This window comes from Mediterraneibacter sp. NSJ-151, assembly GCF_022487435.1.
Classification (GTDB): Bacteria; Bacillota; Clostridia; order Lachnospirales; family Lachnospiraceae; genus Schaedlerella; species Schaedlerella hominis.
Map to the genome: position 1 here is coordinate 173015 of NZ_JAKVPP010000001.1, position 115343 is coordinate 288357.

The 115343-nt window shown below is 37.4% G+C and carries 102 protein-coding genes (2 of these 102 running past the window's edge); 90 read left to right on the forward strand and 12 right to left on the reverse strand.

The features are described from left to right. From LQE94_RS00885 to LQE94_RS00915, 7 genes are all read left to right on the forward strand, one after another. Positions 1–422, forward strand: the 3' end of a protein-coding gene (locus LQE94_RS00885) for a DUF5702 domain-containing protein (protein ID WP_240576778.1). Its footprint begins 937 nt before the window's first position; the window shows 422 of its 1359 coding nt (coding positions 938–1359); its start codon lies beyond the left edge, outside the window; the stop codon is at positions 420–422. Between the two features lie 132 nt (positions 423–554). Beyond that, positions 555–1412 (forward strand): TadE/TadG family type IV pilus assembly protein, encoded by an 858-nt coding sequence (locus LQE94_RS00890; protein WP_240576779.1) that lies wholly within the window; start codon positions 555–557, stop codon positions 1410–1412. Next, a complete protein-coding gene (locus tag LQE94_RS00895) occupies positions 1391–1837 on the forward strand; it encodes a prepilin peptidase (protein WP_118738197.1) in 447 nt (148 codons plus the stop codon). Before LQE94_RS00890 ends, LQE94_RS00895 begins: the two co-directional genes overlap by 22 nt. A gap of 7 nt (positions 1838–1844) precedes the next feature. Further along, the gene (locus LQE94_RS00900; protein WP_240576780.1) at positions 1845–2273 is read left to right on the forward strand and encodes a TadE family protein; all 429 of its coding nucleotides are present in this window, start codon (positions 1845–1847) and stop codon (positions 2271–2273) included. Positions 2274–2281: 8 nt separating this feature from the next. Beyond that, positions 2282–3145 carry a DUF6382 domain-containing protein gene (locus LQE94_RS00905; RefSeq protein ID WP_240576781.1) on the forward strand — a complete coding sequence of 288 codons (864 nt, stop codon included), beginning with the start codon at positions 2282–2284 and terminating at the stop codon, positions 3143–3145. A 124-nt stretch (positions 3146–3269) separates the two neighbouring features. Continuing rightward, positions 3270–3677, forward strand: a complete 408-nt coding sequence (locus tag LQE94_RS00910) for an HIT family protein (RefSeq protein WP_240576782.1) — start codon at positions 3270–3272, stop codon at positions 3675–3677. Positions 3678–3692: 15 nt separating this feature from the next. Beyond that, positions 3693–4262: an RNA polymerase sigma factor gene (locus LQE94_RS00915; RefSeq protein WP_118724022.1), complete on the forward strand. Its 570-nt coding sequence runs from the start codon at positions 3693–3695 to the stop codon at positions 4260–4262. A gap of 72 nt (positions 4263–4334) precedes the next feature. Here LQE94_RS00915 and LQE94_RS00920 read toward each other — a convergent pair whose 3' ends face one another. After that, a complete protein-coding gene (locus LQE94_RS00920; protein WP_240576783.1) occupies positions 4335–5405 on the reverse strand; it encodes an undecaprenyldiphospho-muramoylpentapeptide beta-N-acetylglucosaminyltransferase in 1071 nt (356 codons plus the stop codon). A gap of 209 nt (positions 5406–5614) precedes the next feature. On the opposite strand from LQE94_RS00920, the gene LQE94_RS00925 reads away from it, so the two are divergent. Beyond that, positions 5615–6403 carry a DUF4367 domain-containing protein gene (locus LQE94_RS00925; RefSeq protein ID WP_240576784.1) on the forward strand — a complete coding sequence of 263 codons (789 nt, stop codon included), beginning with the start codon at positions 5615–5617 and terminating at the stop codon, positions 6401–6403. A 77-nt stretch (positions 6404–6480) separates the two neighbouring features. Next, positions 6481–6966 carry a DUF6147 family protein gene (locus LQE94_RS00930; protein ID WP_240576785.1) on the forward strand — a complete coding sequence of 162 codons (486 nt, stop codon included), beginning with the start codon at positions 6481–6483 and terminating at the stop codon, positions 6964–6966. A 255-nt stretch (positions 6967–7221) separates the two neighbouring features. Here the strand turns inward: LQE94_RS00930 and LQE94_RS00935 are convergent, their stop codons facing one another. Continuing rightward, positions 7222–7464 (reverse strand): TIGR03905 family TSCPD domain-containing protein, encoded by a 243-nt coding sequence (locus tag LQE94_RS00935; RefSeq protein ID WP_022075482.1) that lies wholly within the window; start codon positions 7462–7464, stop codon positions 7222–7224. A gap of 501 nt (positions 7465–7965) precedes the next feature. Between LQE94_RS00935 and LQE94_RS00940 the strand changes: the two genes are divergently transcribed. From LQE94_RS00940 to LQE94_RS00960, 5 genes are all read left to right on the forward strand, one after another. Then, a complete protein-coding gene (locus LQE94_RS00940; RefSeq protein WP_118738190.1) occupies positions 7966–8790 on the forward strand; it encodes a hypothetical protein in 825 nt (274 codons plus the stop codon). Between the two features lie 418 nt (positions 8791–9208). Next, positions 9209–9598, forward strand: coding sequence for a hypothetical protein (locus LQE94_RS00945; RefSeq protein ID WP_240576786.1), 390 nt, complete (start codon positions 9209–9211; stop codon positions 9596–9598). A 123-nt stretch (positions 9599–9721) separates the two neighbouring features. Continuing rightward, the gene (locus LQE94_RS00950) at positions 9722–10192 is read left to right on the forward strand and encodes a hypothetical protein (protein WP_240576787.1); all 471 of its coding nucleotides are present in this window, start codon (positions 9722–9724) and stop codon (positions 10190–10192) included. A 199-nt stretch (positions 10193–10391) separates the two neighbouring features. Then, positions 10392–10967, forward strand: a complete 576-nt coding sequence (locus LQE94_RS00955) for an FHA domain-containing protein (protein ID WP_240576788.1) — start codon at positions 10392–10394, stop codon at positions 10965–10967. A 139-nt stretch (positions 10968–11106) separates the two neighbouring features. After that, positions 11107–13377, forward strand: coding sequence for a hydratase (locus LQE94_RS00960; protein WP_186865494.1), 2271 nt, complete (start codon positions 11107–11109; stop codon positions 13375–13377). A gap of 45 nt (positions 13378–13422) precedes the next feature. On the opposite strand, the gene LQE94_RS00965 is transcribed toward LQE94_RS00960, so the two are convergent. Together LQE94_RS00965 and LQE94_RS00970 are read right to left on the reverse strand one after the other, a co-directional pair. After that, positions 13423–13869, reverse strand: coding sequence for a hypothetical protein (locus LQE94_RS00965; RefSeq protein WP_240576789.1), 447 nt, complete (start codon positions 13867–13869; stop codon positions 13423–13425). A gap of 107 nt (positions 13870–13976) precedes the next feature. Continuing rightward, entirely contained in the window at positions 13977–14381 is a 405-nt protein-coding gene (locus LQE94_RS00970; protein WP_240576790.1) for a hypothetical protein, read from the reverse strand. 289 nt (positions 14382–14670) lie between these two features. Between LQE94_RS00970 and LQE94_RS00975 the strand changes: the two genes are divergently transcribed. The 9 genes from LQE94_RS00975 to LQE94_RS01015 all read left to right on the forward strand — a co-directional run bounded on the left by LQE94_RS00975 (position 14671) and on the right by LQE94_RS01015 (position 23571). Continuing rightward, positions 14671–15183: an RNA polymerase sigma factor gene (locus LQE94_RS00975; protein WP_022075477.1), complete on the forward strand. Its 513-nt coding sequence runs from the start codon at positions 14671–14673 to the stop codon at positions 15181–15183. A 15-nt stretch (positions 15184–15198) separates the two neighbouring features. Further along, the gene (locus LQE94_RS00980) at positions 15199–17241 is read left to right on the forward strand and encodes a beta-propeller domain-containing protein (protein WP_240576791.1); all 2043 of its coding nucleotides are present in this window, start codon (positions 15199–15201) and stop codon (positions 17239–17241) included. 88 nt (positions 17242–17329) lie between these two features. Continuing rightward, positions 17330–18088: a hypothetical protein gene (locus LQE94_RS00985; protein WP_118737682.1), complete on the forward strand. Its 759-nt coding sequence runs from the start codon at positions 17330–17332 to the stop codon at positions 18086–18088. Between the two features lies 1 nt (position 18089). Continuing rightward, a complete protein-coding gene (locus tag LQE94_RS00990) occupies positions 18090–18857 on the forward strand; it encodes a TatD family hydrolase (protein ID WP_118737681.1) in 768 nt (255 codons plus the stop codon). Between the two features lie 60 nt (positions 18858–18917). Next, complete coding sequence (rsmA, locus tag LQE94_RS00995; RefSeq protein ID WP_118724033.1) at positions 18918–19793, forward strand: 16S rRNA (adenine(1518)-N(6)/adenine(1519)-N(6))-dimethyltransferase RsmA; 876 nt, start codon at positions 18918–18920, stop codon at positions 19791–19793. 108 nt (positions 19794–19901) lie between these two features. Then, positions 19902–21269 carry a citrate/2-methylcitrate synthase gene (locus LQE94_RS01000; protein WP_118737680.1) on the forward strand — a complete coding sequence of 456 codons (1368 nt, stop codon included), beginning with the start codon at positions 19902–19904 and terminating at the stop codon, positions 21267–21269. Positions 21270–21277: 8 nt separating this feature from the next. After that, the gene (locus tag LQE94_RS01005; protein ID WP_022075471.1) at positions 21278–22204 is read left to right on the forward strand and encodes an alpha/beta fold hydrolase; all 927 of its coding nucleotides are present in this window, start codon (positions 21278–21280) and stop codon (positions 22202–22204) included. Positions 22205–22613: 409 nt separating this feature from the next. Next, positions 22614–23210: a hypothetical protein gene (locus LQE94_RS01010; RefSeq protein ID WP_240576792.1), complete on the forward strand. Its 597-nt coding sequence runs from the start codon at positions 22614–22616 to the stop codon at positions 23208–23210. Then, positions 23203–23571, forward strand: coding sequence for a hypothetical protein (locus tag LQE94_RS01015; protein ID WP_004844112.1), 369 nt, complete (start codon positions 23203–23205; stop codon positions 23569–23571). The genes LQE94_RS01010 and LQE94_RS01015 overlap by 8 nt, the downstream gene beginning before the upstream one ends. Positions 23572–23741: 170 nt before the next feature. On the opposite strand, the gene LQE94_RS01020 is transcribed toward LQE94_RS01015, so the two are convergent. Further along, positions 23742–24581: a helix-turn-helix domain-containing protein gene (locus tag LQE94_RS01020; RefSeq protein ID WP_117537929.1), complete on the reverse strand. Its 840-nt coding sequence runs from the start codon at positions 24579–24581 to the stop codon at positions 23742–23744. Positions 24582–24864: 283 nt separating this feature from the next. Between LQE94_RS01020 and LQE94_RS01025 the strand changes: the two genes are divergently transcribed. The 30 genes from LQE94_RS01025 to LQE94_RS01170 all read left to right on the forward strand — a co-directional run bounded on the left by LQE94_RS01025 (position 24865) and on the right by LQE94_RS01170 (position 61448). Beyond that, the gene (locus tag LQE94_RS01025) at positions 24865–25197 is read left to right on the forward strand and encodes a hypothetical protein (protein WP_009244196.1); all 333 of its coding nucleotides are present in this window, start codon (positions 24865–24867) and stop codon (positions 25195–25197) included. A gap of 114 nt (positions 25198–25311) precedes the next feature. Further along, a complete protein-coding gene (locus tag LQE94_RS01030; protein WP_005333721.1) occupies positions 25312–26448 on the forward strand; it encodes a replication initiation factor domain-containing protein in 1137 nt (378 codons plus the stop codon). Further along, complete coding sequence (locus LQE94_RS01035; protein WP_021865324.1) at positions 26393–26626, forward strand: helix-turn-helix domain-containing protein; 234 nt, start codon at positions 26393–26395, stop codon at positions 26624–26626. The genes LQE94_RS01030 and LQE94_RS01035 overlap by 56 nt, the downstream gene beginning before the upstream one ends. A 67-nt stretch (positions 26627–26693) precedes the next feature. Continuing rightward, positions 26694–27899: a tyrosine-type recombinase/integrase gene (locus LQE94_RS01040; RefSeq protein WP_009244191.1), complete on the forward strand. Its 1206-nt coding sequence runs from the start codon at positions 26694–26696 to the stop codon at positions 27897–27899. Between the two features lie 835 nt (positions 27900–28734). Further along, complete coding sequence (locus LQE94_RS01045; protein ID WP_118737678.1) at positions 28735–29430, forward strand: response regulator transcription factor; 696 nt, start codon at positions 28735–28737, stop codon at positions 29428–29430. A gap of 45 nt (positions 29431–29475) precedes the next feature. Then, complete coding sequence (locus tag LQE94_RS01050) at positions 29476–32133, forward strand: sensor histidine kinase (RefSeq protein ID WP_240576793.1); 2658 nt, start codon at positions 29476–29478, stop codon at positions 32131–32133. 200 nt (positions 32134–32333) lie between these two features. Next, on the forward strand, positions 32334–33485 hold the full coding sequence (locus LQE94_RS01055) for a class I SAM-dependent methyltransferase (RefSeq protein ID WP_240576794.1): 1152 nt from the start codon (positions 32334–32336) through the stop codon (positions 33483–33485). Between the two features lie 64 nt (positions 33486–33549). Continuing rightward, positions 33550–36018: a C39 family peptidase gene (locus LQE94_RS01060; protein WP_240576795.1), complete on the forward strand. Its 2469-nt coding sequence runs from the start codon at positions 33550–33552 to the stop codon at positions 36016–36018. A gap of 118 nt (positions 36019–36136) precedes the next feature. Beyond that, positions 36137–37528, forward strand: a complete 1392-nt coding sequence (gene asnS / locus LQE94_RS01065; RefSeq protein ID WP_118724038.1) for an asparagine--tRNA ligase — start codon at positions 36137–36139, stop codon at positions 37526–37528. A 24-nt stretch (positions 37529–37552) separates the two neighbouring features. Further along, positions 37553–38887: a CCA tRNA nucleotidyltransferase gene (locus LQE94_RS01070; protein WP_240576796.1), complete on the forward strand. Its 1335-nt coding sequence runs from the start codon at positions 37553–37555 to the stop codon at positions 38885–38887. A gap of 66 nt (positions 38888–38953) precedes the next feature. Beyond that, a complete protein-coding gene (locus LQE94_RS01075) occupies positions 38954–39961 on the forward strand; it encodes a CotS family spore coat protein (protein WP_240576797.1) in 1008 nt (335 codons plus the stop codon). Positions 39962–40140: 179 nt separating this feature from the next. Continuing rightward, positions 40141–40413, forward strand: a complete 273-nt coding sequence (locus LQE94_RS01080) for an HU family DNA-binding protein (protein ID WP_022075463.1) — start codon at positions 40141–40143, stop codon at positions 40411–40413. Between the two features lie 120 nt (positions 40414–40533). After that, positions 40534–40773 carry an RNA-binding S4 domain-containing protein gene (locus LQE94_RS01085; protein WP_022075462.1) on the forward strand — a complete coding sequence of 80 codons (240 nt, stop codon included), beginning with the start codon at positions 40534–40536 and terminating at the stop codon, positions 40771–40773. Positions 40774–40913: 140 nt separating this feature from the next. Beyond that, complete coding sequence (gene yabP, locus LQE94_RS01090; RefSeq protein WP_022075461.1) at positions 40914–41198, forward strand: sporulation protein YabP; 285 nt, start codon at positions 40914–40916, stop codon at positions 41196–41198. A gap of 9 nt (positions 41199–41207) precedes the next feature. Continuing rightward, the gene (gene yabQ / locus LQE94_RS01095; protein ID WP_240576798.1) at positions 41208–41489 is read left to right on the forward strand and encodes a spore cortex biosynthesis protein YabQ; all 282 of its coding nucleotides are present in this window, start codon (positions 41208–41210) and stop codon (positions 41487–41489) included. Between the two features lie 195 nt (positions 41490–41684). Beyond that, a complete protein-coding gene (locus tag LQE94_RS01100) occupies positions 41685–42011 on the forward strand; it encodes an FtsB family cell division protein (protein WP_117989955.1) in 327 nt (108 codons plus the stop codon). A gap of 215 nt (positions 42012–42226) precedes the next feature. After that, complete coding sequence (locus tag LQE94_RS01105; protein WP_022075458.1) at positions 42227–43624, forward strand: SpoIIE family protein phosphatase; 1398 nt, start codon at positions 42227–42229, stop codon at positions 43622–43624. A gap of 42 nt (positions 43625–43666) precedes the next feature. Further along, positions 43667–45127, forward strand: a complete 1461-nt coding sequence (gene tilS, locus LQE94_RS01110; protein ID WP_240576799.1) for a tRNA lysidine(34) synthetase TilS — start codon at positions 43667–43669, stop codon at positions 45125–45127. After that, positions 45108–45635, forward strand: a complete 528-nt coding sequence (gene hpt / locus LQE94_RS01115; protein WP_240576800.1) for a hypoxanthine phosphoribosyltransferase — start codon at positions 45108–45110, stop codon at positions 45633–45635. The genes tilS and hpt overlap by 20 nt, the downstream gene beginning before the upstream one ends. Before the next feature lie 16 nt (positions 45636–45651). Beyond that, positions 45652–47481 carry an ATP-dependent zinc metalloprotease FtsH gene (gene ftsH, locus LQE94_RS01120; RefSeq protein WP_240576801.1) on the forward strand — a complete coding sequence of 610 codons (1830 nt, stop codon included), beginning with the start codon at positions 45652–45654 and terminating at the stop codon, positions 47479–47481. Positions 47482–47511: 30 nt separating this feature from the next. Continuing rightward, positions 47512–49566, forward strand: coding sequence for a glycoside hydrolase family 13 protein (locus tag LQE94_RS01125; RefSeq protein WP_240576802.1), 2055 nt, complete (start codon positions 47512–47514; stop codon positions 49564–49566). A gap of 13 nt (positions 49567–49579) precedes the next feature. Continuing rightward, positions 49580–51481 (forward strand): methionine--tRNA ligase, encoded by a 1902-nt coding sequence (gene metG, locus LQE94_RS01130; RefSeq protein WP_240576803.1) that lies wholly within the window; start codon positions 49580–49582, stop codon positions 51479–51481. 28 nt (positions 51482–51509) lie between these two features. Beyond that, positions 51510–52736, forward strand: coding sequence for a HipA domain-containing protein (locus tag LQE94_RS01135; protein ID WP_240576804.1), 1227 nt, complete (start codon positions 51510–51512; stop codon positions 52734–52736). Between the two features lie 9 nt (positions 52737–52745). Further along, complete coding sequence (locus tag LQE94_RS01140) at positions 52746–53036, forward strand: hypothetical protein (RefSeq protein ID WP_118737669.1); 291 nt, start codon at positions 52746–52748, stop codon at positions 53034–53036. 318 nt (positions 53037–53354) lie between these two features. Continuing rightward, positions 53355–54575: an L-aspartate oxidase gene (locus LQE94_RS01145; protein ID WP_240576805.1), complete on the forward strand. Its 1221-nt coding sequence runs from the start codon at positions 53355–53357 to the stop codon at positions 54573–54575. A gap of 62 nt (positions 54576–54637) precedes the next feature. Next, on the forward strand, positions 54638–55495 hold the full coding sequence (gene nadC / locus LQE94_RS01150; RefSeq protein WP_022075451.1) for a carboxylating nicotinate-nucleotide diphosphorylase: 858 nt from the start codon (positions 54638–54640) through the stop codon (positions 55493–55495). Positions 55496–55515: 20 nt separating this feature from the next. Then, a complete protein-coding gene (locus LQE94_RS01155) occupies positions 55516–56028 on the forward strand; it encodes a transcription repressor NadR (RefSeq protein ID WP_240576806.1) in 513 nt (170 codons plus the stop codon). Positions 56029–56184: 156 nt separating this feature from the next. After that, the gene (locus tag LQE94_RS01160; protein ID WP_022075449.1) at positions 56185–56445 is read left to right on the forward strand and encodes a hypothetical protein; all 261 of its coding nucleotides are present in this window, start codon (positions 56185–56187) and stop codon (positions 56443–56445) included. Between the two features lie 30 nt (positions 56446–56475). Continuing rightward, positions 56476–58320, forward strand: a complete 1845-nt coding sequence (locus LQE94_RS01165; protein ID WP_240576807.1) for a GBS Bsp-like repeat-containing protein — start codon at positions 56476–56478, stop codon at positions 58318–58320. 125 nt (positions 58321–58445) lie between these two features. Continuing rightward, the gene (locus LQE94_RS01170; protein WP_240576808.1) at positions 58446–61448 is read left to right on the forward strand and encodes a glucosaminidase domain-containing protein; all 3003 of its coding nucleotides are present in this window, start codon (positions 58446–58448) and stop codon (positions 61446–61448) included. Between the two features lie 44 nt (positions 61449–61492). On the opposite strand, the gene LQE94_RS01175 is transcribed toward LQE94_RS01170, so the two are convergent. Continuing rightward, positions 61493–62734: a lipopolysaccharide biosynthesis protein gene (locus tag LQE94_RS01175; RefSeq protein ID WP_240576809.1), complete on the reverse strand. Its 1242-nt coding sequence runs from the start codon at positions 62732–62734 to the stop codon at positions 61493–61495. A gap of 277 nt (positions 62735–63011) precedes the next feature. On the opposite strand from LQE94_RS01175, the gene LQE94_RS01180 reads away from it, so the two are divergent. The 17 genes from LQE94_RS01180 (at position 63012) to LQE94_RS01260 (ending at position 83934) form a co-directional block, all read left to right on the forward strand. After that, the gene (locus tag LQE94_RS01180) at positions 63012–64547 is read left to right on the forward strand and encodes an amino acid adenylation domain-containing protein (RefSeq protein ID WP_240576810.1); all 1536 of its coding nucleotides are present in this window, start codon (positions 63012–63014) and stop codon (positions 64545–64547) included. A 39-nt stretch (positions 64548–64586) separates the two neighbouring features. After that, positions 64587–67211 (forward strand): transglutaminase domain-containing protein, encoded by a 2625-nt coding sequence (locus LQE94_RS01185; protein WP_240576811.1) that lies wholly within the window; start codon positions 64587–64589, stop codon positions 67209–67211. Positions 67212–67242: 31 nt separating this feature from the next. After that, positions 67243–68049 (forward strand): hypothetical protein, encoded by an 807-nt coding sequence (locus LQE94_RS01190; protein WP_240576812.1) that lies wholly within the window; start codon positions 67243–67245, stop codon positions 68047–68049. Positions 68050–68185: 136 nt separating this feature from the next. Next, positions 68186–69595, forward strand: coding sequence for an MBOAT family O-acyltransferase (locus LQE94_RS01195; protein WP_240576813.1), 1410 nt, complete (start codon positions 68186–68188; stop codon positions 69593–69595). After that, positions 69582–70562, forward strand: a complete 981-nt coding sequence (locus LQE94_RS01200; RefSeq protein ID WP_240576814.1) for a hypothetical protein — start codon at positions 69582–69584, stop codon at positions 70560–70562. The genes LQE94_RS01195 and LQE94_RS01200 overlap by 14 nt, the downstream gene beginning before the upstream one ends. A 51-nt stretch (positions 70563–70613) precedes the next feature. Next, complete coding sequence (locus tag LQE94_RS01205) at positions 70614–70838, forward strand: acyl carrier protein (protein WP_118724059.1); 225 nt, start codon at positions 70614–70616, stop codon at positions 70836–70838. Between the two features lie 169 nt (positions 70839–71007). Beyond that, positions 71008–71799, forward strand: coding sequence for a glycosyltransferase family 2 protein (locus LQE94_RS01210; protein WP_240576867.1), 792 nt, complete (start codon positions 71008–71010; stop codon positions 71797–71799). 9 nt (positions 71800–71808) lie between these two features. After that, positions 71809–72498: a glycosyltransferase family 2 protein gene (locus tag LQE94_RS01215; RefSeq protein WP_117989969.1), complete on the forward strand. Its 690-nt coding sequence runs from the start codon at positions 71809–71811 to the stop codon at positions 72496–72498. A gap of 11 nt (positions 72499–72509) precedes the next feature. Then, a complete protein-coding gene (locus tag LQE94_RS01220; protein ID WP_118724060.1) occupies positions 72510–72860 on the forward strand; it encodes a DUF2304 domain-containing protein in 351 nt (116 codons plus the stop codon). Positions 72861–72982: 122 nt separating this feature from the next. Beyond that, a complete protein-coding gene (locus LQE94_RS01225) occupies positions 72983–73759 on the forward strand; it encodes an ABC transporter permease (protein WP_118724061.1) in 777 nt (258 codons plus the stop codon). A gap of 15 nt (positions 73760–73774) precedes the next feature. Then, positions 73775–74509, forward strand: a complete 735-nt coding sequence (locus LQE94_RS01230; RefSeq protein ID WP_022075131.1) for an ABC transporter ATP-binding protein — start codon at positions 73775–73777, stop codon at positions 74507–74509. A 14-nt stretch (positions 74510–74523) separates the two neighbouring features. Beyond that, complete coding sequence (locus tag LQE94_RS01235; RefSeq protein ID WP_022075130.1) at positions 74524–75126, forward strand: hypothetical protein; 603 nt, start codon at positions 74524–74526, stop codon at positions 75124–75126. Positions 75127–75141: 15 nt separating this feature from the next. Continuing rightward, the gene (locus tag LQE94_RS01240; protein WP_240576815.1) at positions 75142–77319 is read left to right on the forward strand and encodes a glycosyltransferase; all 2178 of its coding nucleotides are present in this window, start codon (positions 75142–75144) and stop codon (positions 77317–77319) included. Between the two features lies 1 nt (position 77320). Next, a complete protein-coding gene (locus LQE94_RS01245; RefSeq protein ID WP_240576816.1) occupies positions 77321–79507 on the forward strand; it encodes a glycosyltransferase in 2187 nt (728 codons plus the stop codon). After that, entirely contained in the window at positions 79497–80915 is a 1419-nt protein-coding gene (locus LQE94_RS01250; RefSeq protein WP_240576817.1) for a DUF2142 domain-containing protein, read from the forward strand. Before LQE94_RS01245 ends, LQE94_RS01250 begins: the two co-directional genes overlap by 11 nt. 18 nt (positions 80916–80933) lie before the next feature. After that, positions 80934–82181 (forward strand): glycosyltransferase domain-containing protein, encoded by a 1248-nt coding sequence (locus LQE94_RS01255; protein WP_240576818.1) that lies wholly within the window; start codon positions 80934–80936, stop codon positions 82179–82181. A gap of 34 nt (positions 82182–82215) precedes the next feature. Then, on the forward strand, positions 82216–83934 hold the full coding sequence (locus tag LQE94_RS01260) for a glycosyltransferase family 2 protein (protein WP_240576819.1): 1719 nt from the start codon (positions 82216–82218) through the stop codon (positions 83932–83934). A 44-nt stretch (positions 83935–83978) separates the two neighbouring features. Here LQE94_RS01260 and LQE94_RS01265 read toward each other — a convergent pair whose 3' ends face one another. The 3 genes from LQE94_RS01265 to LQE94_RS01275 form a co-directional block, all read right to left on the reverse strand. Further along, positions 83979–84998 carry an acyltransferase family protein gene (locus LQE94_RS01265; protein ID WP_118724067.1) on the reverse strand — a complete coding sequence of 340 codons (1020 nt, stop codon included), beginning with the start codon at positions 84996–84998 and terminating at the stop codon, positions 83979–83981. Between the two features lie 14 nt (positions 84999–85012). Continuing rightward, entirely contained in the window at positions 85013–86053 is a 1041-nt protein-coding gene (locus LQE94_RS01270; protein ID WP_117989977.1) for an acyltransferase family protein, read from the reverse strand. A gap of 581 nt (positions 86054–86634) precedes the next feature. Further along, positions 86635–87498 (reverse strand): methionyl aminopeptidase, encoded by an 864-nt coding sequence (locus LQE94_RS01275; protein ID WP_022075430.1) that lies wholly within the window; start codon positions 87496–87498, stop codon positions 86635–86637. A gap of 236 nt (positions 87499–87734) precedes the next feature. Between LQE94_RS01275 and LQE94_RS01280 the strand changes: the two genes are divergently transcribed. From LQE94_RS01280 to LQE94_RS01340, 13 genes are all read left to right on the forward strand, one after another. Next, positions 87735–89558, forward strand: coding sequence for a GH25 family lysozyme (locus tag LQE94_RS01280; protein WP_240576820.1), 1824 nt, complete (start codon positions 87735–87737; stop codon positions 89556–89558). A 140-nt stretch (positions 89559–89698) separates the two neighbouring features. After that, on the forward strand, positions 89699–92473 hold the full coding sequence (locus LQE94_RS01285; RefSeq protein WP_240576821.1) for a VanW family protein: 2775 nt from the start codon (positions 89699–89701) through the stop codon (positions 92471–92473). 88 nt (positions 92474–92561) lie between these two features. After that, positions 92562–95279, forward strand: a complete 2718-nt coding sequence (locus tag LQE94_RS01290; protein ID WP_240576822.1) for a hypothetical protein — start codon at positions 92562–92564, stop codon at positions 95277–95279. Positions 95280–95652: 373 nt separating this feature from the next. Then, on the forward strand, positions 95653–96003 hold the full coding sequence (locus tag LQE94_RS01295) for a hypothetical protein (RefSeq protein WP_240576823.1): 351 nt from the start codon (positions 95653–95655) through the stop codon (positions 96001–96003). A 187-nt stretch (positions 96004–96190) separates the two neighbouring features. Then, the gene (locus LQE94_RS01300; protein ID WP_240576824.1) at positions 96191–97873 is read left to right on the forward strand and encodes a phospho-sugar mutase; all 1683 of its coding nucleotides are present in this window, start codon (positions 96191–96193) and stop codon (positions 97871–97873) included. 137 nt (positions 97874–98010) lie between these two features. Further along, complete coding sequence (locus LQE94_RS01305) at positions 98011–99087, forward strand: 6-phosphofructokinase (protein WP_186865461.1); 1077 nt, start codon at positions 98011–98013, stop codon at positions 99085–99087. Between the two features lie 60 nt (positions 99088–99147). Then, positions 99148–100752 carry a DNA polymerase III subunit gamma/tau gene (gene dnaX / locus LQE94_RS01310; RefSeq protein WP_118737649.1) on the forward strand — a complete coding sequence of 535 codons (1605 nt, stop codon included), beginning with the start codon at positions 99148–99150 and terminating at the stop codon, positions 100750–100752. 2 nt (positions 100753–100754) lie between these two features. Further along, positions 100755–101108 (forward strand): YbaB/EbfC family nucleoid-associated protein, encoded by a 354-nt coding sequence (locus LQE94_RS01315; protein WP_022075422.1) that lies wholly within the window; start codon positions 100755–100757, stop codon positions 101106–101108. Then, entirely contained in the window at positions 101108–101704 is a 597-nt protein-coding gene (gene recR, locus LQE94_RS01320) for a recombination mediator RecR (RefSeq protein ID WP_117989987.1), read from the forward strand. Before LQE94_RS01315 ends, recR begins: the two co-directional genes overlap by 1 nt. 10 nt (positions 101705–101714) lie before the next feature. After that, a complete protein-coding gene (locus LQE94_RS01325) occupies positions 101715–102842 on the forward strand; it encodes a LacI family DNA-binding transcriptional regulator (RefSeq protein ID WP_240576825.1) in 1128 nt (375 codons plus the stop codon). A 273-nt stretch (positions 102843–103115) separates the two neighbouring features. Continuing rightward, positions 103116–103769: a fructose-6-phosphate aldolase gene (fsa, locus tag LQE94_RS01330; RefSeq protein ID WP_117989988.1), complete on the forward strand. Its 654-nt coding sequence runs from the start codon at positions 103116–103118 to the stop codon at positions 103767–103769. A gap of 91 nt (positions 103770–103860) precedes the next feature. After that, complete coding sequence (locus LQE94_RS01335; RefSeq protein WP_240576826.1) at positions 103861–104697, forward strand: transketolase; 837 nt, start codon at positions 103861–103863, stop codon at positions 104695–104697. Then, positions 104685–105623 (forward strand): transketolase family protein, encoded by a 939-nt coding sequence (locus tag LQE94_RS01340; RefSeq protein WP_240576827.1) that lies wholly within the window; start codon positions 104685–104687, stop codon positions 105621–105623. Before LQE94_RS01335 ends, LQE94_RS01340 begins: the two co-directional genes overlap by 13 nt. A 79-nt stretch (positions 105624–105702) precedes the next feature. On the opposite strand, the gene LQE94_RS01345 is transcribed toward LQE94_RS01340, so the two are convergent. Together LQE94_RS01345 and LQE94_RS01350 are read right to left on the reverse strand one after the other, a co-directional pair. Next, a complete protein-coding gene (locus tag LQE94_RS01345; protein WP_118724075.1) occupies positions 105703–105978 on the reverse strand; it encodes a hypothetical protein in 276 nt (91 codons plus the stop codon). Positions 105979–105993: 15 nt separating this feature from the next. After that, positions 105994–106392: a hypothetical protein gene (locus tag LQE94_RS01350; protein WP_240576828.1), complete on the reverse strand. Its 399-nt coding sequence runs from the start codon at positions 106390–106392 to the stop codon at positions 105994–105996. 297 nt (positions 106393–106689) lie between these two features. On the opposite strand from LQE94_RS01350, the gene hypB reads away from it, so the two are divergent. The 5 genes from hypB to LQE94_RS01375 are packed head-to-tail and all read left to right on the forward strand — an operon-like array spanning position 106690 to position 112264. Next, a complete protein-coding gene (gene hypB / locus LQE94_RS01355; protein WP_118724077.1) occupies positions 106690–107358 on the forward strand; it encodes a hydrogenase nickel incorporation protein HypB in 669 nt (222 codons plus the stop codon). Between the two features lie 29 nt (positions 107359–107387). Beyond that, positions 107388–110093, forward strand: a complete 2706-nt coding sequence (locus LQE94_RS01360; RefSeq protein WP_240576829.1) for an FAD-dependent oxidoreductase — start codon at positions 107388–107390, stop codon at positions 110091–110093. Between the two features lie 4 nt (positions 110094–110097). Then, complete coding sequence (locus LQE94_RS01365; RefSeq protein ID WP_118724079.1) at positions 110098–110442, forward strand: hydrogenase maturation nickel metallochaperone HypA; 345 nt, start codon at positions 110098–110100, stop codon at positions 110440–110442. A 39-nt stretch (positions 110443–110481) separates the two neighbouring features. After that, complete coding sequence (locus LQE94_RS01370) at positions 110482–111519, forward strand: DUF5692 family protein (protein ID WP_240576830.1); 1038 nt, start codon at positions 110482–110484, stop codon at positions 111517–111519. 37 nt (positions 111520–111556) lie between these two features. Then, a complete protein-coding gene (locus LQE94_RS01375) occupies positions 111557–112264 on the forward strand; it encodes a FadR/GntR family transcriptional regulator (RefSeq protein ID WP_118724081.1) in 708 nt (235 codons plus the stop codon). A 47-nt stretch (positions 112265–112311) separates the two neighbouring features. Here LQE94_RS01375 and LQE94_RS01380 read toward each other — a convergent pair whose 3' ends face one another. Next, a complete protein-coding gene (locus LQE94_RS01380) occupies positions 112312–112866 on the reverse strand; it encodes a phosphohydrolase (protein WP_240576831.1) in 555 nt (184 codons plus the stop codon). 203 nt (positions 112867–113069) lie between these two features. On the opposite strand from LQE94_RS01380, the gene LQE94_RS01385 reads away from it, so the two are divergent. Together LQE94_RS01385 and LQE94_RS01390 are read left to right on the forward strand one after the other, a co-directional pair. After that, positions 113070–114239 carry a LysM peptidoglycan-binding domain-containing protein gene (locus tag LQE94_RS01385; RefSeq protein WP_022075372.1) on the forward strand — a complete coding sequence of 390 codons (1170 nt, stop codon included), beginning with the start codon at positions 113070–113072 and terminating at the stop codon, positions 114237–114239. Between the two features lie 60 nt (positions 114240–114299). After that, positions 114300–115343, forward strand: partial view of a DUF5711 family protein gene (locus LQE94_RS01390; RefSeq protein ID WP_240576832.1) — the 5' portion only. 150 nt of this gene lie beyond the right edge of the window; only the first 1044 of its 1194 coding nucleotides appear in the window; the start codon lies at positions 114300–114302; its stop codon lies off the right edge, out of view.

A 115343-nucleotide genomic window follows, 5' to 3' on the forward strand; every position in this document is an offset into this window, starting at 1 on the left:
AGTTGATGGAGACAGCAAAGCAGATAATTTTAATGCTATGGGGTTTCGGAGAAAGTGTGATAGATATACGAGCACTTTTGTCAGGCAATCGTGTAGCAATGATAAAGGATGATTCAAACTGGCAATTGCAGTTGAGTTCGTTATTTCTTCTTGGAACCGCACTGGATACGCAAGAGGGAAGAGATGATGAAAGTGGTATGAAATATACCCAATATTTGCAAATGCTTTTACTTTTGAAACAAAACTCAGAGATTACGATGAGGACGTTAGACCGGGTAGAAGAAAATCTGATATATGAAAATAATCAGGGATATTTTCGTGCAGATTCATGTGTTACAAGGATGAAGCTACAAAACAAGGCAGAAATCTGGAATGGGAAAACATATCAGTTTCCATGTAAATTTGGATATGAATCACAATAAAAGTGATGAATCGTTCTTATAAACAGAGTACAAAAAACAGGCTGGTTTTGGGATTTGATACGGGTGCCTTTTCGGCATTTATAAATCCCTCAAAAAAATAAAATGTGAAAATCTTTAGAAAGGAAAATCCGCATGGTGCAAAATTATAATTACTCATCTAAAAAATTGCAGGAAAAGGTACCTGTATCAGATCCTAAAATCAGTACTGTACAAAAACAGCGGAGGAATAGAAAAAATAAAGGCAAGGATTATACGAATGGCAGTGTGACCGTAGAGGCAGCGATGGCAATACCGATATTTTTATTTGCAATATTGTGTATCGTATATATTTTAGAAATACAAAGTATTCGTTTTAGTGTTTCAGCTGCGACACAGCATGCAGGAAAACTGGCAGCAGAGCAGATTCCGATTGTGTCAGTGTTGAATCCAATCAAATTAAAAGCGGATATTGTCAATATGGTCGGGGCAGAGAGATTGGATAGAAGTATTATTGATGGTGGAAGTGCAGGAATTCATTGCTTTACTTCTTATTACGATACAGGAGATGAAGTGATACATATTTATGTCAACTATCGAGTGAGATTGCCATTTCCACAGCATATGCATGTGGGACAAAAAATCCGACAGGAGATTGAAATTAAGGCGTGGACCGGATATCCGCACAATGGATTGGATGACGAGGATGACAGTATTGTATATATAGCAGATACGGGGAGTGTTTATCATACGAATTATCAGTGTTCAGCATTACATGTACAGATTCAGTTTGTGCCCCAGTCAGCACTGTCAGGATATCGAAATGAGTCAGGAGGACGATATTATGCCTGTGAACATTGTGTACATGGCAGCACAATGTCGGGAGTTTATATTGCTGATTATGGAACAAAATATCATAATTCATTGAATTGCAGCAGTTTAAAGAGATCTATCCGTTCTGTCAAAAAATCACAAGCAGGAGGAAGGAGAGCATGCAGCAAATGTGCGAATTAAATCAGGGCGTATGGATTGTATATTTGACTTGTTTATCGGTGATTGATATTCGAACACGTAAAATTCCAATATGGCTGTTAGGTGCAGGCGGGATAACGGCAATTGTTATGCAGATATGGAAAAGTTTAAAAGGAGCGTCGATTTCTCCAATCCTTATTGTGTCGGGTGCAGCTGTGGGAATTGTATTTCTAGGAATTAGTAAGATTACGAGAGAGGCATTCGGTTATGGAGATGGAATTGTTATCCTAATTCTGGGAATTTGTTTGGGCTTATGGGATTTGCTAATCGTATTGATGATTTCATTTCTTGGTGCATCACTTATAGCAATATTACTATTAGTGTGGAATAAAGGAGCTAAAAAACAAAGCATGCCTTTCATTCCGTTTTTGTGTATAGGTTATGTTGCGGTGATATTGATGGGATAGTGCAAGTATGGGAAGAATAAAAAAATATCAAGAAGTACAGGGTGTTATAACAGTTGAAATGGCATATTTGATGCCAATTATTTTTATGGTGTTTGTGCTCATTGTTTACACCTCATTTTATTATCATGATAAACAAATCTTGATTGGTGCGGCGGCGGAAACAACAGCCGTTGGGGCACAGCAGAAGAGATGGCCGGGAGAGAGTGTGGCTGCAGAACAATTCTGCCGTGAGAGAATCGGTGGAAAGTTAATTTTATTTGCAGAAACTGAGGTTACAACATCAGTGACGAAAGAATGGGTAGACGTAGATATTTATGCAAGAAAGAAGAAAATGAAACTTCATGTCAGGCAAAGAGCACCGGTTGTCAATCCGGAAAAGAAGATTAGAAGAAAAGCAATTCTAGAAAAGGCAATAAAGAATAGCGAAAGCGAGTGAGGAAAAATATGTTTCAGACGCAATTCGAATCAAAATTAAATCAAAGCAATTTACATATTTATTTGGACAAATCATATGAAGAAGATTATCAGATTCCGATGCTTCAAAAAAATCCGATTGTTGGAATCCTGCCGGTAAGAGGTGCGGCATTAGACGGAAGAAGTAAATACACGTATCAAACAAAAGGGTTTCAAACGATGGCTGTTATTTATGAAAAGAAACCAATCCAACAACAAGAAATTCAGTTATTGGTGATGGAACTTCTTCAGATAATAGAAAAGCTGGAAAATTATATGTTAAATCCCAATTGCCTGATATTAGATCCGGAATATATTTTCTTAAATGAAAAACAGTGGTATTTTTGTTATCTTCCAGGATGGGACGGAAAACTCACTCAGTCCTTTCATCAGTTGACAGAATATTTTGTGAGAACGTTGGATTATGGAGATACAAATGGGATTGTTCTGGCATATGAACTGCATAAAGCAACGCTGCAGGAAAACTATAATCTGGGAGAAATTATGAAACAGTACGAAGCTCATGAGGAAGAGAGAAAACGTACAATGGAAGAGTGGAGAGAAGAACAGAGGCAGAATAGAAACCGCCTGATGTTTGGAGAAAAGGCAGAAGGTGTCCAGATGCGAATTGCAGAAGATTATGGAAATGTGTTTCGTCTTACGGAAGAGGAAGAACAGTATGACCCGGAAGATACAAAAGGGTATTATGAAGTAGAGGAAGGGATGCAGGCAATCAGAGAAGAAGGCGGTACTTGGAAGTCATGGAGAAAGGCTGCAAAGAGATTAAAGAGAAACCGCTGGGGAAGCTGGAATGATTTTATACTTGAAGGAGGCGAGGATTCAGATTCTATGTGATACGAAAGTGAACAAAACAGACAAACTGTCGAAAATGCAAAAGAAAAATTATTATTCTTCTATTTTCCGGAAAAATGGGATATACTGGAAACAGTATAAAATTTTTTAGAAAGAAGGAACTGTCATGAGAGATGATAATTGTATTTTTTGCAAAATAGCAGCGGGGGAGGTTCCATCAGCAACACTGTATGAAGATGATGATTTTCGTGTGATTCTGGATTTGAACCCAGCATCAAAAGGACATGCACTGATTTTACCAAAAGAACATTATAGAAATCTGTATGATTTGGATGATGAGCTTGCGGCAAAAGTTTTGGTACTTGCGAAAAAAGAAGTTAACAAATTAAAAGATGTATTGGGATGTGACGGATACAATATAGTACAGAACAATGAAGAAGTGGCCGGTCAGTCAGTTTTCCATTTCCATATGCATATGATTCCAAGATACAAAGATGATAATGTAGGACTTGGATGGAAACTTGGAACATTAACAGATGAAGATAAAGAAGAGATTCTGAATAAATTAAAATAGCACTGGAGAAGAACATTGATTGAAGGTCATGAAATCAAAAAGATTTATGATGAATATAAGCAGGTGGTTTTCAAGGTAGCATATAAATATTCACGGAATTCAGAAGTTGCAAATGATATAGCGCACGATGTTTTTGTATTATTTATGCAGGATGCGAAACAGAGAAAGTCTATTGAGGAGTATACAAACATTAAAGCATGGTTGACAGTAACAACAAGAAATACAGCATATAACTATCTGGTGAAAATGAAGCATGAAATATACATTAGTGAAGAATCTGAAAAAACACTGGAAATGTATATAGATGAAAAAGCACAGGAAGCGAGTGCGGAGAGCCGATGCTTAAATGAGTTGAGACATAAAAAGCATAAGTCAGTGCACGATAATGTACTGGCAGGCGTGCTAAAGAAAAATGAAAGATGGTATCAGGCAATCATGCTTACATATGATACAGAAATAACTCAGATAGAAGCGGCAGAGATCATGGGGATGAGTACTCAGGCATTTTATACGATGTTGCATAGAGCAAAGGTATGGATTCGTAAGAAGTATGGAATAGAATACGAAGAGTTGGATGAAATATAAAAGTTCAAGACTCGTGATTGAGCCTTGAACTTAATTATTACGTTTTTAAATAAGTATAAAAAATAAAATATATTATTTGTTTAAACGAACCTCTTCGATTAATCCGGTGATGGTATTGATTGCATCATGTTGTCCGGAATTACGCATGGCATCCATATAGGTGGCACGATTGTCGTAAAGCTTGTGAACTGCTTCAAGAAGAGTATCTTTTGTTGTTTCCTCTTCTTCCAGAACCATACTGAATCCCTGACGTTCAAATGAGCGGGCGTTTAGAATCTGGTCACCACGACTTGCATTTTTAGAAAGCGGGATAAGCAGATTTGGTTTGCAAAGAGCAAGTAATTCACAGATCGCATTAGCACCGGCACGGGAAATTACGATATCGGCAAGTGCAAATATATCACATAATTCATCTTTGATATATTCAAATTGTACATATCCTTCTGTGCCTACTAAGGATTGATCCAATTTACCTTTCCCGCAAAGGTGGATAACCTGAAATGTTTTAAGTAATTCAGGAAGAGCACCGCGGACAGCGTTGTTGACAGCAACTGAACCCAGGCTTCCTCCGATGACAAGGATAACAGGTTTGCCGGCTGTAAATCCACAGAAGTCAAGAGCTGCGATTTTATTACCGGAAAGAAGCTCCTGACGGATAGGAGAACCGGTTAAAACGGCTTTACCTTCAGGAAGCTGCTTTAAAGTCTCAACGAAGTTACAGCAAACTTTTGTTGCAGAAGGAAAAGCAAGTTTATTCGCAAGCCCCGGAGTCATATCAGATTCATGAATGATAACCGGAACTTTGTTGCGTTTACCAGCCATAACGACAGGAACAGATACAAATCCACCTTTGGAGAAAATGACATCCGGTTTCAACTGGCGAACAAGCTTGTTGGCTTCACTAAGTCCTTTCAATACACGGAATGGATCAGTGAAATTCTGCCAACTGAAATAACGGCGGAGTTTACCGGATGAAATGCCGTAATATGGAATATTGAAAGGTTCGATCAGTTCCTTTTCAATTCCATTATAAGAACCGATGTAGTGAATATCATAGCCAAGGTCCTTTAATTTAGGGAGCAAGGCAATATTTGGAGTAACATGTCCGGCAGTTCCACCGCCGGTAAGGATAATTCGTTTCATAAAAAAGACCTCCATAGAAGTTATAATCAAAAGCTGCTTATCATAGAATATATAATCAGCAATAAAATCATCATAAATTCATAATAAACGTATTTAGAAAAAAGTCAAGATAAACGGAAGTTGATGTTTATCAATATATAATGTCGTTTATAGACAATCTATAAACGAGCAACAGCAACAAACAAAACCTATAAGTAAGAGGCAATAAGATGAAAAAATTGAGAAAACTCTCACTGAAAGAGGAGCTTGAAAAAGAAGCTGCCGAAATAGAAAAAGAACTTGCAGAAGATCCAGAGTTGGATAATCTAGAAGTCAGTAAAGAGCTGGACGATGCAATTTATGCAGAGATTCAGCGGTATGAAAAAGAGCAGGAAGAAGATAAAATCAAAGAATTCCCGCTTCGGACATATAAGAAAAAGAAAAGAGCCAAGCTACTCGTCGCATTGGTAGCGATACTCGTGCTGGTTATGGGGATGAGTGTGTCCAGTGTGGGAAGTAAGTCGTATATGAAGGAGCTGATAGAGAAGTTTACAGGGAAATCACAGGTGGATGTGACGAATGTGAAGGATATGGATAGTAAAGAAATGAAAAATGCATTAGAGAACGATGCTTATAGTGAAGTGGATAGAATGATAAAACAAAGATGTGTTCGTATTTTGGATAGACCAGATGAAATGCATTATGTATCTTGTAATATAAATGAAGATATACAACAAGCAGATTTGTTTTATGAATATAAAGGTGAAACCATACGATATGAAATTTATTTAAATCAGACAGACTCGTCAAGAGGAGTAACGCGGGAAGATTCAGAAGTAAATGTATATGAGATAGAAATTGATGGGAATAAAGTTGAAATAGAGGAACGTAAAATAGAAAAAATAGGAGAAAAGTCATTAATTGCAGAATTTGAATACAAAGGTGTTTATTATCAATTAAAAGGGATAATGAAAAAATCAGATTTTAATAAAATAATAAAAAATTTAAAATTTTATTAAAAAATCGCGTAAGGATTTTAAAACTCATTTGTCTATATATTATAAAGCAAATTATTTAAGATTGTGGAGGGAGACAAATGAAGAAGAAAATCATGTCAACATTAAGCTTGATATTGTCAGTATGCTTTCTGTTTTGTGGGACAATAAATGCAGAAGAAACATCCTTAAAACAGGTAGATGGCTCATATTTGACAAATCAAGATAGTTCAGAGAGCATAACAGAGAATGTAAATACTCGTGGAGAACATTTAATGGATGGCTCTTGCACAATTAGTAAAGCAGGAATCGGAAAAATTTATGTATATGGGCAGACAACAGCTAACCATACAGTCGATAAAGTAGAAGTGATAGTTTATGTTGAAAAATATAATGCAAAAACTGATAAATGGGATATGGTAGATGTGTTTACAAAGGAGAGCAAAGATAGTAATTATGTATCATTTGGAAAAAGAATAAATGTAGAACGAGGTACATATTATCGAGTTCGAAGCGATCATTTTGTGACAAAAGGAAAAGAATTCGAAGAAACTTATTGTTTCACCGATGGTATCATGATCGACTAACTGCCCTACCCTCCTCGAGCAATCACACCGGTCGCTGTCTGCTTGGAATTGAGAAAATAATAACTTAAAAAAATAAAAAATATTAAGGAAAAATCCTCTTGATTCCATCAAACCGCAAACCTAAACCATATAAGCAGACGGCGACTGGTGTGATTGCTCGAGGGTAAAAATTTAATAAAGAAAAAAGAAAGCTATACATGACAGTGAAGTTATGTATAGCTTTTCAATTATAAGAATCTAATATGAAAGCTTTGCTTATTTAGCAATTGCTTCTTTCAATGCGTGAGCAAGCTGATCTGGACAGGAAGTTGATTTGAATCCGCAGCGGATTCCTTCCAGACGGGAGATTGCTTCGTTTACGTCCATTCCTTCAACGAGGTGGGAAATTCCCTGCAAGTTTCCATTGCATCCACCTGTAAATGCAACATTTCTTACTTTATTATCTTCAATGTCAAACTGAATCATCTGAGAACAGACACCTTTTGTTTTATATTCCATGATATATTCCTCCTAAATATGTGAATCAGAGAATTGTAATGTTCATTCTTTTAAAAAGTGTAAGAATATAACAAACTTCTCTAAGCAAGACAGATTATAGCAAAATAGTAAAGAAAAGTAAATGGATAAGCAGCCACATTTCAATATTCAACATTTCATTATACACAAAGAATCGTATGCCAGAACTTGCTTAAATTCATGCAAAATCGACAGGGCACAAGGGGAACAAAATGGAATAGCAAAGTGATCTATAAGAGCTGAAAAACAGCTTTAGTTGAGCGAGTTATCATAAATGTTTATACATTTCCAAAGGAAAAGAGGACTGGACAGGATACGAAAACGACAAGTTGAAATGTAGAATTTTGTAGAACGATTTATGACGCAAATATGCACGACATGGTCTATAATAGCTTCAACACAATCCGGATTATTGTGGGCAAAAATATAAGACGATTCACAAAATATGTGAATAGCGGGCAGTGAAAGCAGGAGGGCTAAGATATGTTCTATGACGTGGTAACAAGTACAGATATCCTTTTTCATTTGATGGTTGCAGTGGGTGTGATTGGAATCATTGCGAAAATGATGAATCTGTTTACAATTCGCCGGATGCTGGGAGCAGCGGCAAATATGTCAAAGAGTACACACAGACTGATAAAATTGGTACGCTCCAAATATGAACAGGCATGCATGCTGCGTGACAGTGTAGAAAATACAGAAGCATTTGTGGAGAAATATATTTATGAATATCGTGGGAATTTTTTGAAAGTACATACCTGGAGACAGTTAGAAAAACAAAGCGTCTGGGCAGCAGGAGTGCTGGCAGTAGTCGGAGCCATTTCCTGGTACCAGACCGCAGGTGTGTGTGAAAAGATGTACCAATACGTTATGCTGGGAGCAGCCGAGATGATTTTACTGTTTGTTGTCGGACAGCTTTCAGACGAGGATTACAAATTAAATGCGGTGAAGAATTACATGATTGAATATCTGGAAAATGTATGTGCGGGCAGATATCGGCGTCAACAAAGTGAACGAGAGCAGACAGAGATGCTTCGTGCACAAAAAGAAAGTGCGGCCGATAGGGCAAAGATGAATGAGGCAATATCGGAGGAAACATATACAGAAAATATAAAGGGCGAACAGGGTGCTAATAGCAGTACCGAGGAAAATTTGTCTATCCATATCGAAGGAAAACCGAGAGTGCCATTAAAAGAAGAGGCAGGACAACTGCTTCGAAAGTCGTCTGAAAAACAAAAAGAAGCGGATGCGGAGGCAAATTTAAAAGAAGAGACAATTCGCCAGATTTTAGAAGAATTTCTGGCATAAACCATTTATTTTCTAAAAATATTCTTAAAGCGGGAAATTTACTTGGTTACTGTTCACAGTACCTGTGACCAGCAACGCATCTCGCCATTTAAAATCGCCTTTGGCGATGGGCGAGATGTCGTTCAAGATAAAACGTGCATCCTCCGTGCCAATCAGCGTAGTGATTGACACGGGAGTGAACAGTAACGATTAAAGAAAGAAAAATCAATGCTGGGAAAATCCATCTTGAAATCCCAGATCTACCTATGTTAAACTGTCTAAAAGCATATTTCTTATGAATTCTAAGGTGCGTCGCACCATCTATATTCTAATGACATTTCAGAAATCTATGCTTTAATACCAAACAATACGTAAAAAAGCAGAAGAGGACTGGAAGAGATTAGAGATAGAGGAGGTTCCTTCTGCGAAAGGAGGAAAAATGAATACTGAGTTGAAAAATGCTGTATTAGCGACCGACCTCAAGGCACAGTATGATGCGTGTGCAAAAAAACTGCTTGGCTACAAAGACATACTGGCACGAATACTGATAGAGGCAGTCGAAGAATTCCGGGGAATGTCGCCGGAAGAAGTGAAGCCATTGATTGAAGACGACATACAGATCGGAAAGGTTCCGGTTGACCCTGGGCTTACCAATGCAGTTGTCGGAGTGGACGAAGCTGGCAAAGAAATCATAGGAATGAATACGGTAAATGAAGAGGTGAATGCCGGATACATTTTATTTGATATTATTTTTTATGTGCGCTTGAAAGAGGGACGTTCTAAAATTATCATAAATGTAGAAGCGCAGAGAAAAGAACCGACAGAATAAGATATTCTTAACCGGACCATATTTTACGTCAGTCGGGAAATCTCATCCCAGAAGAACCGGGAGTTTGTGAATAGCAATTATAACGAAATTAAGAAAGTCTATTCCATTTGGATATGCATGAATATGCCAGAAGACAGTATGAACCATATACATCTGGTAAATGATACGATTATAGGTAATCAAATCTGGAAAGGAAGAGAGGATTTGGTAAATATCGTTATGATAGGACTGGCAAAGGAAATTTCTCCAAAAGAAGAAAAACATGAACTTCACCGGTTGCTAGGAGCGTTATTGTCAGAAACATTAAGAGAAGAGGAAAAATTAGATATACTCAAAAACGAATATCATATACCGATGGAAAAATCAATAGAGGAGGATGTGAAAGTAATGTGCAATTTGAGTGATGGAATAGAAGAGCGTGGAATAATAAAAGGAAGAGCAGAGGGAAAAGCGGAAGGAAGAACAGAACTCCTCAAACAACAAGTGCAAAAGAAGCTCGCCAAAGGACAGAGTGTAGAAGTTATAGCAGAAGATCTGGTAGAAGAGGTTGAGATTATCCGGACAATTGTGGATGAGATTCAAGCAGAAGAATAAGACGGTGAAAAAACCTACAGCAGTTATATTGCACAAAACAGGCATAGATCAACTTGCCTCATAAGAATACCGATTGTGTTACTGGTCAAAGTTACTGTGAACAGTAACTTTACTTGTGAATCATCTGTGAATCATTAATCCAAGACTTGCTAGAAGATGAAATCTATAGTATGATTAAATCTCAAAGGAGTTGAAAATAATGAGTGTAACAACAATACTGATTGCATTGATCGTGGTAGCTGTACTTTTGCTTGGAATTATTATTACGGTTATTGTGAAAAGTCGTAAAGTGAAACCTGCTGATGAATATGATGACGAGTATGATGACGATGATTACAATACCAGGGACGATGAGGAAGAAGATATAAGATCCCGTCGCAGACGTCAGGTAAGACACAGTGATGCAACAATACCGCTTGATGTGCAAGAGCAAACGAAGAAAACAAAGAAACAGTGGAAGATTATTTTGGAGAATCAGGAGACTTGGGAGAAGTATACTTTCATTTTCTACGATAATATTGGAATCGGAAGAGGACAGAAGACTCCGGAATTCGAAAAATACATCACTATCACAGATGATCCGCGAATTTCAAAATTGCATTGTGCAATTATTCACGAAGGAGACAGATTATATCTGAAAGATATGGATTCACGTAATGGTACATACTTGAATGGACAGAGTCTGGACGAGCCTGTTGCAATCCAGAAGGAAGATGTGATCGGTCTTGGAAAGACGAAGATTGAAGTGAAAAAGATTTTGCGTGAACGCGACTAACAGAATAAGGAAAAACAAAAAGCGTTGTTGTAAAATCAAGGAATACACATACAAAGTTATTCCTTTACAACAGCGCTTTACCATGCTAAAATGTAACGCAAAGCAATAAGACAAAAATGATAAAATCAGGAGGTCGTACATGATTAAGTTATATGAAAATGGTGTCTATTTATTAAATGGAACTGAAATTGTAGAAGATAATGGCAACGCACAACTTCCAATCTCAAAGGAAGAGGCAGCGAAGAATACGATGGCTTATGGTATTTTGAATGCACATAACACATCAGGAAATATGGAAAACCTGCAGATTAAGTTTGATAAACTGACATCGCATGATATCACATTTGTAGGAATCATCCAGACAGCACGAGCTTCAGGACTTGAGAAATTTCCGATTCCTTATGTATTGACAAACTGTCACAATTCATTATGTGCAGTCGGCGGAACAATCAATGAAGATGATCATATGTTTGGACTTACATGTGCGAAGAAGTACGGCGGAGTTTATGTTCCACCTCATCAGGCGGTTATCCATCAGTTTGCAAGAGAGATGCTTGCAGGCGGAGGAAAGATGATTTTGGGTTCTGACAGCCATACTCGTTATGGTGCTCTCGGAACGATGGCAATGGGAGAAGGCGGACCTGAGCTTGTAAAACAGTTATTAAATAAAACTTATGATATTAAGATGCCGGGCGTGATTGGAATTTATCTGGACGGAGAGCCGATGAAAGGTGTCGGTCCACAGGATGTGGCATTGGCGATTATCGGTGCAACATTTAAAAATGGATATGTTAATAATAAAGTTATGGAATTCGTCGGACCGGGCGTTGGCAAATTAAGTGCTGATTTCCGTATCGGTATCGATGTTATGACAACAGAGACAACATGCTTGTCTTCAATCTGGAAAACAGATGAGAAGATTAAAGAATTCTATGATATTCATGGAAGAAGCGGTGATTATAAAGAACTGAACCCAGGGGCATGTACTTACTATGATGGCATGGTTTATGTAAACTTAAGCGAGATTAAACCAATGATCGCAATGCCATTCCATCCAAGTAATGTATATACAATTGATGAAGTTAATGCGAACTTAAAAGATATTCTTCATGATGTAGAGCAGAAAGCACTGGTAAGTTTAGACGGAGCAGTAGATTACTCGCTGCAGGATAAGATCAGAGATGGTAAATTCTATGTAGAACAGGGAATTATTGCAGGATGTGCCGGTGGTGGATTTGAAAATATTTGTGCTGCGGCAGATATTATCAAAGGTAAGAATATCGGTGCAGATGCATTTACATTTAGCGTATATCCGGCAAGTACACCAATTTATATGGAACTTGTGAAAAATGGAGCGATAGCAGATCTTATGGAAGCCGGAACAATTGTGAAGACAGCGTTCTGTGGTCCATGTTTTGGTGCCGGAGATACACCTGCTAATAATGCATTCTCTATCCGTCATTCAACAAGAAACTTCCCGAACCGTGAAGGTTCTAAACTGCAGAGCGGACAGATTTCATCAGTTGCATTGATGGATGCACGTTCTATTGCAGCAACAGCAGCGAACAAAGGATTCTTAACACCTGCAACAGCAATGGATGTAGAATATAAGGGACAGAAGTATCATTTCGATTCAAGCATTTATGCAAATCGAGTATTTGACAGCAAGGGAGTAGCAGATCCATCTGTAGAGATTCAGTTTGGACCAAACATCAAAGACTGGCCGGCAATGTCAGCATTACCGGAGAATCTTGTATTGAAGGTTGTTTCTGAGATTCATGATCCGGTTACAACAACAGATGAATTGATTCCTTCAGGAGAGACTTCATCATATCGTTCAAATCCACTTGGACTTGCAGAATTTGCATTATCAAGAAAAGATCCTGCATATGTAGGACGTGCTAAAGAAGTACAGGCAGCACAGAAAGCAATCGAAGCAGGCGAATGCCCATTAGAAGCTTTAGAAGAATTAAAGCCTGTTATGGCAGCTATCCAGAAGGATTACCCAGAAGTTGGCAAAGGCAATGTAGGTGTAGGAAGTACAATTTTCGCAGTGAAACCAGGAGATGGTTCTGCACGTGAGCAGGCAGCATCATGCCAGAAGGTACTTGGCGGATGGGCGAATATTGCAAATGAATATGCAACAAAACGTTATCGCTCGAACTTGATTAACTGGGGTATGCTTCCATTCTTAACAGATGCAGACCACGAAGCACTTCCGTTCAAGAACGGAGATTATATTTTCGTGCCGGATGTAAGAAAAGTGGTAGAAGAGAAGCAATCGGTAGTGAAGGCATATGTAGTTGTAGGAGATGAATTGAAAGAGATTGAATTGAAGCTTGGAGAGATGACAGATGCAGAGCGCGAGATCATCTTGAAGGGATGTTTGATCAATTATTATAGAGGATAAGAAGAGGGGAGCTGTCGCATTGCGATAGCTCCCTTTTTTCGAGATCTATTCCTTTGTTTGGATCTCATCCACAATTGTCTGAATAACCTCAACTTCTTCCACCAGATCCTCTGCTATAACTTCCACGCACTGCCCTTTGGCGAGCTTCTTTCGGACTTGCTGTTTAAGAAGTTCTGTCCGTCCTTTTATTATTCCACGCTCTTCTATTCCTTCACTTAAATTACACATTACTTTCACATCCTCCTTTATTGATTTTTCCATCGGTATATGATATTCATTTTTGAGTATATCTAATTTTTCTTCTTCGTTTAATGTTTCTGACAACAACGCTCCCAGAAGTCGGTGTAGTTCATGTTTTTCTTCTTTAGGTGAGATTTCTTTTGCCAGCCCTATCATAGCGATATTCACCAAATCCTCGTTTCCTTTCCAGACCTGATTTCCTATAATTGTATCATTTGTCAGATGAATATGGTTCATGCTGTTCTCTGACATGTTCATACATATCCAAATTGAATAACTTTTTTAATATCGTTATAATTGCTATTTACAAACTCCCGGTTCTTTTGGGACGAAATTTCTCGACTGGCGTAAAAGACAGCTCAGTTAAGAATATCATATTCTGCCGGTTCTTTTCTCTGAGCTTCTACATTTATAATAATCTTCAAGCGTCCCGCTTTCAAGCGCACATAAAAAATAATATCAAATAAAATGTATCCGGCGTTCACCTCTTCATTTACTGTATTCATTCCTATGATTTCTTTGCCATCTTCGTCCACTCTGACAACTGCATTGGTAAGACCTGGGTCAATAGGGACCTTTCCAATATGTATATCGTCTTCAATCAATGGTTTCACTTCTTCCGGGGACATCCTTTGAAATTCTTCGACCGCCCCTATCAAGATTTGCGCCAGTATGTCTTTATAGCCAAGCAGTTTTTTTGCACAAGCATCATACTGTGCTTTAAGGTCTGTTGCTAATACAGCATTTTTCAACTCAGTATTCATTTTTCCTCCTCTTTGCAGAAGGAACTCTCTTTATCTCTAATTACTTTCAGTCCTCTTCTGTTTTTTATATATTGTTTGGTATTAAAGCATAGATTTCCGAAATGTTATTAGAATATAGATGGTGATTGGTCACCTTAGAATTCATAAGAAATATGCTTTTTTTTTACTTTAGCACAGGATGTGGATAAATTGCAAGATTTGTATGGTAAAATAAAATCAGAAATCATGCAACAAAAGACAGATTTTTTAACTCTAATAGATATACAAGAAAAAGAAAGGGGGCGGATGCATGAGTCGTTATGAGTTTAATTCTGAATTAAAGTTGATTCATAAGGCAAAGCGAGGAGATATAAAAGCATTTTCCGAGTTATATGCACAACTTTATCAGGAACTTTATAAATTTGCGTTATATACAATGAAACATAGCCAGGATGCGGAAGATGTTGTAAGTGAGACTGTTATTGCCGCATATGAGAACATAAAAAAATTGAAAAAAGAAGAGTCTTTCCGCAGCTGGATTTTTACGATATTGATGAATCAGTGTAAAAAGCATTTCAAGCAGAACAGTGAGACGGAAGAATTAAAGGATGAGATTACGGCAGAAGAGGTATCGCAGGAAGAGAATTATGATCTTTTACAAGCATTTCAGATGTTAGATGGTGAAGAGAGGATGATTTTATCTTGTTCTATTTTAGAAGGATATTCCAGCGAAGAGATAGGACATATGTTGGCTATGAATCCGGCTACAGTGCGTTCGAAAAAGTCAAGAGCATTGGAGAAGCTTCGTAAGAATCTTGCATAGAAGGGAGTTGGAATTATGAGCGGAAAAGAGTTGAAAAGTCATGTTACAGAAGAACAGTTTGAAGATGAGAAGGACAGAAAGATAGGGAATGAGCTTCGTGAAGAAGCAGATAAAATAGAAGTTCCGGATAAGTTAAAACCGGAGCGGATCGAATTGATGCTGCGGGAACATACTGAACAAAAGGTAAAGAGATGGAAGCCGATATATACAGCAATCGCAGCAGCATGTTGTGCGGTGATAGTAGGAGGAACTGCTATAGGGGTAGAGTTGGATAAGAAGTCAGATTCCAATTATACGGCATCATCGAAGGAAAAAACAAAATCAAAAAACACGGAGAAGGCAGCAGCGGGGACCCAGATTGCATCGGCTAAAGATTATGATGAAGTTTATGATTATGTTAAAGCGCAGGAAGAGAGCCAGTCAGTGCAAGCAAGAGGTGGTGCTGCAACATATAGTGTTGAAGGTGCATCCATGGACAGTTCATCGGAAAAAGCAGTGGCATCCTCAGACACATCTGTGATGCAAGCGGTAGATAGTGGTGTGACAGCATCAGATTATTCAGATACGAATGTCAGAGAAGATGGAGTCGGAGAGGGCGATATCGTAAAGACAGATGGTAAGAATTTGTATACCATGTACAATAATAGAATAGAGATTGTGAATATCGAGAAGCAGAATATGGAGCAGGCTGCTACGATTCGCCTTGAGAAGAATCAAGATATTAGGGAAATTTATATTAAAGATGATCAACTGGTCGTTGTTTATACAGAGTCTTATTATGGGGACGAAACAGATTCATATAGTTATCGCATTGTAACAACAGCCGAGATTTATGATGTCAGCAATCCGGATAAACCAATGTCTAAAGGAAAAGTAACGCAGAGTGGGAACTATAACACTATGCGTGTAAGTGGAGATTATGTATATTTATTAAGTGATTTTAATGCATCCATTGTAAACGGACGAGATGCGATTGGAGAATATGTTCCGAGTGTACAGGGTAAATTAGTAGAGGACAGTAATATTTGTATGCCACAGTATGTAAGGGGTGATACTTATACAGTGGTAAGTTCTTTCTCGTTGAAGAACCCGGAAGAAAAAGTGGACAGCAAAGCAATCTTTGGATGTTCCGGGCTGGTATATGTCAGCAAGAACAATATTTATGTATGTGAATCGTATTATAATTCCGATGACTCTGATGTAACTCAGACATGTATTAGAAAAATTTCTTATAAGGACGGAATATTGAAAGCTGTCGGACAGACAAGAATTGACGGAACATTGAATGATTCATTTAGTTTAGATGAATACGAGGGGAATCTTCGTCTTGTTACGACTGTGAGTTCAAATGGAGATTCAGAAATCATGCCACTGGTTTTGTTTGGAGATTCAGCAGATTCAGAAATTGCGAAACAAGAAGATACTAATTATCTTTATATCTTGGATGAGAAATTGAATGAATTATCTAAGATTGAGGATATTGCAAAGGATGAACAAGTTTATTCTGCAAGATTTATTGGCAAAACAGGTTATGTTGTAACATATAAACAGACAGATCCATTGTTTTCAATAGATTTGTCAGATCCAAAAAATCCACAGATAATCGGGGAGTTGAAAATCCCTGGATTTTCCGAATATCTGCATCCGTATGGAGATGGGTTGCTGCTGGGGATTGGAATGGATGTTGATGACACAGGTACAACTACGAATGGTGTGAAATTATCCATGTTTGATATTTCGAATCCGGAAGATGTAGCGGAAGTGCAGAAGTATGTAATGGAAGATTGTTATTCGACCAATGTCACATATGAGTATAAGGCAGCAATGATAGATGTCGAAAAAAATATGATTGGTTTTGTAGCTTATGGGGAGAATACAAAATATTATATCTTTTCCTATGATGAATCGGGCTTTAAGTGTTTATTTGAAAGAGAAATGACCGGTTATGGAAATGTAAGAGGTCTGTATGCAGGGGAATATTTTTATCTCGTATCTGGAAATACAGTCGAAAAATATGAATTAAATGGATTTAAGAAAGTAGACGATATCGTTTTATAGAGTAAGATTCTGGAATTGTCAAATGCAAATCTATCCGATATAATAAATACATTATATCGGATAGATTTAAAATTATCGGGAGGAAAATATGATTGAGCAATCACAGTTTCGTAAGAAATTAGAAGAGCTGCTGGAACAGGCAGATGTACAGGATAAACGTTTGACAAATGAACAGATTAAAGAATTTTTTGCAGAGGATGGGCTGACAGAGGAACAGATGCTGTTAGTATATGATTTTTTGATGTCGCAGAAGATTGTTGTGTCAGGATATTATAAACAGCAAACAACAGAACAGATAGATGAGAACAAATTTTCAGATGAAGAAAAGCAGTATTTGGCGGAGTATACAGAAGATTTGAAAGCTATGAAGCAAGAGCAGGAGGGCGAGAGAGCAGAACTTTTAAAGAAGGCAGTTGCACAGGATGCGCTTGCAAAGAGCAGATTGATAGAGCTTTATCTTCCACAGGTAGTAGAGATTGCGAAAGAACTTCATGAGGAAGGAATTTGTCTTGGCGATTGTGTGCAGGAAGGAAATGTCAGTTTGATCTTAGCGTTAGATATGCTTCCGGAAGATGATGCAGATGCATTTATTCAGCAGGAAATCAGACAGGGAATTCTGGCGATGATGGAAGAGCATAAAGAATTAAAACGCCGTGATAAAAAGATGGAAAACCAGGTTAACAATCTGGATGAGACATTGCATAAAATGGCAGATGAAAAAGGCCGTGGAATTACGATGAGTGAGCTTGCAGAACATATGAAGATATCTGAGGATGAAATTTTGGATATCATTAAACTGGCAGGTGAAGAGATGTACGATAAGTTTAAAGAATATAAGGATAACTAACATGATATTTGATACACATGCACATTATGATGATAAACAATTTGATGAGGACAGAGACCAGATATTAAGTTCTATGCAGGAACAAGGCGTTGGAACAATCGTTGATGCAAGTGCTACGGTAGATTCCTGGGAGCGTGTACTCGAATTGACGAGAAGATACTCATTCGTATATGGGATGATTGGGGTACATCCGGATGAAGTGGGTGATTTGAATGAAGAGAATTTTGCACGGATGGAACAATTACTTCATGAAGAGAAAATCGTGGCAGTAGGAGAGATTGGACTGGATTATTATTGGGATAAAGAGCAGCATGAAATTCAGAAAGAATGGTTTATATGTCAACTACAGCTGGCGAGAAAGCTAAATATGCCGGTTAACATTCATAGCAGAGAAGCTGCTCAGGATACAATGGAGATTATGAAAGAACATGCAGCTGATATGAAGGCGATTATTCATTGTTATTCGTATTCAAAAGAGATGGCAGAAGAATACGTCAAAATGGGTTATCTGTTAGGTATTGGCGGCGTTGTGACATTTAAGAACGCAAAAAAGTTAAAGGAAGTTGTAAAAGCAGTACCATTGTCGCATATTGTTTTGGAAACAGATTGTCCATATCTTGCACCGGAACCGAATCGTGGAAAGAGAAATGCATCTTCGAATCTGATTTATGTGGCACAGACAATTGCACAGTTGAAAGGAACTACTACGGAAGAAGTGATTGCTGTGACAGAAGAGAATGCAAGAAAATTTTATGGCTTAGATAGATAAAAGTAAATCCTGTGAGAACTTAGATGTATAGAGCAGGGGATATAAAAGAGGAGAAATTTGATGAAAGAACCTACATTAGGGAATCCGCAAAATACAATTGCTGTATTACAAAAATATAATTTTTCATTTCAGAAAAAATTTGGACAGAATTTTTTGATTGATACACACGTATTAGATAAAATTATTGCTTCGGCAGAAATTACAAAGGATGATATGGTATTAGAGATTGGACCAGGGATTGGGACTATGACACAGTATCTGGCATGTGCAGCGGGGAAAGTAGTTGCAGTAGAGATTGATAAGACATTGATTCCGATTCTGGAAGATACATTGTCAGAATATGACAATGTTCAGATTATAAACCAGGATGTTTTGAAGGTGAATCTTGCAAAATTAGCAGAAGAGGAAAATGGCGGAAAGCCGATCAAAGTGGTAGCGAACCTGCCATATTATATTACAACACCGATTATTATGGGATTATTTGAGAATCATGTTCCCCTGAAGAGCATTACGGTTATGGTACAGAAGGAAGTAGCAGACCGTATGCAGGTCGGACCGGGAACAAAAGATTATGGAGCATTGTCGCTTGCAGTACAGTATTACGCAAAACCATATATAGTGGCAAATGTACCGCCAAACTGTTTTATGCCTCGTCCGAAAGTCGGGTCTGCGGTAATCCGTCTTGAGAGATATGAGGAACCACCGGTACAGGTTGCAGATGAAAAATTGATGTTCCGGATTATTCGTGCCTCATTTAATCAGAGACGAAAAACGCTTGTGAATGGTTTGAAAAACTCACCCGAAATTCAATTTAGCAAAGAAGAAATTGAAGCTGCAATTGAAACTCTTGGCAAGGGAGCAAGTGTGCGAGGTGAAGCTTTGACTCTAGAGGAATTCGCAAGATTGAGTAATATTTTATCGAGTGCAGAGCAATAAATATAAAAACTTTATAACCTGTTAGTGTAAAATTTAATATACAATTCATTGTATAATAGGTAAAGTTTTAGTATAATGAAATGAATACGACGTGAAGGAGGAGCAACAATGAGAGATGTAGACGACATTTTATTTAACAACACTCCTGCAATCCAGCAATTAGCACGTAAGTGTGAGGAGAATAATGCAATCGACAGAGACTTATATGAAAAGTATGAGGTAAAACGTGGATTGCGTGACTTGAATGGTAAAGGTGTATTAGCAGGACTGACAAATATATCAGATGTTTGTGCAAAGAAGATTGTGGACGGAGAAGAAGTGCCGTGTGCAGGTAATCTCTATTATCGCGGATATAACATCAAAGATTTGGTAAAAGGATTTTTGGATGCCAAGCATTCAGGATTTGAAGAGATCGCATATTTGCTCCTTTTTGGTGAATTGCCGAACGTGACAGAATTAAAAGATTTTCAGCAGATGTTAGCACAGCGCAGGATGCTTCCGCCGAACTTTGTTCGAGATGTAATTATGAAAGCACCGAGCAGAGATATGATGAATAATATTTCACGCTGTATTTTACAATTATATTCTTATGATGTGAAGGCAGACGATACAGATATTCCTAATGTTTTACGTCAGTGTCTGAATTTGATCGCACAGTTTCCGATGCTGATGGTATATGGGTATCATGCGTATAACTATCGAAGAGGTCAGGATTTATATATTTATGCACCAGATCCGTCATTATCAACTGCAGAGAATATTTTGATGATGCTTCGTGAAAATCGACAGTATACCGCACTGGAAGCAGAGATTCTGGATATGGCCCTGGTTCTGCATATGGACCATGGCGGTGGTAACAACTCAACGTTTACAACCCATGTGGTTACTTCTTCGGGAACAGATACATATTCTACTATTTCTGCAGCAATGGCTTCTTTAAAAGGACCAAAGCATGGCGGTGCGAATATTAAGGTAACGCAGATGTTTGAAGATATGAAGTTCTGTGTGAAAGATTGGACAGATGATGATGAGGTCAGAGGTTATCTGGAAGCGCTGCTGAATAAAGAAGTATTTGACCGCAAAGGACTGATTTATGGAATGGGACATGCGATTTATTCTGTATCAGACCCACGTGCTGAGATATTTAAGAAGTTTGTAAAAGAGCTTGCAATTGAAAAAGGCTGCGAGAAAGAGTATGCATTATACGAGAAAGTAGAGAAGATGGCACCGGAAGTAATTGCACAAAAACGTAAGATGTATAAGGGTGTTAATGCCAACGTTGATTTTTACAGTGGCCTGGTATATAGCATGTTAGATCTTCCACCAGCATTATATACACCAATTTTTGCAGCTGCACGTATCGTTGGATGGAGTGCACATCGTCTCGAAGAGCTGAAGAATGTAGATAAAATTATTCGACCGGCATACAAACCGCTTGCACCATATCGAGATTATATTAAATTAGATGACAGGTAGAGGTTAACATGAAAGATGAATTTTATTTTCCATCAAAAGATGGTAATACTGAAATCCATACAATTGAATGGAAACCAGAAGGGGAAATAAAAGCAGTACTGCAGATTTGTCATGGAATGATAGAATATGTAGATCGCTATGATGAATTCGCCCAGTTTTTAAGTGAACAAGGTATTTATGTAGTTGGTAACGATCATCTAGGACATGGTAAATCTGTTCAGAGTAAGCTAGAATATGGATATTTTCAAAAAGAATATGGCAATGCGTGTCTGCTTGCAGACATGCATATGCTTCGAACAAAGACTACAAAGAAATATCCGGATGTTCCATACTTTATGTTAGGACATAGTATGGGTTCAATCCTTTTGCGCCAATATATCCAGATGTACGGCAATGGACTTGCAGGTGCAATATTAATTGGAGTTGTTGCGGAACGTCCGATACCGGTATTGAATTTTGGAAAGGTATTGTGTAAAGGTATTGCAGTAGTAAAAGGCGACCATTATAGAAGTAAATTAGTTGAGGACATGGTAATCGGAACGTTTAATAAGAAATTCAAACATCCGAAGACAAGAGCTGACTGGGTTACCAGTGATGATGAGAAGCTCCAGGAATATGTCAATGATCCTCTTTGTTCTTTCCACTTTACAGTTAATGCATACGGCAATATGCTAGAAGGCATGACACGAATGGAAAAGAAAGAGAATGTATTTATGATTCCGAAACATCTTCCAATCCTTATGGCTGCAGGAGTAGAAGATCCGGCCGGAAAGTGCGGAAAGGGTGTCCGTAAGGTTTATGAAAAGTATAAAGAGTCAGGAATCAGGGATGTTACATTACAGTTGTATGCAGGAGACCGGCATGAGTTGTTAAATGAGACAGACCGAGATCAAGTTTATCAGGATATTCTGGCATGGATGGAAAATAGAATATAGGATTTGAGATATATACATAATATATACAACGCAAAACCCGCTAATCACAAGGACTAGCGGGTTTTGGTGTTTTTATAGTTATCTAAAGGAATGAGGGATTATCGAACTGGTTTATATTGTGTTACAAAGTGTTGTAAAGCCCGGAATTACAGGCTTTTTTAAAATTGACTTACATATAAAGTGTTATATTTATTTATCCTGATTTGACCGAAATTTGCCCCGAGATTCTTTGTTTGGATTTGTTTGAAAATAGTTTGATAAAAATAAAATAGAATGAAATATTTGAAATAAACATAAAAAATATAGACAAAATAGGAAATAAGATATATTATTAAAGTAAACATTAGAAAAAACAGTACTGTCATTGAATGAGAGTAGGGGAAAAGACCCAGCTACTTGGGATGAGGTTTTGCTAGATGTTGCTGAAGTTTATGAAAACTACACGCTTGTTTCAACAAATCATCTTCAAGAATTTATTTCCTTTAATGAGCCGTATATAGAAAGTGTAACAGGACATTATGCATGTGCAGTTAGTGCATTATTAGCATGTGGTGCATATTATAATGCTGTTGATTATACAGATATTGCAGGTGATTATATGGATATTTGGGATTCAACAGGAACGACAGTTTCATCGGAGAGTGGAGGAATAACATATGGTTCAACAACTATTGGCAATATTGGACCTGGATTTGTGGACTTTTGTGCTGGAAAGAATGTTTCTGTAACACAAAATACTGACTATAGTCCCAATTATAATTTTTTCACTAATTGCATTGATAGAGGAGATATAGCAGTTGTCCATTGTGGTATAATTAGCAGTGATACTGGAGAACGTGCGGGGCATTCAATGGCAGCAGAGGGATATGCAACTTTGCGAGCATATAATTCTGGAAATACAGTACATACATTGATGGTATTTGATGGATGGGGGGATACAGTACGTTATTTGAATTTTGATTTTGATAGTTGGACAGACATATCGGGGACTACATTTAATGGATAAGAAACGATTGATTTTGTTAATCATACTTTTGCTTGCAATAGTATTAATTGTGCTTGGCGTAAAAGGAAATGTTTTTAAGGAGAATCGTCAAAATATGGAGTTGCGTTCTAGTGGAGATGATAATTCTCATTGGTTTCATTTGAGTGGGGTTGTTGTAGAGAAAACTTTTGATACACTTTTAATAGAACTAAATGAGAAGGAAGAAAGTAGTCTATTTTTTGATACGACAAAAGTTAGTTTAGATTGTACTAAGTGTAAAGGTGATCTAGAACAAGTATCAGAAGGAAATGTTATTAAATTTTATTTTTTTAAGTATAATATTGATGGTGAAACGGTAAAAATTGAAAGAATAGTAAGATAAAAGTATAAGTAAGAGTTCTGCTATCAGAACATTATTATTAGTGAGGTAAAGGAACAAGGCGAAGCCGAGACGCCGTAGGGCAGTCCTTTACGGAACGGACACAGCCAATACCATCATGATACATAAGAGGACTTGAAAGGTCACAAACCTTGCAAGTCCTCTTGTTTATCTTATGGGTTACTTCTGTCGGATTGCATTTTCCGATAGACCGCTTCTTTCGTGGCTTCTCGGAAAAAGCTATCCTGTCTGGTATATGCCAGATGTTCATTCTGGATATAAGCGTCTGATTCGCAATCATATTCGTAAGGGATTACCTGTGCTGTTCCCTGTTTTTCATCAATTCCATAGATAATTACTTTGGAATCTCTCAATGCCAGTCCGAGTGTCAGAAAGCCGGAAGTGAAATAATTGTTGTTGTGTGGAGCGGTTATGCTTTTCAGTGCATGAAAGAAGTCTGCTACTTCCTCAGTCTGTCCATTCTCAAAAGCCGGAATGATATGTAAGGTGTTGTTTGCCTTATCTGCATATGCCCGGCAGACCAGAACGGAAGAATCCGCTTTTTGTATGATACCGTCAAAATAATCGCCGGAGTATGCAGTTGGCTGATAGAAAATGGCGGTTTCTTTTGTTGTAAGGTTATGATAAGTCAGAAAGCCGTTTACAAGCCGGACAATTTCGATATCATCCCCGTAGGTAAATCCGTTCTGCTCTAAAAGAGAATAGAAAGTTCTGGTAAATTCTTCCGGCAGTTCAATCCCCAGTTTTTCTGTGATAAGCATATCTACATATTCTTTAAATGAACCATACAGAAGTTCATTCAGCGTCATATTGCCCAACGTGGCAATCTGCTTCAAGCGTTTCTCATTGGGAAGATTCACACCCTTTTCCCAACTGTTTACAGAGCCTTTCGGGGCATTATCTATGATTTCCCCAAACTTCTGCATACTGTAACCGTATTTCTTGCGTATCTGTAAAATTCGTTTTCCTACTGCTTCTTTATTCACAAACATATGCACACCTCGTTTCTGTTTTCATCATAACACAAGATAAGGATAAATGTAAGGGTAAAATTATAATAAGTTATAAAAAGATATAGTTAAGCGTTTGAAATACAAAAATAAAAAGTAAGGGAAAAAGTAAAATAATTGTTGACAAGAAGAAAAAACAGGTCTATGATGAGGTTAAGAGGTAAGGAGAAAAGTAATGAAATAAATATAGACGTGGATATGAAAAGGACTTGTCACACTTACCAGACACTCATTCACCATGATTTCAAAAAAGGAGAAATGTAGCATGCAGATTACATTGACAAAAGAACAGGTCAGAGAAGCGTTCGGGGAACTCCGTTACATGGGAGCAGACTACTGCTACAAGTATGATAAGGAAACCCGGAAGAAAACCGAGGAAGTGGAAGCATTGAAACTTCACCTCGGAAGCATGAAACTTGGAAACAGCGTAGATATCCGTCTGGAAGCAACAGAACTTCCAAAGGTAGAGCCTTACACAGTGGTAGAACTAGAAGAAGCGGTATATGCCCCTTATGTGCAGAGAGGAAACTTCCCGGTATTGGTGGACAGAATCTCCTGCAAGGGTATCCGTGTTGTTACCGGAAAAGGAAACGTGTAGAGACTGTTCCCGGAAATTCTCTGCGGACTGCTCCGTACAGCGTGAAAGGAGCAAAGGGAGTAGAGGAAGTTCCGGGAACGTGGCGAAAGCCACGGCATACTACGAAAGGCAGGGATGATGATAACAGAGGTAATGAAAATTTCAGAACCCCCCTATACTAACAGGGGGGTAACTCGTCAGAAAGAAGATTTGACAGCACTGATTGACTGGTGTCAGATTACTGTCAAAGGTGTAGACGTGTTCATAATCATAGAAGATATCTTGCGGATTCCACTGAGTTTTATGGAACTGCATGGTAAGGAAAAAGGAATTGCTGGACACGAACTGATAGCAAGATTTGACAATATCAAGATTCTGAAACCGACAGGAAATGCACAGTATGAGGGATTTCAGATTCTTATGAGTGGTTCGGGGTGCAGGAATTATGAAAATTTCCTTATGATGAATAAGGAAACATGGTTTGATTTTCTGGAAAGAGTTTGCAGATACCCGGTGAATTTTCCGAGGATAGACTTGGCAATCGACGATACAAAGCCTTATCTGTCTATCCCGGAATTGATTCGTCTGAAAAACGAGGGGCTGATATCTAGTCAGTTGCGTGATACAGCAGAGAATCGTTCTGATAGACTGAAAGAGGATGAAATAGAAGCGCAGGGAAAAACACTATATCTCGGCAGTAAACACAGTGATTTTCGGATTACATTCTATGAAAAGGGATATGAACAGGCAGAAAAGTTCGGAAAAGAACTCAACCCGGACTGGAACAGATATGAACTTCGATTCCGGCACAAAAAAGCGGTCAGATTAGTAGAAGAACTTCTGAAAGACAGGGATGTGGCACGGATTGCGTTGTCTGTATTAAACGAGAAAGTGCGGTTTTTACAGAAGCCGGAAAACAGCACGGTTACAAGAAAACGGCTTTATCCTACTTATCCCCCGTGGGAAGAACTCATGCAGGATGTAGGGAAGATAAAGTTGACCATGAATCCAGAGAAAAAGACACTGGAACGAACATGGCAGTGGCTGAACGTAGCAGTTTCGCCCTCTTTAAAGCTAATGGATAAAATCGGAAAACTGGATAACAGAGATTATATCCGCCAGCTAATAGAACGGGGGCAGATGAACGAAGAACAACAACGCATATATGAGGACTATAAAAAATCGTTCCTTTTGAGGGAAGAAGAAAGGAGAATCTTTGACAGAACATACACAGAACACGATACAGACAAAGAAAGCCCTTACAGTGAATGAAGCGTCAGAGTATACGGGAATTGGAAGAAATAATCTGCGAAAGCTGATTACATGGCAGAAGATTCCGGTCATAAGGATTGGAAATAAGATTCTTATACGCTCTGAGGTTTTAGACCAGTTTTTGAAGAAAAACGAAGGGCATAATCTGAAAAATAAATATGAAGTAATTGCAGTATAAACACAAATAAGCATATAATACTGTCAGACCAGTTCTGATAGTCCTTGCACGGAAAGGAGCGTGCAGATTGGGCAAGGACTTAAAAGGAAATCCATTACCGCCGGGAATTATGCAGAGAAAAAGCGGAATTTACAGAGGGCGGTTTTATTACAAAGGAGAAACGTATACAAAAGATAATGCGGACTTAAAAAAGTTAGTTCAAGAAATGGAAGATTTACGCTATGAAGTCAAGCATGGGTTGAAAGGAAAGGGCGATAATATCACTCTGGATACATGGTTTGATATCTGGCTGAATACCCATAAGAAGCGGACTATCAAGGAGAGTACACAAGTACGTTATGATGATTTTTACAGACGTTACATAAAGAAGCAGATAGGAAAACAACGTGTGGCAGATTTTAATCCGATTATTTTGGAACGTCTGCTTCAGAATATGGCAGATGATGATTACAGCACAAAGACTATACGGGATGTGTATAATATTCTCAATGCTATGTTCAAATATGCAGTGCATAACAGGATTCTTACATTCAACCCATGTGCAGGAGTGGAAGTTCCCAAAACAAAGACAAAACAGATACGGGTACTGACTGTGAAAGAACAACGGGAAGTATTGGAACACGCAAAGGAGAGAATACACGAGAATCTCATACAGGTAGCACTCGGAACGGGAATGCGTGGCGGAGAACTGCTTGGGCTTACATGGGATGATGTAGATTTTCGGAAACGGGAAATTTCTGTAAATAAAACGTTGGTGTATATCAAAGATAAGGAAACAAAGAAGTATGTATTCAAGTACCAGACACCAAAGACAAAGAACAGTATACGGACGATTCCCATGCAGGACAGTGTGTATAAGGCTTTAAAACGTCAGTGGATTCAGTTGAAAGAAATGCAGTTGTCAGCTAGTGAATGGCAACCATTAGAGGGATTTGAAAATCTTGTGTTTGTTGGAAAGAACGGAAAACCGATTACAGAACACACCTTTCAAGTGACGTTAGACTGGATAGAAAAATCTATCAATAAGGAACGAAAAAAGCAGGCAGAGAAAAACAAGACAGTGTTTATACCGATTCCGCATTTTTATCCACATGCACTTCGTCATACTTTTGCAACGCGTTGTTTTGAAGCCGGGATTGACGCAAAGGTAGTACAAGGATTCCTCGGACATTATTCCATAGCAATCACACTGGATTTGTATACGCACGTCACAGATGATAAAGCAAAATCGGAAATGGATAAATTACAGAATTTGTATAAGGAAATCATATAATCAGAACAAGAATAAGAAAGAGAATAGAAAAGGTGCAACATTTCTTTAGAAAATTATTTGACCGAGATTTGACCGAAGCGGATTTTGCAACAAGTACAGAACAGCGAAAACCCGCTAACCACAAGGGCTAACGGGCTTCGTTGTTTTATAGTTATCTAAAGGAATGAGAGTAAAGTGTACATCGGGAAGTTACGCCCGATGTCTACTTTATGAGGGGGGAGATAGTTGTTTTATCAACTATCTGAGATTATTATATCCAGAAAATGTGTCTAAAATATGTTGAATCTATAAAAGAAATCGAAAAATTATAAACAACTTAGAAACTAAAGTCCGAAAAAGAATAATATGTGGGCAAACAAAAATCCGTTAACCACTATGGCTAACGGATTTCGTGTTTTCTATTTAACTAAAAGGAATGAGAGTAAAGTTTGATATCTTGAAATCTGTCCAAGATATCTTAACTTTATGAGGGGGAGATAGTTGCTGTATCAACTATCTGAGATTATTATATCCAGAAAATATGTCTAAAATATGTTAAAACTATAAAAGAAATCGAAAAAATATTATGAAAATATGAAATTTATCTCAGTCGGAGTCCAATCTCCGACTGAGATAAACGCTCCGCGGGGATGCGCAGTGATTCTGATAGGAATATGTCAGCTCCGCTGACCAGAATCACGCGCCAAGTCTCACAGACGTTCGACTTGAAAGAAAAGCAGCAAAAATAGCATATGAATGGAACAGTGAATGGAACATTAATAAAATCATAAGATTTCCCCCAAACCTTTTTAATTTTTTCATTCTATCATGTATACTGTAAGGGAGGTGATGAAGAATGTACAACATCGTAGTATGTGATGATGATAAAGAAATCGTAGAGGCAATAGATATTTATTTGACTCAGGAAGGCTATCATATCTTGAAAGCATATGATGGCGAACAGGCATTAAAGCTGTTGGAGACAGAGGAAGTGCACTTGTTAATTTTGGATGTGATGATGCCAAAACTGGATGGAATCCGTGCAACATTAAAGATTCGTGAAAAACATAGTATTCCAATCATTATTTTATCGGCAAAATCAGAGGACGTAGATAAGATATTAGGATTAAATGTAGGTGCAGATGATTATGTGACGAAGCCGTTTAATCCGTTGGAATTAGTCGCACGTGTGAAATCACAGATTCGCAGGTATACCCAGTTTGGCGGGAATGCAAAAGAACAGAAGGATACCATTTATGAGACCGGTGGACTGCAGATGAACGATGATTTGAAACAGGTCACAGTAGATGGGGAATCTGTAAAACTGACACCGATTGAATACAATATTTTAAAATTATTAATGAAAAATCAGGGAAGAGTATTTTCAATTAACCAGATTTATGAATCAATATGGAATGAGGAGGCAATCGGAGCTGATAATACAGTGGCGGTACATATTCGTCATATCCGGGAAAAAATTGAGATCAATCCGAGAGAACCACGTTATCTAAAAGTAGTGTGGGGAGTCGGATATAAGATTGAAAAGCTGTAAATATAAAATGCAGCTTCCTAAATCAAGAGGTAAGGGTGTGATTATATGAAGAAATGGTATAAGAAACCGATTACAAAGGCGATATTGGTTTTTGTTGCGATTGTTACAGCAATATTGCTTGGAATCAGTGTTATTTTATTGGCAAGCTTGAATGGTGTAGTATATGATGCAAAGCTACGAGCAGAGAAAAAATATGAGAATGCAAATTCATTTGAGCAAACAATGTATCAGACGGCAATCTACGTGGCGGAGAGGATTCATATACAAGACGAATTCGAGACAGATGGCAAATATAATCCGGATAAGATTGTAGATATTACAGAGTATGCAAAAAGCAGAACGATATCCGGGGAGAATACTTCCGGAGTTGCATACAAGTTAGGTGAGCTGGCAGCATGGGGACAGGCAAAAGAAACGAGCAGTGAGGATGCGGATGATTATCGCATTATTGTCTGTAAGAAAAAAGATGGAAAATACTATTACTATTATTATAATGAATTCCAAAATTTGATCAATGATGCTAAACTCAAGGTTATTTTAAATGGAGCCCAGCTTCGACCGGAGGAAAATGCAGAGGAGAATAGTCAGCTGCAAACATTTTATGATAATTTGTCCTATAATTATGGCGTGGGAATGTCAAATTATTATGATACCATCCGAATTGAAGATGAAAAAGGAAATACTCTCTACACAGATTGTTGGCTATATGACGGTAACTGGGATTCTTCAATAGGAAAAGAAGAGGCTGCACCGATTGGTGCAAAAAATCTGTTAACACTCATTAATGAAAATGAAAAGTTAAATGGAAAGCTGAATAAGATATACAACGATTTGAGCAGTTCATTGGAGAATATTGCTTATGATGCAGAACAGTATGGCGAATATAAAGATTCCACAGATTTTTCGGAAGGAAATACAAATTTCAAGTATCTGCTTGTGGATCAGCAGGCGAAGAAAGTGTACACAAATAATAGTGCATGGACACAATATAGTGATGTAGATAAAAACATAGAAGAATTAAAAAAACAAGAGCATAGCAAGTATGTTGTAGTAAAGCCTAAGTTGGCAGATTTTGAATCGAACTTAAAAGATACAGATGCCAGAAAATGGAAAGAAGTCTTCCATATTTTAGAAGGAGACAATAAAGAATCCGATAATTATATTTTTGTGGCAACGGTCGATACAGATTTTCCAGTTCAGGACGTATTTTACACATATAATCAAAATTACCGGCAATATGCTCCATATATCAATATGGCAAGTGCATTTATTATAGTCGGCACAGCACTGTGTTTAATCATTATAGTCTGGCTGACAGCAGTAGCAGGGCGAAATTCAGAAGATGAAGAACTTCATTTGAATTCATTTGATTATTGGAAGAGCGAATTGGGAGCCGCACTTGTAATCGTGCCATGGATTTTTCTGACGATGTTTGTCGGAGAATGCTGGGAAGGAACCTATTACGATGCTGTGGGTTGGGGAAACACATCTCAACAGTATTATTATACATTTTCTTTGTCAGGAATGAATTATGTGCTCGTAACGATTTATATGGGACTGAGTATGGTATTGTTCCTTGCGGGATATCTTAGTCTGGTAAGAAGGATTAAGGGACGAATCCTCTGGAAAAATAGTATTTTATATTTCATTTTAAAATGGTGTATCAAAGTCTTGCGTGCAATTGTTAGGTTTTTCCGAGATTTTTGGAGAAATCGAAGTATTACCTGGCGGGCAGTTCTGGTATTTATCGGATTTGTATGTATTCACTGGCTCGGTATGAGCTCGGGTGTCGGAATGTTTATTTTCCTTATGTTCGTAGCGGAAATTGTAGGGTTATATTATATTGTGCGAAATGCAATTGCAAAGGATAAGGTACGAAAAGGAATTGAAAGAATTGCATCCGGAGATTTGGAATATCAGATACCGACAGAAAAACTAAAGGGCGAATATAAACATACTGCGGAGATGATAAATGATATAGGAAATGGATTGAATCGTGCCGTAGATGAAAAAATCAAAAGTGAAAGACTGAAGACGGATTTGATTACAAATGTGTCGCACGATATTAAAACACCTCTGACATCGATTATTAATTACGTGGATTTGTTAAAACGGGAAGACATTGATGATCCAAAGATTCAGGGATATTTGAAAGTCTTAGAGGAAAAGTCTCAGAGGTTAAAGACATTGACGGAGGATGTGGTAGAAGCATCAAAGGTGAGCAGTGGCAATATAAATCTGCAGATGATGGATGTCAATTTTGTGGAAATATTGAATCAGACAATCGGCGAAATCGAAGAGAAGATGTCGGCAAATGATTTGGAAGTGATTGCATCTGTTCCGGAATCCCCGGTTATTGTTCATGTAGATGGACGCAGGATGTGGCGCGTTTTGGAAAATATTTTCAATAATGCGGCAAAATATGCAATGTCGGGAACACGTGTATATGCCGATCTGCAAATCAAAGAAGAAGTGGCAGAATTTACATTGAAAAATATTTCTGCTCAGAAGCTGAATATTAAAGCAGAAGAGCTTACAGAACGATTTATCCGTGGAGATATTTCAAGAAGTACAGAAGGAAGCGGTCTCGGGCTTTCTATTGCAAGTACATTGACAGAGATGCAAGGTGGAACATTTGAAGTATATGTGGATGGTGATTTGTTTAAGGTGACGATCACATTACCACTTAAAGAAAGTCGATAAGAAGAAATAACAGGGAGTGGGTTTGTGACTTTTTACATTTTGTAAAAAAGCCATAAACTCACTCTCTTGTCGGTTGCCCCGAAAAAACTTCTGTGATAAAATAAATCCGATAGTAGGAAAAATTATATTCGATAGAGAATTTGATTTTACTGTTTTCAGGTACTGTGAACAGTAACAATTTAAATATAGAAAGAGTAAATATGGAAAATATAAAAAAATTGTTATGTGAAACATTAAATATAGATTTTATACAGGCTATTTTGAGTAATCCACGTACAAAAGAGGGAATTATAAAAGTAAAAGTCAGACCGGTAATGATGAAAGACCGGTTGTTTTTGCAATTAGAATCTTTTTCGAAGACACAAGCATTTCACGAAAATCTGGAGCCGGAGGCAGCAGTTGAGAGAATTGTTGATTATATGAAAGAATTTAAACAAATGCAGATGGCAACCAAAGATACAGATTATACGATACTTGTCAGTAAAAAGGGAAAGGTTACAATACAGAAAAAAGCTGTAAAAACAAGCAGAAATGTCAAAATACAGGCACATAATCGAAGCAAAAAATATATTTTACAGGAAGGTATGAAGGTACCATTTTTACAGGATCTTGGGGTTATGACACAAGATGGCAAGATTGTGAGAACACGGTTTGATAAGTTCCGGCAGATAAATCGCTTTTTGGAATTTATTGAGGATATCCTGCCACAGCTGGATAAGGATAGAGAAATCACAATTCTGGACTTTGGATGTGGGAAATCTTATTTGACATTTGCAATGTATTATTATCTGCATGAATTGAAGCAATACGATATCCGCATCATCGGATTAGACTTGAAATCAGAGGTTATCGCACATTGTAATGCATTGAGCAAGGAATACGGATATGAAAAACTGACATTTTTAGAGGGCGATATTGCAGATTATGAGGGTGTCAATGAAGTTGATATGGTCGTGACACTGCATGCATGTGACACGGCAACAGATTATGCACTGGCAAAGGCTGTTGGCTGGAATGCAAAAGTCATACTTTCAGTTCCTTGTTGTCAGCATGAATTGAACAGCCAGATTGAAAATGAGGTTCTGGCTCCGATTATGAAATACGGATTACTAAAAGAACGATTTGCAGCACTTGTGACAGATGGTCTGAGAGCAGAATATCTGGAAAGTATGGGATATGATACACAGGTTCTGGAATTTATAGATATGGAACATACACCGAAGAATATTTTACTTCGAGCGGTGAAGTCAAAGGAGAAGCATATAAAGAAAGAAAAACAATGTAAAGAACAGATTCAGGCATGCGAAGAATTTTTGCATGCGTCACCGACATTGGGGAGACTGCTTAATTAGGCAGAGATGGACAGGTGAAGCCAAATGAAAACAAAATTTAAAATATAAGGGGTCAAAACTGAATATGAAGAAAAGAAAAAATTCAAGGAAATGGATGAAAATAGGAATTCTCATCCTGATATTTTTAGCAGCAGTACTTGTGAGCAGTCTGGTCATGAATAAGGGAACCGATGACCAGACGATTAGCTTAGGGGAGCCGACATTGCCGATGGTATCGGTCATTGTAGATGACAATGAGGTAAATGCATTGCCAGGGTACACTACGGAGATGAACATAACAGCAATGCGTGATACGATCACTCCGGTGGCAGCAACAAGGACATTACAGTTGAATCTTTATGGTTATGGAGAGCAGATCCGGAAAATTTCTTACGAGGCGTATTCGCTTGACGGAAAGGACTGCTATCTGAAAGAAAATGTTGAAGAATGGAATGGTGGAAATTCGGATACGGAATCATCGCAAGTGACGTTAAACTTAAGTCGTGCAGTGGATGATTCAATTCAGGAGGCAGTTCTAAAAGTAACTTTAACGTTGGAAGATAAGGATGTTTATTATTACACAAGAATCGAGCAGAATTTCAATCGTTCAGCCAGAGAGTGTCTGAATTTTGCTAAAAGCATCCATGAGAAAACATTTGACAAACAATATGCAGAAGAACTGGAAGCTTATCTTGAGCCAAATGAAGAAAGTGATAATACAACATTGCAGACTGTGAATATTCATTCGAATATTTCACATCTACAGTGGGGAGACTTAAATCCGCAAGTGTCAACAGATGTGGACTGGAGCATCAAAGAATGTAATACAGTATATACGTCTTTATTAGCAAGATATCAGGTGACATGTACCGGAGACAGCGGCGAAGTGGAAACTTACAATGTAAAAGAGTTTTTCCGTGTGCGTTGTAATGCAGGGCAGATGTATCTGCTGGATTATTCAAGAACGATGAACCAGATATTCAACGGAAACAAGCAGGTGATAGATAAAGATGGAATTATGCTGGGCGTGACGAATTCAGATGTTGCCTATGCGACAAATAAAAAAGGAACTATTGTAGCATTTGTCCAGGAGAGAGATTTGTGGTTATATAATAAAAATACAGATGAATTATCACAAGTGTTTAGCTTTGCTAATATGGAAGGGCAGGATGAACGTTCCAGAAACGACCAGCACGCAGTACGTATCATTCAAATGGACAATAAGGGAAATATAACATTTGCCGTATATGGATATATGAATCGTGGAGAATATGAAGGACAGGTTGGTGTTGCAGTTTATTACTTTGATGATAATAAAAATGCCGTCCAGGAAAAGGCATTTATTCCGAGTACAAAGTCATTTGCAATTGCGGAAGACGAGCTTGGAAAGATGGTATATTTTAACGAAGGGCAACAGATGCTTTATGTACTCGCAGGCGGTACGCTTTATCAAGTGTCAATGGAAGATTATGAGCAGACCAAACTGGCAGAAGATCTGGACGAAGGACAGTATGTGGTATCCGAGGACGGACATTTGATCGCATATGAGAAAGATGGTTCGGTAAATACAGCTACAGAGGTAGAAGTGTTGAACCTGGCAAATGGAAAATCTTATACAGTGGAAGCAAATGAAGAAGAGGCTGTTCGTCCGCTTGGATTTGTTGCAGGTGACTTTATTGTAGGAAGAATACGTGAGTCGGATAAAGGGACCACGGTTACGGGGCAGGACATTTTGCCGATGTATCAGTTGGAAATCAGGGATTCTTCAAATCAGGTGTTGAAGACATATGCACAGGAAGGTGTATATATTTCCGATGTACTGGTAGATTCTAATATGGTAACGCTAAATCGTCTGACGAGAAATGAGAATACTTATACTACGGCAGTTCAGGATTATATTACGAGTAATGAAGAACGTAAAAAGAATAATATCACACTGGAGGTTACTTCATCGGACGTAAAAGAAAGACAGATGAGATTCACCTTTGCGGATGGAATTGAGGAAATGTCACCGAAGATATTAAGACCAAAGCAGGTTGTATCATCAAAGTCGATCACGATAGCGTTTGATGATGAGATACGTTCGGATAAATATTATGTTTATGGTATGGGCGAGCTGGTAGGAATTTATGATAAAGCCGCTTATGCAATCCAGAAAGCAGAGCAGGTTTCCGGTGTTGTGATTTCTTCGGAACAGGCTTATGTCTGGGAAAAAGGAAACCGAGATCTGGTGTACAGTACAGATGTAGGGGCATTTAAGAAAGCGGATGATCAGACTTCATTGGAGGCATGTACAAATTATATGGAGAAGTATGATGCAAAGCGAATGGATTTGACAGGGTGTTCATTAAACCAGATTCTTTACATTATCAATAAAGGAAGACCGGTTATTGCTATGACAGATGCAAGTCACGCGATTCTGCTGGTTGGATATACGACAGACGATGTCACTTATATTGATCCGGACACAGGCGAAGGCAAGACGGTAGATACTGCGACAATGGAAGCAATGGTGGCAGGAAGCGGAAATACATTTATAGGATATGTAAAATAAGAAATACGAAAGAAGATAGTTGGAGTAAATAATGTGTTGAAAGCATTGCACTTTAGAAACGAGCAGTGCTATAATACTGATATTGTGTAACTGAAGATAGAAAAAGGAGTATTTTGATATGGATTTGATAACAGTAAAAGAGTTATTTAAGAACAGAGAAGAATATCTGGATAAGAAAGTAACAGTTGGTGGATGGATCAGAAGTATCCGTGATTCTAAAACATTTGGGTTTATCGTGGTAAATGATGGTTCATATTTTGAACCACTTCAGGTTGTGTATCATGACAAGATGGAGAATTTCCAGGAAATCTCAAAACAGAATGTCGGAGCTGCAATCGTAGTGACAGGAACATTAGTTGCAACACCACAGGCAAAACAGCCATTTGAGATCCAGGCAGACGAAATCACAGTAGAGGGTGCTTCAGCACCGGATTATCCACTGCAGAAAAAGCGTCACAGCTTTGAGTATCTTAGAACTATTTCGCATCTTCGTCCGAGAACAAATACATTCCAGGCAGTATTTCGTGTACGTTCTCTGGCAGCATATGCAATTCATCAGTTCTTCCAGGAGAGAGGATTTGTATATGTGCACACTCCGTTGATCACAGGAAGTGACTGTGAAGGTGCAGGAGAGATGTTTAGAGTAACAACACTTGATATGGAAAATCTTCCAAAGAACGAAGACGGAACAGTAGATTACAGTCAGGATTTCTTTGGCAAAGAGACAAGCCTTACAGTAAGTGGTCAGCTTAACGGTGAGACTTATGCACAGGCTTTCCGTAACATTTATACATTTGGACCAACATTCAGAGCTGAGAATTCTAATACAACAAGACATGCTGCAGAGTTCTGGATGATCGAGCCAGAGATCGCATTCGCAGATTTGGAAGATGACATGGAGCTGGCAGAGGCTATGTTGAAATATGTTATCAATTATGTGATGGAACAGGCTCCGGAAGAGATGAACTTCTTCAACTCATTTGTAGATAAAGGATTGATCGAGCGTCTGAAGAACGTTGTAGAGTCTGATTTCGCAAGAGTAACATATACAGAAGCGGTAGAGATTCTTGAGAAGAATAACGATAAATTTGATTATAAAGTATCTTGGGGATGTGATCTGCAGACAGAACATGAGCGTTATCTTACAGAAGAGGTTTATAAACGTCCTGTATTTGTTACAGATTATCCAAAGGAAATCAAAGCATTTTATATGAAACTGAATGAAGATGGTAAGACTGTAGCAGCAGTAGACTGTCTTGTACCGGGAATTGGTGAGATTATCGGAGGAAGCCAGAGAGAGGATGACTATGACAAGCTCCTTGGAAGAATGAAAGAGCTTGGGCTGGAAGAAAAGGACTATCAGTTCTATTTGGATCTTAGAAAATATGGTTCTACACGTCATGCAGGATTTGGTCTTGGATTTGAGCGTTGTGTAATGTATCTGACAGGTATGTCAAACATTCGTGACGTGATTCCATTCCCAAGAACAGTAAATAACTGCGAATTATAAGGCTAAGAGGAGAACAGAAATTATATGAAGATTACGTTACCTGGCAAAGTGACAGAGATTATTGAAAATTTACAGATGCATGGATATGAGGCATATGCAGTTGGAGGATGTGTGAGAGATTCAATTCTTGCAAAAGAACCTCAGGACTGGGATATCACTACGTCTGCAAAGCCGGAAGAAATAAAAGCACTTTTTCCGAGAACAGTAGATACTGGAATTGAACATGGAACGGTAACGGTTCTTATGGGGAAAGATATGTATGAAGTGACGACATATCGAATTGACGGAGTTTATGAAGACAGCCGTCATCCAAAGGAAGTGATCTTCACAAATAAGCTGGAAGAAGATTTGCGCCGTCGTGATTTTACAATCAATGCAATGGCATATAATGACAATGTTCGTCTAGTAGATGCATTTGGAGGAATGAAGGATCTGAATTATCATTTGATCCGTTGCGTAGGTGATCCGAAGGAACGTTTTGAAGAAGATGCTCTGCGAATCCTGCGTGCAGTGAGATTTTCCGCACAGCTGGATTTTGCGATTGAAGAGCATACAGCAGATGCAATTCGTTCACAGGTGTTGTCATTGAAAAATATCAGCGCAGAAAGAATACAGGCAGAATTGATAAAGCTGCTTATGTCAGATCATCCGGAGCGTCTCAAGGATGCATATGAGTTGGGAATCACAAGAGTGATTCTTCCGGAATGGGACCGTATGGTCGGGGTGGAGCAGCACACACCGCATCATATGTATGATGTGGCAGAGCATACACTTCATGCAATCATGAATGTAAAGCAGGATAAGATACTGCGTCTGACGATGTTATTCCATGATATGGGAAAACCATTTGCAAAAACGACAGATGAAAACGGACAAGATCATTTTAAAGAGCACTCAATTGGCAGTGAGGAGAAAGCACGTTCCATTATGCAGCGCCTGAAGATGGATAATGATACGATTAAAAAAGTAACAAAACTGGTATGTTATCATGATTATCGCATCGAGGCGACAGGACCGAATGTACGACGTGCCATGAATCGTATAGGAGTAGAATTATTCCCATATTATCTGGCAGTTCGTATGGCTGATGTAAAAGCACAAAGCTCATATCAGCGACGTGCAAAGATTGAAAATATCATTGCAATGCGAGAGATTTATCAAGATACTTTGATTAAGGAGCATTGTGTGACACTCAGAGACCTTGCAGTTACGGGTAAGGATCTTATGGAGATTGGCATGAAGCCGGGAAGAGAACTTGGCAACATGTTGAATGAGCTATTGGAGTGGGTTATTGATGATCCACAATGTAATAAAAAAGAGCTGCTTTGCGAGTATGTAAAAGAAAGGCTTGGACTTTAAGAATACTTTGGCTGCCTCTTACATAGATTAAAAAGAGTTATGAATCGTGTAATGTAGGGGGCAGCAATGAGAGAAAGTGAATTAGAAATCTTAGAACAATATCCAATTGAGGCAGAAAGCACCCGTAAAATCAGGGGTGCGTTTTTTATCAACACGAAAGAGGGAACGATGCTGTTAAAAGAGACAAAAATCTCTGACAGACGTGCCCTCTTATTTTATACGCTATTATGTCAGCTTGAAGAGAGTGGCAAATATGTGGACACACCGATACTGAATTCGGAAAATAAATTGGTCAGTACCGCGAGAGATGGAAGCCGGTATCTGCTGAAAAAATGGTATGACGGGAGAGAGTGTGAGGTGCGGCGTGAAGCAGATGTGCTTATGGCAGCAGAAAATCTGGCACACTTGCACCTTGATATGAAATGGAGAGACATATGCAGTGTAGAGGAAAAACAGGAGATACGGCCGCCGGCGGGAAGACATTTGAAAGAAGAAATGATATGTCATAACCGCGAATTGAAAAAGGTGAGGGCATTTGTGCGGAAACGCGTGAATAAAGAGACATTTGAAGCAATGTATTTAAAATCCTTTGAGCAAATGTATGAGACGGGAAAAGCGGTGGAGGAGCGTCTTGCAAATTCTAAATATGATGAGCTTTATAAATCGAGTGTTGAAGAAGGTTTGTTAATCCATGGAGATTACAATTATCATAATGTGCTCTTGCTTCCTCAAAAGGTTGTGACAACCAATTTTGAACATTTTAGAAGAGACGTGCAGGTGTTGGATTTGTATTATTTTTTGCGGAAAGTTATGGAAAAATATCATTGGAGTGTTGTACTTGGAAATGAAATTTTAAGCCGGTATAACAGTGTGAGGACACTGCAGAAAGAAGAACTAGAATATATCGCGTTGAAAATAGCTTATCCGGAGAAATTTTGGAAAATCGTGAATGCTTATTATCATTCCAATAAGGCGTGGATGCCAGAGAAAAATGTCGAAAAACTTGAGCTTGCAGTAGCTCAAAATCAGGAAAAACTACGATTTTTAGAAGTGATATTTGACTTTCGGTTATAGGAGGTGGAAAAAACGGCAAAAACCACGTGTTTTCGCCGTTTTTTAAGCGTAGAATGCTTGACAAATAGTAGTGGAAATTGTATAACAGTATCTAAGGGCAAAGCCGAGAAACGGCGAAGAAGAGCCTTTACCCGGTTAGAATTAGAATTCTACTATAATAAAGAGGAGGAAATATTCATATGAACAAAACAGAATTAATCGCAGCAATCGCAGAAAGAGCAGAAATTTCTAAGAAAGATTCAGAAAAAGCAGTAAAGGCTTTTATCGATGTTGTTACTGAAGAACTGAAAAAAGAAGAGAAAGTTCAGTTAGTTGGATTTGGAACATTTGAAGTAAGCAAGAGAGCAGCAAGAACAGGTAAGAACCCACAGACAGGTGAGCCTATGACAATCAGCGCTTGCAACGCACCAAAATTCAAAGCTGGAAAAGCTCTGAAAGATGCTGTAAACTAAGACGAATAGATGAAAAGTAGGCATCGCAGGATGCCTTGTGAATAAAGGAGAAAGAGGCAGAGGGTTATATCCTCTGCCTTTCTTCTACTGAAAAAAGGATTAAAGAAAAGGAAAGATAAGATGAGATTAGATAAGTTTTTGAAGGTTTCCCGCTTGATCAAACGAAGAACAGTTGCGAATGAAGCCTGCGACGCGGGACGAGTTCTGGTGAACGGAGTTGTCGCAAAAGCTTCTGTAAAGGTAAAGGTCGGAGATATTATAGAAATCCAGTTTGGAACAAAGACAGTTAAAGTAGAAGTTTTGGATATTCAGGATACAACAAAGAAAGAAGAAGCAAAAGATTTGTTCCGTTATTTGTAAAAAATAAAAAGACATAAAATTTAAAACTCTTTCATATATATTTGAATGGAGATACTTTCAATCTCGAAAGGTTGAGAAACTCCTGACATATCCAGACATGGAAAACATGCTTTGGAGATATTGAGAGAGGGGGAGTTTGTGTGGAAGAAAGGCAGATTGCAAAGGCACACAAGCTGGTCATCAATAATCGAAAGACAAGTATGGTGACTGGTGTGCTTGACGTATTATCCTTTGATTTAAATGAAGTTGTGCTTGAGACCGAACAAGGTATGTTGCTGGTCAAAGGTACGGACCTGCATGTAAATAGGCTTAGCGTGGAAAAGGGAGAGATAGATATTGCCGGCAATATAGACAGTATTATTTATTCCGATACAAATCAAACAGGGCATCCAAATGAAAATTTGTTTACAAAATTATTTAAATAGGAAATGCCTATGATGCTTGGAATTAGAACAGAAGCTGTTATTTTTTTCTATGCGTGGCTGTCTGGCTGCATTTTATTTATTGTTTATCAAGTGTTGATCCAGATGAGAAAATTAATACGGCATTCAATTGTAATGATAAATTTGGAAGATTTTTTGTTCTGGATTGGAACCGGGGGTTATTTGTTTAGGCAGATGTATCGCACAACGCATGGAACGATACGATGGTTTTTCCTTCTGGGAGTGATTTTGGGAAGTGTAAGTGCATGGCTTGTGAAACGAAAAGTTTTCTGATGTGTATCCTCCGTGCAAATCAGCGTAGTGATTGACACGGGAGTGAATAGTAATGTCAATGTAACAATTTATTAAGAAATATGTAAAAATTACTTGAAAATAAACATCAAACCAGATATTATAAAAACACAAGCAGAGGTATAGAAAAGTAGAAGGGACGTAACATGTAGTTCGCAAAGTAAGGTGAGTGCAGTTATGAATAATAAAAAAGCAGGAAAGCAGGGCCATAAGAAAAAAAGAACAGCCCGTCCGCATATGAAAAGTGTACAGATAATCTGCGTAGGATTGGCAGTGTTAACATTAGTATTTGGCATAGGTTCCATCTCTATTTATTCAAAAAATCAAGACTATAAACAGCAGGAAGCTGAATTAGAAGCCCAGATAAAGAAAGAGGAAGAACGGTCAAAAGAGATAAAAGAATATCAGGATTATGTTAAGACTGATGATTACATACGAGAAGTTGCGGAAGATAAACTGGGCTTAGTGGATCCGAATGAGATTCTTTTCAAGCAGACGAATTGAATATAGAAAAATAAAAACACGAACGAAAAACTCCGGAGAAAACTCCGGAGTTTTTTATTACATTAGGGAAATTTATCTCAGTCGGAGTTAAATCTCCGACTGAGATAAACGCTCCGCGAGGATGCGCACTGCGGCGTACAATGCAAATGTCGCAAGCGGCCGCCGCAGGAGCTTGAATGTGCTTTGCACATTCTTTTTGGAGGTGACATAATAAAATGGAAGAAGGACAGATGCTTCATACAAGCCCTTACGTGGCACAGATAGAAAAGTTTGCAGATTCACTTACACAATTGGCGAATACATTTTTGAAAATGGAAAATAAGAAAAAATCTTTTACAAATGATGAGATTGATGCGATGTTTGCTCAAGTGAAAGAGCATGTCTGCACAAAATGTGAAAAAAGAGATTGGTGCTGGGGAGAAAATTATGTGCACACATGTCAGATGGGGTATGAAATATTATCGGCAGTAGATAATTATGGAGATGAAATGAATGTAGAAACGAAGCGCAAGCTGAAACAGTGCTGTATTCGTGCTCCGCGATTTCTAAGAGAAATGTTAGAGGCATTTCAAGCGGCCCGGCAGAATATGATGTGGACAAACAGGATGGCATTAAGCCGAGAGGGATGTGCAATCCAGATGGACACATTTGCCGAAATGATACGTCAGACCGCAAAGGAAATGGAGGATAGTATTTTCCATGATGAATGGTTGGAAAAAAGAATTATTGAGGCACTAAAGAAAAAAGGAGTCCGGGTGTTAAAAACTAATTTTTTTATGAATTCGGAAGGAAAATATGAAATCCATGTAACTGCAAGAGCGATGTATGAGCAATGTTTTACAGTCCGTGAGATTGTAAAAGAAATTTCGATTGCTGCCAGACGAAAACTAACTCCCGCAAAGGAGCAGGCACAAATAATGGGGAGAGAATACATTACGGTAGTATGCATGGAAGGACCGGAGTACTACACGTTGCAGGGAGTTGCAAAAGTCGGAAAAGGAAGCTGTGAAATATCAGGCGATAATTTTATGATGCTGGATCTTCCGGGAGGAAAGCAGGGAGTTGCATTGTCAGACGGAATGGGATCGGGAGAGCGGGCATGCCGCGAGAGTACATTGGTGATTGAGTTATTGGAGGAGTTGCTTGAAGCAGGATTTCCTGAGAAAATGGCAATTCAGATGATTAACACAACACTGGTAATGGGACGGGAAGAGATACATTATTCTACAATAGATATGTGTGTGTTTGATTTGTATAGCGGCATATGTGAGTTTTTAAAAGCCGGCGCATCATCGACATTTATTAAAAAGAAAGATAGCATCGAGCATTTGCGTTCAACTAGTCTGCCGATAGGGGTGGTTCATAAGCTGGACGTAGATCACGCAAAAAGACAATTAGAAGATGGTGATTTTGTGATTATGGTCACCGATGGAATTATGGATGCACTGCCGGTAGGGGAGCAGGATGTGTTATTGGAAACGATTATAAAAGGAACTGCAATCATAAATCCGAAAGAAATGGCACAACACATTTTAAAACAGGTATTGAATTGGACAGGCAAACCGCCGGAGGATGATATGACCGTATTGGTTATCGGAATTTGGAAATATTAAGGGATTGTTGCATTTTTCGGGGAGATTGAGTATAGTTTACTTATGAAACGAATAGAAAAATTTATCCAAAAATATCATATGCTCACCTGTGGCGATAGGGTGATTGCAGGTGTATCGGGAGGTGCAGATTCGGTATGCCTGTTTTTGATGCTCTTAGAATTGAGAGAAAAAATAGGGTTTGATTTAATTGCAGTGCATGTACATCATGGGCTTAGAGGAGAGGCAGCAGACAAAGATCAGCAATTTGTAGAAGCATTATGCGAGCAGCATCGAATCCCATTGGAAATTTTCCGCGTAAATCTGGAATCAATTGCGAAAAAGAGGAAACAATCTTTGGAGGAAGCCGGAAGAATGGTGAGGAGAGAAGCATTTGACAGTGTGTGCAAAAAATACGGAGGAAATAAAATTGCGTTAGCACATCATCAAAATGATAATGCAGAGACATTGCTTTGGAATCTGTCACGAGGAACCGGGTTAGACGGACTGGGAGGAATCCGTCCGGTTAATGGGAAATTTATCCGTCCGCTGTTATGTATGAACAGAAAAGAGATTGAAGAATATCTCGCCAAGAGAAAGCAATCCTATTGTATTGATGAAACGAATGCAGGGACAGATTATACAAGAAATAAATTGCGGCATCTGGTACTTCCGATTTTAGAAGAACAGGTCAATTCGGCTGCAGTACGGCATATGAATGAAACAATGGAGCAGATATGGGAGCTCCAGGAATATATGCAGGAACAAGTGGAGGCTGCATATCAAGAATGTGTACAGGAACATTTTGAAAAAGCATGTTGGATTCAGATTCAGCAAAAATCCTTTGAAACATTTCCGGAATTGATAAAGAAAATGGTAATCCGAAAAGGCATGGAACAAGTGGGGGGCAAAAAAAGAGATTTGAGCCACAAACATGTCGATGTGATGATGGAGTTAATGAATAAGCAAGTAGGACGGACACTGGATCTTCCTTATGAAATGCATGCAAAACGAAATTATGAAGGAATCCGGTTGGAGAAACAAAGAACATATTCGCTCGGGGAAGAAAAGAAAGCAGAAATCATGCAGGAATGTATGGCGGAATTGAACATTCCGGGTGAAACCATACTTGCAGACAGGAATCTTAAACTTCGATGTAAAATACTGGAAAAGCCTAAAAATCTTTCGATAAAGGATATACCACAAAAAATATACACGAAATGGTTTGATTATGGTATAATAAAGAGCAGTCTGTATATTAGAACAAGACAGGCGGGCGATACTATTGTAATTGATGAAAAAGGTCATCAAAAAAAACTAAAGAACTGGTTTGTAGATGAAAAAATCCCGAAAGAGGTAAGAGACAGTCAATTGTTGCTCGCAGAGAACAATGAGATTTTATGGGTTTTGGGACACCGGATGAGCCAGGCTTATCAGGTGAAGCAGTTAACTAAGTGGATTCTGCAAATTGAAGTAGAAACATACAAAAGTGATGGAGGAAAAGAAAATGGCAGAAACAATTCGTGAGTTAGTATCTGAAAAAGCTGTAGATGAGAGAATCGTAGAATTGGGAAAACAGATTAGTAAAGATTATGAAGGAAAGCAGGTACATTTGATCTGCGTACTGAAAGGCGGAGTTTTCTTCATGTGTGAATTAGCAAAGAGAATTTCTGTGCCTGTATCAATGGACTTTATGAGTGTCAGCAGTTATGGTGATGACACAAAATCCAGCGGAGTTGTAAAAATCGTGAAAGATCTGGATGAAGCAATTGAAGGAAAAGATGTGTTGATCGTAGAGGATATCATTGATTCCGGACGTACATTGTACTATCTGATTGATATTTTAAAGAAGAGAAATCCAAAAAGTGTTCGTTTGTGTACATTATTAGACAAACCGGAACGCCGCGTGAAAGACGTGAAAGTAGATTATGTTGGATTTAATATTCCAGATGAGTTCGTAGTAGGATATGGTTTGGACTACGCGCAGAAATATAGAAACCTGCCTTTCATCGGAGTAGTGGAAGGTCTGGAGTAGAGAGGAGCATATTAAATTGAATAATGACAGCAAGAAGTATAAAGGCACTGGCGTAACATTCTTTGTAGTCATCATAGCAGTGCTTTTTGCACTTTGGTTTGCAAGCCGGATCCAGGCCCAGGGGCAGGAAGTGACTTACACAAGATTTGTACAGGAAGTCCAGGATAGCAACATCAGTGACGTAACAATTAACCAGAACCGGACTGTACCAACCGGCTCAGTGTCATTTGTGTTAAAGAATAGTGGCTCAGCAGGGAAAGTGAATGTATCAGATGTGAATAAGGTGCAGGAGCTTCTCAGTAAATATGATATAGATTATAAGATGCCGGATGTAGCGGAATCAGGAATTTTTGAGACAACAGTATTGCCGGTTATGTTGACGGCATTAGTTGTGATGTTCTTGTTTATGTTAATGAACAGACAGGCAGGAGGCGGTTCGAACGCAAAAGCCATGAATTTCGGGAAGAGTCGTGCGAAGATGAGTGCTCCTGGTGAAAAGAAGGTAACATTTGAAGATGTTGCCGGATTAAAAGAGGAAAAAGAAGAACTTGAAGAAATCGTAGATTTTCTGAAAGATCCAAAAAAATATGTTCAAGTCGGAGCAAGAATTCCGAAAGGTGTATTGCTTGAGGGACCTCCGGGAACAGGTAAGACATTGTTGGCAAAAGCTGTTGCGGGAGAAGCAGGAGTACCATTCTTTACAATTTCAGGTTCTGATTTTGTGGAGATGTTTGTCGGTGTCGGTGCATCACGTGTGCGAGATTTGTTTCAGGACGCAAAGAAAAATGCACCATGTATCATTTTCATCGACGAGATAGATGCAGTGGCAAGACGACGTGGAAGTGGTCTCGGTGGCGGTCACGATGAGAGAGAACAGACACTGAACCAGATGCTTGTAGAGATGGATGGTTTCGGAGTTAATGAAGGAATCATCGTAATGGCTGCAACGAACAGAAAAGATATTCTGGATCCTGCAATCCTTCGTCCGGGAAGATTTGACAGAGATGTTATTGTTGGTCGTCCGGATGTTGGGGGACGTGAAGAGATTCTTAAAGTTCATGCAAGAAATAAGCCACTTGGAGATGACGTGGATTTGAAACAGATTGCCCAGACAACAGCCGGATTTACCGGAGCAGACCTGGAAAATCTGTTAAATGAAGCTGCAATTCTCGCAGCAAAGCAAAACCGTATGTATATTCAACAGGCTGATATTCGTCATGCATTTGTAAAAGTCGGTATCGGACCTGAGAAGAAGAGTCGTATTGTATCTGAGAAGGAACGCAGGATTACAGCGTACCATGAAGCAGGTCATGCAATTCTCTTCCATGTGCTGCCGGATGTAGGACCTGTATACAGCGTATCTATCGTACCGACAGGTGGTGCAGGCGGTTACACAATGCCACTTCCGGAAAAAGATGATATGTTCAATACAAAAGGACATATGTTACAGGAAATTATCGTATCACTGGGGGGTCGCGTAGCAGAAGAACAGATATTTGATGATATCACAACGGGGGCATCCCAGGATATTAAACAGGCGACTGCAATTGCAAAATCAATGATCACGAAATTCGGTATGTCAGAAAAGCTTGGTCTGATTAATTATGATAATGACAGTGACGAAGTATTTATCGGAAGAGATTTCGGTCATGCTTCATCAAGAGGATATGGTGAGAAGGTTGCAGCAACAATTGATGAAGAAGTAAAACGCATTATAGATGACTGTTATGAAAAAGCGAAAGCTCTGTTAGACGAATACCATCCGGTATTGGAGTCCTGTGCTCAGTTACTGTTAGAAAAAGAAAAGCTTACAAGAAGTGAGTTTGAAGCACTTTTTGAAAAATAATGTGTACGGTAGTTGAGAGGAGTTAGAGTTATGAAAAGAGACGCTTTGTTCTGTGATGGGACTTCGTCTTATGTGATGCCTGCCGAACCAAAGGCAGGAGAAACTGTTACACTACGGTTTCGAACAGCAGAAAATGATGTTGCAGATGTGATTCTGCTTGTTGGTGAAGAAAAAGCCAGATATACGATGCAGAAGGCAGATAGTATAGAAAATTTTGATTTTTGGGAAATACAGTGGACACTGGATGAGGATCCATTGGTTTACTGTTTTGAAATCCAGCGTGGCGGAGAAATCTGTTATTATAATCGCTGCGGGGTATCAGATCGTATTGTCGATTACTATGATTTCAAGATCGTACCTGGATTTTCCACACCAGATTGGGCAAAAGGTGCAGTAATGTACCAGATTTTTGTGGATCGTTTTTATAATGGTGATCCGCAAAATGATGTGGAAGACAGGGAATATATTTATATCGGAGCGCCATGTGAGCAGGTCAAAGATTGGGGCTCTATGCCGGCAACACCGGATATCCGCCGATTCTACGGCGGAGATCTGCAGGGAGTTATGGATAAATTAGATTATCTTCAGGATTTGGGAATCGAAGTAATCTATTTCAATCCATTGTTTGTATCCCCATCAAACCATAAATATGATATTCAGGATTATGATTACATTGATCCACATTACGGAAAGATTGTTAAAGATGGCGGAGAGGTTCTGGCAGAAGGGGATATGGACAATACCCATGCTACGAAATATCAGATCCGCACAGGCGATAAAGAAAATCTGGAAGCCAGCAATGCATTATTTGCAAAATTGGTAGATGAAATGCATAAGCGAGGCATGCGAGTGATACTGGACGGGGTGTTCAATCATTGTGGTTCTTTCAATAAATGGATGGACCGAGAGAGAATTTATGAGCAGCAGCCGGCTTATCAGGATAAACAGGGTGCTTTTGTAAGTTCTCAGAGTCCGTATCGCAGCTTCTTCCATTTCTTTAAGGAAGAGGAAAGCGCATGGCCATATAATTATAATTATGATGGCTGGTGGGGGCATGACACACTTCCAAAATTAAATTACGAAGATTCACCAAAACTGGTGCAATATATTATGGATATCGGTAAAAAATGGGTATCTCCGCCGTATAATATTGACGGATGGCGTCTGGATGTTGCGGCAGACCTTGGATATTCCAATGAATATAATCACATGTTTTGGAAAGAATTCCGTAAACAGGTGAAGAATGTGAATCCGGATGTATTGATTCTTGCAGAGCATTATGGAGATCCGGGAGAATGGCTTCAGGGGGATCAGTGGGACAGCGTTATGAACTATGATGCATTTATGGAGCCATTAACCTGGTTTTTGACAGGTATGGAGAAGCATAGTAATGAGCGCCGTACTGATCTGTGGGGTAATGCAGAGATATTTGTGAATTCAATGAAGCATTTTATGGCATGCATGCTGACACCATCTTTGCAGGTTGCAATGAACGAATTATCCAACCATGACCATTCCAGATTTCTCACAAGAACAAATCATATTGCCGGTCGAGTAGAACAGCTTGGATATAAGGCCGCAGAAGAAGGAATTAATGAGGCTGTATTCTGTGAGGCAGTCGCAGTACAGATGACCTGGGTTGGAGCACCGACTGTATATTATGGAGATGAGGTTGGAGTTGTCGGATTTACAGATCCGGATAATCGCCGTACATTCCCATGGGGGAATGAAAATCAACGATTATTAAATTTTCATAAAGAGATGATCCGCATTCACAAAGAACAGGAAATCCTTAGAAAAGGTTCGATCAAGATGCTTACCTGGGCAAATAACGTGTTGGCATATGGACGTTTTCAGGATGATGAACAGATTGTTGTAATCTTGAACAACAGCAAAGAACTAAAAGAAATAACAGTCCCGGTGTGGCTTGCAGAAGTACCACAAAATACCCGTATGTATCGTTTGATGTATACATATGAAGAAGGATTTACAACAGAGTATGATGAATATATTGTGCAGGACGGAGAAGTTGTTGTAAACATGGGACGACATTCCGTACTGATTTTAAAAACATTGAAAGAATAAAGGAGAGAGCACGATGGCAGATAAACAGAAATATTATATCACAACAGCGATTGCCTATACATCTGGCAAACCGCATATTGGAAACACATATGAGATCGTACTTGCAGATGCAATTGCAAGATATAAAAGAAGTCAGGGATACGATGTGTTTTTCCAGACAGGAACTGATGAACATGGACAGAAGATTGAACTGAAGGCAGAAGAGGCCGGAATTTCACCAAAGGAATTTGTAGATAACGTATCCGGTGAGATTAAGAGAATCTGGGATCTGATGGATACATCTTATGATAAATTTATCCGTACAACAGATGAAGAACATGAGAAGCAGGTACAGAAAATCTTCAAAAAACTGTATGATCAGGGAGATATCTACAAAGGACATTATGAAGGTATGTACTGTACACCATGTGAGTCATTCTTTACAGAGTCACAGCTTGTAGATGGAAAATGTCCAGATTGCGGACGTCCGGTTCAGCCTGCAAAAGAAGAAGCATATTTCTTTAAAATGAGCAAATATGCAGACAGACTGATCGAGCACATTAATACACACCCAGAATTTATTCAGCCGGTATCTCGTAAAAATGAGATGATGAATAACTTCCTTCTTCCGGGACTTCAAGATTTGTGTGTGTCAAGAACTTCCTTTAAATGGGGAATCCCGGTTGATTTTGATCCAAAACATGTTGTATATGTATGGCTGGATGCTTTGACAAACTATATCACAGGAATCGGATATGACTGTGATGGAGAAAACACAGAACAGTTTAAAAAAGACTGGCCGGCAGACTTACATCTGATCGGTAAAGATATCATCCGTTTCCATACAATTTACTGGCCAATCTTCTTGATGGCACTTGATCTTCCACTTCCAAAACAGGTATTTGGTCATCCATGGCTGCTTCAGGGAGATGGTAAGATGAGTAAATCGAAAGGAAATGTACTTTACGCTGATGAACTGGTAGATTTCTTTGGCGTAGATGCAGTTCGTTACTTTGTACTTCATGAGATGCCATTTGAGAATGACGGAGTTATTTCATGGGAGCTGATGGTAGAGCGTATGAATTCAGATTTGGCAAATACACTTGGAAATTTGGTAAACCGTACAGTATCTATGACAAACAAATACTTCGGCGGCTCTGTAACAGATAAGGGAGTATCTGGCGATGTAGATGCAGATCTGAAAGCAGTTATGGAAGCAACACCTAAAGCCGTAGAAGCAAAAATGAATGAGCTTCGCGTAGCAGATGCAATTACAGAAATCTTCAATCTGTTTAAACGTTGTAATAAATATATTGATGAAACAATGCCTTGGGTACTTGCAAAAGATGAAGCACAGAAAGATCGTCTTGAAACAGTTCTGTGGAATCTGATTCAGGGAATTTCAGCAGGAGCAGAACTTCTGGAGTCTTTCATGCCTTCTACAAGCAAGAAGATTTTAGAGCAGCTTGGAAATGGTAATGTAACAGACAAGCCGGAGATTTTATTCCAGAGACTGGATTTAGAAGAGGTTATGAAGAAAGTTGCAGAACTTCACCCACCGGTTGAAGAAGAAAAAGAAGAAGAGGCAGTTATTGATATCGAAGCAAAACCAGAGATTACATTTGATGATTTCGGAGCAATGCAGTTTCAGGTTGGCGAGATCATCGCGTGTGAAGAGGTGAAAAAATCAAGAAAACTGCTTTGTTCACAGGTTAAGATCGGAAGCGAAGTAAAACAGATCGTTTCAGGAATTAAAGGACATTATTCAGCAGAAGAAATGGTTGGCAAGAAAGTTATGGTTCTTGTAAATCTGAAACCTGCAAAACTGGCAGGAGTACTGTCAGAAGGAATGCTTCTGTGTGCAGAAGACGCAGAAGGCAATCTGGCACTTATGGTACCGGAGAAAGAGATGCCGGCAGGAGCAGAAATCTGCTAGGTAGTTAAAAATGACGGAGGTGGAAATCATGAGTACAATAGAATCCAATGTTCCGAATAATCTCTTTGTGTTAAAACATAAAGACCTGGATGTGGCTATGGTTGCAATTGATTTGACCTCCGGAAAGATAGAACACGTGTTGGCTACGTATTTGCCAAAAGAATTACCAGTTGGCTGTAGTGAAGATAGTCCAAATAGCATATTATCCTGGTGGGAATCAAGAGCAATCCCAGATTCGAGAAGAGGAATACAGCAGGCGTTAAATTTTCTGCATGAGGAGTCCAATCTGTCCTTGATGTTATCGGGGTATGGATTAAGCCTTACAGACCATTATTGGATGCAGCCATTAGGGAAAGAACTATATTGGAAAAATTTGAATTTTTATGAAAATACATTCTCAGACGAATTGGGATTGCTTTTGACTGATTCGGAGAAAATAGATATAAATGCCAACATTTCAAAATTCTCCCCATCCTCTTCGGTTACGGGAGAAATGAAAAAAAAGTGGATTATAAAAAATGATATCCGATACCTGATGAAATTAAGTGCAAATGATTATGCACAACAGGCGGTAAACGAAGTAATTGCGACTACTCTACATAAACAGTCAGGGTGGAAGAATTATGTTACGTATGAAGTTGAGACAACAAAAATAGAAGGTAAAGAAATCCCTTGTTCGTTAAATCCGTTGTTTACTTCAACCAGATATGAGTTTGTATCAGCATATCAATTGATAAAAAACTATAAAATACCGAATGAACTGTCTTCGTATGAGGCGATTATTGAACAGGCAGTAAAATTAGGAATGAACGAAAATGAAGTGCGGAATCAATTGGAATATACAATTATGACAGACTTCATTTTGACAAATGTAGACCGACATTTTAATAATTTTGGATTTTTATATGATTCAGAAGTTGGTAAGCTGGTTGCAATGGCTCCGATTTTTGATACAGGAAATTCATTATTTTATGCTACAGATATCATTCCTCAAAAAGAAAATTTGTTAGATATTCGTGTGAATTCGTTTTGCAAGAGGGAAGCAGATATGCTTCGATATGTGAAAAATAATAAATGCCTGAATTTAGATAAATTAGATGGTTTTCCAGATAAAGTACAGAGTTTGTTACTGACATATACGGATATGCCGGAAAAAAGAGCAGCAGAGATCAAACAAACAGTTGTGCAGAAAATAGAATATCTGAAATTGTTTCAGCAGGGAAAGAAAATCTGGAAAAAGGGAAAATACTGGTAGGGTGATTATATGCAGGAGGCACAGGTTACAAGAGATGGAAATATCCTTACAATAGGAAAAGATATACAGTTAATTGTGAATTTGGATAATCAGCAAAATTATGTGAAGTATGATTCCAGAAAAGTTCCATATCAGCGGGAGATTGTATTTGGGAAAGATCTTCTGGAGGGTAAGCGACAAAATGTATTTCGTACGGCAATTAATTACTATTATGAACAGGCATGCAGATTTGTAGAAGGATTGCAAATAGCTGAAAACTATCGAAAGACAATAAATACGACGGCAAGAGAAATAAAGTAGAATAAAAAAATAAGATATAAAATGAGAATGCAGGAAACTGTATTCTCATTTTTCAATTTATAAGAGTTTGGTATATGTTTCGCAGTTTAAAAAATAGAAAGATTATTTTGTATAAAATGAAATATGAATGTGTAAAATACCTGTAAAGATTTGTACAACATCTGTCTTGTCAGATGTAAAGGTGGATGCTATAATGACAACAATATGCGTGACTGCTTAGCAGAGATAAGGTAAGCAGCAATAAATGTGCAGAGAAATGAATCAAACCAAGATGGAAATTTGTACAATAAATTCAGCATATTAGAAAGAGGTTTCGTGATGAGAATAGATGCAGATGTTGTAATCGTAGGAACAGGAGTTGCAGGATTGTTCAGTGCGTTGAATCTGCCAAGAGATAAAAAAATAGTTATGATCACAAAGGCAGATCTGGAGAGTAGTGATTCTTTTTTAGCACAGGGAGGAATTTGTGTACTCCATGATAAGGATGACTATGACAGTTACTTTGAAGATACAATGAAGGCAGGACATTATGAGAATCGTAAAGAATCTGTTGATATTATGATTCGAAGCTCTCGCCAAATCATTGAAGAACTGGTACAATATGGTGTAGACTTTGAACGTCTGGAAGGTGGAGAGTTTGCATACACAAGAGAAGGAGCACATTCCAAGCCGCGTATTCTGTTTCATGAGGATGTGACAGGAAAAGAGATTACGAGCAAATTACTTGCACAGGTGAAAAAGCTGGATAATGTAACAATATATGAATATACAACGATGACAGACATATTGGTAGAAGATGGTGAGTGCAAAGGAATCATAGCAGAAAAAGCTGGAGATTTAATTGAAATCTATGCACCGGATACAATCTGGGCCAGTGGCGGAATTGGCGGATTATATAAACATTCTACAAATTTCCCACATCTTACAGGAGATGCATTGGAAATATCCAAAAAGCATGGAATCCGTCTGGATCATTTGGATTATGTACAGATTCATCCGACTACATTATATTCCAAAAAGCCAGGAAGAAGATTTTTGATTTCCGAATCTGTACGAGGTGAAGGTGCTGTATTATATAATAAGAATATGGAGCGGTTTGTAAATGAATTGCTTCCTCGAGATGTAGTGACAAAGGCAATTCATGAACAAATGCAGAAAGATGGAACAGATTATGTCTGGTTATCAATGGAGCACATCGATAAAGAGACAATTCTGAATCATTTTCCCAATATTTATCAGCATTGTCTGGAAGAAGGATACGATGTTACAAAAGAATGTATCCCTGTTGTTCCGGCACAGCATTACTTTATGGGCGGTGTATGGGTTAATTCAGACAGCAGAACATCCATGCCACATTTGTATGCAGTTGGAGAGACAAGCTGTAATGGAGTTCATGGGGCGAATCGTCTCGCAAGCAATTCTTTGTTAGAAAGCCTTGTATTTGCGCAGAGAGCAGCAACGAAGATTTGCGGTGGAGAAAATCCATTTACACCATACGTGGAAGCAGAAGAATCCGAGGACGAAAAAATCAGAGCGTAAAAGTTGATGAAGTTTTAGATTGTAAAATCAAAGAAAAATTATGTATAGAATGGAGAAACGACATGAATAAGATTACAACAACATTACAGGTAGATCAGTTAATTCTGGAGGCATTACGTGAGGATATATCAAGCGAGGATGTGACAACAAATGCTGTTATGAGAGAGGCTGTAGACGGAGAAGTGGATTTAATCTGCAAGCAGGACGGCGTGATTGCAGGATTAGATGTTTTTAAACGAGTATTTGAGCTTCTCGATGATAAAGTGAGAGTTGAATTCTATTGCAAAGATGGAGACGAAGTGAAAAACAAACAGCTGATGGGAAAAGTATATGGAGATATTCGTGTGCTTCTGTCAGGTGAACGTGTTGCATTGAATTATCTGCAGAGAATGAGCGGAATTGCAACGTATACCCATTCTGTAGCAGACTTGCTCAAAGGAAGCAAAACAAAATTGCTGGATACAAGAAAAACAACACCGAATATGCGTATTTTTGAAAAATATGCAGTTCGTGTAGGTGGCGGATACAATCACCGTTACAATTTGTCTGACGGCGTACTTTTAAAAGATAATCATATCGGGGCAGCCGGAAGTGTTACAAAAGCAGTAGAGATGGCTAAAGAATACGCACCATTTGTACGTAAGATTGAAATAGAAGTAGAGAATCTTGATATGGTAAAAGAGGCTGTCGAAGCCGGTGCAGATATCATTATGTTAGACAACATGTCAACAGAAGAAATGCAGGAAGCAATCAAGATCATTGACGGAAGAGCGGAGACAGAGTGTTCTGGAAACGTGACAAAAGAAAACATTGGTCGTTTGACAGCACTTGGAGTAGATTATATTTCCAGCGGTGCACTGACACACTCAGCACCAATTATGGATATTTCACTGAAAAATCTCCATGCTGTAAATAAGTAGAAAGTGTCTTGGAGGGTGTTATGAGCGGAACAGAGCGTAGAAATCAAATTGTTGAACGGATCAAGAAGAATGCTGTACCGGTATCGGGAACTATGCTTGCAAAAGAATTTGAAGTAAGCAGACAGGTTATTGTACAGGATATCGCACTTATCCGGGCAGCAGGATATGATATTATATCAACCCATAGAGGATATCTTTTAAATGAGCCGATTAGTGTAAACAGGGTATTTAAGGTGCAGCATACAGATGAACAGACAGAAGAAGAACTGTATTCCATTGTAGATCTTGGTGGGACTGTGGCAAATGTGATAGTGAATCATAAAGTATATGGACAAATGGAAGCTGAACTGAATATTAATTCCAGAAAAAAGGCAAAAGATTTTATTGATGATATAAAAAGCGGTAAGTCAAGTCCATTGAAAAATATTACATCAAATTATCATTATCATAAAGTTGTGGCAGATAGTGAAGAAACATTAGATATGATTGAAGAAACATTACAAGAAAAAGGTTTTTTAGTTACTGTTAATTAAAAAGCAAAAACAGATGTGTGAAAAAGCACATCTGTTTTTTGCTTTTTTTAAGAAAATGTGATATTGTATTTAAGAATATGTAAAATTATTTGGTTGAAGGATAAATTTATATAATACAACCGAGTTTGATGTGAGTACAAGAAAGAGGATGAAATAATGAAGTACGTATCAGGAGATATTTGCTACATATTAGAAGATAATAAATATGCAACAAAAGTTAAAGTGATGGGCCGTCATGGGGATGAATGTATTGTTCAGCGGATTGGTGCCTGTGGGGCGTTAAGATTTAAAGATCACGAGCTGTTCGAAACAGAGGAGGCTGCATTGGAAAGCAGAGAGACTACATTTGCAAAGGTGAGTCCGCAGTTGTCTATGTTTCCGGAGGGGGATAATATACCGAGTATAAAGATTGGGTAAGAAAGGGAAAGATAGGGAAGAATTCAGAAGATGAAAGTGGAGATTCGAGAAAAGGTAAAGAAAATATTATTAATAATCGGAGCTGTTTTAGGAGCATTACTATCGACTATAGGAACATTGTTATATTTTAGTATTAAATGGATGTTTAAAACATGGACAAATCTAACAATGGATGAATTAGTATACCATATGACAGCTCCATTAGAGGGAACAAATGATGGAATGATTCAGGAATATCTGGATGTATGTGCAGTACCGGCTATTTTGATGTTGTTATTAGTCGTAATTTTATTTATTGCATGGAGAACAAAAAAACGTTGGTATGTTGTTATGGGGGCATCTATCATTGTTCCGATAATTGTAAGTGGAGTTTCAGTGCATGGAGCATGGAATGAATTAGATGTTGGAAGTTTTGTGGATGGACAAAGCACATATTCATCGTTTATTGATGATAATTATGTTGACCCGGCCGATGTAGCATTGACATTTCCAGAGCAAAAGAGAAATTTAATTTATATCTTCTTAGAATCAATGGAAATGACATATGCAGACAAAGAAAATGGTGGTGCATTTGATAAGAACGTAATTCCGGAACTTACAGAGTTAGCACAGGAAAACGAAGATTTTTCCGGGGAAGATAAAGAACTGAATGGTGGTTATGCAATGACAGGCGCAACCTGGACAATGGGTGCTATGTTTGCACATACGTCAGGTATACCATTGAGTATTTCCATTGATGGAAATGATATGAATACACAGGAACATTTTTTTGCAGGAGCAGTTACTTTAGGTGATATTCTGGAGAGCGCAGGGTATTGCCAGAATCTTATGATTGGTTCAGATGCAACCTTTGGAGGAAGAAGATTATATTTTACAGAGCATGGAAATTATAATATTTATGATTATAACTATGCAAGTGAAAATGGTCTGATTCCACCGGATTATCGTGTATGGTGGGGATATGAAGATGAGAAGTTATTTAGCTTTGCAAAAGATAAATTAACAGAACTATCACAGCAAAGCACCCCATTTAATTTTACAATGTTGACGGTAGATACACATTTTGAAGATGGATACCCATGTGAATTGTGTACAGATGAATTTGGAGACAATCAGTATGCAAATGTTATGGCATGTTCGAGCAGACAGGTGAAAGAATTGGTTGACTGGATTCAACAACAAGATTTTTATGAAAACACAACGATTGTTATTGCTGGAGATCATCCAACAATGGATAAGGATTTTTGTGAAGATGTAGATGACGATTATACAAGAAAAGTTTATACTACATATATTAATCCGGCAGCGGAACTTGAAACAACAGAGAAGAGAAATTATACAACATTTGATAATTTCCCGACAACGTTGGCTGCATTGGGAGTTAAAATTGATGGAAATCGTCTCGGCCTGGGTACAAATTTATTTTCATCAACTCAGACATTAACAGAACGTTTTGGAATCGATAAGATGGAGTCAGAGTTAAAGAAAAAATCAAAAATGATGGAGAAGCTGGGGGATATACGAGAAGTAGAGACTGATATAGGAACGCAGACAGTACAGGAAGAAAATATTCCGTCAGCAGAGTTGTCGATAGGGGATTATGATTACAATTATAGTAGTTTACCGATATCAGTAACAAATATAAGTAATATACCAGGGAATATTCAGTCTGTTATGGCAGCAGTATGGAAAGAAGCAGATCAGAGTGATTTACAGTGGGTAGAATTATATCAACTAGATGATGGAAGTTATTATACGGATTTGTATGTGGCAGATTATGGAGAAAATCCTGGAGACTATAATATTCATATATATGTAATAGATGAAGCGGGAACTTCAACCATGGTTAATGGACAGATAAAAACTATTAATTAGCATTTAAAAGAACAGTTTCGATGATGAAACTGTTCTTTTGTTGTCTTTATAGATGACGAAAAAGATGAATTATGTTAAGATGGAAATTAGAATAAATACCATAAAAGAGTGGAAGGAGGAAGTTAATGAAACACAAAAGAAGGCTAAGTTGGATGTTGAGTTTATGCATGTTGATGCTAATCATTATGACTAGTGGAATAGATGTCTGCGCGGTTGATTTTGATCAAGAATCAGTCCAGGCAACTGAGGATAGTAGTTTGGAAAAGACGGAAAATGAGGCAACAAAAGAAACAGAAGGTATTGCGGATGAATTTACAAATTCAGAAGAATTCAACGCAGAAGAGCTTGAAGTACGAGAAGACGAAACGATAACAAGTATGGATGAAGAAGGTAATGTTTCGGAAGCACCGGATGAGTCGGGACTGCTTGAGATTGATTTATTGAGTAATGATGGAAAGATAGTTAACTTTAATACAAAAGGAGCAGTGGTAACAACATACACCGAAGTTGGAACCGGTAACGCCGGGTATACTTGTGGGGCATATGGTGCTGATGCAGCATATCTTGGGACAGAAAATGGAAAAGTAAAATTCTTGTTATCAGGAGTGACAGGACTTGTTGATGCAAAAGATGTGCAGGTTGTAAGTGTGGACAGCGCAGCATCTGTTAGTTATTATTCTGTTAGTTCAGGACGATTAATACATAATATTACAACAAATATTACACAGGGAAATTATATCACATCATTAGATAACGGACCGGCACCATCGTATTTGTCAGAAGGTGTACAATATTATAGTTATGACGGACATTATTTCTATACGAGAGATAGATTTTCAAATATGCTGGATGATTATAAGGCAGGAGTAAGAACGAATTCGATTAACAGTTCTTCACCATATTATAATTATTATCAATATCTTCCTTTACGAAGCAAAACAGTATATTCAGCAGCTCAACTAAATGAAATTATAAATAGTAAAGCAGCCGGATATAAAATGAGTAATACAGGGGATGTATTTACAAATTATCAAAACACATACGGAGTAAATGCATTAATTGCAGTTGGAATTGCAGCAAATGAAAGTGCGTGGGGAAAAAGTAGCATTGCACAGGAGAAAAACAATCTGTTTGGCTTAAATGCTGTGGATGCAGCTCCGGGACAGAGTGCAAACGCATATGAAAGTATTGATGCATGTATTAAAACATTTACAGAGACATATATGTCAAAAAGATATCTAAACCCTAAAAACTGGGTATATTCAGGCGGATATCTCGGTAATAAGGGAAGTGGAATGAATGTAAGATATGCGTCAGATCCATACTGGGGAGAAAAGAATGCTAATGTTGCATGGATGATTGATAAAATATATGGGAATAAAGACAGTAATCGTTATACCATAGGTATAAAAGATGTTATAGGAAATGAACATACAGATTTAAATGTTCGGACAGAGGCGAATGGCTCATCTACTGTAATTCACACAACAAAAAATTATTCAAATCAGGCATTTATTATTTTAGATTCAAGCCAAGGCAATTTTTATAAAGTACAAAGTGATGCTGCGTTAACAACAAATCGTACCACTGTTTCGGATGCAGGAAATTATGATTTTTCTAGTATGTATGCATATGTTAGTTCGGGGTACGTGAAGAATGTCTTAACAGGTTCCGGAAATTCAGGTGGCTCAGGAGAATCAGGTGGAAATGAAAATAAACCAGATAATTCATTAGGTAGTGGAGCAATAGCGGTACCAACGGAACTGGCAGGAGCAATAGAATACAGTGCACATGTACGTGAGATTGGTTGGATGGATTGCGCTAAAAATGGACAGATGATGGGAACCACAGGGAAAAATCTTCCAATGGAGGCAATGAAAATAAATATTTCGGGTGTTGCAAATTTAGGGGTTGAATACCAGGTGCATGCACAGGATATTGGTTGGATGGATAGCGTGTCTAATGGAGAGGTAGGAGGAACTGTTGGACAAGCAAAAAATCTAGAGGCAATTAAATTAAAACTGACAGGCGATGCTGCATCAAATTATGATCTTTACTATAGGGTGCATGTGACGAATATTGGCTGGATGGATTGGGCTAAAAATGGAGAATTAGCTGGAACACAAGGATATAATTATGCATTGCAGGCAGTTCAGATTGCATTATTGCCAAAAGGAACAGCAGCACCAGGTGGAACAGAGACTCCATATCAGATTAATACAGTCAAAATTGGATATTCTGCACATGTACAGGATGTTGGATGGCAAAACGAAGTGCTGGGAAGCAAGATAGCAGGAACAACTGGTCAGAATAAAAAAATAGAAGCAATGATTTTGAATGTAAAATCTGATTTGTTAGGAGTGAAATATCGTTCATATTTGCAGGATACTGGCTGGCAAAATTATCATAAGGACGGTGAAATTGCAGGAACAACAGGGCAGAATCGTCGAATGGAAGCAATTGAAATGACGCTTACCGGAAATCAGAAAAATAATTATGATATATATTATCGGGTACATGTGCAGGATTTGGGCTGGCTTGGTTGGGCTAAGAATGGCGAGACTGCCGGAACGATGAATTATGCTCTTAAGATAGAGGCAATTCAAATTTTAATTGTACCAAAAGGAACTCCTACTATAGAAAATGGACAAAGTTCATTTAAAAAGAAAAATACAATAGTAGAATATAGCACACATGTAGAAAATATAGGATGGCAGGCAGCAGTTAAGAATGGAGAATTGGCAGGAACAACAGGGCAAAATAAACAAGTAGAAGCAATCCAGATAGATTTAAAATATCCGGAATATTCGGGTGGAATTAAGTATAAGAGTCATATTCAGGATATCGGTTGGCAAAGCTACGTGTCAAATGGTACTGTTAGTGGAACTGTAGGTAGAAATAAAGAGATGGAAGCAATCTGTATTGAGCTTACAGGAGAAATGGCTGAAAAATATGACGTGTATTATCAAGTTCATTCCAGTGAGTTTGGCTGGTTAGGATGGGCAAAGAATGGAGAAAAAGCAGGAAGTGAAGGATATGCGCGTCAGGTAGAGGCAATTCGTATTCAATTAGTAGAAAAAGGTGGAAAAGCACCAGAAGATATTGGAAAAGCATTCTATAAAAAATAAAAAATATAGCATATGTTCGATAAAGGAACATATGCTATATTTTTTTATTTGTTTTTCTTTTTTTCAAGATATAAAAATATAAAAATCATAAATGCTAATACAAGAAATAGTGCTCCGGCAGAAATGGTATATGCATAAGCAGCACCTAAAAGGGCGAACTTCTTAACGAGAATTCCAGAGATAAACATGGCAATAGCACTGGCAATTCCGAATCCGACTAATAAATATACTTGTCTGCGCATTACAGTCAATATAACTTGTTCAATAACTGCAAAAGCAAAGAAAGCACCGCCAATCAATAATACCACCAATACTTGTGTATATGATGATAAGGAGACACCAAATACAATGGATAATATTGGACATCCAAGGATTGCTCCGGCGATGATAATCAATGCAGAGATGAACAGTGCTCCGGCAAAAATTAAACCGCATAATTTTATGAATTTGCGATATTCTTTATGGACCCAGGATTTAGATAAACGAACTAATAAAGGCTGCAAAGCAAAACCTACAAATAAATTGGTCACAAAGCAAGGCATAAATAGATAAGTGTAGTAAGCTTGATCTTTTGCAGTAAGGTAAGTATCGATTGCATATTTTGGTGCATTACCCATGTAAATAAGTAAAAAAGCACTAATACACAATGGGAAACATTCTGTTAACAGATTCCAAATTTTATTCCATTGAAAAGAAGGCTTTTCTAAAGGAATAATAATTTTCGTTGAATGAATAAGTACAATTAATACGATACTTGAAATTATAATGGAAATCAAACAACTTAAAATCAGGCTGTGTGTAAAAATAAGGGTAAGTATAAACCCAAGAACATATGCGCCAATTCGAATACTCATGATTTTTCCGGAAATATCCAGTCGACCTTTTACCTGATAATATCCACCATAAACATCATCAAATGCATCTGTAACTTTAAGTAAACACAGCAGAATAGTAATCAGTGCCTTCTCGAAATAATAACCCTCATACCATACAAAGCCTAATACAGATATCATCATAATGATATTTGTTATGATTCGGGAAGCTTCATAAACTTTTATGGAATATTTATTTGTTACATCAGTTGCCTGATAGTTTCGCATTCCATAATTACCAATTGTCAACATCATCTGTGAAGTAGAAAATCCCAAAGAAAATATCCCGGCATCGGATACACCATTCAGCAAAGTTACGACCCAAAGTAATAGCATTGATACAATAGAGTTCAAACCGCTGGACATCATATTCCAAAATACACTTTGTTTTCCAATGTCATCTTCTTTTATCAACCAAAATTTCTTAAACATAATTTACCCCTGTTCTTTATTAAATAAGTGAATCTTATTATAACATGAAATAGCAGGTACATAATAATTTATTTAGTAAACCTACTTAGATTTTGATGAACTTACAATAAAATTCTAAATTTTGTTTTCAGAAGGAAAATTTTCTGGTGTAAAGTCTAATGTAGAAGGGATTGACAAAAAAATGCGGGGGGGGGGGTATAATAATATGTGTATATTTGTATTTATATACAAGAAATTACAAGAGGGAGGAAAAACTTCAGTGGAAGTAGTTGGATTTGAAAATAAGAAAAATGCAAGCAATGTATTAGAGTATTTAGAAAATTCTGCAATACATTTTCCGGATAAAGAAGTGTATGAAGATAAAAATGTCAGTATGACATTTAAGCAGGTAGAAGAAACAGCACAAAGAATTGGTACGTCGCTGGCAATGAAACTTGGAAGACATAGAGAGCCTATTGCTGTATTTATGGATAAGTCAGTAAAAGCTATCGTGTCTTTTTTTGGTGTTTTATATAGCGGTAACTTTTACTGCCCATTGGATGTGAAAATGCCAATTGAACGCATACAAATTATCATGGATGTACTTTTGCCGGAAATTATTATTACGGATAAAGAGCATAAAGAACTTGCAGAAAGTTTTGCTAAAAATAGTCAAATTGTGCTTTGGGAAGACATGTCAGAACAGGAAATCGACAAAGATATGCTTGGAAATATAAGGATGGACATGACAGAATTAGATCCATTATATGTGTTATTTACAAGTGGTTCGACAGGGGTGCCAAAAGGTGTTTTGCTTAATCATAGAGTTGTAATAAATTATATGCAATGGTTAGAGCAGAACTTTGAAATTGATAGTACATCAGTTTTTGGAAATCAAGCACCATTTTATTTTGATGTATCAATACATGATATTTATGGAGCAATTTATTTTGGCGCTAAAATGGTTATTATACCACAAAGTTTTTTTGGATTCCCCGTCCGATTAATTGAATATATGAATGAAAAAAGGATATCTACATTTTTATGGGTTCCATCCGCAATGGCGATTGTTGCAAATCTTCAGACATTTGATGTAGTAGTTCCTCAATATTTAAAACAAATTATGTTTGCAGGAGAGGTATTACAAAGAAAACAATTAGATTATTGGGTCAAATATTTACCAGACGCTGTGTATGCAAACCTGTATGGACCAACAGAAACGTTTGTGTGTACGGCATATATAAGAAAAGGGAATGAGCCAGAGGGACAGCCATTACCAATAGGTGTTCCAATAGCTAATTCACAGGCACTTCTTTTGAGCGAAGAAGGTAAAGAAGTTGAGTATGGTGAAGTTGGAGAATTATGTATGAGAGGCTCTTGTCTGGCATTAGGATACTATAATAATCCAGAAAGAACAAAGTTGGCATTTGTGCAGAATCCGTTACACCAACGTTATCCAGAACGCATATATCATACTGGAGATTTAGTCCGATATGATGAAACTGGTAACCTGATTTATATTTCCAGAAAAGACTTTCAAATTAAACATATGGGATACCGCATTGAGTTAGGTGAGATTGAATCTGCCGGGAATGCAATAGAAGGAATTCGTGATTGTGCATGTATGTATAATACGAAAAGGAAAAAAATAGTATTCTTTTATGATGGGATAGAAATGGAAACAAAAAAAATTACAGACACATTGGCAACCAGAGTTCCTCATTATATGATTCCTGGAAAAGTTGTATATATGAAAGTAATGCCACATAATGCGAATGGAAAAATAGACAGGGCAAAACTGAAAGAATTAGTATAGCATAAAGCGAATGGTGTCTAAGAGGGAAGAGGAAAATACATGAAGAAAAATATAAAAAGTGTGGGAGTACTTCTACTCAGTTCTATTATGTTGATGTCAAGCCCATTAACAGTGCTTGCAGAGGAAAACGAAATTGTACAAACACAAGAAAATGGTTCTATTGATCAGACTGAAAATAATGGAGAAAGTGAGTCACAAGCTTCTGAAAATAGTAGTGAAGACAGTATAGTTAAAGAGGAAAAACAACAGGAAATATTAGAGCAGGAGGAGGTAGAAGAAAATATAGCACCAACAACGGTTCAGGATATACAGAAAGAACCAGAGACTGTTGCAGAAAATGGCGAGCAGATTCAATTAAAATATCGTGCATATTTACATGGTGGATTCTGGCAGGAAGAAAAACAAAATGGAGAAATGGCCGGAACGACAGGGCAGAATCGTGCAATGAGAGCACTGCAGATAAAAATAGATAATCAAACAAATGTGACAGGCGGAATTGAGTACAGTGCGCATGTGCAAAATATTGGCTGGCAGGACGCAGTAAAAGATGGAGAAACAGCTGGTATTGAAGAAAAGAATCTTCCGATAGAAGCAATTAGAATGAATCTTACAGGAGATTTAAAAGAACAGTATGACATATATTATCGTGTTCATGCTACAAATGTTGGTTGGCTTGGCTGGGCGAAGAATGGTGAAGACGCCGGAACTGCTGGATATGCATATGCTGTACAGGCAATTGAAATTAAATTATATAATAAAACTGCAGAGGACAAGCCGGTGCAGACAGAATGCAGCTTTTTGTCAGAAGAGACACGTGGTTTGTTAATGTATAAGACTCATGTACAAAACATTGGTTGGCAAGATAAAGTTTATGATGGAGAAACAGCCGGAACAACTGGGAGAAACCTGAATTTGGAAGCACTTCAGTTAAAAGTGACAAATGCCGGAAGAAAAAATATGTCAGGCTCTATTAGTTACGAAGCCCATGTACAGGATATTGGTTGGCAGAATGCAGTTTCTGATTGGGGTACAGCCGGAACAACAGGAAGAAATAAGAAAATAGAAGCGTTAAAAATAAGCCTGACAGGAGAGTTGGCACAAGCATATGATATCTATTATCGTGTTCATTCAGCAGAGTATGGTTGGTTAGGCTGGGCAAAAAATGGTGAACAGGCAGGTACTATAGGACTTAACTTGGGAGCACAGGCAATTGAAGTAAAATTATATGCAAAAGATGCAACAGATAAACCAGAACAAAGCAGCAGAAGTTATATTTCGCAAGATAATTTAGGTGCAATTATTTATAAAGCCCATGTACAAAATATTGGTTGGCAATCAAATGTATATGACGGAAAAACGGCCGGAACGACAGGAAGAAATTTGAGTGTAGAAGCTTTGAATATTAAAGTTACTGACTGGGGAAGACAAAATGGGCTGAAGGGGTCTGTTATTTATCAGACACATGTACAGGATATTGGCTGGCAGGATGAAGTTGCGGATGGAGAGACAGCCGGAACAACAGGGAAAAACAAAAAAGTTGAGGCCATAAAAGTCCGTTTGTCAGGCGAACTGGAAGAAAAATACGATATCTATTATCGTGTTCATAGCGCAAGATTTGGCTGGCTTGGCTGGACGAAAAATGGAGAGACAGCTGGAACTGTCGGCTATAACGCAGGAGTAGAGGCTATTGAAATCAAACTTTATGAAAAAAATGATACAAACGTACCTGATACAACAGCGAGAAGCTATCTGGCAACAGAAAATATAGGCGAAATTAATTTTGCGGCAAATGTTGAAAAATCTGGTTGGCAGACTACAAAAACAAATGGGCAGATTGCAGGAACAACAGGAGAAAATAAAGCAATTCAGCAGCTGACTATGAGTACATCTGATTCTATGGGAAAAAATGTATTTAATGGAACAATTGAATATCGTTTGCATGTAAGTAATGTTGGCTGGATGGACTGGAAAAATAATGGAGAAATAGCTGGAGACGGAAAAAATCAAGCAGAAGCGGTTCAAATTCGTTTAACGGGTGAGTTGGCACAATATGCAGATATCTATTACCGCACGCATGTGTCAAATTATGGATGGCTTGGCTGGGCAAAAAATGGTCAGGAAGCCGGAACTACAAAACTTGGAAACAAATTGCAGGCTATTCAAGTAAAACTTGTTCCAAAGGGAGCTGCAGCACCGGGAAGTAATAGTAATTATTATATAACGATGACTCCACAACAGATGCGTATTAATAATGGAATCCAAAATGTATATAATCAGGCAGGACGAAATTTGTATAGTTGTTTTATGTGGTGTGTTAACAATATCAAATATCGTACACTTGGAGATAATCCAGGAACTGGTTATACAAATCCACAGTGGTTTGCCCTGTATGGATTAGAGCAGCAAATAGGAGATTGTCGTACTTATGCAGCAACTTTTTATCAGTTAGCAAAGGGACTGGGCTATAATGCAAGATATGTATATGGTTATGTTCCAAGAGCCGGAGGTGGAATGGTTGATCATGCATGGGTAGAAATTGATATCAATGGAGTAACCTATGTATATGATGCAGATTTTCAACATGAGACGGGGCGTAATGGATATCAGTTCAGATATAGGACTTCCGGTACATGGGTATATACAAATTATCACTATGAAAGTTAAAAAATAGAAGAAAACAGAGGGAAAGATACAAATGAAACGTAAAGTATTAACAATATTTTTAGTAGGAATGTTAGCAATTACAGCAGTTACAGGATGTGGAAATAAAAATACAACAGATACGAAAAAAGAGACAACTGCTACAACAAAAACAGAAAAAGAAGAATACAAAACAATAGGAGAAGAGGATAAAGATGCTTATAAAGTAACTCTTAAAAATGAAACAGGTCAGGATATTGTTTCTGTTAGTGTAAAATCTTCTTCAGAGGAAAATTATCCAGATAGTTTTTTGAAAGAGGCAGATACTTACAAGAAAGATGAGACAAGAGTTTTGTATTATAAGCCATCAGAAGAAGCTGCTAAGGAGACCGCGACAGAAAGTGGAAAAGCATTGCCGGTAGAATATACTATACAATTAACATTGGCAGATAAGACAATTGTTGAATTGCATGCATTTCCATTTGATGATATGGAAAAAGGAGAAATTAAAATTCAGGATGGTGTGGCTTATCTAACATATGAGAGAGATGGAGCAGAGGTTAGTACATTAGATGCTGAATTGGCTACAAAAGCTCAAAAAGAGCAAGATGAAAAAGCAAAAGCGGAAGCAGAAGCCGCAGCACAGGCGCAGGCAGAGGCCGCAGCACAGGCTCAAGCAGAAGCCGCAGCACAGGCAGAGGCTGCTGCAGCTCAGGAGCAAACGAATCAATCAACATATACAGAATCATCAGATGGGGGTTCACAAACATATACAGAACCGACACCAGCACCAGCACCAACACCATCAGCAGACACATCATCTTCTGATGACGGCTGCATTGGAGATGGATTGACATATTAAATAAGAGGGGAATGGAAAAATGTCGTTAACATCGAATTTGTTTTTCCTATTTACCGCAATGGGACTATGTATTTATTATATAGTCCCAAAGCGTTTACAATGGGTTGTTTTATTAATATGCAGTTATTGTTATTATATGATAATTAGCATACCGGCAGTATTTTTTCTATTATTTTCAACTCTTGTGACATATGGTTGTGCTTTATGGATAAAACATATTAATAATATTCAAGTAGAAGAAAAAGTAGATGTAAAAAAGAAAAAAAGAATTGTTATATTTGGAATAGTATTGGACTTAGGAATGTTAGCATTTTTGAAATATTCCAATTTTTTGATTCTAAATATTAATGCAATAACAAATGGTCATATCAATCTGTTTCATATGATTTTACCACTTGGAATTTCTTATTACACATTCCAAACGCTGGGATATTTGTTGGATGTATATTGGGGGAGAGCAGAAGCAGAAACAAATTTGGGTAAATATGCATTATTTGTTTCATTCTTCCCACAACTTGTACAAGGACCAATAGGAAGATATGGAAGGCTTGCGGACCAATTGACAAGCTCACATAAATTTGAGTTACATCAGATAAAGTATGGTGTTGAAAGAATTGTATGGGGATTGTTCAAAAAGATGATTGTAGCAGAATGGGCTTCGGTATATCGAATTGCAATTTTTTCTAATCCAGAGCAATATTCAGGAATTGCGGTATTTGGTGTGTTGCTATACACAATAGAGCTGTATGGTGATTTCGCAGGAGGTATAGATATTGTATTAGGCGTAGCTGCAATGTTTGGAATTCGACTAGATGAAAACTTTCGTCAGCCATTGTTTTCTGTTTCGATTAGTGACTTTTGGAGAAGATGGCATATATCACTTGGAACATGGATGAAAGATTATGTGTTTTATCCATTAACTTTGTCAAAAGCAATGTGCAAACTTCAAAAAAAGGCGAAAGTCAAATGGGGACGAAAAAAAGGAAGATTCGTGACGATTGCTGTTTCAGATTTGATAGTATTTGTACTTGTTGGTTTATGGCATGGTCCTAGCTGGAATAATATAGGATGGGGGTTTTATAACGGAGTAATTATTGCAACAAGTGGATTCATGGCAGACACATATAAAGTATGGAAAACGAAACTACACATTAAAGATCAAAGCAAAGGATATCATCTGTTTATGATACTCAGGACGTTTATACTGTTTAATCTTGGACAATATTTCGATTGTGTTAGCTCAGTTGGAGAAGCGCTGAAAATGATGAAATATTCTGTTACGAGTTTTCAACCATCACAATTTTTAATGATATCATCCGGAAAACTCGGAGTAGAATATACACCGTATGCATTATTAACATTATTTATAGGATGTGTTATTTGGTTTATTGTGAGTGTATTAAAAGAAAAAGGCATAAATATGGAAGAAGCAGCAGCGAAAACGCCAATAGCTTTGGAATTTCTAATATGTATTCTTTTGCTTATCAGTATTCCGCTGTTTAGTCCAATGTCAGTAGCTAGGGGGTTCATCTATGCACAGTTTTAAAAAAGGAATTAAACTAGTTATATGTCTGTTGATTTGTGCATTGGTGATCAAAGCAATGGATATTTTATTGTATCCATGTACATTTGTAAGAAATGATATTCATACAGTTACAAATGAGCAGAAAGATGTTGTTATACTAGGAACATCGAATGGAATGTCAGATTTAGATCCGGATAGTATGCTGGAAGGAACAAAAAGGACAGGACATAATTTGTGTGTTGGAGGAGAATATCCAGTTGATGCATATTATTTGACAAAGCTTGTTATTGAAAAACAACAGCCTAAAACAATTATATTTGAATTATCTCCGGGATATTTTACGACGGAAAAAGAAAAAGGAAATAATTATTTATTATTTTATCATGAATTTCCAATGTCTATCACAAAAGCAGAATATTATGCAGATACAATGTTAGATTGTGATTTTCGTTCACCTTTATTTGCATTTCATGAATATTCATTGCAATATGAACTTTCTAAAATAAAGGATACTGTTTATCAGAAAATGACAAATAATTATGATGTATCATATTTGAAAGGACAAGCACAGGAATATCATGAGAATGGATTTATTGAGAAATATCCGGTGGCGATAGAGAATTTTCCATCCTATTCACCAACGTTATTTTCAAAGGACGAGGTGAAAGCAACTAATATGGAATATTTGGATAAATTGATTCAATTATGTAAAGAGAATGATATTGAGTTTATTGCGACAACAATGCCTTTAGCAGCAACAATGCTGGTTCAAGAAGAGGAAAGTTATCGTGATGCATGGGATTATTTTTCAGAGTATTTTCGTGAAAAGGGTGTAGAATATTATAACTTCAACAGAGAATATTATAAAAGTTATAATCATGAGCTGGCAAATTATGTAGATTATGATGGGCATATGAATGGTGATAGTGCTAGGGCATTTTCAAAAGTGTTTGGTGATATTGTATTTGGTGACGAAGCATTAAATTAGAGAAAAATCTGCAAAATAAAAAGACTAAAAAAGAAGGAGAAGAAATATTTTATGGAAACATTATTGGAAATTTTAAGTGATTTAGTACCGGGAGTACAGTTTGAAGGAAGAACAGATTTGGTGGAGAGTGGAGATTTGGATTCACTTAAAATTTTAAATCTGATTTCGGATATCTCAGATGAATTTGATGTGACAATCCCAGTAGGCGAGGTTGTTCCTGAAAATTTTGATTCGCCAGAGGCAATTATGGCGTTGATTAATAAACTTCAGAAATAAGGACATAAGTTTTACAAAAGCGGTGTGGTATAGATTTTGCCATGCCGCTTTAACATTCTGAAAGAAAATAGTATTAATAGAAAAATGGCTATAATTGACAGAAAAAGTAAGACGAAGTATACTACTATAGATAAAGAATAATTAGAAGAGGAATCGAAAAATGGGAGATATGAGTGCGAAGCATACATTTGTAATATGTGCATATAAAGAAAGTGCTTATTTGGAAGAATGCATTCTTTCATTAAAGCAACAAACTGTAAAATCAAATATTATTATGATAACATCTACACCGAATAATTATATTCGAGAACTCGCAGAAAAATATGAGATACCATTGAAAGTGAATGAAGGAGAGGGAGGAATCGTTCAAGACTGGAATTTTGGATATGCACAATGTAGAACACCGTATATAACAATCGCTCATCAAGATGATGTGTATTTTCCAGAGTATGCAGAGCATGCTGTGAATATGTTAGAATCTGCAAAAAAACCATTGATTTATTTTTCGGATTACTGTGAAATTAGAAATGGGGAAAAGGTTGAAAATAATCAATTGTTAAAAGTAAAGAGGATGTTATTGTCACCTTTAAAAGTAAAAAAATTTCAAACTAGCCGCTTTATCAGAAGACGTAGTTTGGCATTTGGATGTGGAATTTGTTGTCCATCTGTTACATTTGCAGTGGAGAATCTTCCTAATCCTGTTTTCACAGTACATTTCCGTTCTTGCGAAGATTGGGAAGCCTGGGAAAGACTCTCAAGATTAAAAGGTACGTTTGCTTATGACGCAACAATTCAAATGGGGCATCGTATTCATGAAGAGTCAGAAACATCAATTATCATAGGAGATAATGCAAGAAGCACGGAAGATTATGAGATGTATTGTAGATTTTGGCCAAAATGGATTGCAAAGATATTGATAAAATTATATTCAAAAAGCCAGCAATCAAATAATATAGACTAAGGAGTATGTATGAAAAAGCTAATTATTATACCGGCATATAATGAAAGTGCAAATATTGAAAAAACAATTAAAATGATTCAGGAAAATGCTCCGGAATTTGATTATGTAATTATAAATGATTGTTCTACGGATGATACGAAAAAAATTTGTGAAAAGAATGGTTATAATTATATAGACTTGCCAATTAATCTGGGAATTGGCGGGGCCGTGCAAACAGGCTATCGATATGGTTATGAAGAAGGCTATGATATGGCTGTGCAGGTGGACGGAGATGGTCAGCATGATCCAAAGTTTTTGGCAACAATGGCAGATTATCTTGAAGAACATGGACTGGATATGGTAATTGGTTCTCGTTTTATTAATAAAGAAGGCTTTCAGTCATCCGGAGCAAGAAGAATGGGTATCAAATATTTTACAGTGCTTATTCAGTTGTTGACCGGAAAGAAAATTACAGATCCAACATCAGGATTGAGAATGGTTAATCGTGACGTTATGAAAATATTTGCATATGATTACCCGAAAGATTATCCAGAACCTGAGAGTGTGGTTGCAATTTTGAGACAGAAAAAGAATGTTGAAGAAATTCCTGTTATTATGAAAGCTCGTGAAGGAGGAGTTTCTTCCATATCGCCGAAAAAGTCAGTTTATTATATGATAAAGGTGACATTAGCAATTTTAATCGAGCGGATTAGAAAGTAAGAGGTGAAATAATGAATATTCGAATTCAGGTAATTGTAGCAATCGTGATTGTGCTGGCATTGTGTGTGATTATAAATATGATCAGAAAAAAAGCACTTGAGTTAAGATATGCACTTGCATGGCTTTTGGTAGGATTTGGTACGTTGATCTTAGATTTGTTCCCAGATGTAATGATGGGACTTGCCAAATTTATGGGAATAGAAGTTCCGAGTAACATGTTGTTCTTCTTAGGATTTTGCTTTGCACTGATTATTATTTTCGTATTGACAATAGCAGTTTCAAGAATGTCGATCCGAATTAAAAATTTAACTCAGGAGATGGCGTTGTATGAGAAGAGAATGAAAGACAATGAAAGACAATGATGGGTAACTTGTCAAATATAGAAAAAGGTGTTATACTACAAATGGTTGTTATGTATGTGATATAACGCCTTTTTTCTTGTATAAAAATGTATAGAAAAATAATGGATGATGGAGGTATGAGCGTGACTCAATATATACAAAATTTTGTAAAATTCCAGCCACTATTACGAGAGTTGGTTGCACGAGATATTAAGATTAAATACAGACGTTCTGCATTAGGAGTTCTGTGGACACTATTAAACCCATTGTTTATGATGATTGTATTATCGGTAGTTTTTTCAAATCTTTTTAAGTTTGATATTGAGAATTTTCCGTTGTACTTGCTAAGTGGACAGGTGATTTTTAATTTTTTTAATGATACGACAACAACATCAATGGGAGCAATTATAAGTAACTCTTCACTGATAAAGAAGATATATGTACCAAAATATCTTTTTGTTTTGTCAAGAGTCTTTTCAAGTTTTATTAATTTGATGGCTTCATTTACTGCATTAATGCTCGTAATGCTGGCTATGCGTGTTGAGATGCATTGGACAGTTATTTTATCACCAATTCCATTGCTGTTTTTAGTTGCATTTTCATTAGGAATAGGCTTGATATTAGCAGCAATAACTGTAAGATTTAGAGATATCATGCATTTGTATTCTGTATTTACAACAGCGTTGATGTATTTGACACCAGTTATTTATCCAATGTCAATCCTTCCAAAATGGTTATCGCCGATTGTTAGAGCTAATCCAGTTACAAATATATTGATTATGTTCCGTGATGTTATGCTAAACGGAAATTTGCCAAGTATTTCTGGGATTATTATAGCTCTGATTGAAACTGTGCTGGCATTGGGAATTGGATTATATGTATTCTATAAAAATCAGGATCAATTTATTTTAAATATATAATATTAGGAGAAAAATATGGAAAAACCAATAATGATTCAAGCAGATCATGTGTATATGAAATTCAGTTTGTCATCTGAGAAGTTTGATAGTTTTAAAGAGTACGTGATAAAAAGTATTAAAAAACAGGTGTCATATGATGAATTCTGGGCATTAAAAGATGTATCGTTTGAGTTAAGAAAAGGGGATGCATTGGGATTAATCGGTTTAAACGGTAGTGGAAAAAGTACAATGTTGAAAACGATTGCCGGAGTGTTAAAACCGACGAAGGGAAGTGTCACTGTAAATGGCTCAATTGCTCCGTTGATTGAATTGGGAGCTGGATTCGATATGGATTTGACAGCACGTGAAAATGTATTTCTTAATGGAGCGCTTTTAGGATATTCACGTAAACAGATGCAGGAATATTATGATGATATAGTAGAATTTTCGGAGTTAAAAGATTTTATGGATGTACCGGTAAAGAATTTCTCTTCTGGTATGGTTTCAAGATTGGCATTTGCGATTGCAACAATCGGAACGCCGGATATTCTTATTGTAGACGAAGTGCTTTCTGTTGGGGACTTTCGATTCCAAGAGAAATGCGAACAACGTATACAGAAGATGATGAATGGAGAAACGACAATTCTTTTTGTTTCGCATAATATTAATCAGGTAGAAAAGTTATGTAATAAAATTGTGTGGTTAGAAAAAGGGGTTGTCAAAGCATTTGGTGATGCCAAAGAAATTGCAGAGGAATATAGAAATTCTTAATCAGAGGTAAAAAGATGAAGAAAAAAGTTATAAGAGTATTAGAAAGTATAGTAGTGATTGCACTGGTGTTTTTATATGCGCACATAGCAAAGCCTCATGCGATTTATGATAAAACAATAGACCCAAGTGCATATGGAACAGTTACGGAAAGTAAGAATGCTATATTAGAACAGGAATTTGAAGTAAATGAGGATACTTTAGATGGAATCCGTGTAAAGGGTGCAGAAAGTGGAGATATTAGTAAAGTGTCTCTTAATTATACATTAGAAGAAGTAGATACAAATGAAGTTGTGGCTGAAGGTGAGATAAATGCTAAAAAGGCGTTAAAAAGTCGATTTTATGAATTACCTTTTGATACGATTGAGAATTGTAATGGAAAGCAATATCGCTTATCCTTGACACAGAATGCAGAAGATAATGAAAGCGCAGTGCAGTTCTCGTTTGAGAAACAAGAAGAATCTAATACAGCTTTTTATGTTGATGGGGAAAAAATAGACGGAACGATGATTTTAAAAACGCTGACGGATAGATTCGATTTGGAAACTTTCTTTGTAGTAATGATATTTGTGATTTATATCGTTGCATTCATGAAATTATTGTATAGATTATTTAAATAATGAGGGATATCTAATATGCAGGAAATATTAAGGAAAGTTACAAAGACACTAAAAGATGAGGGAATTGCATCAGTTGGAAAAAAGGCACGTTCTTATATAAAAACAAAAAATATTGAAAAGAAATTGAAAACAAGTCAAGTATTCCAGGATGTGTTGTTTATAAATGGGTGTGGACCAGAAGTGCCACACCCTGCTCGTTATAGGGTATCACATCAGAGAGAACAGTTGACTTATTATAATATTTCGAGTAATGAAGTCTTCTATCAACATTTATCAATGGATATGGTAAGGTTATATAGAGGCTTCATTTTTTTTCGGTGTCCGTATAATGAACAAATAGGAGAATTTATAAAATTTGCAAAGAAATTGAACAAAGTTGTTTTATATGATATTGATGATTTAGTAATTGATACAAAGTATACGGATATGATTCCATATTTGGATACAATGAAATCAGAAGATAGGAAAGCTTATAATCAGAATGTAATGGAGATGGGACATTTACTCAGATTGTGTGATGCTGGAATTACAACGACGACACATTTACAACAAGAAATGCTTCATTACGTTCCGGAGGTTTTGATAAATCGTAATACTGCATCGGAAGAGATGGAAAAGCTTTCTGATAAGGCTTTACAAAGCAAAAAAGAGTTAGATCATATTCATATCGGTTATTTTAGCGGCAGTATTACGCATAATGATGATTTTAATATGATTATGCCAGTGATAATAGAACTTATGAAGACATATCATCATTTGAAGCTGCATATAGTCGGAGAATTAGAGCTGCCGGGAGAACTAAATGAATACAAAGAACAGATAATACAGCATCCGTTTGTTGATTGGAGAAAATTACCTGAATTAATAGCACAGGTGGATATAAATCTAGCACCATTAACAGACACATTATTTAATGCTGCAAAATCAGAAAACAAATGGATGGAAGCTGCATTGGTTCAGGTTCCGACAATTGCTAGTAATCTTGGAGCATTTGAAGAATGTATAGAATCTGGTGAAACTGGAATTTTATGTTCTTCAGTAGAAGACTGGAAAGAAGCACTTGTTGATTTGATAGAAAATCCAGATAAGCGAAATCGTATTGCAAGGAACGCTTGGTATGTGTGTAGAGAACGCTGGCTTGCCTATAAGACAGGATATAAGTTAGCAGAGTTCCTAAAGAAAAAATTCCATAAGAATATTATTTTTGTGTTACCATCACTTGAGATTAGTGGCGGGGTAATGGTTACATTGAATCATGCTGCTATAATGCAAAAACGTGGATACGATGTGTCAGTGGCATATTTGAATGCAAAAGAAAATTGGTGTACTGTAAAAGCACAGAAAATACCGGTGTTACATGCAAATGAAGGTGTGCTAGAAGGAAGTATAGATGCTGCGGTAGCTACAATGTGGACGACAGTACAAATACTAAATAGAAATTCGAAAATAAAGAATAAATATTATTTAGTACAAAATTATGAGACCAATTTTTATCAGTCGGGTGACCCATTGAGAATTCAAGCAAATAGAACGTATTCTGAAAATGAAAATATAAAATATCTTACAATATCTAAATGGTGTGAATCGTGGTTAAAGACGGAATTTGGTAAAACATGTAAATACGCACCGAATGGAATTGAGTTTGACAGATTTCATGATACTGCGGAAGAGAGAACATTATCTGGAAAAATTCGAATACTAATAGAAGGCGATTGTGCATCTTACTATAAAAATGTTGATGAAAGTTTTGAAATTGTAAACAAGTTAGAAAAAGAAAAGTTTGAGATATGGTACATGTCTTATAATGCACAACCGAAAGAATGGTATCGGGTAGACAAATTTTTTCATAAAGTTCCGTATGCGAAAGTAGCACAAATATATAGAGAGTGCGATATTTTAATTAAGACGAGTGTTTTGGAAAGTTTTTCGTATCCACCATTAGAGATGATGGCGACAGGAGGTCTTGTGTTGGCTGTGCCAAATGGTGGCAATGTGGAATATTTAGAAGACGGAAAAAACTGTTTATTATATGAACAGGGTGATATAGAGCAGGCTGTTTCTAAAATCAATCAATTATGCACAGAGAAAGAATTAAGACACAAATTATATATAGAAGGATTAAAGACTGCAAAAGAACGAGATTGGAATAACATAGAGTCTGCGATAGAAAGTCTGTATATGGAGGAATCATAAGATGAGTAAAACGGAAAATTTACAACAAAAATTAGTTAGAATAGTCAGAGAAGAGGGGGTTAAGACTGCATATAGAAAGGGAAAAAATTATATAAAATTGCGTGTATCAGGAGACCCTATTCGTCATTGTTATAAAGATGTATTGTTTATAAATGGATGTTATTTGCCGCATCCGTCAAGATATCGAGTGGATCATCAGGTAGAGCAGTTACAAGCTTTTGGTTTGACAGTAGATAGCATGTTTTATGAACGTGTCAATTTGGAGATATTGAAATATTATCGTGCATTCGTATTTTTTAGATGTCCGATTACGACAGAAATAGAGGAATTTATTGATAGAGCCAAATATTATAATAAACCGGTTATATTTGATATTGATGATTTAGTGATTGACAAAAAGTATACAGATATGATTCCGTATTTGAAAACAATGTCTGAAAATGACAAAAAAGTTTATGATGATGGTGTTGAAAGAACAAAACAGACATTACTGAAATGCGATTGTGCAATCACAACAACAAGTGTCTTGGCTAATGAATTGCGTAATTATGTTGATGATGTTTATATAAATAGAAATGTTGCATCAGAAAAAATGCTGAAATATTCTAAAAGAGCATATAGTAATGTTGTAAAAGACGAAAATAAAATTATTATGGGATATTTTAGTGGAAGTATTACTCATAATGCGGATTTTGAATTGATTATGCCTGTAATCAAGGAAATTATGGAAAAGAATGAGCAGGCTTATCTTAAGATAGTTGGTGAATTAGACTTACCAAAAGAGTTGGACAGTGTTCGAGAGCGAGTGATTGCGGAACCATTTGTAGAGTGGAAAAAACTACCGGAGTTAATAGCTTCTGTAGATATTAATCTGGCACCATTAGAAGAGTCTATTTTCAATGCTGCGAAATCAGAAAATAAATGGCTCGAGGCAGGACTTGTTCATGTGCCGACAATTGCAAGTAAGGTCGGAGCCTTTGAAGAAATGATTCAGGATGGACAAGATGGTATTTTATGTGCGAATATACATGAGTGGCAAGAAAAATTACAGCTTCTTATAGATGATAAAACGTACAGAGAAGAAATTGGAAGTAATGCATATGCAATTACAAGAAAGAAAATTACAACTTATACAGGTCGAGGTATAGCCGAGTATGTGATTTCAAAGATGCCAAAAAATTTCGGATTTGTTTTGCCAACTACTAATATTAGTGGTGGAGTAAATGTAATTATAAAGCATTGTAATATGCTTAGAGACCATGGGTATGATGTGTTTATAGTAAACGAAGACAGAAAATCTGATGATATTATAAATAAAGATGGACGTATTCCGGTTGTACAAAGTTATGACACACGTTTTGAGGCATATGTGGATACTTTAGTTGCAAGTTTATGGAGTACACTTACATTTGTGAAAGTATATCCGAATGTTTTGCATAGAGCATATTTGGTTCAGAATTTTGAAACCAATTTTAGTCCGGACGGATATTTTGAGAAAACAATGGCAAATGCAACATATAATTCTCTTATTCCAATTCATTATCTTACAATATCAAAATGGTGTCAGGATTGGTTAAAAGAAAAATTTGGAAAAGACAGCATTTATGTACCGAATGGAATTGATTTGGGAGTTTTTTCTTATAAGGAAAGAAATTTCGAAGGAAAAATTAAAATTCTTATTGAAGGAAATAGTGATGATCACTATAAAAATGTAGATGAAAGTTTTAAAATTGCTGAAAAATTAGATAAAGATAAATATGAGATTTATTATTTGTCATATCAAGGAGGAGCAAAATCATGGTATCGTGTAGACAAATTCTTACAAAGAGTTCCACATGACGAAGTTGGAAAAATTTATCAGTCGTGCGATATTTTGTTAAAAACAAGTATTTTGGAAAGCTTTTCGTATCCACCATTAGAAATGATGGCAACTGGTGGGCTGGCTGTTGTAGCACCAAATGGAGGAAATATTGAGTATTTACGTGACGAAGAAAATTGTCTAATGTATAAACTTGGTGACATAGATAAGGCAGTTGAACAAATTGACAGACTTGCTGAGGATGCTTTATTAAGAGAAAGATTGATTGCAGGAGGATTAGAGACTGCCAAAAAACGTGAATGGAGTAAGATTGAAGAGCAAATAGTTACAATGTATCGAGACTTGAAGGAGAATGCCGATGAATACTAATAGTATTGCAAAAAAATTTGTTTATCTTTCACTCATATTTGGTATATTATTTATGGTTTTAACACCGCCTTTTCAGGCGCCAGACGAAGATAGCCACTTTAAGAAGGCCTATGTATTATCAAAAGGAAATTTATTTCCAGATGTGCAGGATGGGAAAGTGGGATATATGCTGCCAAAGGGAATGTTAGATTATATCACTATGCAAAATAATAAAGGTGGTAATCTCGATGAAAAATTTAACTATAAAGACATGTATTTGACAGAACGATTACCAGGAGAATATGGAGAACAAAAGTTTGATGGATTCTCGACAGCAAAAACAAATCCGGTAGGGCATATTGTACAAGCAACAGGAATTGTTTTTGGCAATGTAGTGGCGAAAATATTAGATATTGATAATCCTTCAGTATTATATTTTTTATATTTTGCAAGATTTTTCAATTTGTTATTTTACGTAACAATAGTGGCAATTAGTATCTCTATTACACCAATATTAAAAAGAACGATGGCAATGATTGGAATTATGCCGATGTCGTTATTTTTGGCAGCTACAGTATCGTATGATCCAATATTAATTTCACTTGCGTTTCTAGCATGTGCAATGATATTCAGAATTTCTTTTGGCGAAAATCAAAAAGAGCTGACTACTGCATACATAGTTATTTTAAGTGTGATAGCGTATGTGTTTGTTGTTATAAAAATTGTATATGTACCAATATTTTTGTTGATGTTATTTTTGCCAAAATTTGAACTCAAAAATAAAAAGATCTATGCTAAGAAATTGATAAGTATGGGAATTATTGTGATAGCTTTGTATTTTATTACAAAGCTGATTATGCCAAGTGGAGACACAAGTGTTATTACAGAAGATGCCAAATTGGCATCACAGCAGATGCAGTTTGTAATTCATAATCCAGTAAAGTATCTGCAAATATATTTTAATACATTATCAAGTATGAAACTATTTTTTGTTTCAACAACAATTGGTACCTTTGGATTAATTGATACAAATTTGTATTGTGTATTTTTGGGGGCATATTTATTTATCATGCCAATTATTGGAATTGCAGAAACAAGTTTAGATAATATAAAAGTAAAGGTTATAGATAGGATTATAGTGCTTATAAGTGTCTCAGCCGCAATTTTTGGATGTTTTCTGGCAATGTATATATACTGGACATCCATATTGGATAATTATGGAGTGGGAGCAGGGGCTATTACGGGAGTGCAAGGACGATATTTCATACCAGTAATACCATTAATATTTTTGATATTTGCGAATACAAAATTGCAAAAAGTAGAAAAATTAAACAAAATTATGAAAACCGTAGTAGATAATTTTATATTGCCAAGCAGTATAATGCTTTGCGCATCTGTCGTTGCTATATTATTGCGATTCTGGTGTTAGAAAAGTGAGAGGAAAGAGATGAAAACCGAAAAAATATGTATATACACTTGTATAACTGGAGATTATGACAATCTTCATGATGTGGAAAAAGATGAAGATATTGATTATATATGTTTTACAAATAACCATACGTTAAAGTCAGATCGCTGGCAGTTTGTCTATATTCAAGATGAAGAGAATATAGGTGATATGTTATTATCAAGAAAAATTAAAATATTGGGTCATCCGCTTTTGGAAAAATACGATATAAGTATATGGGTAGATGGAGCTCTCCAGGTAAAGAAAGATATACGTAAACTACTTACGACATTTTGTGATTTGGAAAATTACTCAATGGCATGTTTTCGTCATAGATTACGTAATTGTGTTTATCAAGAAGCAACGGCATGCGTTATTCATAGAAAAGCAAATAGGGAAGAGATTATTCAATATTTGGACTTTATAAAAAAAGAGCAATTTCCGGAGGATTATGGATTAGCGGAATGTACGGTTTTGATACGAAGAGAAAATCAACAAGATGTAAAAGATACGATGCATCTTTGGTATGATTTACTTTGTAAATATGTGAAAAGAGACCAGTTATCATTTCCGTACAGTATATGGAAAACAGGATTAAAGATTTGTTGGATTGATTTAAACGTATTTGATAATCCGTGGTTTTTCTGGTATGCACATAAACAGAAGACAGAGAAAGAAAGTGTAAGAATATTTTTTGGAAATTATCAAGATGTTCGTAGAGACGTATATGAAGATAAGAATATGGAAATGGATGGAAACAGATGTAAAGTGCGAATTTTATCTCCGAAAGATTGTTCAAAAATATCAATTAATATAGGACAACATTTTGGAAAAGTAATTACTTCGTTAAAAACATCGATACCGGTAAAGTCAGTGTCAACATTTCCAGGAATTACAAATGAAGGGTATACAGTGTTTGACTATGATGAAATGGTTCTTTATCTAGAAGGAGCGTTTCATAAAAATCAAGAGTTCGAAGTGACATTTGATATGAGTCGGTTTGACGAGATAGAGATACAAGAAGTATCAGAAGGAATTATAAGTAAGTACTATTATGATAAAATAATTCGAGATAATATGATTGATGGGTTGAATAAACGCTGTACTGAATTGGAAGGACAGATAATATACTTGCATAAAGAACAAGAAAATTCACTAATTAGACGAGCAAAAAAACTATGTGGTCAACAAGATATAAAATCTAAAATTTTGAAGAAACTAATTATGAAATGTGTAAAACTCAATTAGGAAGGTCAAAATGGAATGTATACAAAGGGGTATTATGAAATATAGAGAATTATATAAAAAAGTTAAAAAGACGATGGTCTATACAAAATTTTATGGAATTAAAAATATGATTCATCGTAATTTTGATAAATATCAAGTGAATGAACAATGGTATTCAACTTGGTTCGAACAGAATAAGGTTACACAAGAGGAAATAAAGATACAAAAACAGCAACGATTTGTATATGAACCTGTTATTAGTATTTTGGTTCCAGTATATAATACTCCACAGAAATATTTACAGCAGATGATAGAATCGGTATGTGAACAGACATATGATAAATGGGAACTTTGTATTGCGAATGCGAATCCGGAAAATTTAGAAGTTCAAATCATTTTAGATGAATATAAAAAGAAAGATTCAAGAATTAAGGTGGTAGATGTTCCGGAAAATTTAGGTATTGCTCAAAATACAAACAAGGCTTATGAAATTTCAACAGGACAATATATTGCCCTGTTGGACCATGATGATATGTTAGCAACGAACGCCTTATATGAAGTTGTTAGGACCATGAATGAGAAGAATAAATCGGAAGTGATTTATACAGATGAGGACAAAATATCAGAAAATTCAAATGAACACTTTCAGCCTAATTTTAAACCAGAGTTCAATTTAGATTTATTAAGAGCTAATAATTATATATGTCACCTTTTTGTATTTAAGAGAACTTTGATAAAAGAATCAGAACCATTTCGAGAGGAATATAATGGGGCCCAAGATTATGATTTAATACTAAGATGTACGGAACAAGCAGAGAATATTGCTCATATATCAAAGATTTTATACCACTGGCGTATGCATAGACAATCAACAGCAGATAATCCGGCTAGTAAATTATATGCGTATGATGCGGGTGAACGGGCATTACAGGCACATCTAAAAAGATGTGGGGAAGTCGGTCGTATAGAAAAATTAGACGATTTGGGCTTTTATAAAATTATTTATGAATCTAAGGATAATAAGGATTTGGTTACTACCGTGATTAAAAGTGATGGGGAAATCAATTATCTAAAGAAATGTATTAATTCGTTAAAAGAAATGGATTATGAAAATTTGCAGATAATAGTGGTGGATATGGGAAATCAGAGCAGTAAGGTAGAAAAATATTATCAATTCTTGGAAGGACAAGGAATACAGGTTGTTAAAGGTCAAAAAGATTCATTTCCTGCGACTATTAATATTATCAAGAAGCAAATAAAAGGAGAATATATTCTTTTGCTTTCGCAATATATTGAGTTTCAAGGAAAAAAGGACTTGGAACAGTTACTTGCAAATTGCCAACGTAAAAAAATTGGTGTCGTTGGTGCAAGAAGTTATTATAGAAATCATACAATTCGACATGCAGGTATTGGAATTGGAGGAGAAAAATTCTCATACAGATTATTTGAAGGATTGCCAAATATGTGTAAGGGCTATATGCATAGAGAGGCACTGCAACAGGAACTGAGTGCCGTTAGTATGGAATGTATGATGTTAAGAAAAAGTTTGTTAGAACAAATTGATGGATTCGATGATAAATTGGGAGACGAATTTGCTGCTATAGATTTTTGCCTGCGAGTGAAAGAAAAACAGTATCGAGTTTTGTACGTTCCGACAGTTGTGATGCGGTATAATGCTTCCTATGATAAAGAACGTATCGAAGCAAAGAATATAACAATTATGATGCAGCGATGGAAAAATGTTTATGAAAATCAATATGGTTACAGTAGTTAACTTGTTGAGTTTAAATTCGTCAATTAGAAGGTAAAACTTATGTATTAACGAAGAAGTTGATTAAAAAATCGATTTTTCAAAGTGTAAGAGTAAGTACAGATTAAAATCGACATAAGAATTACTATAAAAAATAAAGCAGTAACAGGTAATATCTTTCTGGTTACAAAAGATAATATATCAATTACAGCAATTAAAATCCGATGTAAAAAATACATTCCGGTACTTAAATTTCTTAAGTATTTTGCGTGCTTTAAATGTAATGAACTCTTTGTAAGTATTATTAAGAGGAGTGGGGCGATAAATAAATGCGATATAAATAATGCCCCATCATCTAGCGGAACATGTTGATTTACTAGTAGTAATTCGAAAAAATAAAGTATGGTTGAAATAAAAAGCAAAGGTTTTGTATATTGATAAAGTTTCGGGGATTCGATATGAACTCCGACATAAATTCCAAGTATTAAGAAACAGGTTCCAACAAAAATTCCATTTCGTGCAGAAATGAATAATTGCATGTAAGAGTCAACAATTATCTGCAAGTAGGAATTTTCGATTAAAAAGTAATAATTATTACATAATAGGGCGAAGGCATATAAGAAAATACTAATTATCAGTATAATTTGAATTCGTCCTTTTTTAAGAAATGGATAGATAATAATAATTGCAATAATGCTTGCCTGTACATACCAGAGCGCTCCATAAGGATAAAATAATATATGTTTAAGTATATCATGACAAATAGTAAGTTTGGGGGTTTGTCTTAAAAGTTGTTTGATGATTTCCAATAAATTATTTATATTTTCGAATATAATAAGAGGAATGAGCAAACGAAAGATATATTTTTGGATAATGATATCTAGCTCAGCTGGTTGCTTCAAATATTTTTTTCCAATCCAAAATCCGGAACATACAAAGAAAAATGGTACAGCTAATCGGAAAAAACCTCTTCCGATTAGTAATTGTAACGCTTTTGGAAAGATGCTGGAAATATTGGTATGTATTCCGATAATACAAAGGCAAAAAATAAATTTCATTAAATCAATGCTGTCATATTGTTTGCTCATAATTTTGTCTCCATTTAATTTCTTAATATTCTTCTAAAAAAATTCCCGAGTATTTTTTCATATATAATATTTATAAAAGTAGCAAGTAAATAAATACAGAAAGCAAAGAGCGGAAGCATACAAAGAGTAAAAAGTATTCCATAATGGTTTATTTGCCACATGATGAAAGATTGCCTGAAAATTGTTAACCAACAAGTAGAGTGAATTAAATATGTAATAATTGTACTCTGAGGAAGATTGCGTAAAAACCAGTTTGTTTTTATATTATTATTGGAACGTATAGCAAATAGTAATAAAGTAATAGAGGCTATTGCTACGCATGGATTATTATATGCATAAAAAGTCCATGCTCTTAAACCATTGCCGGATTTGTAAAGTAACTTTATAAGCAGGCTGTTTAAGAGTATAACAGTAAACCAAGTAAGAATGTAAAATTTTCTGTTGTATAAAAGCAATCGCCACTCATTTTGAAATTTTCTAATACCGTTACCTAAAATATATAGGGCAACTGCCATAAGGTAAGAGTAGCCGTAGGAAAGATGGAGGCTTCCATCAATTGTAAATCCATAAATACAGATAATTAAGAAAAAACCAATAACATAAGATTTAAACATAGATAATGAGATATTATCAATTATCAAGTTTAAAAGTGGAGAAGTAAACATTAATAAAATGTATGCTCCAAGAAACCAGTAATAATCGAATGGATTAAGAGTGTTTTTTATCCAATCAGAATCAAAAGGAATATGGCCTGACAGAAGACCAGTTAGCTGTATCAAGGTGGAAATCAGGTACACTTTTATTATGAGCAATAATACTGTTTGAGGTTTTAAATGAATTTTACAATAGCCGGACATCAAAAAGAATAAGTTGACTCCGACAATAACAATAGAATTCATAATAATTAAAAGGTTACCAAAACGGGTTAAAGTATTTTCTTTTAGCATGGTTTGTAATCCGAAATCATTGATAATACAATGGTGCATGATAATAAAAAGCATAGAAAATATGCGTAGCAAATCAATGCGTAAATCTCGTTTTGCAACTTGTGACATAATAAATCCTCCATAATTATATAAGAGTTTCAGGTAATTATAACCAGCGAATTAGTTTAGATAAAAGTCTTTATACCATTCAGCAAATTTGCGAAGTCCATCTCTTAGGCTTGTGCTAGATTTGAATCGTAAGTAGGTAATCATCCGTATTACCAACTTACAAACGATGCCAGTGAGGTAAGATTATTATTCGTGTTATCTACAAAAATTTCATTTGGCTCAAATCCAAGAGTTTCGTATAATGCTTCCAGCAGTGGAAAAGGCGGAAGAGAATAAATACACGATAGAGCTTGTCACATCAATAAGTGTCTGATATGTCATTTTTTCTTCAGTTATCTTTGTAGAAATCAAGTTAGCTAAAAGAGACAGAGATGCTTTCTTTATAGTTAGTTACGAGAGCAAATAGTTTAAAATGTAAATTTTACTGTAAATAACAAATCAGATGTGAATATGTAATGAAAATAGTTTGATTAATGCAACGTTAGATGTAGAACGACAAAAAGGAGTTATAAAAAGGAAGCCGCGTTCAACGTGATATTCGTAGTTCAACGTTAAAGCGACACTCCTATAATTTAAATAGTTTATTTTGTTAATACCTCAACACCATTTTCAGTTACAAGCACCATATATTCAATCTGGGCAGAAAGTCCGTCATCAATGGTATAAACAGTCCAGCCGTTATCTTCATCAACGAAGAAGTCAGGGCTACCTTCATTAATCATAGGTTCAATCGTGAACATCATACCCGGAACCAATAGCATCTCAGATCCTTTTGGAGTAACAAAGCTGACAAATGGATCTTCGTGGAATTCGAGTCCGATTCCATGTCCGCCGATTTCTTCTACAACAGAATATCCATTTTCCTGAGCATGCGTATTGATTGCATCAGCAATATCTCCAAGATGTCCCCATGGTTTTGCAGCAGCAAGACCAAGTTCAAGGCATTCTTCTGTGACTTTTACGAGACGTTCAGCACGTTCGGATACCTGTCCGATTTTGAACATTCGAGACGCATCAGAAAAATATCCATTGAGAATGGTGGATACGTCAACATTGATGATGTCACCTTCCTGCAAAATGATGTTTTTATCAGGGATACCATGGCAAATTTCGTTGTTAATAGAAGTACATACACTCTTTGGAAATCCTTCATAATTTAATGGGGCTGGAATCCCACCATTTTTTGTTGTTACATCATATACGATTTTGTCAATATCTTCTGTACTCATTCCGGCATGAATCTGTTCAGCAACAGCATCAAGAACTTTTGTATTGAGTTCAGCACTTGCTTTGATTTTTTCAATTTGAAATGGGGTTTTTAGTAATTTGCGGCTTGGGACAATCTCTCCGCGATCAGCATGAAGCTGCATCTTTTCTTCGATTGGCATGTGGCATTTTTTATATTTTTTCCCACTTCCACACCAGCAAGGGTCATTTCTTTCCATTTTACAATCCTCTTTTCTGAAAAATTTAAAATATTCATGTTGTCATATGTATATAGTTAAATATCTACTATTTATATTTCTACAGTTTAACATATATGATAGAAAAAAGCAAAGTTAGAAATGACGAACAAAAACAGAGAAAAATTTGACATGAAAAAAAAGAGGAAGTATACTGATAAAGTTCAAGAAATAAGGAAACTTAATTGTTTATGAAAATATAAAAGAAAGGAAAATAAATGAAGAAAAAAATAGGTGTTATTGTTGCATTGTCAATTATGATCACAGGAATAAATTATCCGACATACAGTGTATATGCACAGGAAGAAAATCAAGATATTTTTCAGAGTGAAGAGAATAGTGCAGAATCAGATCTTCAACAAGAGAATGGGGAACAGACATTGAATGAAGAGGTGGATATAGATACAGAGTCTGTAGCAGAAGAATCTCAGGAACAGGGAGATTTGAAAGAAAACAGTTGGCGTTATCAAGACGGAGAATTGATTAGGAGTGCTGAAGATGAAGTTTCTGTAATTAGTGATGTATATGCTCCAAATGCAACAAAAAAAGGTATTGATGTAAGTGAGCATAACCGTAATATTGACTGGGAAAAGGTTAAAGCCGCAGGAATAGATTATGCTATTATTCGATGTGGTTATGGGGATAATTATGATAATCAAGATGATAAACAGTGGCTGAGAAATGTAAGTGAATGTGAACGTTTAGGAATTCCATATGGAGTGTATATTTATTCATATGCTCAAAGTACAGATATGGCTACAAGTGAAGCACAGCATGTATTAAGATTAATAAGCGGGCACAAGTTGAGTTACCCGGTTTATTTTGATATGGAGGATAATAGTACGTTAGAAAGCGACTTCGGCGCAATTGCTCAGACATTTTGCAGTACAATTCAAAATGCAGGATATGCAGTTGGTGTATATGCAAATTTAAATTGGTGGAATAAATATTTGACAGATACAAGATTTGAACAATGGCATCGTTGGGTCGCTCAGTATAATATACAGTGTGATTACACAGGTACATATGCAATGTGGCAATATTCATCAAAAGAATTAGTTGATGGAATAGATGGACTCGTTGATATGAACTATCTTATTGGAACACCAGCGGATCATGGAGTTAAAGAACTGCAAAGTGGGGTTTCGTATGAAGCTCACGTATCAGATATTGGGTGGCAAACTTTTGTCCAGAACGGAGAAATAGCAGGAACAACAGGCCAAAATAAAGGAATAGAAGCCTTGAAAATGCAGTTAAACGATGTGGATGGTGGAATAGAATATAGAGCGCATGTACGAGATATTGGTTGGCAGGATTATGTATCAAATGGGCAGCAGGCAGGAACAACAGGTCAGGCAAAACCAATAGAGGCGGTATCTATCCGACTTACAGGCGAAGTCTCAGAACAATATGATATCTATTATCGAGTACATTCAAGCGATTTTGGATGGCTTGGATGGGCGAAGAACGGGGAAGATGCCGGAACACAAGGCTATGCAAAGAAAGTAGAAGCAATACAGGTTCAATTGGTTCAAAAAGGTGGAGAAGCTCCAGGAGAGACTTCAAATGCTTTTAAGATGAAAGAGACAGAAGTTCAGTATCAGGCGCACGTGTCAGATATAGGCTGGCAGAATATCGTAACAAATGGGGCATTGGCAGGAACAACAGGCCAGAATAAAGGGATAGAAGCATTAAAGTTGCAATTATCTAATGCTAGAAATGGCGGAATAGAATATCGCGCCCATGTACGAGATATAGGCTGGCAGGATTATGTATCAAATGGGCAGCAGGCAGGAACAACGGGGCAGGCGAAACCAATAGAAGCGGTATCTATCCGACTTACAGGAAAAGCGGAAGAACAATATGATATCTACTATCGAGTACATTCAAGTGATTTTGGATGGCTTGGTTGGGCAAAGAACGGGGAAGATGCCGGAACACAAGGTTATGCAAAGAAAGCAGAAGCAATTGAAATTTGTCTGGTAAAAAAAGGTGATTCAGCACCGGGAAGTACGGAAAAAGCATTTTTAAAGAATAATTAGAAAAAGAGTTATTGTTGAGTTGAGGTGATTTCTTGATATCAGCAATAACTCTTTTTTTAAATATAGGAAAATCTTGTGTTTTAAATCTAAATCAAATAAAATAAAAGAAAGAAAATACTTAATAAACGAAAGGGGCATATATGAGAGAGAAAAAGTTTATGAAGTTATTGGGCGTGATTGTTTTATGCTTGGCTATGATAACAACGACGCCAATATCGGTATTTGCAGAAGATATTGTACAGACTGATGATGTACAACAAGTACAAGAAACCACTCAAGAAGATATTAATCAGGACGAGAGTAATAACAATCAGGGTGAGAGTGGAACTGCTCAGAATGAGGGAGAACAGGATGTAATGCAGAGGTCCGAGGCGGAAACAACAGAATCTGATTTGAATAGTAGCATTGAGAATGAAACAGAAAACACAGATGAGTCTGTTATGCTGACTGAGGAAGCGGCAGATGTATTAAATATTAAATATAGTGCATATCTTCAAGGAACAAATTGGCAGGAAGAAAAAAGTAATGGGGAGACAGCTGGAACTGTCGGACAGGACCGTGCTATGAAAGCGCTCAAAGTTCAGCTGGAAAATAATACAGGTATAGCAGGGACAGTTCAATACTGTGCCCATGTATCGAATATTGGTTGGCAGAATTATGTGGAAGAAAATGAACTAGCAGGAACAACGAAAACTGGATTACAAATCGAAGCAATCCGAATGAAACTTACAGGTGAGTTGGCAGAACAGTACGATATTTATTATCGAGTTCATGCAACGAATGTAGGCTGGCTTAGTTGGGTGAAAAATGATGAAAAAGCCGGAACAGTGGGGTATGCATATTCTGTCCAGGCAGTAGAGATTAAAATTTGTAAAAAGAATAGTGCAGAGGTACCAATTACTGACGGAAAAGGTTTTATGTCAGAAGAAACAGTTGGAAAAATTATGTACCAGACCCATGTACAGAACATTGGCTGGCAAAACAAAGTTTACGATGGAACAACTGCAGGAACAGTAGGAAGAAATTTAAATCTTGAAGCATTAAAATTAAAAGTTACAGAAGCAGGAAGAGCAGGTTTGACAGGTTCTATTACATGTGAGGCACATATACAGGATATTGGTTGGCAATCGCCAGTTGCAGATTGGAATACTGCAGGAACAACCGGAAAAAACAAAAAAATTGAGGCTGTTAAAATCAACTTAACTGAACAGTTGGCAGCAACATATGATGTCTATTATCGAGTTCATTCAGCAAATTATGGCTGGCTTGGCTGGGCAAAAAATGGAGAAGAGGCCGGAACAAAAGGGCTTAATTTAGGTGCACAGGCAATAGAAGTGAAGTTATATGAAAAAGGTTCTACGGAAGCACCTGCTCAGACAGAAAAAAGTTGTGTATCAACAGAAAATTTAGGGTCAGTTCTTTATAAAACGCACGTACAAAATATTGGTTGGCAAAGCAATAATTTTTATGATGGACAAACAGCTGGAACCACCGGAAAAAATTATAGTATTGAAGCAATCCAAATAAAGGTTACAGAATTAGGAAAACAAAGTAATCTTACAGGTTCTATTCTTTACGAGGCCCATGTACAAGATATCGGCTGGCAGGGAGAAGTTGCAGATGGACAGACAGCTGGAACCACCGGAAAAAATAAAAAAATTGAAGCGATTAAAATCCGTTTGTCAGAACAATTAGAAGCTCAATATGACATTTATTATCGAGTGCATAGTGCAAGATTTGGTTGGCTGGATTGGACTAAAAATGGAGAGGTTGCAGGAACTGTTGGATATAATGCAGGTGTAGAAGCAATCGAAATCAAACTGTATGGAAAAGGAGATGTAAGTGCTCCAGCATGCAGTGGAAGAAGTTATTTGTCAGCAGATCAAATTGGAAAATTGACATTTCAAACAAAAGTGGAAGGTTTAGATTGGCAAGATGCAAAAGGAAATGGAGAGATAACAGGAACGACAGGAGTAAATAAAGCCATCAGACAACTTTCGATGAATATAGCACCTTCAATGGCAGGAGGATATACAGGAAATGTCGAATATCGTTTACATTTAAGCAATGTAGGCTGGCAAGACTGGAAGACAAGTGGAGAAGTGTCCGGCGATGGAATAAATCAGGCAGAAGCTGTTCAGATTCGTTTAACAGGAGAACTTGAAAAATATGCGGATATTTATTATCGCACACATGTTTCTAATTATGGCTGGTTAGGTTGGGCGAAAAATGGTCAGGCAGCGGGTACAACGAAATGTAGTTATAAATTACAAGCAATTCAGATAAAAATCGTACCTAAGGGTACCGCTGCTCCGGGAAGTAATTCAAATTATTATAAAGATACCAAATATATAAGAATGTTAGCAAGATTTTCAACAGTAAGTACAAATGATGCAAACGGATTTTATAATATGTCAAGAGCATTAAGCTCATTTAACGGCGTGGTAGTTAATCCAGGACAGACATTATCGTTCTTTGGTGTTGCAGGACCTTGCGGACAGGCACAAGGTTATCGCCTAGGTGGCGTTGTCGGTGGCATTGGATATGGTGGAGGTATCTGCCAGGCTTCGACAACATTGTACGGAGGTGCAATCCGGGCAGGAATGACAATCATTGAGCGAAATAATCATACAATTGCTTCGACATATGTACCGAGAGGATTAGATGCAATGGTTTCATATGGAGATTCAGACTTGAAATTCCGCAATGATTTGGGATTTCCGGTAACAATCAAAACATATACAGTAGGAAATACATTATATGTAGAATTTTATGGTCAGGATCCAGGATGGTTTGATTTTATTGAGCCGGTATCTTGGTCATCAGGACATTCAGCATGGGCACAGAGAAAATACTATAAAAATGGTTCAGTGATCCGCACAGAGAATTTGCCAAGTTCTTATTATTATAATTAATGCAGAGAAAAAGGGCTGGCTGGTTGGAAAAGCTGGCTATGTCTTTTTTAGTAGAAAACATTAGTGTAAAGAAGGAATGTAGATTTTTATGGAAAAGTTTATAAGAAGAGGAATAGCATTAGTATGTACTATAATGATGGTTACTAATCCACTGTTGGTATATGCAGAAGAAAATTCAGAATTAAAGCTGGAAGATGCTGTTGATTTAGAAAGTGAAAGTAATGAATTAGATCAGGAAATACAGCAGAACCCAGAAATGGAAGAAGTGCAAGAAACAGATTCTTTGGATCAAAATACTATGGTTACTGAAGAAGAGACAGAAGAAATACAAAATGAAATTTCAGAAGAGGAAATAACGAAAGAACAAGAAGAAATATTGGGTGTAAAATATAGCGCATATCTTTATGGAATGGCTTGGCAAGAAGAAAAGCATAGTGGAGAGACAGCAGGGACTGTAGGTCAGAATCGTGCGCTGGAAGCTTTAAAGATTGAATTGGAAAATAAAGCAGAAGCAATAGGAAGTATTGAATATTGTGCTCATGTGCAGAATATTGGTTGGCAAGATTATGTAAGTGAAGCAGGGTTAGCAGGAACAATCGGAAGAGGGTTGCCAATAGAAGCTATTCGTGTGCGACTTACTGGAGAACTTGCAGAAAAATATGATATTTATTACCGAGTTCATTCAACAAATGTAGGCTGGCTTGGCTGGGTGAAGAACGATGAGAAAGCAGGAACTCAAGGATATGCATATTCTGTTCAGGCAGTAGAAATTAGAATATGTGAAAAAAATAGTGGAAATGCACCAAGTGTTGATGGAAGTGGCTTTATGTCAGAAGAAACACTTGGAAAAATTATGTATCAAAGTCATGTACAGAATATCGGTTGGCAAAACAAGGTTTATGATGGAACGACTGCGGGAACGGTTGGAAGAAATTTAAATCTTGAAGCACTAAAAATGAAGATTACAGAAGCTGGACGAGCTGGTTTGACAGGTTCGATTACCTGCGAAGCCCATGTTCAGGATATTGGTTGGCAATCACCAGTTTCAGATTGGCAGGAAGCTGGAACAACCGGAAAAAATAAAAAGATTGAAGCTGTTAAGATTAATTTAACGGAACAGTTGGCAGCAACATATGATGTTTATTACCGAGTGCATTCAGCAAATTATGGCTGGCTTGGCTGGGCGAAAAACGGAGAAAAAGCCGGGACAATGGGTTATAATCTTGGGGCACAGGCAATTGAAGTAAGGTTATATGAAAAAAATTCTTCAGAAGCACCTGCTCAAACAGGACGAAGTTATGTGTCAGCAGATAGTTTGGGAGCAGTTCTTTATCAAACTCATGTACAAAACATTGGCTGGCAAAATAAAAGTTTTTATGATGGACAAACGGCTGGAACAACAGGAAGGAATCTTAGTGTTGAAGCGATAAAAATAAAAGTTACAGAATTGGGAACACAAGAGAGTAATTTGAGCGGATCCATTTTTTATGAAGCACATGTACAGGATATTGGTTGGCAAGGAGAAGTCTCAGATGGACAGATTGCTGGGACAACAGGACATAACAAAAAAATAGAGGCAATTAAAATTCGTTTAACAGAACAATTAGAAGCTCAATATGATATTTATTATAGAGTGCATAGTGCGAGATTTGGTTGGCTGGACTGGACTAAAAATGGAGAGGTTGCAGGAACTGTTGGATATAATGCAGGGGTAGAAGCAATCGAAATTAAACTGTATGGAAAAGGAGATGTAAGTGCTCCGGCATGCAGTGAAAGAAGTTATTTATCAGCAGATCAAATTGGAACATTGACATTTCAAACAAGTGCAGATGGCTCAAACTGGCAGGCTGTAAAACAAAATGGAGAAATAACAGGAACAACAGGAACAAATACAGCTATTCGACAGCTTTCTATGAATGTAGCATCGTTAATGGCTGGTGGATATATAGGAAATGTTGAATATCGTTTGCATTTAAGTAAAGTTGGCTGGCAGGATTGGAAGACAAATGGAGATGTATCCGGCGATGGAATAAATCAGGCAGAAGCTGTTCAGATTCGTTTAACGGGAGAACTTGAAAAATATGCGGATATTTATTATCGTACACATGTTTCTAATTATGGCTGGTTAGGTTGGACAAAGAATGGTCAGATAGCAGGAACGACCTCCATTGGCTATAAACTTCAGGCAATTCAGGTAAAGATTGTACCAAAAGGAAATGGTCAGTTAAAGGTGGGAAATAATGCATATATGCAGGCTGCATATAGACAAAATAAAGGAATTTCAAATGCTTTAGGAATTCTGGCAAGTGTTGTTGTGTCGAATCTCCAGTCTCATGAGCATGATAATTTTTATTTGGGAACACGGTATTCAGGGGATATTCTGGATTTGCGTTCTCCAAATGGAGATATCTCTTACAATGGAGTACCGGGAATGAATTGTACATCGTTTGTGTGGTATGTTTTACGAAGTGCCGGAGCACCAGGGTATACAGTTCCTCATGAACAGGGTTATCCAGATTGTGCAGGTGGATGGATAACATGGCAGAGATCAAAAGCTGCCTGGGTTCCAATGTACGATTTCAAAACGAAATCGGAAATGTTAAGATCTGGAGTCTTAGAAAAGGGAGATATAATTTGGATTTGGAATGAAAATGAAGGTGGAAAATATGGGATTAGTGATACTCATCATATAGGATTTTTCTGGGGTGATACATCGAACCAAGATTTATTCTGGCATTCTGCACCGAATGGTGGAAATCAAATTAGTCCAATTACAGGCTTGTCTAATAATGTAAGTATACGGTAATGAAGTTATAGATTTATAGATTGAGAAAGTAATCGAAGATAGAGAAGTGTGTTTTATCTTAAAGGATAGATGCATTTCTCTATTTTTTTATTTGCAATTCGTTTTTTGAGCATAATTACTTCTTTACAGCATTTTCAAACTATGCTATGTTAAATAAACATCTAAGGAGAAATCCTTTTCTCCACATTTATCTAAAGCCGCAAGGCACTCATCTCGGGTTTCGCATTCTGAAACAATATCCGATATGAAACAATAAAATATTTTACACAAAGGAGAGCTATGCCTATGAAGAACATGTTACAACAGTATTTCCCAATGATTCGGACGAAGAAAGAAATATCGGTTTGTTCCGCTTGACATCTTCTTGGATTCTTTGCAATATAAAGATATCAAAATACAGAATCGACTGGATGCATGGCTTGCATTTTTAGGCTCGGATGACCCGGAAATCATTATTGATATCATCGAGCGATATCCGGATTTCAAGGAGATGTATCAGCAAGTCTATGATATCTGTCGAAACATCGAGGAGGTCATGGAAATGTTTTCGAAAGAGCTGTTGGAGATGGATAGGAATACTGTGGGGCTGATGATTGATGAGATGCAGGATGAGATAAAGCAGCAGAAAGAAGTGATACAGCAAAAAGATAGTGAATTACAAGAAATGCAGCAGAAGATGAAAGATCTGCAAGAAGAACTTGAAAGGACAAAAGACCTAAAGTAACGATAGCAACCATAAAAATTACAATTTTCAAAAAATATAATATAGTTTGAAAATTGTAATAATATTGTATATTCTTTGAAAAACTTTCCTTTCGCAATTGCTGTATTACCTCAGATATGGTATATTTAAATTAGTTTTTTACATAAGGGAAAAATAAAAAATGAAGAAGAGTCAGGAGTGATAGAAAATGTATCAGGATGAATACAAACGTTGGATGGAGGCTGATCTGGAGGACGCAGATCTGAAGCCTGAGCTGACAAAAATTGAAGGAAACGATGACGAGATTAAGGAGCGTTTTGCAGTTGCTCTTAAGTTTGGAACTGCAGGACTTCGCGGGGTTCTTGGAGCAGGTACAAACAGAATGAATATCTATGTTGTACGTCAGGCAACACAGGGACTTGCTAATTGGGTAAAAACTCAGGGTGGAACTCAGACGGTTGCAATTAGTTATGACAGCCGTATCAAAAGTGATGTGTTTGCGAAGAATGCAGCAAGTGTATTGGCAGCAAACGGAATCAAGGTTCGCATTTATGATGCGTTAATGCCTGTTCCGGCACTTTCTTTTGCAACTCGTTATTATAACTGTAATGCAGGTGTCATGGTGACAGCTTCTCATAACCCGGCAAAATATAACGGATATAAAGCATATGGTCCGGATGGTTGCCAGATGACAGATGATGCTGCAGCTATCGTATACGATGAGATTCAGAAGACAGATGTATTAACAGGTGCGAAGTATATGCCATTTGCACAGGGTGTTGAAGAAGGTCTGATTCGTTTTGTTGGTGATGATTGCAAGAGAGCACTGTATGATGCAATCGAAGAGAGACAGGTTCGTCCGGGGCTTTGCAAGACAGCAGGACTGAAGCTTGTATATAGTCCACTTAATGGTTCTGGATTAGTTCCGGTTACACAGATTTTAAAAGATATCGGAATTACAGATGTTACAATCGTTCCTGAGCAGGAATATCCAAATGGATATTTTACAACATGCAGTTATCCGAACCCAGAGATTTTCGAAGCTCTTGAGAAGGGTCTGAATCTTGCGAAAGAGACAGGTGCAGATTTGATGCTTGCAACTGATCCGGATGCAGACCGTGTCGGCATTGCTATGAAGTGTCCGGATGGTTCATATGAATTGGTTACTGGTAATGAAGTTGGAGTTCTTCTTCTTGATTATATTTGTGCAGGCCGTATTGAAAAAGGTACAATGCCTAAGAATCCGGTAGCGGTAAAATCTATCGTATCTACACCTCTTGCTGATGCTGTTGCAGAGCATTATGGTGTTGAGCTTAGAAGTGTTTTGACAGGATTTAAGTGGATTGGAGATCAGATTGCAGGACTTGAAGCAGCAGGAGAAGTTGAACGCTTTATCTTCGGATTTGAGGAGAGTTATGGATATCTGGCTGGTCCATATGTTCGTGATAAGGATGCAATCATCGGATCTATGCTGATTTGTGAGATGGCAGCATATTACAGAAGTATTGGAAGTTCTCTGAAACAGAGAATGGAAGAAATTTATTCTGAATATGGCCGTTACCTGAACCAGATTGATAGTTTTGAGTTCCCGGGACTTAGTGGTATGGATCAGATGGCTGGAATCATGCAGGGCTTAAGAGAAAAACCGCTTGAGGAGATTGCAGGATATAAGGTTGTGAATGTTACAGACTACAAGAAACCAGAAGAGACAGGGCTTCCGGCTGCAAATGTTCTTATTTACAAATTGGAAAATAATGAGACAGTTATTGTTCGTCCTTCAGGAACAGAACCTAAGATTAAGATTTACTACACAACACTCGGTAAAAATCTTGAGGAAGCACAGGCAGAGAAAGATAAGTTGTCTGAGGCTTTAAAACCAATCATGAAATAAAAAGTTAAAAAAGTGATAGAATAAAATAATGAGACTATGGGGAAATGTGATCGATGAGATTTTTCTTTATAGTCTCATTTATTTATGCTAAAATAAATACAGTATGCAAAAGTTTTTCAGCAAGGAGGATAAATACTATGCTTAGAATTGGAATGTTGACAAGTGGTGGAGATTGTCAGGCGCTGAACGCAGCAATGCGAGGAGTTGTGAAAGGAATCTGCACAAAGCGTGATGATGTAGAGATTTATGGTTTTCAAGATGGATATAAAGGATTAATATATGGTAACTTTAGCATGTTGACTCCGAAAGATTTTTCGGGAATTCTGACACGTGGAGGTACGATTCTTGGAACATCAAGACAGCCGTTTAAATTGATGCGTGTGCCGGATGCCGATGGTCTTGATAAGGTTGAAGCTATGAAGCACACATATTATAAGCTGAATTTGAATTGTCTTGTGATTCTTGGTGGTAATGGAACACATAAGACAGCAAACCTGCTTCGCGAGGAAGGGCTGAATGTAGTAACTTTACCAAAAACAATTGATAACGATCTCTGGGGAACAGATATGACGTTTGGATTCCAGAGTGCAGTAGATATTGCGACAGATACAATTGACCGCATTCACACAACTGCAACATCACACAGCAGAGTATTTATTATTGAGATAATGGGACATAAAGTAGGTCACGTTACATTGCATGCAGGAATTGCAGGCGGAGCTGATATCATTCTTCTTCCGGAAATTCCATATGATATTAAGGCGATTTCTGATGTGATTCAGAAACGCACAAAGGCGGGTAAGAAATTTACGATTCTTGCGGTAGCGGAAGGTGCGATTTCAAAAGAAGATGCGAAGCTGAAGAAGAAAGAGTATAAAGAAAAGCTTGCAAAGAGAAAATATCCTTCTATTGCATACGAGTTGGCTGAACAGATTGAGAAGACAACAGATAAGGAGGTTCGAATTACAGTTCCGGGACATACACAGCGCGGCGGTTCTCCATGTGCATATGATCGTGTATTTGCAACAAGAGTCGGAGCTAAGGCAGCAGAGTTGATTTTAAATCAGGAATATGGATACATGGTAGCAATGCGTGACGGAGAGATTACAAAGGTTCCGCTGGAAGAGGTTGCCGGAAAGCTGAAATATGTCGATCCAAAATGCAGTTTTATTCAGGAAGCGAAAATGATAGGAATTAGCTTCGGAGATGAATAATGAGATAGTCCGTGACAGGATATTTTCAAAAAAATAACTAGAAACAAAGAGGTGTGATTCATGTCATATACGGCATTATACAGAAAGTTCCGTCCGACTACATTTGAGGATGTAAAGGGTCAGGATCATATTATAAAGACATTACAGAATCAGATTAAGGCAGACCGTATCGGACATGCGTATCTATTTTGCGGAACTCGTGGAACAGGAAAGACGACTGTGGCAAAAATATTTGCCAAGGCAGTGAATTGTGAACATCCGGTGGATGGAAGTCCATGTGGAGAGTGTGCGATGTGCAAAGCGATTGCAGCCGGCACGTCGATGAATGTGATTGAGATTGATGCGGCATCTAACAATGGTGTGGATAATATTCGAGAGATCCGGGAGGAAGTGGCGTATCGTCCGACGGAAGGACGCTTTAAGGTTTACATTATTGATGAGGTGCATATGTTGTCTATCGGAGCATTTAATGCACTTTTAAAGACATTGGAGGAACCGCCGGAGTATGTGATATTTATTTTGGCAACAACGGAGGTTCATAAGATTCCAATCACAATTTTATCTCGATGTCAGCATTATGATTTTCATCGAATTACGATTGATACGATTGCAGGCCGAATGAATGATCTGATGGAAATTGAACAGGTGGATGTTGAGCAGAGAGCAATACGATATATTGCAAAGGCTGCAGACGGCTCGATGCGTGATGCGTTGAGTCTTCTGGATCAGTGTATTGCATTTTATCTGGGGCAGAAGCTGACGTATGATAATGTTTTGGAAGTGCTTGGTGCAGTGGATACCGATGTCTTCAGCCGTTTGCTTCGTAACATTATAGCGAGAGATGTTCCTAAGGTTTTGGATACGGTGGAAGAACTGGTAATGCAGGGGCGAGAGCTTTCGCAATTGACGGCGGATTTCACTTGGTATCTTCGTAACTTGCTTCTCGTTAAGACTTCTGATAATATGGAAGATGTTCTGGATGTGTCTTCAGAAAATCTTCAGCAGTTAAAAGAAGAAGCACAGATGATAGAGGTGGATACACTGCTTCGCTATATCCGCATTTTTTCGGAATTATCCGGTCAGATGAAATATGCGACACAGAAGAGAGTGCTCTTGGAAGTGGCATTGATCAAGTTATGTACACCGGCGATGGAAGTGAATACGGATAGTCTTCTGGATCGGATTCGTGCGGTGGAAGACCGATTAGATCGTGAACTGGAAGCTGTACAGGAGAAGGTAGTGTACGTCAATGCGTCTGAGGTCAATGGTATAGCAGGGAATACGAATTCTTCTTCAAGAAAAAGCCAGCCGAAACCAGAGCTGCCGGATGCAGTACCGGAGGAAATACAGAAGGTGGTGCAAAATTTCCGCTCTATCGCAGATGAGGTATCTGCACCGACTAGTATTTATCTGAAACAGGCAAGATTAAGTCTGGGAGGAGATAATCGGTTATTGATTGTTCTGTCTGATAGTATTGCAGCGGAAAGTGTGAAGAGGGAAGATCATAAGCAAGAAATCGAGTCGGTGATTGAGCAGAGAATCGGCAAGAAGGTTGAAGTTGAGGTGCGTCAGCTAGATGACGGGCGAAGATTTGAAGATACATTTGTAGATTTAGAAAAACACATGGAAAAAGTAATTAACATGGAAATAACAGTGGAGGATTGATCATGGCAAAACGTGGTGGTTTCCCAGGTGGCGGAATGCCGGGGAATATGGCAAATTTAATGAAGCAGGCTCAGAAGATGCAGCGTCAGATGGAAGAGCAGGCAAAGGAAATGGAGACAAAAGAATTTACAGCAACAGCCGGAGGCTCAGCTGTGGAAGTAACAATGTCTGGTAAGAGAGAAGTAGTCAGAGTGAAACTGTCTGAAGAAGTAGTGGATCCGGATGACATTGAAATGTTAGAAGATTTGATCGTTGCAGCAACGAACGAAGCACTTCGTAAAGTTGATGAAGAATCAGGTGCTGCAATGTCTAAATTGACAGGTGGACTTGGCGGCGGAATGCCGGGGTTATTTTAATGGAATATTATAGTAATCAGATCAGCCGGTTGATCGAAGAGTTTTCAAGACTTCCGGGAATCGGTGCAAAGTCAGCACAGCGATTGGCATTTCACATTATTAATATGCCGAAAGAGCAGGTAGAGAATCTTGCGAAAACCATGGTAGATGCACGTAACAACGTGCGCTACTGTGCACAGTGCTGTACTCTTACGGATCGGGAGATATGTCCAATCTGCAGTAATCCAGACCGAGACCATAAGACAATCATGGTAGTTGAAAGTCCGAGAGATTTGGCAGCATATGAGAAAACCGGAAAATATAATGGTGTGTATCACGTGCTTCATGGAGCTATTTCACCGATGCTCGGAATCGGACCTGGCGATATTAAATTAAAAGAATTGATGGCTCGCCTTCAAGGGGATGTTGATGAGGTGATCATTGCGACAAACTCAAGTTTAGAAGGTGAAACAACAGCAATGTACATTAGTAAATTGATCAAGCCGGTTGGAATCAAAGTCAGCCGAATTGCCAGTGGTGTTCCGGTCGGTGGTGATCTGGAATATATCGATGAAGTGACACTTTTGAGAGCACTGGATGGCAGAACAGAGCTGTGAGGTAGAGTAATTGGGAAAAAAAGTAACATCTTCAGATGTGGCAAAACATGCAGGAGTATCGCAGGCAACGGTATCTATGGTATTAAATAAGAAATATAATGTCTCATTTTCTCGAGAAGTAATAGAGAGGGTGGAGCACTCAGCAGAAGAACTTGGGTATGAACTTCCGAAACGAAAGCGGAAAAGGGAGAGCAGAAGAGAAAAATTGTTGGTAGTATTTTGCCCAAATCTGACCAATCCATATTATGTGATGTTGCTGCAGGGAATTGAAGCACGCGCAACGGAACAAGGATATGGATTGTTTGTCTGTAATACACAGCGAAGTCTTGTGCTGGAGGAACAGTATTTGAAAATGTTGCCGTCGTTGAATCCACGAGGTGTGATTTATACTTGTAATCCGAGCCGGTGTTATCTGGAAATGATAGAAGAATTATCAAAAACCATTCCATTTGCAATTATTAATAATCAGAATGAAAAACTAGAAGTTGATGCAGTGGAGCTTGATAATTCAAAACTGGGCAGGATTATGGCGAGACATTTGTTGGATTTGGGACATAAGAAAGTGGCATATATTGCGCCGCCGCTCACAGTGCGGCAAAAACAACGTTCAAAGCGCGTGGAAGGATTTTTAAAAGAATTCAGTGAAGCCGGGTTGGCAAATGGCGTTGTTATCAAGTCTGCAAATGAATCCATTGATCAGGATGTACCGGGTATTGATTCGGAATATCGGATTGGATATGATTTAACAAAAGAAGTACTGGCGGAGCATGGAGATGTGACTGCAATCGTAGGGTTGAATGATATGATTGCATTTGGAATTTTGGACGCACTTTATGACGAAAAGTACAAGGTGCCAAATGACATGTCGGTTATGGGGTGTGACAATACCTTATTTTCTAAAATGAGAAAACTATCTTTAACTACGATAGAGCATTTTGTCATTTATAAAGGCAGAGATGCCTGTGATATTATAATGAAGAAGATAAAAAGTGCTGATCAGAAATACGGAGAAATCCAGCCAATCAGTATTTATCATGTGGAATATGAGCCTCAGCTTGTGGCGAGGGGGACGACATCATATCCACCGGGTAAAAAAACAAAAATTAATGCAAAAAAGAAAAATATTAATAAATATTAATACAAATAGAACGTATTGATATAAAAATAAAATTCCTATATAGTTTAATTATGGGGATAAAACTGCTAAGTTGAAAAATGACGAGCAGATAAACAATGAAATAAATTGAGTTTTGTTAATAAAATTAATTTATAAACAGAAGAAAATTATTAATAATTTTCCGGCCTATTGACCGTTTTGTTTTTCGTGACTATAATCGAAAGTAAAGAGAGCAAATAAAAAATTTGCAAAAATTATCTCGTGAACAGGTCGTATTTTAAGGAGGAACAAGACATGAAATTTTTTATTGACACAGCAAAAGTAGAGGATATTAAAAAAGCAAATGATATGGGAGTAATCTGTGGAGTTACAACAAATCCATCTTTAATCGCTAAAGAAGGCCGTGTATTTGAAGAAGTTATCGCTGAGATTGCTTCTATCGTAGACGGACCGATCAGTGGAGAGGTAAAGGCTACTACAACAGATGCAGAGGGCATGATTGCAGAAGGACGTGAGATTGCAAAGATTCATCCAAACATGGTTGTTAAGATTCCAATGACAGTAGAAGGACTCAAAGCAGTTAAAGTTCTTACAGCTGAGGGAATCAAGACAAATGTGACATTGATCTTCTCTGCAAACCAGGCACTTCTTGCAGCAAGAGCTGGTGCTACATATGTATCACCATTCCTTGGAAGACTGGATGATATTTCTACAAGAGGAACAGATTTGATTGCAGAGATCGCAGAGATGTTTGCAGTTGCAGGAATTGAGACAGAGATCATTGCAGCAAGTGTAAGAAATCCAATCCATGTAACAGATTGTGCTCTTGCAGGAGCTGATATTGCAACAGTACCATATGCAGTAATTGAGCAGATGACACATCATCCATTGACAGATGCAGGAATTGAAAAATTCAAAAAAGACTATATTGCAGTATTTGGTGAGTAGGTCGAACAAGTCTCATAAAGAGACTTGCGGTTTGTAGTTGTGCTGTATTATAATACAGTTATGTATGAACATAAAAATCAGGAGGAGTCTCATGGACAAATTAGAATTAATGAAAACAGCCAACGAAGTCCGTAAAGGAATCGTGACTGCTGTACATAGCGCAAAAGCCGGACATCCGGGCGGATCTTTATCTGCAGCAGATATCTTTACATATCTGTATTTTGAAGAAATGAACATTGACCCAAAAGAACCTAAGAAAGCAGACCGTGACCGTTTTGTTCTTTCAAAAGGACACACAGCACCGGGATTGTATTCTGCATTGGCAAACAGGGGATATTTCCCTGTAGAAGATTTGAAAACACTTCGTCATACAGGTTCTTATCTGCAGGGACATCCGGATATGAAACATATCCCGGGTGTAGATATGTCATCTGGTTCACTTGGACAGGGAATTTCAGCCGCAGTAGGTATGGCACTTGCTGCAAAATTGTCTAATGAAGATTATCGTGTATATACACTTCTTGGAGATGGTGAAATTCAGGAAGGACAGGTATGGGAGGCATCTATGCTCGCAGGTTCCCGTAAACTGGACAACCTGGTTGTGATCGTAGATAATAATAATTTACAGATTGACGGAACAATTGAAGAGGTAAACTCTCCATATCCAATTGATAAGAAATTCGAAGCATTCAATTTCCATGTAATTACAATTAATGGTAATGATATGGATGAGATTGCAGCAGCTTTGAAAGAAGCAAGAGAGACAAAGGGAATGCCGACAGCAATTATTGCAAAGACAACAAAAGGAAAAGGTGTTTCCTTCATGGAGAATGCAGTAGGCTGGCATGGAAAAGCTCCAAACGATGAAGAATATAAGATCGCAATGGAAGATTTAGAGAAAGCAGGTGAAGCATTATGTCAGAAGTAAAGAAGATCGCAACGAGAGATAGTTATGGTAATGCTTTAGTTGAGCTTGGTAAAGAACATGACAATTTAGTTGTTCTGGATGCCGACCTGGCAGCAGCAACAAAGACTGGTGTGTTCAAAAAAGAATTTCCAGAGAGACATATTGACTGTGGTATCGCAGAAGGCAATATGGTAGGTGTAGCAGCAGGACTGGCAGCAGCAGGAAAGGTTCCATTTGCAAGTTCTTTTGCAATGTTTGCAGCCGGACGTGCATTTGAGCAGATTCGTAACTCTGTTGCATATCCACATTTAAACGTAAAGATCGGAGCAACTCATGCAGGTATTTCTGTAGGAGAGGACGGAGCAACTCACCAGTGTAACGAAGATATCGCACTGATGCGTTCAATTCCGGGAATGGTTGTTCTTAATCCATCCGATGATATAGAAGCAAGAGCTGCTGTAAAAGCTGCTTATGAGTATGAAGGACCGGTTTATTTGAGATTTGGTCGTCTGGCAGTGCCGGTTATCAATGATAGAGAAGATTACAAATTTGAGATGGGTAAAGGTGTTGTTCTTCGTGAAGGAAAAGATCTCACAATCGTAGCCAGCGGACTGCCGGTTGCAAATTGTCTGGAAGTGGCAGAAAGATTATCTGCAGAAGGAATTGAAGCGAAAGTAATCAATATCCATACAATCAAACCTCTGGATGAAGATTTAATCGTTGCAGCAGCAAAAGAGACAGGTAAAGTAGTTACAGTTGAAGAACATTCTGTAATCGGCGGACTTGGAAGTGCAGTATGTGATGTGCTTTCAGAGAAAGCTCCAACAAAAGTTCTGAAGATTGGTGTGAATGATGTGTTTGGAGAATCCGGACCGGCATTAGAACTGCTTAAGAAATATGGTTTGGATACAGATGGAATTTATGAGAAAGTGAAAGCTTTCTGCTAAGATAAGAACCGAATAGGGATGAAATCAGGCGGCTTTTTCGTATGAGAAAAAGCCGCCTGATTTCATCCCTATTCGGTTCTTATACTGTTTTTCTTCTATGAGCAAAAGTGGTTAATCCCCATAATACAACTCCACAAATGATAACTACAATTCCAAGAAAAGTATCATTAAGGCTCAAATCGAAAAATGCTTCTCCCTCCCGTAATTGAAAAACACCATCAATTGACCACATCAGTGTTGCACCCCAATACATTAATGCAAGTTTATGCAACTGGAATTGTTGGATAAACTGTGGGTGTGAGAAACAAATTATGCTTGTGAAGACCGCTGCAAGAAAAGTTAATATCAAACACATAAACAATTCCTCCTACTAATCAGTAACGATAGATTTGTCGGACTGTTTTTTTAGTGCCATATAACAAACAGCAACTGCGATAAACCATGTAAATGTAACTGTAAGAGCCATAGCAGTACCTACGGTTGCAATTTCGGTCAACATAGGACTAATGTCATTTGGATTGTTTAGCGCAGTAAGGAAAGGAAACCAGGGAACAATCTCGCCGTGCCAGATGTGTTCGATAAGAAGCAGAAAACTTCCTCCCCATAAGAGTGTGCTTAACCATTGCAGTTTCTGAACAAGGTAAGATGAAAATGTGACAGATTCCTGCTGTTTAGATTCAGAAGAATTGTCCTTGCTTACCTTGCGATTGTGATGTGCGGCTGCAGATACAACGATTGCTTCGGTAGCCGGTGCTAAAAAGCATGCCATGTAAAAACCCCCTTTAAATAAAATAGTGTAATATTGAAAATTACCTTTCGAATAGTTACAAAGTATCATATTAAATAGGGAGTGTCAAGTAAGGCTGAAATAAAAAAGGATGTTCTGGTTATACCAGATACCAAAACGAGAAAAAACGAATTAAATAAAAGAAAATGAGAAAATATTAGTGTGAAATACACGAAAAAATCAAGATAAATTGACAAAAATCGTGCAAAATAATATAATGATAGAAAAATGACAATAATTGGTATAGCCAATTATTAATAAACAGAAGGAGGAAATGTAATGGGGAAATTCAGAACGCTGGAAATTAAGCAGAGTGTCTTTGCGGATAATGATAAACGAGCGGATGAAGTGAGAAAAGAATTGAAAGAAAAAAAGGTCTATCTTTTAAATTTAATGTCATCACCTGGTTCTGGGAAGACAACGACATTAACAAGAACGATAGAAGCATTAAAGAATCAGATTCGAATCGGAGTGATGGAAGCGGATATTGATTCTGATGTGGATGCTAAGACTATTTCAGAATTAGGTGTGAAAGCGATCCAGTTACATACAGGTGGAATGTGTCATCTGGATGCAGATATGACAGCACAAGGATTAGAAGGATTGGAGACGGGGGATATAGATCTGGCAATTCTGGAAAATGTGGGGAATCTTGTCTGTCCTGCTGAATTTGATACAGGAGCAGTAAAAAATGCAATGATCTTAAGTGTACCGGAAGGGGATGACAAACCATTAAAATATCCATTGATGTTTTCAATTTGCGATGTTGTATTGATTAATAAGATAGATGTTATGCCGTATTTTGATTTCGATATGGAAGCTTGCAAAAAAAATATTTTAATGCGTAATCCGAATGCAAAGATTATTCCGATTTGTGCGAAAACAGGAGAAGGGATAGATAAGTGGGCAGACTGGCTTCTGAATGAAGTAAAGATTTGGCAAGAATAAAAATTAAAATGAAAGGAAGGGGTAAAATTATGGCTGAAGAGAGAGAACTGATTTTGAAACTGGGACAGAAAGTCACAGACAGGATTGGTCACAAAGTTACAGTAGATGATCCGGAATATTGGGGACTGGCCGGAGTTGTAACAGATGAGATGGCTGAGGTAGCATTGAAGATGAAAGTCCGAAAACCGATGACATTTTCACAGCTTTTAAAAGCCACAGGAAAAGAAGAAAAAGAACTGCAGAAATTGTTGGATGACATGAGTGAGATTGGGCTTCTGGAATACAACTGGGAGAATCCGAAAAAAGAAAAACAATATGTACTTCCAATGTTTGTTCCGGGAAGCGCAGAGTTCTTCAACATGAATGAAGAACGATTAAAAGAACATCCGGAACTGGCTCATTTTTTTGAACGTATGTCAAGGCTTCCGCTTGAGAAGGTAACTCCAATGGTACCGCCTGGAGGAGCTGGAATCGGAATGCATGTAATACCGGTGGAAAAAGCGATCGAGATGGAGAATCAGTCGGTAGATATTGAACATATTTCACATTGGTTAAAAAAATATGATGGAAAATACGCAGCCAGTCCATGTTCTTGTCGATTGTCCAGAAAAACATATGGGGAAGGCTGTGCAGATGATCCGGCAGACTGGTGTATTGCGGTAGGTGATATGGCGGACTATGTTGTTGAGACAAATAAAGGTGGAAGATATATTACTTATGATGAAGTGATAGATATTTTAAAACGTGCAGAAGATAATGGATTTGTTCATCAGATTACAAATATAGACGGCGAAAATAAGATTTTTGCAATCTGTAACTGTAATGTTAATGTTTGTTATGCGTTACGTACATCACAGTTATTTAATACTCCGAACATGTCTCGTTCTGCATACGTGGCGAGAGTGTCAACCGAAGATTGTGTGGCATGTGGACGCTGCGTAGAATTTTGTCCGGCTGGAGCAGTAAAGCTTGGGCAGAAGCTTTGTACGAATGAGGGTATGATTGAATATCCGAAGCAGGAACTCCCGGATGCAGCAAAATGGGGACCGGAAAAGTGGACAGAAGATTATAGAGACAAGAATCGTATCAACTGTTATGATACAGGAACCGCTCCATGTAAAACAGCCTGTCCTGCCCATATTGCAGTTCAGGGATATTTGAAAAAGGCAGCTCAGGGTAAATATCAGGATGCACTTGCATTAATAAAAAAAGAAAATCCATTCCCGGCGGTGTGTGGAAGAGTATGCAACAGGCGATGTGAAGATGCATGCACGAGAGGAACTATCGATCAGGCAGTAGCGATAGACGAAGTGAAGAAATTTATTGCTGAACAGGATTTGCATGCGGAAACAAGATATATTCCACCAATTATTCCGCCTACAACGGGACGTCTTTTCGATGAGAAAGTAGCAATCATTGGAGCTGGTCCGGCAGGATTAAGCTGTGCATTTTATCTTGCAGAAAAAGGATATCGTCCGGTAGTATTTGAAAAAAATGAAAAACCGGGCGGAATGCTTCGATATGGAATCCCATCCTTTAAATTAGAGAAAGATGTAATTGATGCAGAAATCGAAGTGATTCGTGAGATGGGTGTAGAAATTCGTTGTGGTGTTGAGATTGGAAAAGATATCACGTTAGATGAATTACGAAATCAAGGCTATAAAGCATTTTACATTGCAATTGGATGCCAGGGTGGAAGATTGCCTGGAATTCAGGGAGAAGATGCAGATGGAGTTATGACTGCGGTCGAGTTACTTCGAACAGTTGGAGAAGATGAAAAATATCCGATAACTGGCAATGTGGTAGTTATCGGAGGTGGTAATGTAGCAATTGATGTGGCGAGAACAAGTCAGCGATGTGGTGCAGGCTCTGTTCAAATGTATTGTTTGGAAAGCAGAGAAACAATGCCGGCTTCTTTAGAAGAAATTCAAGAAGCAGAAGAAGAGGAAATCCAGATTAACTGTGGTTGGGGACCGAAAGAAGTTCTTGTAAAAGACGGAAAAGTGACAGGAATTGTTTTGAAAAAATGTGTATCTATATTTGATGAAGAAGGCAGATTTGCTCCGAAATATGATGAGGATGACGTAATCACAGTAGCGTGTGAACATGTATATTTCAGTGTCGGTCAGAGTATTGAATGGGGAAATCTTTTGGAAAACAGTAAGGTTGAATTAGGACGCGGTAATGGAGCTGTTGCAGATTCACTTACATATCAGACGGCAGAGCCTGATGTGTTTGTCGGCGGAGATGTTTATACAGGTCCAAAGTTTGCGATCGATGCAATTGCAGCAGGAAAAGAAGGCGCAGTATCAATCCATCGCTTTGTGCAGCCGAATAGCAGTCTTACAATAGGAAGAAACCGAAGAGAATTTATTGAACTTGATAAAGAAAATTTGAAGGTTAGTGAATATGATAATGGCTCAAGACAAATTCCGGGCATGGATAAGCAGATTGATGCCAAAAAATCTTTCCGGGATGCGCATTTAACATTTACAGAAGAGCAGGTTAAAGCAGAGACAGCAAGATGCCTGGGCTGTGGAGCATCTGTTGTAGATGAGAATAAATGCATTGGATGTGGTGTCTGTACAACAAAATGTGAGTTTGATGCGATTCATTTATTTAGAGAAAACCCAGATTGCAGTAAAATGGTGAAGTCAGAAGATAAGATGAAAGCAATCCTGCCATATGCCTTGAAGCGCGGAATTAAGATTAAGTTTGGTAAGAAAGAGAAGTAGGATTATGCATGAACTAGGTATCGTGTTTCATATTATAGACAGCCTTGAAAAGATAGCGGTAGAAAATAAGCTCAGCGAAGTTGCAAGTGTGACCCTGGAAATCGGGGAAGTATCCGGAGTTGTTGATTCTTATTTGAAGGACTGCTGGAAATGGGCAGTAAATAAGCATGAATTTATAAAAGGTGCAGAATTGATCACGGAAGAAATTCCGGCAGTCAGTTTTTGTGAGGATTGCCAAAAATCTTACGGAACAGTTGAGTATGGACGGACGTGTCCGTATTGTTCTGGAGAAAAAACATATTTATTAACAGGGAATGAATTTAATATCAAAGAAATTGAAGCATGTTGATGATGAAAAAATGGCATGCAAAAAGAGGAGGAATGTAACATGTTATTTCAAATTTATGGAGAGGGAGCCGGCTGGCAATTATTAGGATGGCTGCTTGTATTTACCTGTCTTGTGCTTGCAAATGAATTTGCAAGAAGAAGTAAAATGGGCGGTATTATCTGCTTTGGAGTGATTCCGGCATTGTTGACAGTATATTTTATTGCAATTTATGTTTGTGCGGCTTTGGGAATGGACTGGGCATTGAACAATGATACTTATGTGCATATGACAAGCTGGTTCCATTATGCGAAATTATATGCAGCTACGGCTGGATGTATTGGGTTTATGATGTTAAAATACAAATGGGGAATCGGAAAAACAGAATGGTTTAAAGTATTTCCGTTTGTGATTGTTGCAGTTAATATTTTGATTGCTGTTGTAAGTGATTTCGAATCTGGAATTCGTGGTGCTATGGCACTGACAGAATATGGAGACCGCTGGTGGCTGTCTTCAGAAAATGTATGGCTGTATGGAGGCTGGTGGAACTGGGTAAATGGTATTGCAGGAATTTTAAATATTCTTTGTATGACAGGCTGGTGGGGGATTTATTCTTCAAAAGACAAAAAAGATATGCTTTGGCCTGATATGACATGGTGCTTTATCATAGCATATGATCTTTGGAATTTTGAATATACATACAATAACCTGCCGACACATACATGGTACTGTGGACTTGCATTGCTCTTAGCACCGACATTTGCAAATGCATTGTGGAACAAAGGTGGCTGGATTCAGAACCGTGCTAATACATTGGCATTATGGTGTATGTTTGCACAGGTATTCCCATTATTCCAGGATGCAAGCAGATTTTCAGTGATTCCGGTTTTATATGCAGATGGATTTATGGACAGTGCGATTCGCCCAACAGCAGTAAACCCGACTATGCAGGGTGTTATAGCAATTATAGCGTTAGCAGCAAATGTACTTTGTTTTGCATTTATCATAAAACGAGCAAAGGAACAGAAGAAAAATCCATATAAGAATGAAATATTTACAGACCAGAAGGATTTCCAGATTGCAATGTCAAGAGCTGAGTAGAAATAAAACTTTTATAGTATAAAAGAGGAGAGAGTCAATGGAGTTTCAAAAAATTAGTTCTCCGTCATTACGTGAGCTTTTTGTAGAACAATTACAGCATATGATTTTATCAGGAAAACTAAAGATTGGAGAAAAACTTCCATCCGAAAGGCAGCTTGCGGAGATGATGCAGGTCAGCAGAGCGGTTGTGAATGGAGGAATATCCGATCTTGAAAAAATGGGATTTGTTCATGTTAAAGCGAGAAGCGGAACTTATGTAGCAGATTACAGAAGAAAAGGAACAATTGAAACTCTGTTGGCTATCATGAAATATAATGGAGGAAGCCTTCGAAATGAAGAAATCCGTTCTATATTTGAAGTGAGGATTGCATTGGATACTTTGGCGGCAAGGCTGTGTGTAGATTCGCTTAGTGATGAACAGATAGACATCTTATACGAGAAAGTATGTGAGATGAAAGACGCACAGAAGATGTCGGAGGCAGTTCAGGCAGCTTTTGAATTTCAACATGAATTCGCCTTAATGTCAAATAATGCATTGATTCCATTGATAATACAGTCTTTTAAAAGCCCGATTTTTGCGATGTGGGAGAGATATTGTGCTTTATATGGATTAGAGGCACTTTATGAAAATAATTATAAAATGTGGACATATATAGCGAATAGAGATACTGAAGGTGTAATTAAATGGGTTGAGTCTTCTATGAAGAATTGTATAGAAGGAAATCAGCAGATATACTACGAGTAACCAAACAGGGACGGAGTTAGGCGGCTTTTTCGTATGAAAAAAGCCGCCTAACTCCGTCCCTGCCCGGTCTCCAGAGCCCCGCAATATTTATCAGTCAAAGTGGTGATCCAGCCTTCTTTTGTTTTTGGTACTTTTAAAACTGTTACCGGCCACATGTGGGCAAGGATAATATCTTCTTCAATCGGATTCAGGTTGAAGAATTTTTTTGCATGTCGATAGGCATGTTTGGGATGGTGGATTCCGTGAAAACGTTCACCGGTCTTCTGGGCATGAGTATGCCAGTCATACAAAAATAAATCGTGTAGCATACCGCCGCGGGCAGCAGAGCGGGCATCCAGATGAAAATAACGGCACACTACATAATTATAATAGGCTACATGCAGGCAATGCTCATAACAATTAGTGTGTCCGTGATGAGGGTATAATTTCATACGAAGGACAACAGGATGTTCTGCAATATCTCTGATACATTCGTAAAAATCTTCACCCCATTCCTTTTTTAAGTCAACAGGATCGTACAATGCTTCTTTGTGAAGCTGATCTAATAATTTATTCTTTAATTTCATTTTAATCACCAGATTTCCAAATTCTGAAATCATCATAGCACTTCTGACAAGATAAAGTAACCCCATTATTTATTTGTCGAATTCTCCTGACAGAAAATGATAAAATCATACATTTCCAAGGTGCTATTCTTTTGAGTGTTCAATGTGGAACGGATTCCTGTTCTTTAGACAATCTGCGGGATGCCAAATTACAGTGCGCGCTGGCATACCTGCAAAAAATATAGCAGAGGTGAGTAGAAATGGAAAGACAGATACCAAAAAACGTACGTCAGATCGGAAATGTAAGTGATACACCTAAAATATATGTGGAAGATTATGTAGATACTTTTTTTACCCAACTATGCGAGAAAGCAGGAGAAACACCAATCGGTGCATTTCTTGTCGGAGACATGCAAAAGACGAAGGAAGAAGAATATGTCTATATATATGGGGCAATTCAGATGCATGATCTTAAAACAGATGAATCCGGGTTTGTGATAGATGAAGAAACCTGGAAACAAGCCTATGAAGATTGTAAAGAATTTTTTGAAAACGGAGAATTGCTGGGATGGTTTGTGACGCAGGCCAATATAGAATTAACAGTATCAAACAATACGTTGCGTTTACATAAAAAATCATTTCCGAAAAAGAATACAGTGTTTATCATGAAAGATGCGGCAGAAAAAGAAGAAGCGTATTTTGTGCATAAATTCAATGATCTTATGGAGATTGCAGGACATTATACCTACTATGAAAAAAATCCTTGTATGCAGGATTATATGATTGCAAATAGAAAGAAAAATGGGATGTCTCCCACGGAAACTGTGGAAGATCAGGCAGCGAAGAATTTTCGAAGTATTGTGCACACCAAAACGGGGGAACGAAAAAAGAAAGTTTACACAAACCGTATCATGCAAGGAGTAAGTGCGTGTCTTATTCTTCTTGTTGTTGTGATGGGTGCGGTCATGATCAATAACTTCGGTAAAATGAAAGCAGCACAGGTTACACTTGGAGAGAGAGCAGGAATAGAAGATTCTGCTGGTGAAGAGGTGGCAGAAACAAGCGGAAATGTAACTGCGGTGACAGGAGAAGCTGCGAAGGAAGAGGCGAAAAAGACAGATACAAAACAGAACAATAGTGAGCAGGGACAAGCAGGAAATATTGAAGATACAGAGAAAGAAGAAACAAAAGAAAATCCAAATCAAAATAATGAAGTAAAAACTGCATGGGAAGAAAGTACAGAAACGGCGTCAGGCGATACACAGGTAAATGGTTCGGATGGAATTTATGTGGTAGAGCAGGGCGATACACTGGCGATTATCAGCCGGAAAATGTATGGGGATGTAGGACATGTAGATGCTATTTGTAGAATGAATGGGCTTGAGGATGGTAACCTGATTTATATCGGACAAAAATTGCTATTGCCATAACTTCATGCTATAATGAGCGTTAGTAAGCGTTGGAAAAACATATTAAGAGGTAAGTATAATATGGTACAAAAGAGAAAATCTACACTAAAGGCGTCGGGGGCATTGTCAATGGAAGAAATAAACCGTTTGACAAGAAAATACCGGACTGCCCGGGCAAAGAGAAATGCAACAATTCTCTTTTTTCTTATTATGGTAGTGGCCGGAACTTATATGCTTATAACAGAGCACGCATATTCAAAGGTTTATAAAGCCGCATCTTACACGAAGACATCATCAGATAACAATCAATATGTTGCATTTCATAATGGAATTGTTCGTTATAGCAGAAATGGTGTGACATATCTAAATCATAAGAATAAAGAGTTGTGGATTCAGTCAGGACAATTTAAAAATCCAATCATTGATGTAAATAAAAACGTGTTTGCAATTGCTGATTGTGGAGGAAACTCCGTTCAGATTTTTGACCGTAAAGGGTTAAAAGGGGAATTTGAGACGACATTGCCGGTTGAAAAGATTTCTATTTCAAATCAAGGTGTTATAAGCATAATTTTGAAGAACGGGAATACACCTTATATAGTGACTTATGATTCTTCGGGCAATATTCTGGTGGAAAATGAAGTTTCGGTAAGCAGTCTCGGATATCCGACAGCGCTGGATATGTCTGAAGACGGTACAGTGCTGGCAGTGACTTATCTGGATACAGGAAGCGGAAGCCTCAAATCAAAAGTGATTTGTTACAATTTCGGAGAAAAAGGTAAGAATAAAACGAATCATATCGTCAGTCAGAAAGAATATGATGAAGAGATTATGCCGGAAATTTATTTTATGGATAAATCCAATCTTGTAGTTGTTTCTGATCATTCTTTTATAATTTATTCAGGTAAGGATGTTCCGAAGAAAAAGAAAGAAGTTACGTTGAAGCAAGAAATCCAGAGTACCTTTCATACATCAAAATATATCGGTTTCGTTTTGCTGAAAGAAGATAAAACCGGTTATGAAGTGTGTTTGTATAACAAAGCAGGAAAGCAGGTTATGTGTAAAGACATAAAAGGTGAATATAGCAATGTCAGTATGACAGGAAGCGAGATTATTATGTATGAAGGA

What these genes read in the sequence shown, in the direction of transcription:
- LQE94_RS00890 (WP_240576779.1), top strand. Translation starts at nt 555, where the DNA reads ATGGTGCAAAATTATAATTACTCATCTAAAAAATTGCAGGAAAAGGTA.
- LQE94_RS00895 (WP_118738197.1), top strand. Translation starts at nt 1,391, where the DNA reads ATGCAGCAAATGTGCGAATTAAATCAGGGCGTATGGATTGTATATTTG.
- LQE94_RS00900 (WP_240576780.1), top strand. Translation starts at nt 1,845, where the DNA reads ATGGGAAGAATAAAAAAATATCAAGAAGTACAGGGTGTTATAACAGTT.
- LQE94_RS00905 (WP_240576781.1), top strand. Translation starts at nt 2,282, where the DNA reads ATGTTTCAGACGCAATTCGAATCAAAATTAAATCAAAGCAATTTACAT.
- LQE94_RS00910 (WP_240576782.1), top strand. Translation starts at nt 3,270, where the DNA reads ATGAGAGATGATAATTGTATTTTTTGCAAAATAGCAGCGGGGGAGGTT.
- LQE94_RS00920 (WP_240576783.1), bottom strand. Translation starts at nt 5,405, where the DNA reads ATGAAACGAATTATCCTTACCGGCGGTGGAACTGCCGGACATGTTACT.
- LQE94_RS00925 (WP_240576784.1), top strand. Translation starts at nt 5,615, where the DNA reads ATGAAAAAATTGAGAAAACTCTCACTGAAAGAGGAGCTTGAAAAAGAA.
- LQE94_RS00930 (WP_240576785.1), top strand. Translation starts at nt 6,481, where the DNA reads ATGAAGAAGAAAATCATGTCAACATTAAGCTTGATATTGTCAGTATGC.
- LQE94_RS00935 (WP_022075482.1), bottom strand. Translation starts at nt 7,464, where the DNA reads ATGGAATATAAAACAAAAGGTGTCTGTTCTCAGATGATTCAGTTTGAC.
- LQE94_RS00940 (WP_118738190.1), top strand. Translation starts at nt 7,966, where the DNA reads ATGTTCTATGACGTGGTAACAAGTACAGATATCCTTTTTCATTTGATG.
- LQE94_RS00945 (WP_240576786.1), top strand. Translation starts at nt 9,209, where the DNA reads ATGAATACTGAGTTGAAAAATGCTGTATTAGCGACCGACCTCAAGGCA.
- LQE94_RS00950 (WP_240576787.1), top strand. Translation starts at nt 9,722, where the DNA reads ATGCCAGAAGACAGTATGAACCATATACATCTGGTAAATGATACGATT.
- LQE94_RS00955 (WP_240576788.1), top strand. Translation starts at nt 10,392, where the DNA reads ATGAGTGTAACAACAATACTGATTGCATTGATCGTGGTAGCTGTACTT.
- LQE94_RS00960 (WP_186865494.1), top strand. Translation starts at nt 11,107, where the DNA reads ATGATTAAGTTATATGAAAATGGTGTCTATTTATTAAATGGAACTGAA.
- LQE94_RS00965 (WP_240576789.1), bottom strand. Translation starts at nt 13,869, where the DNA reads ATGTCAGAGAACAGCATGAACCATATTCATCTGACAAATGATACAATT.
- LQE94_RS00970 (WP_240576790.1), bottom strand. Translation starts at nt 14,381, where the DNA reads ATGAATACTGAGTTGAAAAATGCTGTATTAGCAACAGACCTTAAAGCA.
- LQE94_RS00975 (WP_022075477.1), top strand. Translation starts at nt 14,671, where the DNA reads ATGAGTCGTTATGAGTTTAATTCTGAATTAAAGTTGATTCATAAGGCA.
- LQE94_RS00980 (WP_240576791.1), top strand. Translation starts at nt 15,199, where the DNA reads ATGAGCGGAAAAGAGTTGAAAAGTCATGTTACAGAAGAACAGTTTGAA.
- LQE94_RS00985 (WP_118737682.1), top strand. Translation starts at nt 17,330, where the DNA reads ATGATTGAGCAATCACAGTTTCGTAAGAAATTAGAAGAGCTGCTGGAA.
- LQE94_RS00990 (WP_118737681.1), top strand. Translation starts at nt 18,090, where the DNA reads ATGATATTTGATACACATGCACATTATGATGATAAACAATTTGATGAG.
- rsmA (WP_118724033.1), top strand. Translation starts at nt 18,918, where the DNA reads ATGAAAGAACCTACATTAGGGAATCCGCAAAATACAATTGCTGTATTA.
- LQE94_RS01000 (WP_118737680.1), top strand. Translation starts at nt 19,902, where the DNA reads ATGAGAGATGTAGACGACATTTTATTTAACAACACTCCTGCAATCCAG.
- LQE94_RS01005 (WP_022075471.1), top strand. Translation starts at nt 21,278, where the DNA reads ATGAAAGATGAATTTTATTTTCCATCAAAAGATGGTAATACTGAAATC.
- LQE94_RS01015 (WP_004844112.1), top strand. Translation starts at nt 23,203, where the DNA reads ATGGATAAGAAACGATTGATTTTGTTAATCATACTTTTGCTTGCAATA.
- LQE94_RS01020 (WP_117537929.1), bottom strand. Translation starts at nt 24,581, where the DNA reads ATGTTTGTGAATAAAGAAGCAGTAGGAAAACGAATTTTACAGATACGC.
- LQE94_RS01025 (WP_009244196.1), top strand. Translation starts at nt 24,865, where the DNA reads ATGCAGATTACATTGACAAAAGAACAGGTCAGAGAAGCGTTCGGGGAA.
- LQE94_RS01030 (WP_005333721.1), top strand. Translation starts at nt 25,312, where the DNA reads ATGATGATAACAGAGGTAATGAAAATTTCAGAACCCCCCTATACTAAC.
- LQE94_RS01045 (WP_118737678.1), top strand. Translation starts at nt 28,735, where the DNA reads ATGTACAACATCGTAGTATGTGATGATGATAAAGAAATCGTAGAGGCA.
- LQE94_RS01050 (WP_240576793.1), top strand. Translation starts at nt 29,476, where the DNA reads ATGAAGAAATGGTATAAGAAACCGATTACAAAGGCGATATTGGTTTTT.
- LQE94_RS01055 (WP_240576794.1), top strand. Translation starts at nt 32,334, where the DNA reads ATGGAAAATATAAAAAAATTGTTATGTGAAACATTAAATATAGATTTT.
- LQE94_RS01060 (WP_240576795.1), top strand. Translation starts at nt 33,550, where the DNA reads ATGAAGAAAAGAAAAAATTCAAGGAAATGGATGAAAATAGGAATTCTC.
- asnS (WP_118724038.1), top strand. Translation starts at nt 36,137, where the DNA reads ATGGATTTGATAACAGTAAAAGAGTTATTTAAGAACAGAGAAGAATAT.
- LQE94_RS01070 (WP_240576796.1), top strand. Translation starts at nt 37,553, where the DNA reads ATGAAGATTACGTTACCTGGCAAAGTGACAGAGATTATTGAAAATTTA.
- LQE94_RS01075 (WP_240576797.1), top strand. Translation starts at nt 38,954, where the DNA reads ATGAGAGAAAGTGAATTAGAAATCTTAGAACAATATCCAATTGAGGCA.
- LQE94_RS01080 (WP_022075463.1), top strand. Translation starts at nt 40,141, where the DNA reads ATGAACAAAACAGAATTAATCGCAGCAATCGCAGAAAGAGCAGAAATT.
- LQE94_RS01085 (WP_022075462.1), top strand. Translation starts at nt 40,534, where the DNA reads ATGAGATTAGATAAGTTTTTGAAGGTTTCCCGCTTGATCAAACGAAGA.
- yabQ (WP_240576798.1), top strand. Translation starts at nt 41,208, where the DNA reads ATGATGCTTGGAATTAGAACAGAAGCTGTTATTTTTTTCTATGCGTGG.
- LQE94_RS01100 (WP_117989955.1), top strand. Translation starts at nt 41,685, where the DNA reads ATGAATAATAAAAAAGCAGGAAAGCAGGGCCATAAGAAAAAAAGAACA.
- LQE94_RS01105 (WP_022075458.1), top strand. Translation starts at nt 42,227, where the DNA reads ATGGAAGAAGGACAGATGCTTCATACAAGCCCTTACGTGGCACAGATA.
- tilS (WP_240576799.1), top strand. Translation starts at nt 43,667, where the DNA reads ATGAAACGAATAGAAAAATTTATCCAAAAATATCATATGCTCACCTGT.
- hpt (WP_240576800.1), top strand. Translation starts at nt 45,108, where the DNA reads ATGGCAGAAACAATTCGTGAGTTAGTATCTGAAAAAGCTGTAGATGAG.
- LQE94_RS01125 (WP_240576802.1), top strand. Translation starts at nt 47,512, where the DNA reads ATGAAAAGAGACGCTTTGTTCTGTGATGGGACTTCGTCTTATGTGATG.
- metG (WP_240576803.1), top strand. Translation starts at nt 49,580, where the DNA reads ATGGCAGATAAACAGAAATATTATATCACAACAGCGATTGCCTATACA.
- LQE94_RS01135 (WP_240576804.1), top strand. Translation starts at nt 51,510, where the DNA reads ATGAGTACAATAGAATCCAATGTTCCGAATAATCTCTTTGTGTTAAAA.
- LQE94_RS01140 (WP_118737669.1), top strand. Translation starts at nt 52,746, where the DNA reads ATGCAGGAGGCACAGGTTACAAGAGATGGAAATATCCTTACAATAGGA.
- LQE94_RS01145 (WP_240576805.1), top strand. Translation starts at nt 53,355, where the DNA reads ATGAGAATAGATGCAGATGTTGTAATCGTAGGAACAGGAGTTGCAGGA.
- nadC (WP_022075451.1), top strand. Translation starts at nt 54,638, where the DNA reads ATGAATAAGATTACAACAACATTACAGGTAGATCAGTTAATTCTGGAG.
- LQE94_RS01155 (WP_240576806.1), top strand. Translation starts at nt 55,516, where the DNA reads ATGAGCGGAACAGAGCGTAGAAATCAAATTGTTGAACGGATCAAGAAG.
- LQE94_RS01160 (WP_022075449.1), top strand. Translation starts at nt 56,185, where the DNA reads ATGAAGTACGTATCAGGAGATATTTGCTACATATTAGAAGATAATAAA.
- LQE94_RS01165 (WP_240576807.1), top strand. Translation starts at nt 56,476, where the DNA reads ATGAAAGTGGAGATTCGAGAAAAGGTAAAGAAAATATTATTAATAATC.
- LQE94_RS01170 (WP_240576808.1), top strand. Translation starts at nt 58,446, where the DNA reads ATGAAACACAAAAGAAGGCTAAGTTGGATGTTGAGTTTATGCATGTTG.
- LQE94_RS01185 (WP_240576811.1), top strand. Translation starts at nt 64,587, where the DNA reads ATGAAGAAAAATATAAAAAGTGTGGGAGTACTTCTACTCAGTTCTATT.
- LQE94_RS01190 (WP_240576812.1), top strand. Translation starts at nt 67,243, where the DNA reads ATGAAACGTAAAGTATTAACAATATTTTTAGTAGGAATGTTAGCAATT.
- LQE94_RS01195 (WP_240576813.1), top strand. Translation starts at nt 68,186, where the DNA reads ATGATAATTAGCATACCGGCAGTATTTTTTCTATTATTTTCAACTCTT.
- LQE94_RS01200 (WP_240576814.1), top strand. Translation starts at nt 69,582, where the DNA reads ATGCACAGTTTTAAAAAAGGAATTAAACTAGTTATATGTCTGTTGATT.
- LQE94_RS01205 (WP_118724059.1), top strand. Translation starts at nt 70,614, where the DNA reads ATGGAAACATTATTGGAAATTTTAAGTGATTTAGTACCGGGAGTACAG.
- LQE94_RS01210 (WP_240576867.1), top strand. Translation starts at nt 71,008, where the DNA reads ATGAGTGCGAAGCATACATTTGTAATATGTGCATATAAAGAAAGTGCT.
- LQE94_RS01215 (WP_117989969.1), top strand. Translation starts at nt 71,809, where the DNA reads ATGAAAAAGCTAATTATTATACCGGCATATAATGAAAGTGCAAATATT.
- LQE94_RS01220 (WP_118724060.1), top strand. Translation starts at nt 72,510, where the DNA reads ATGAATATTCGAATTCAGGTAATTGTAGCAATCGTGATTGTGCTGGCA.
- LQE94_RS01230 (WP_022075131.1), top strand. Translation starts at nt 73,775, where the DNA reads ATGGAAAAACCAATAATGATTCAAGCAGATCATGTGTATATGAAATTC.
- LQE94_RS01235 (WP_022075130.1), top strand. Translation starts at nt 74,524, where the DNA reads ATGAAGAAAAAAGTTATAAGAGTATTAGAAAGTATAGTAGTGATTGCA.
- LQE94_RS01240 (WP_240576815.1), top strand. Translation starts at nt 75,142, where the DNA reads ATGCAGGAAATATTAAGGAAAGTTACAAAGACACTAAAAGATGAGGGA.
- LQE94_RS01245 (WP_240576816.1), top strand. Translation starts at nt 77,321, where the DNA reads ATGAGTAAAACGGAAAATTTACAACAAAAATTAGTTAGAATAGTCAGA.
- LQE94_RS01250 (WP_240576817.1), top strand. Translation starts at nt 79,497, where the DNA reads ATGAATACTAATAGTATTGCAAAAAAATTTGTTTATCTTTCACTCATA.
- LQE94_RS01255 (WP_240576818.1), top strand. Translation starts at nt 80,934, where the DNA reads ATGAAAACCGAAAAAATATGTATATACACTTGTATAACTGGAGATTAT.
- LQE94_RS01260 (WP_240576819.1), top strand. Translation starts at nt 82,216, where the DNA reads ATGAAATATAGAGAATTATATAAAAAAGTTAAAAAGACGATGGTCTAT.
- LQE94_RS01265 (WP_118724067.1), bottom strand. Translation starts at nt 84,998, where the DNA reads ATGAGCAAACAATATGACAGCATTGATTTAATGAAATTTATTTTTTGC.
- LQE94_RS01270 (WP_117989977.1), bottom strand. Translation starts at nt 86,053, where the DNA reads ATGTCACAAGTTGCAAAACGAGATTTACGCATTGATTTGCTACGCATA.
- LQE94_RS01275 (WP_022075430.1), bottom strand. Translation starts at nt 87,498, where the DNA reads ATGGAAAGAAATGACCCTTGCTGGTGTGGAAGTGGGAAAAAATATAAA.
- LQE94_RS01280 (WP_240576820.1), top strand. Translation starts at nt 87,735, where the DNA reads ATGAAGAAAAAAATAGGTGTTATTGTTGCATTGTCAATTATGATCACA.
- LQE94_RS01285 (WP_240576821.1), top strand. Translation starts at nt 89,699, where the DNA reads ATGAGAGAGAAAAAGTTTATGAAGTTATTGGGCGTGATTGTTTTATGC.
- LQE94_RS01290 (WP_240576822.1), top strand. Translation starts at nt 92,562, where the DNA reads ATGGAAAAGTTTATAAGAAGAGGAATAGCATTAGTATGTACTATAATG.
- LQE94_RS01300 (WP_240576824.1), top strand. Translation starts at nt 96,191, where the DNA reads ATGTATCAGGATGAATACAAACGTTGGATGGAGGCTGATCTGGAGGAC.
- LQE94_RS01305 (WP_186865461.1), top strand. Translation starts at nt 98,011, where the DNA reads ATGCTTAGAATTGGAATGTTGACAAGTGGTGGAGATTGTCAGGCGCTG.
- dnaX (WP_118737649.1), top strand. Translation starts at nt 99,148, where the DNA reads ATGTCATATACGGCATTATACAGAAAGTTCCGTCCGACTACATTTGAG.
- LQE94_RS01315 (WP_022075422.1), top strand. Translation starts at nt 100,755, where the DNA reads ATGGCAAAACGTGGTGGTTTCCCAGGTGGCGGAATGCCGGGGAATATG.
- recR (WP_117989987.1), top strand. Translation starts at nt 101,108, where the DNA reads ATGGAATATTATAGTAATCAGATCAGCCGGTTGATCGAAGAGTTTTCA.
- fsa (WP_117989988.1), top strand. Translation starts at nt 103,116, where the DNA reads ATGAAATTTTTTATTGACACAGCAAAAGTAGAGGATATTAAAAAAGCA.
- LQE94_RS01335 (WP_240576826.1), top strand. Translation starts at nt 103,861, where the DNA reads ATGGACAAATTAGAATTAATGAAAACAGCCAACGAAGTCCGTAAAGGA.
- LQE94_RS01340 (WP_240576827.1), top strand. Translation starts at nt 104,685, where the DNA reads ATGTCAGAAGTAAAGAAGATCGCAACGAGAGATAGTTATGGTAATGCT.
- LQE94_RS01345 (WP_118724075.1), bottom strand. Translation starts at nt 105,978, where the DNA reads ATGTGTTTGATATTAACTTTTCTTGCAGCGGTCTTCACAAGCATAATT.
- LQE94_RS01350 (WP_240576828.1), bottom strand. Translation starts at nt 106,392, where the DNA reads ATGGCATGCTTTTTAGCACCGGCTACCGAAGCAATCGTTGTATCTGCA.
- hypB (WP_118724077.1), top strand. Translation starts at nt 106,690, where the DNA reads ATGGGGAAATTCAGAACGCTGGAAATTAAGCAGAGTGTCTTTGCGGAT.
- LQE94_RS01360 (WP_240576829.1), top strand. Translation starts at nt 107,388, where the DNA reads ATGGCTGAAGAGAGAGAACTGATTTTGAAACTGGGACAGAAAGTCACA.
- LQE94_RS01365 (WP_118724079.1), top strand. Translation starts at nt 110,098, where the DNA reads ATGCATGAACTAGGTATCGTGTTTCATATTATAGACAGCCTTGAAAAG.
- LQE94_RS01370 (WP_240576830.1), top strand. Translation starts at nt 110,482, where the DNA reads ATGTTATTTCAAATTTATGGAGAGGGAGCCGGCTGGCAATTATTAGGA.
- LQE94_RS01375 (WP_118724081.1), top strand. Translation starts at nt 111,557, where the DNA reads ATGGAGTTTCAAAAAATTAGTTCTCCGTCATTACGTGAGCTTTTTGTA.
- LQE94_RS01380 (WP_240576831.1), bottom strand. Translation starts at nt 112,866, where the DNA reads ATGATGATTTCAGAATTTGGAAATCTGGTGATTAAAATGAAATTAAAG.
- LQE94_RS01385 (WP_022075372.1), top strand. Translation starts at nt 113,070, where the DNA reads ATGGAAAGACAGATACCAAAAAACGTACGTCAGATCGGAAATGTAAGT.